Annotated in this window: 103 protein-coding genes (2 of these 103 only partly in view); 71 read left to right on the forward strand and 32 right to left on the reverse strand. The window is 73.4% G+C overall.

Annotation, left to right across the window (positions count from 1 at the left end):
* On the reverse strand, positions 1 to 160 hold the beginning of the coding sequence (locus ABZ810_RS23700; protein WP_358406473.1) for an NAD(P)-dependent oxidoreductase. 671 nt of this gene lie to the left of the window's left edge; 160 of the gene's 831 nt are visible here — the first part of the coding sequence; it begins with the start codon at positions 158 to 160; its stop codon lies beyond the left edge, outside the window.
* Positions 161 to 246: 86 nt separating this feature from the next.
* Here ABZ810_RS23700 and mftA point away from each other — a divergent pair, with 86 nt between their 5' ends.
* The 7 genes from mftA to mftF are packed head-to-tail and all read left to right on the forward strand — an operon-like array spanning position 247 to position 5,967.
* Entirely contained in the window at positions 247 to 369 is a 123-nt protein-coding gene (gene mftA / locus ABZ810_RS23705) for a mycofactocin precursor MftA (protein ID WP_358406475.1), read from the forward strand.
* 1 nt (position 370) lies between these two features.
* Positions 371 to 649 (forward strand): mycofactocin biosynthesis chaperone MftB, encoded by a 279-nt coding sequence (gene mftB / locus ABZ810_RS23710; RefSeq protein ID WP_358406476.1) that lies wholly within the window; start codon positions 371 to 373, stop codon positions 647 to 649.
* On the forward strand, positions 646 to 1,839 hold the full coding sequence (gene mftC / locus ABZ810_RS23715; RefSeq protein WP_358406478.1) for a mycofactocin radical SAM maturase: 1,194 nt from the start codon (positions 646 to 648) through the stop codon (positions 1,837 to 1,839). The genes mftB and mftC overlap by 4 nt, the downstream gene beginning before the upstream one ends.
* Positions 1,832 to 3,019, forward strand: a complete 1,188-nt coding sequence (gene mftD / locus ABZ810_RS23720; protein WP_358406479.1) for a pre-mycofactocin synthase MftD — start codon at positions 1,832 to 1,834, stop codon at positions 3,017 to 3,019. The genes mftC and mftD overlap by 8 nt, the downstream gene beginning before the upstream one ends.
* Before the next feature lie 8 nt (positions 3,020 to 3,027).
* A complete protein-coding gene (gene mftE, locus ABZ810_RS23725) occupies positions 3,028 to 3,726 on the forward strand; it encodes a mycofactocin biosynthesis peptidyl-dipeptidase MftE (RefSeq protein ID WP_358406482.1) in 699 nt (232 codons plus the stop codon).
* 16 nt (positions 3,727 to 3,742) lie between these two features.
* The gene (locus tag ABZ810_RS23730; RefSeq protein ID WP_358406485.1) at positions 3,743 to 4,522 is read left to right on the forward strand and encodes a mycofactocin-coupled SDR family oxidoreductase; all 780 of its coding nucleotides are present in this window, start codon (positions 3,743 to 3,745) and stop codon (positions 4,520 to 4,522) included.
* The gene (mftF, locus tag ABZ810_RS23735; RefSeq protein WP_358406487.1) at positions 4,519 to 5,967 is read left to right on the forward strand and encodes a mycofactocin biosynthesis glycosyltransferase MftF; all 1,449 of its coding nucleotides are present in this window, start codon (positions 4,519 to 4,521) and stop codon (positions 5,965 to 5,967) included. Before ABZ810_RS23730 ends, mftF begins: the two co-directional genes overlap by 4 nt.
* 41 nt (positions 5,968 to 6,008) lie before the next feature.
* On the opposite strand, the gene ABZ810_RS23740 is transcribed toward mftF, so the two are convergent.
* Genes ABZ810_RS23740 through ABZ810_RS23775 form a run of 8 tightly spaced genes read right to left on the reverse strand, consistent with a single transcriptional unit; the run spans position 6,009 to position 13,129 of the window.
* Complete coding sequence (locus ABZ810_RS23740; RefSeq protein ID WP_358406488.1) at positions 6,009 to 6,515, reverse strand: DoxX family protein; 507 nt, start codon at positions 6,513 to 6,515, stop codon at positions 6,009 to 6,011.
* Positions 6,515 to 7,405, reverse strand: a complete 891-nt coding sequence (locus ABZ810_RS23745; RefSeq protein WP_358406490.1) for an alpha/beta fold hydrolase — start codon at positions 7,403 to 7,405, stop codon at positions 6,515 to 6,517. The genes ABZ810_RS23740 and ABZ810_RS23745 overlap by 1 nt, the downstream gene beginning before the upstream one ends.
* Positions 7,402 to 9,072 carry an OB-fold domain-containing protein gene (locus tag ABZ810_RS23750; protein WP_358406492.1) on the reverse strand — a complete coding sequence of 557 codons (1,671 nt, stop codon included), beginning with the start codon at positions 9,070 to 9,072 and terminating at the stop codon, positions 7,402 to 7,404. The genes ABZ810_RS23745 and ABZ810_RS23750 overlap by 4 nt, the downstream gene beginning before the upstream one ends.
* Positions 9,072 to 10,439 (reverse strand): cytochrome P450, encoded by a 1,368-nt coding sequence (locus ABZ810_RS23755; RefSeq protein WP_358406494.1) that lies wholly within the window; start codon positions 10,437 to 10,439, stop codon positions 9,072 to 9,074. The genes ABZ810_RS23750 and ABZ810_RS23755 overlap by 1 nt, the downstream gene beginning before the upstream one ends.
* Positions 10,440 to 10,463: 24 nt before the next feature.
* A complete protein-coding gene (locus ABZ810_RS23760; RefSeq protein ID WP_358406495.1) occupies positions 10,464 to 10,718 on the reverse strand; it encodes a ferredoxin in 255 nt (84 codons plus the stop codon).
* Positions 10,697 to 11,557 carry a mycofactocin-coupled SDR family oxidoreductase gene (locus tag ABZ810_RS23765; protein ID WP_358406496.1) on the reverse strand — a complete coding sequence of 287 codons (861 nt, stop codon included), beginning with the start codon at positions 11,555 to 11,557 and terminating at the stop codon, positions 10,697 to 10,699. Before ABZ810_RS23765 ends, ABZ810_RS23760 begins: the two co-directional genes overlap by 22 nt.
* 28 nt (positions 11,558 to 11,585) lie before the next feature.
* A complete protein-coding gene (locus tag ABZ810_RS23770; RefSeq protein ID WP_358406497.1) occupies positions 11,586 to 12,428 on the reverse strand; it encodes an NAD(P)-binding domain-containing protein in 843 nt (280 codons plus the stop codon).
* The gene (locus ABZ810_RS23775; protein ID WP_358406499.1) at positions 12,425 to 13,129 is read right to left on the reverse strand and encodes an SDR family NAD(P)-dependent oxidoreductase; all 705 of its coding nucleotides are present in this window, start codon (positions 13,127 to 13,129) and stop codon (positions 12,425 to 12,427) included. The genes ABZ810_RS23770 and ABZ810_RS23775 overlap by 4 nt, the downstream gene beginning before the upstream one ends.
* Before the next feature lie 81 nt (positions 13,130 to 13,210).
* Between ABZ810_RS23775 and ABZ810_RS23780 the strand changes: the two genes are divergently transcribed.
* Positions 13,211 to 14,716, forward strand: coding sequence for an aldehyde dehydrogenase family protein (locus ABZ810_RS23780; protein WP_358406501.1), 1,506 nt, complete (start codon positions 13,211 to 13,213; stop codon positions 14,714 to 14,716).
* A complete protein-coding gene (locus tag ABZ810_RS23785; protein ID WP_358406503.1) occupies positions 14,713 to 15,921 on the forward strand; it encodes a CoA transferase in 1,209 nt (402 codons plus the stop codon). Before ABZ810_RS23780 ends, ABZ810_RS23785 begins: the two co-directional genes overlap by 4 nt.
* 55 nt (positions 15,922 to 15,976) lie before the next feature.
* Here the strand turns inward: ABZ810_RS23785 and ABZ810_RS23790 are convergent, their stop codons facing one another.
* Positions 15,977 to 16,702, reverse strand: coding sequence for an alpha/beta hydrolase fold domain-containing protein (locus ABZ810_RS23790; protein WP_358406505.1), 726 nt, complete (start codon positions 16,700 to 16,702; stop codon positions 15,977 to 15,979).
* On the reverse strand, positions 16,692 to 17,423 hold the full coding sequence (locus tag ABZ810_RS23795) for an enoyl-CoA hydratase/isomerase family protein (RefSeq protein ID WP_358406506.1): 732 nt from the start codon (positions 17,421 to 17,423) through the stop codon (positions 16,692 to 16,694). Before ABZ810_RS23795 ends, ABZ810_RS23790 begins: the two co-directional genes overlap by 11 nt.
* Before the next feature lie 142 nt (positions 17,424 to 17,565).
* Here ABZ810_RS23795 and ABZ810_RS23800 point away from each other — a divergent pair, with 142 nt between their 5' ends.
* From ABZ810_RS23800 to ABZ810_RS23830, 7 genes are read left to right on the forward strand one after another with little or no spacing between them, the layout of a single operon-like run.
* Positions 17,566 to 19,104, forward strand: coding sequence for an AMP-binding protein (locus ABZ810_RS23800; RefSeq protein WP_358406507.1), 1,539 nt, complete (start codon positions 17,566 to 17,568; stop codon positions 19,102 to 19,104).
* Positions 19,105 to 19,140: 36 nt separating this feature from the next.
* Positions 19,141 to 20,319 carry an amidohydrolase family protein gene (locus ABZ810_RS23805; RefSeq protein ID WP_358406509.1) on the forward strand — a complete coding sequence of 393 codons (1,179 nt, stop codon included), beginning with the start codon at positions 19,141 to 19,143 and terminating at the stop codon, positions 20,317 to 20,319.
* Positions 20,316 to 20,462 (forward strand): hypothetical protein, encoded by a 147-nt coding sequence (locus tag ABZ810_RS23810; protein WP_358406510.1) that lies wholly within the window; start codon positions 20,316 to 20,318, stop codon positions 20,460 to 20,462. The genes ABZ810_RS23805 and ABZ810_RS23810 overlap by 4 nt, the downstream gene beginning before the upstream one ends.
* Positions 20,459 to 22,066 (forward strand): methylmalonyl-CoA mutase family protein, encoded by a 1,608-nt coding sequence (locus ABZ810_RS23815; protein WP_358406512.1) that lies wholly within the window; start codon positions 20,459 to 20,461, stop codon positions 22,064 to 22,066. Before ABZ810_RS23810 ends, ABZ810_RS23815 begins: the two co-directional genes overlap by 4 nt.
* The gene (locus tag ABZ810_RS23820; protein WP_358406515.1) at positions 22,066 to 22,470 is read left to right on the forward strand and encodes a cobalamin-dependent protein; all 405 of its coding nucleotides are present in this window, start codon (positions 22,066 to 22,068) and stop codon (positions 22,468 to 22,470) included. The genes ABZ810_RS23815 and ABZ810_RS23820 overlap by 1 nt, the downstream gene beginning before the upstream one ends.
* Before the next feature lie 22 nt (positions 22,471 to 22,492).
* Positions 22,493 to 23,449: a TIGR03564 family F420-dependent LLM class oxidoreductase gene (locus ABZ810_RS23825; protein WP_358406516.1), complete on the forward strand. Its 957-nt coding sequence runs from the start codon at positions 22,493 to 22,495 to the stop codon at positions 23,447 to 23,449.
* Positions 23,446 to 24,534, forward strand: coding sequence for a CoA transferase (locus tag ABZ810_RS23830; RefSeq protein WP_358406519.1), 1,089 nt, complete (start codon positions 23,446 to 23,448; stop codon positions 24,532 to 24,534). The genes ABZ810_RS23825 and ABZ810_RS23830 overlap by 4 nt, the downstream gene beginning before the upstream one ends.
* Here ABZ810_RS23830 and ABZ810_RS23835 read toward each other — a convergent pair.
* Complete coding sequence (locus ABZ810_RS23835) at positions 24,525 to 25,541, reverse strand: ferredoxin--NADP reductase (protein ID WP_358406520.1); 1,017 nt, start codon at positions 25,539 to 25,541, stop codon at positions 24,525 to 24,527. The genes ABZ810_RS23830 and ABZ810_RS23835 overlap by 10 nt on opposite strands.
* Before the next feature lie 57 nt (positions 25,542 to 25,598).
* On the opposite strand from ABZ810_RS23835, the gene ABZ810_RS23840 reads away from it, so the two are divergent.
* The 4 genes from ABZ810_RS23840 to ABZ810_RS23855 are packed head-to-tail and all read left to right on the forward strand — an operon-like array spanning position 25,599 to position 29,741.
* On the forward strand, positions 25,599 to 27,005 hold the full coding sequence (locus ABZ810_RS23840) for an AMP-binding protein (protein ID WP_358406521.1): 1,407 nt from the start codon (positions 25,599 to 25,601) through the stop codon (positions 27,003 to 27,005).
* Complete coding sequence (locus ABZ810_RS23845) at positions 26,983 to 27,897, forward strand: acyl-CoA dehydrogenase family protein (protein ID WP_358406523.1); 915 nt, start codon at positions 26,983 to 26,985, stop codon at positions 27,895 to 27,897. The genes ABZ810_RS23840 and ABZ810_RS23845 overlap by 23 nt, the downstream gene beginning before the upstream one ends.
* The gene (locus ABZ810_RS23850) at positions 27,884 to 28,972 is read left to right on the forward strand and encodes an acyl-CoA dehydrogenase family protein (RefSeq protein ID WP_358406526.1); all 1,089 of its coding nucleotides are present in this window, start codon (positions 27,884 to 27,886) and stop codon (positions 28,970 to 28,972) included. Before ABZ810_RS23845 ends, ABZ810_RS23850 begins: the two co-directional genes overlap by 14 nt.
* Before the next feature lies 1 nt (position 28,973).
* Complete coding sequence (locus ABZ810_RS23855; protein WP_358406529.1) at positions 28,974 to 29,741, forward strand: enoyl-CoA hydratase/isomerase family protein; 768 nt, start codon at positions 28,974 to 28,976, stop codon at positions 29,739 to 29,741.
* 84 nt (positions 29,742 to 29,825) lie between these two features.
* Here the strand turns inward: ABZ810_RS23855 and ABZ810_RS23860 are convergent, their stop codons facing one another.
* Complete coding sequence (locus ABZ810_RS23860; protein WP_358406531.1) at positions 29,826 to 30,587, reverse strand: SDR family NAD(P)-dependent oxidoreductase; 762 nt, start codon at positions 30,585 to 30,587, stop codon at positions 29,826 to 29,828.
* 53 nt (positions 30,588 to 30,640) lie between these two features.
* On the opposite strand from ABZ810_RS23860, the gene ABZ810_RS23865 reads away from it, so the two are divergent.
* The 3 genes from ABZ810_RS23865 to meaB are packed head-to-tail and all read left to right on the forward strand — an operon-like array spanning position 30,641 to position 34,122.
* Entirely contained in the window at positions 30,641 to 32,086 is a 1,446-nt protein-coding gene (locus ABZ810_RS23865; RefSeq protein ID WP_358406534.1) for a fatty acid--CoA ligase family protein, read from the forward strand.
* Positions 32,079 to 33,221, forward strand: a complete 1,143-nt coding sequence (locus ABZ810_RS23870) for a thiolase family protein (protein ID WP_358406536.1) — start codon at positions 32,079 to 32,081, stop codon at positions 33,219 to 33,221. The genes ABZ810_RS23865 and ABZ810_RS23870 overlap by 8 nt, the downstream gene beginning before the upstream one ends.
* 10 nt (positions 33,222 to 33,231) lie before the next feature.
* On the forward strand, positions 33,232 to 34,122 hold the full coding sequence (gene meaB / locus ABZ810_RS23875) for a methylmalonyl Co-A mutase-associated GTPase MeaB (protein ID WP_358406539.1): 891 nt from the start codon (positions 33,232 to 33,234) through the stop codon (positions 34,120 to 34,122).
* Here the strand turns inward: meaB and ABZ810_RS23880 are convergent.
* Entirely contained in the window at positions 34,112 to 34,915 is an 804-nt protein-coding gene (locus tag ABZ810_RS23880; protein ID WP_358406540.1) for an acyl-CoA thioesterase domain-containing protein, read from the reverse strand. The two genes, meaB and ABZ810_RS23880, sit on opposite strands and share 11 nt — an antisense overlap.
* A 70-nt stretch (positions 34,916 to 34,985) precedes the next feature.
* Positions 34,986 to 35,663, reverse strand: a complete 678-nt coding sequence (locus ABZ810_RS23885) for a TetR/AcrR family transcriptional regulator (protein WP_358406541.1) — start codon at positions 35,661 to 35,663, stop codon at positions 34,986 to 34,988.
* A gap of 145 nt (positions 35,664 to 35,808) precedes the next feature.
* Here ABZ810_RS23885 and ABZ810_RS23890 point away from each other — a divergent pair, with 145 nt between their 5' ends.
* Genes ABZ810_RS23890 through ABZ810_RS23900 form a run of 3 tightly spaced genes read left to right on the forward strand, consistent with a single transcriptional unit; the run spans position 35,809 to position 38,761 of the window.
* Positions 35,809 to 36,807, forward strand: coding sequence for an acyl-CoA dehydrogenase family protein (locus tag ABZ810_RS23890; protein ID WP_358406543.1), 999 nt, complete (start codon positions 35,809 to 35,811; stop codon positions 36,805 to 36,807).
* The gene (locus ABZ810_RS23895) at positions 36,791 to 37,966 is read left to right on the forward strand and encodes an acyl-CoA dehydrogenase family protein (protein ID WP_358406545.1); all 1,176 of its coding nucleotides are present in this window, start codon (positions 36,791 to 36,793) and stop codon (positions 37,964 to 37,966) included. The genes ABZ810_RS23890 and ABZ810_RS23895 overlap by 17 nt, the downstream gene beginning before the upstream one ends.
* A gap of 12 nt (positions 37,967 to 37,978) precedes the next feature.
* On the forward strand, positions 37,979 to 38,761 hold the full coding sequence (locus ABZ810_RS23900; protein ID WP_358406547.1) for an enoyl-CoA hydratase: 783 nt from the start codon (positions 37,979 to 37,981) through the stop codon (positions 38,759 to 38,761).
* A 63-nt stretch (positions 38,762 to 38,824) separates the two neighbouring features.
* On the opposite strand, the gene ABZ810_RS23905 is transcribed toward ABZ810_RS23900, so the two are convergent.
* Positions 38,825 to 39,382 carry a carboxymuconolactone decarboxylase family protein gene (locus ABZ810_RS23905; protein WP_358406548.1) on the reverse strand — a complete coding sequence of 186 codons (558 nt, stop codon included), beginning with the start codon at positions 39,380 to 39,382 and terminating at the stop codon, positions 38,825 to 38,827.
* A gap of 113 nt (positions 39,383 to 39,495) precedes the next feature.
* Between ABZ810_RS23905 and ABZ810_RS23910 the strand changes: the two genes are divergently transcribed.
* From ABZ810_RS23910 to ABZ810_RS23950, 9 genes are read left to right on the forward strand one after another with little or no spacing between them, the layout of a single operon-like run.
* Positions 39,496 to 40,782, forward strand: coding sequence for an aromatic ring-hydroxylating dioxygenase subunit alpha (locus ABZ810_RS23910; protein WP_358406551.1), 1,287 nt, complete (start codon positions 39,496 to 39,498; stop codon positions 40,780 to 40,782).
* Positions 40,783 to 40,814: 32 nt separating this feature from the next.
* The gene (locus ABZ810_RS23915) at positions 40,815 to 41,141 is read left to right on the forward strand and encodes a hypothetical protein (RefSeq protein WP_358406554.1); all 327 of its coding nucleotides are present in this window, start codon (positions 40,815 to 40,817) and stop codon (positions 41,139 to 41,141) included.
* 29 nt (positions 41,142 to 41,170) lie between these two features.
* Positions 41,171 to 42,463 (forward strand): amidohydrolase family protein, encoded by a 1,293-nt coding sequence (locus ABZ810_RS23920; RefSeq protein ID WP_358406556.1) that lies wholly within the window; start codon positions 41,171 to 41,173, stop codon positions 42,461 to 42,463.
* Complete coding sequence (locus tag ABZ810_RS23925) at positions 42,460 to 43,833, forward strand: ABC transporter substrate-binding protein (RefSeq protein WP_358406559.1); 1,374 nt, start codon at positions 42,460 to 42,462, stop codon at positions 43,831 to 43,833. The genes ABZ810_RS23920 and ABZ810_RS23925 overlap by 4 nt, the downstream gene beginning before the upstream one ends.
* On the forward strand, positions 43,834 to 45,948 hold the full coding sequence (locus ABZ810_RS23930; protein ID WP_358406561.1) for an inner-membrane translocator: 2,115 nt from the start codon (positions 43,834 to 43,836) through the stop codon (positions 45,946 to 45,948).
* Positions 45,949 to 45,952: 4 nt separating this feature from the next.
* On the forward strand, positions 45,953 to 46,639 hold the full coding sequence (locus ABZ810_RS23935; protein ID WP_358406562.1) for an ABC transporter ATP-binding protein: 687 nt from the start codon (positions 45,953 to 45,955) through the stop codon (positions 46,637 to 46,639).
* Positions 46,636 to 47,346, forward strand: coding sequence for an ABC transporter ATP-binding protein (locus ABZ810_RS23940; RefSeq protein WP_358406564.1), 711 nt, complete (start codon positions 46,636 to 46,638; stop codon positions 47,344 to 47,346). The genes ABZ810_RS23935 and ABZ810_RS23940 overlap by 4 nt, the downstream gene beginning before the upstream one ends.
* On the forward strand, positions 47,343 to 47,750 hold the full coding sequence (locus ABZ810_RS23945; protein WP_358406566.1) for a hypothetical protein: 408 nt from the start codon (positions 47,343 to 47,345) through the stop codon (positions 47,748 to 47,750). Before ABZ810_RS23940 ends, ABZ810_RS23945 begins: the two co-directional genes overlap by 4 nt.
* Entirely contained in the window at positions 47,713 to 48,051 is a 339-nt protein-coding gene (locus tag ABZ810_RS23950) for a hypothetical protein (protein ID WP_358406568.1), read from the forward strand. The genes ABZ810_RS23945 and ABZ810_RS23950 overlap by 38 nt, the downstream gene beginning before the upstream one ends.
* Here ABZ810_RS23950 and ABZ810_RS23955 read toward each other — a convergent pair.
* Positions 48,017 to 48,994, reverse strand: coding sequence for an enoyl-CoA hydratase/isomerase family protein (locus ABZ810_RS23955; protein ID WP_358406569.1), 978 nt, complete (start codon positions 48,992 to 48,994; stop codon positions 48,017 to 48,019). The two genes, ABZ810_RS23950 and ABZ810_RS23955, sit on opposite strands and share 35 nt — an antisense overlap.
* Positions 48,995 to 49,046: 52 nt before the next feature.
* Between ABZ810_RS23955 and ABZ810_RS23960 the strand changes: the two genes are divergently transcribed.
* From ABZ810_RS23960 to ABZ810_RS23975, 4 genes are all read left to right on the forward strand, one after another.
* Positions 49,047 to 50,084 (forward strand): CoA transferase, encoded by a 1,038-nt coding sequence (locus ABZ810_RS23960; RefSeq protein WP_358406571.1) that lies wholly within the window; start codon positions 49,047 to 49,049, stop codon positions 50,082 to 50,084.
* Positions 50,078 to 51,394: an amidohydrolase family protein gene (locus tag ABZ810_RS23965; protein ID WP_358406573.1), complete on the forward strand. Its 1,317-nt coding sequence runs from the start codon at positions 50,078 to 50,080 to the stop codon at positions 51,392 to 51,394. The genes ABZ810_RS23960 and ABZ810_RS23965 overlap by 7 nt, the downstream gene beginning before the upstream one ends.
* Positions 51,395 to 51,456: 62 nt before the next feature.
* Positions 51,457 to 52,062, forward strand: coding sequence for a TetR family transcriptional regulator (locus tag ABZ810_RS23970; RefSeq protein WP_358406576.1), 606 nt, complete (start codon positions 51,457 to 51,459; stop codon positions 52,060 to 52,062).
* Between the two features lie 29 nt (positions 52,063 to 52,091).
* Positions 52,092 to 52,520 carry a hypothetical protein gene (locus ABZ810_RS23975; RefSeq protein ID WP_358406577.1) on the forward strand — a complete coding sequence of 143 codons (429 nt, stop codon included), beginning with the start codon at positions 52,092 to 52,094 and terminating at the stop codon, positions 52,518 to 52,520.
* A 19-nt stretch (positions 52,521 to 52,539) separates the two neighbouring features.
* Here the strand turns inward: ABZ810_RS23975 and ABZ810_RS23980 are convergent, their stop codons facing one another.
* The 3 genes from ABZ810_RS23980 to ABZ810_RS23990 form a co-directional block, all read right to left on the reverse strand.
* A complete protein-coding gene (locus tag ABZ810_RS23980) occupies positions 52,540 to 54,240 on the reverse strand; it encodes an AMP-binding protein (RefSeq protein ID WP_358406580.1) in 1,701 nt (566 codons plus the stop codon).
* 90 nt (positions 54,241 to 54,330) lie between these two features.
* A complete protein-coding gene (locus ABZ810_RS23985) occupies positions 54,331 to 55,527 on the reverse strand; it encodes a MaoC family dehydratase N-terminal domain-containing protein (protein ID WP_358406582.1) in 1,197 nt (398 codons plus the stop codon).
* A gap of 68 nt (positions 55,528 to 55,595) precedes the next feature.
* Positions 55,596 to 56,603 (reverse strand): MDR family oxidoreductase, encoded by a 1,008-nt coding sequence (locus tag ABZ810_RS23990; protein WP_358406584.1) that lies wholly within the window; start codon positions 56,601 to 56,603, stop codon positions 55,596 to 55,598.
* Positions 56,604 to 56,786: 183 nt separating this feature from the next.
* On the opposite strand from ABZ810_RS23990, the gene ABZ810_RS23995 reads away from it, so the two are divergent.
* The 7 genes from ABZ810_RS23995 to ABZ810_RS24025 are packed head-to-tail and all read left to right on the forward strand — an operon-like array spanning position 56,787 to position 66,590.
* On the forward strand, positions 56,787 to 58,394 hold the full coding sequence (locus ABZ810_RS23995) for an SMP-30/gluconolactonase/LRE family protein (RefSeq protein ID WP_358406586.1): 1,608 nt from the start codon (positions 56,787 to 56,789) through the stop codon (positions 58,392 to 58,394).
* Positions 58,391 to 59,248 carry an SDR family oxidoreductase gene (locus ABZ810_RS24000; RefSeq protein WP_358406587.1) on the forward strand — a complete coding sequence of 286 codons (858 nt, stop codon included), beginning with the start codon at positions 58,391 to 58,393 and terminating at the stop codon, positions 59,246 to 59,248. The genes ABZ810_RS23995 and ABZ810_RS24000 overlap by 4 nt, the downstream gene beginning before the upstream one ends.
* 10 nt (positions 59,249 to 59,258) lie before the next feature.
* A complete protein-coding gene (locus tag ABZ810_RS24005; protein ID WP_358406589.1) occupies positions 59,259 to 60,653 on the forward strand; it encodes an aromatic ring-hydroxylating dioxygenase subunit alpha in 1,395 nt (464 codons plus the stop codon).
* 14 nt (positions 60,654 to 60,667) lie between these two features.
* A complete protein-coding gene (locus tag ABZ810_RS24010; RefSeq protein ID WP_358406591.1) occupies positions 60,668 to 62,509 on the forward strand; it encodes an NAD(P)/FAD-dependent oxidoreductase in 1,842 nt (613 codons plus the stop codon).
* Positions 62,502 to 63,416, forward strand: a complete 915-nt coding sequence (locus tag ABZ810_RS24015) for an SDR family NAD(P)-dependent oxidoreductase (RefSeq protein ID WP_358406592.1) — start codon at positions 62,502 to 62,504, stop codon at positions 63,414 to 63,416. The genes ABZ810_RS24010 and ABZ810_RS24015 overlap by 8 nt, the downstream gene beginning before the upstream one ends.
* A 2-nt stretch (positions 63,417 to 63,418) precedes the next feature.
* Complete coding sequence (locus ABZ810_RS24020) at positions 63,419 to 65,125, forward strand: thiamine pyrophosphate-binding protein (RefSeq protein WP_358406594.1); 1,707 nt, start codon at positions 63,419 to 63,421, stop codon at positions 65,123 to 65,125.
* 22 nt (positions 65,126 to 65,147) lie between these two features.
* Positions 65,148 to 66,590, forward strand: coding sequence for an aldehyde dehydrogenase family protein (locus ABZ810_RS24025; RefSeq protein WP_358406596.1), 1,443 nt, complete (start codon positions 65,148 to 65,150; stop codon positions 66,588 to 66,590).
* Between the two features lie 161 nt (positions 66,591 to 66,751).
* Here ABZ810_RS24025 and ABZ810_RS24030 read toward each other — a convergent pair whose 3' ends face one another.
* The 4 genes from ABZ810_RS24030 to ABZ810_RS24045 all read right to left on the reverse strand — a co-directional run bounded on the left by ABZ810_RS24030 (position 66,752) and on the right by ABZ810_RS24045 (position 71,335).
* Positions 66,752 to 68,026: an acetyl-CoA hydrolase/transferase C-terminal domain-containing protein gene (locus ABZ810_RS24030; protein WP_358406598.1), complete on the reverse strand. Its 1,275-nt coding sequence runs from the start codon at positions 68,024 to 68,026 to the stop codon at positions 66,752 to 66,754.
* Positions 68,023 to 68,907 (reverse strand): CoA ester lyase, encoded by an 885-nt coding sequence (locus ABZ810_RS24035; RefSeq protein WP_358406601.1) that lies wholly within the window; start codon positions 68,905 to 68,907, stop codon positions 68,023 to 68,025. The genes ABZ810_RS24030 and ABZ810_RS24035 overlap by 4 nt, the downstream gene beginning before the upstream one ends.
* Before the next feature lie 61 nt (positions 68,908 to 68,968).
* Positions 68,969 to 70,135, reverse strand: a complete 1,167-nt coding sequence (locus tag ABZ810_RS24040; RefSeq protein WP_358406603.1) for an acyl-CoA dehydrogenase family protein — start codon at positions 70,133 to 70,135, stop codon at positions 68,969 to 68,971.
* Positions 70,136 to 70,186: 51 nt separating this feature from the next.
* Positions 70,187 to 71,335, reverse strand: a complete 1,149-nt coding sequence (locus ABZ810_RS24045) for a CoA transferase (protein WP_358406605.1) — start codon at positions 71,333 to 71,335, stop codon at positions 70,187 to 70,189.
* Between the two features lie 58 nt (positions 71,336 to 71,393).
* Between ABZ810_RS24045 and ABZ810_RS24050 the strand changes: the two genes are divergently transcribed.
* From ABZ810_RS24050 to ABZ810_RS24075, 6 genes are all read left to right on the forward strand, one after another.
* On the forward strand, positions 71,394 to 72,869 hold the full coding sequence (locus ABZ810_RS24050; RefSeq protein WP_358406607.1) for a class I adenylate-forming enzyme family protein: 1,476 nt from the start codon (positions 71,394 to 71,396) through the stop codon (positions 72,867 to 72,869).
* A 44-nt stretch (positions 72,870 to 72,913) separates the two neighbouring features.
* Entirely contained in the window at positions 72,914 to 73,717 is an 804-nt protein-coding gene (locus tag ABZ810_RS24055) for an FCD domain-containing protein (RefSeq protein ID WP_358406609.1), read from the forward strand.
* 145 nt (positions 73,718 to 73,862) lie between these two features.
* Entirely contained in the window at positions 73,863 to 75,011 is a 1,149-nt protein-coding gene (locus ABZ810_RS24060) for an acyl-CoA dehydrogenase family protein (RefSeq protein WP_358406611.1), read from the forward strand.
* Positions 75,008 to 75,973: an acyl-CoA dehydrogenase family protein gene (locus ABZ810_RS24065; protein WP_358406613.1), complete on the forward strand. Its 966-nt coding sequence runs from the start codon at positions 75,008 to 75,010 to the stop codon at positions 75,971 to 75,973. The genes ABZ810_RS24060 and ABZ810_RS24065 overlap by 4 nt, the downstream gene beginning before the upstream one ends.
* Positions 75,970 to 77,100 carry an acyl-CoA dehydrogenase family protein gene (locus ABZ810_RS24070; RefSeq protein ID WP_358406615.1) on the forward strand — a complete coding sequence of 377 codons (1,131 nt, stop codon included), beginning with the start codon at positions 75,970 to 75,972 and terminating at the stop codon, positions 77,098 to 77,100. Before ABZ810_RS24065 ends, ABZ810_RS24070 begins: the two co-directional genes overlap by 4 nt.
* Positions 77,097 to 78,164 carry an acyl-CoA dehydrogenase family protein gene (locus tag ABZ810_RS24075; RefSeq protein WP_358406617.1) on the forward strand — a complete coding sequence of 356 codons (1,068 nt, stop codon included), beginning with the start codon at positions 77,097 to 77,099 and terminating at the stop codon, positions 78,162 to 78,164. The genes ABZ810_RS24070 and ABZ810_RS24075 overlap by 4 nt, the downstream gene beginning before the upstream one ends.
* Positions 78,165 to 78,182: 18 nt before the next feature.
* Here ABZ810_RS24075 and ABZ810_RS24080 read toward each other — a convergent pair whose 3' ends face one another.
* Both ABZ810_RS24080 and ABZ810_RS24085 read right to left on the reverse strand, forming a co-directional pair.
* Positions 78,183 to 80,951, reverse strand: a complete 2,769-nt coding sequence (locus ABZ810_RS24080) for a tetratricopeptide repeat protein (protein ID WP_358406619.1) — start codon at positions 80,949 to 80,951, stop codon at positions 78,183 to 78,185.
* A 161-nt stretch (positions 80,952 to 81,112) separates the two neighbouring features.
* Positions 81,113 to 81,769: an MBL fold metallo-hydrolase gene (locus ABZ810_RS24085; protein ID WP_358406622.1), complete on the reverse strand. Its 657-nt coding sequence runs from the start codon at positions 81,767 to 81,769 to the stop codon at positions 81,113 to 81,115.
* A gap of 168 nt (positions 81,770 to 81,937) precedes the next feature.
* On the opposite strand from ABZ810_RS24085, the gene ABZ810_RS24090 reads away from it, so the two are divergent.
* The 3 genes from ABZ810_RS24090 to ABZ810_RS24100 all read left to right on the forward strand — a co-directional run bounded on the left by ABZ810_RS24090 (position 81,938) and on the right by ABZ810_RS24100 (position 87,057).
* Positions 81,938 to 82,432, forward strand: coding sequence for a hypothetical protein (locus ABZ810_RS24090; RefSeq protein WP_358406623.1), 495 nt, complete (start codon positions 81,938 to 81,940; stop codon positions 82,430 to 82,432).
* Entirely contained in the window at positions 82,429 to 86,247 is a 3,819-nt protein-coding gene (locus ABZ810_RS24095) for a tetratricopeptide repeat protein (RefSeq protein ID WP_358406624.1), read from the forward strand. Before ABZ810_RS24090 ends, ABZ810_RS24095 begins: the two co-directional genes overlap by 4 nt.
* 126 nt (positions 86,248 to 86,373) lie before the next feature.
* Positions 86,374 to 87,057, forward strand: a complete 684-nt coding sequence (locus tag ABZ810_RS24100; protein WP_358406626.1) for a Crp/Fnr family transcriptional regulator — start codon at positions 86,374 to 86,376, stop codon at positions 87,055 to 87,057.
* A 28-nt stretch (positions 87,058 to 87,085) separates the two neighbouring features.
* On the opposite strand, the gene ABZ810_RS24105 is transcribed toward ABZ810_RS24100, so the two are convergent.
* Entirely contained in the window at positions 87,086 to 87,835 is a 750-nt protein-coding gene (locus ABZ810_RS24105) for a maleylpyruvate isomerase family mycothiol-dependent enzyme (RefSeq protein ID WP_358406628.1), read from the reverse strand.
* A gap of 87 nt (positions 87,836 to 87,922) precedes the next feature.
* Between ABZ810_RS24105 and ABZ810_RS24110 the strand changes: the two genes are divergently transcribed.
* The 6 genes from ABZ810_RS24110 (at position 87,923) to ABZ810_RS24135 (ending at position 95,064) form a co-directional block, all read left to right on the forward strand.
* A complete protein-coding gene (locus tag ABZ810_RS24110) occupies positions 87,923 to 88,897 on the forward strand; it encodes a superoxide dismutase (protein WP_358406630.1) in 975 nt (324 codons plus the stop codon).
* Between the two features lie 195 nt (positions 88,898 to 89,092).
* Positions 89,093 to 91,930, forward strand: coding sequence for an excinuclease ABC subunit UvrA (gene uvrA, locus ABZ810_RS24115; protein WP_358406632.1), 2,838 nt, complete (start codon positions 89,093 to 89,095; stop codon positions 91,928 to 91,930).
* A gap of 158 nt (positions 91,931 to 92,088) precedes the next feature.
* Positions 92,089 to 92,622: a 2,4'-dihydroxyacetophenone dioxygenase family protein gene (locus ABZ810_RS24120; RefSeq protein ID WP_358406635.1), complete on the forward strand. Its 534-nt coding sequence runs from the start codon at positions 92,089 to 92,091 to the stop codon at positions 92,620 to 92,622.
* 61 nt (positions 92,623 to 92,683) lie between these two features.
* Complete coding sequence (locus ABZ810_RS24125; protein ID WP_358406637.1) at positions 92,684 to 93,616, forward strand: helix-turn-helix domain-containing protein; 933 nt, start codon at positions 92,684 to 92,686, stop codon at positions 93,614 to 93,616.
* A 91-nt stretch (positions 93,617 to 93,707) separates the two neighbouring features.
* Entirely contained in the window at positions 93,708 to 94,217 is a 510-nt protein-coding gene (locus tag ABZ810_RS24130; RefSeq protein ID WP_358406640.1) for a Rieske 2Fe-2S domain-containing protein, read from the forward strand.
* A 55-nt stretch (positions 94,218 to 94,272) separates the two neighbouring features.
* Positions 94,273 to 95,064, forward strand: coding sequence for a thioesterase family protein (locus tag ABZ810_RS24135; protein ID WP_358406643.1), 792 nt, complete (start codon positions 94,273 to 94,275; stop codon positions 95,062 to 95,064).
* On the opposite strand, the gene ABZ810_RS24140 is transcribed toward ABZ810_RS24135, so the two are convergent.
* Genes ABZ810_RS24140 through ABZ810_RS24160 form a run of 5 tightly spaced genes read right to left on the reverse strand, consistent with a single transcriptional unit; the run spans position 95,048 to position 99,786 of the window.
* Entirely contained in the window at positions 95,048 to 95,701 is a 654-nt protein-coding gene (locus ABZ810_RS24140) for a DUF1638 domain-containing protein (RefSeq protein WP_358406644.1), read from the reverse strand. The two genes, ABZ810_RS24135 and ABZ810_RS24140, sit on opposite strands and share 17 nt — an antisense overlap.
* Positions 95,637 to 97,436 carry an ASKHA domain-containing protein gene (locus ABZ810_RS24145; RefSeq protein WP_358406646.1) on the reverse strand — a complete coding sequence of 600 codons (1,800 nt, stop codon included), beginning with the start codon at positions 97,434 to 97,436 and terminating at the stop codon, positions 95,637 to 95,639. The genes ABZ810_RS24140 and ABZ810_RS24145 overlap by 65 nt, the downstream gene beginning before the upstream one ends.
* Entirely contained in the window at positions 97,433 to 98,302 is an 870-nt protein-coding gene (locus ABZ810_RS24150; protein ID WP_358406648.1) for a dihydropteroate synthase, read from the reverse strand. Before ABZ810_RS24150 ends, ABZ810_RS24145 begins: the two co-directional genes overlap by 4 nt.
* Positions 98,299 to 98,967 carry a corrinoid protein gene (locus ABZ810_RS24155; protein ID WP_358406649.1) on the reverse strand — a complete coding sequence of 223 codons (669 nt, stop codon included), beginning with the start codon at positions 98,965 to 98,967 and terminating at the stop codon, positions 98,299 to 98,301. The genes ABZ810_RS24150 and ABZ810_RS24155 overlap by 4 nt, the downstream gene beginning before the upstream one ends.
* Positions 98,968 to 99,006: 39 nt before the next feature.
* Positions 99,007 to 99,786: an IclR family transcriptional regulator gene (locus ABZ810_RS24160; protein WP_358406650.1), complete on the reverse strand. Its 780-nt coding sequence runs from the start codon at positions 99,784 to 99,786 to the stop codon at positions 99,007 to 99,009.
* 121 nt (positions 99,787 to 99,907) lie between these two features.
* Here ABZ810_RS24160 and ABZ810_RS24165 point away from each other — a divergent pair, with 121 nt between their 5' ends.
* The 10 genes from ABZ810_RS24165 to ABZ810_RS24210 form a co-directional block, all read left to right on the forward strand.
* On the forward strand, positions 99,908 to 101,347 hold the full coding sequence (locus ABZ810_RS24165) for a trimethylamine methyltransferase family protein (protein WP_358406651.1): 1,440 nt from the start codon (positions 99,908 to 99,910) through the stop codon (positions 101,345 to 101,347).
* 19 nt (positions 101,348 to 101,366) lie between these two features.
* The gene (gene betA / locus ABZ810_RS24170; protein WP_358406653.1) at positions 101,367 to 102,986 is read left to right on the forward strand and encodes a choline dehydrogenase; all 1,620 of its coding nucleotides are present in this window, start codon (positions 101,367 to 101,369) and stop codon (positions 102,984 to 102,986) included.
* 14 nt (positions 102,987 to 103,000) lie between these two features.
* Positions 103,001 to 103,780 (forward strand): IclR family transcriptional regulator, encoded by a 780-nt coding sequence (locus tag ABZ810_RS24175; RefSeq protein WP_358406655.1) that lies wholly within the window; start codon positions 103,001 to 103,003, stop codon positions 103,778 to 103,780.
* A 120-nt stretch (positions 103,781 to 103,900) separates the two neighbouring features.
* Positions 103,901 to 105,373 carry an aldehyde dehydrogenase family protein gene (locus ABZ810_RS24180; protein ID WP_358406658.1) on the forward strand — a complete coding sequence of 491 codons (1,473 nt, stop codon included), beginning with the start codon at positions 103,901 to 103,903 and terminating at the stop codon, positions 105,371 to 105,373.
* A 101-nt stretch (positions 105,374 to 105,474) separates the two neighbouring features.
* The gene (locus ABZ810_RS24185) at positions 105,475 to 106,524 is read left to right on the forward strand and encodes a glycine betaine/L-proline ABC transporter ATP-binding protein (RefSeq protein ID WP_358407058.1); all 1,050 of its coding nucleotides are present in this window, start codon (positions 105,475 to 105,477) and stop codon (positions 106,522 to 106,524) included.
* A complete protein-coding gene (locus tag ABZ810_RS24190; protein ID WP_358406660.1) occupies positions 106,521 to 108,470 on the forward strand; it encodes an ABC transporter permease subunit in 1,950 nt (649 codons plus the stop codon). The genes ABZ810_RS24185 and ABZ810_RS24190 overlap by 4 nt, the downstream gene beginning before the upstream one ends.
* A 16-nt stretch (positions 108,471 to 108,486) precedes the next feature.
* On the forward strand, positions 108,487 to 109,443 hold the full coding sequence (locus ABZ810_RS24195) for an ABC transporter substrate-binding protein (RefSeq protein ID WP_358406662.1): 957 nt from the start codon (positions 108,487 to 108,489) through the stop codon (positions 109,441 to 109,443).
* 10 nt (positions 109,444 to 109,453) lie between these two features.
* Positions 109,454 to 111,829 carry an FAD-dependent oxidoreductase gene (locus tag ABZ810_RS24200; RefSeq protein WP_358406665.1) on the forward strand — a complete coding sequence of 792 codons (2,376 nt, stop codon included), beginning with the start codon at positions 109,454 to 109,456 and terminating at the stop codon, positions 111,827 to 111,829.
* Complete coding sequence (locus tag ABZ810_RS24205; RefSeq protein WP_358406667.1) at positions 111,822 to 113,039, forward strand: sarcosine oxidase subunit beta family protein; 1,218 nt, start codon at positions 111,822 to 111,824, stop codon at positions 113,037 to 113,039. Before ABZ810_RS24200 ends, ABZ810_RS24205 begins: the two co-directional genes overlap by 8 nt.
* A 12-nt stretch (positions 113,040 to 113,051) precedes the next feature.
* Positions 113,052 to 113,159 carry the start of a sarcosine oxidase subunit delta gene (locus ABZ810_RS24210; protein ID WP_358406670.1) on the forward strand. 147 nt of this gene lie beyond the right edge of the window, so only the first 108 of its 255 coding nucleotides appear in the window; the start codon lies at positions 113,052 to 113,054; its stop codon lies beyond the right edge, outside the window.

The following is a 113,159-nucleotide window of genomic DNA, read 5'->3' on the forward strand; positions in this document are numbered from 1 at the left end:
TGGGCGCGGGCTTCGCGGGCGTGCCGGCGAAGGGTTCGAGGGAGGCGGGCCGGCGGGCCCAGAGGGTGGTGGGGAAGCCCGCGTCGACGATGCGGCGGGCCATGGGCGCGCCCTGGCTGCCCAGGCCGATGAAACCGACGCGCTCGGGCGTTCTGGTCATGTTGTCGCCTCCGCTCATTGCCTCGTACGATGTGGGAGAATAGCATTCTCATTTGAGGCAAGTAGAGCTTCCGAGAGGGGATTTCCATGGTCGCGACACCTGACGTGCCGGCCCCCGAACCCGACGAGCCGATCGTGGTGGAGGAGGCCGTCGACGCCGAACTGCTGGTCGAAGAGGTCTCGATCGACGGCATGTGCGGCGTCTACTGAGATGGCGTTCGACCTCGACGCGGCGTGGGGCCTGCACCCCCAGGTGGCCGTCCGGCCCGAACGGTTCGGGGCGCTGCTCTACCACTTCGGCACGCGGCGGCTGTCGTTCCTGAAGGACCGCACGCTGCTGGCCGTGGTGCGCGAGCTGGCGGAGCAGCCCAGCGCGCGGGCGGCGTGCCAGGTCGCCGGCGTCGAGGGCGCGGAGCTGGCGCGCTTCCGGGCCGCGCTCGCGGCGCTGGCGGCGTCCCGGATGATCATGCCGAGAACGGAGGCACCGTGAGCCGCCTGGTCGACGAGTTCGAGCTCGGGCTGGAGGCGCCGATCTGCCTCACCTGGGAGCTGACCTACGCCTGCAACCTGTCGTGCGTGCACTGCCTGTCGAGCTCGGGACGGCGCGACCCGCGCGAGCTGACGACCGCGGAGTGCAAGGCGCTCATCGACGAGTTCGAACGCATGCAGGTCTTCTACGTCAACATCGGCGGCGGGGAGCCGACGGTCCGCCCCGACTTCTGGGAGCTGGTGGACTACGCCACGGCGCACCGGGTGGGGGTGAAGTTCTCCACCAACGGCGTGAAGATCACGCCGGAGATCGCCGGGCGGCTGGCCGCGTCGGACTACGTGGACGTGCAGATCTCGCTCGACGGTGCGACCGCCGAGGTCAACGACGCCGTGCGCGGGGCGGGGTCGTACGACACCGCGATCCGGGCCATGGAACGCCTGGCGGAGGCCGGGTTCCGCGGCTTCAAGATCTCGGTGGTGATGACGCGGCACAACGTGCCGCAGCTGGACGCGTTCAAGGCGCTGGCCGACCGGTTCGGCGCGCAGCTGCGCCTGACGCGGCTCCGGCCGTCGGGACGCGGCGCCGACGTGTGGCACGAGCTGCACCCGACGGACGGGCAGCAGCGCGAGCTGTACGCGTGGCTGGTCGAGCGCGGTGAGGACGTCCTCACCGGCGACTCGTTCTTCCACCTGTCGGCGTACGGCGAGCCGCTGCCGGGGCTCAACCTGTGCGGAGCGGGCCGGGTGGTGTGCCTGGTCGACCCGGTCGGCGACGTGTACGCCTGCCCGTTCGCGATCCACGACTCGTTCCTGGCGGGGAACGTGCGCGACCGCGGCGGGTTCGCGGCCGTCTGGCGGGACTCCCCGATCTTCCTCGACCTCCGGCATCCGCAGAACGGCGGGGCCTGTACGCAGTGCTCGGCCTATGACGCCTGCCGGGGCGGCTGCATGGCCGCCAAGTTCTTCACCGGCCTTCCGCTGGACGGGCCGGACCCCGAATGCGTCAAGGGGCACGGTGCCCGGGCGTTGTCGTCGGTCGACCCGGCGTCGGCGCCGCGCCCCTCCGGCGACCACTCGCATCGCGGCGGACCGCGGCGGCCCGTCGCGCTCGGCATGCCGGCGATCCGCCCGGCACGCGCCTGTGACGAGAGCCCGCTGGCGGGATCGGTGAAGGAGACCTCGCATGTCTGACGCCTGGTTCGAGACGGTGGCCGAAGCCCAGCGGCGGGCGAAGAAGCGGCTGCCCAGGTCGGTCTACAGCGCTCTGCTCGCAGGCTCCGAGCAGGGGGTGTCGTACCGGGGCAACACCGAGGCGTTCGGCGAGCTGGGCTTCGCGCCGCACGTCGCCGGGGCCTCGGCCAAGCGCGAGCTGGACACGACGGTCATGGGGGAGCCGATCGCCCTTCCGGTGGTCATCTCCCCGACCGGTGTGCAGGCGGTGCACCCGGAGGGAGAGGTGGCGGTCGCGCGGGCGGCGGCGGCGCGCGGCACGGCGATCGGGCTCAGCTCCTTCGCGAGCAAGCCGATCGAGGAGGTCGTCGCGGCCAACCCGCGGACGTTCTTCCAGATGTACTGGATGGGCGACCGGGACTTCATGGTGCGGCAGATGGACCGGGCCCGCGCGGCCGGGGCCAGGGGGTTGATCGTCACCCTCGACTGGTCGTTCTCCCACAGCCGCGACCGGGGGAGCCCGTGGATCCCCGACCGGCTCGACCTCAAGGCCCTGGTCCGGCTCGCGCCGCAGGGCCTGGCCCGGCCGCGGTGGACGCTGGCCTGGGCGCGGACGCGGCGGCTGCCCGACCTGACGACGCCCAACCTGGCCGAGCCCGGCGGGGGAGACCCGCCCACCTTCTTCGGCGCGTACGGGCAGTGGATGCAGACTCCGCCGCCCTCGTGGGAGGACGTCGCCTGGATGCGCGAGCAGTGGGGCGGGCCGTTCCTGCTGAAGGGCGTCACCCGGGTCGACGACGCCAGGCGCGCGGTGGACGCGGGCGTGACCGCGATCTCGGTGTCCAACCACGGCGGCAACAACCTCGACGGCACGCCCGCGCCGATCCGCGCGCTCCCGGCCGTCGCCGGGGCCGTGGGCGACCAGGTCGAGGTGCTGCTCGACGGCGGGGTCCGGCGCGGCGGCGACGTGGTGAAGGCGCTCGCGCTGGGCGCGCGGGCGGTGCTGATCGGCCGTGCCTACCTGTGGGGCCTGGCGGCGAACGGGCAGGCCGGCGTGGAGAACGTGCTCGACGTCCTGCGCAACGGCATCGACTCGACGTTGCTGGCCCTGGCGCGTTCCTCGATCCACGAGCTGACCCCGGAGGACGTGCTGGTCCCGACCGGCTTCGCCCGGGACCTGGGGACCGGCGGCCGGGAGTGAGCGGGGCCGTGAGCGGGGCCGTGGCGCCCGACCTCGCCGCGCTCACCTGGCGCGACCTCGAGAACGGCGCGGACGGCGCGGACGCGCGGACGGTGCTCGTCGTGCCGCTCGGGGCGACCGAGCAGCACGGGCCGCACCTGCCGCTGTCGACCGACACCGACATCGCCGTGGCGCTGGCCGTGCGGCTGGCCGCCAGGGTGCGGTCGGCCGTGGTCGCGGCGCCGGTGGCGTTCGGGGCCAGCGGCGAGCACCAGGGATTCCCCGGAACGTTGTCGATCGGCCAGGAGGCGGTCCAGCTGCTGGTCATCGAGCTGGTCCGGTCGGCCGCGGCGACCTTCTCCCGGACGGTGCTGGTCTCGGCGCACGGCGGCAACGCCCGGCCGCTGGACCGGGCGGTCCGCCATCTGCGGGCCGAGAAGCACGACGTGCTGGCCTTCTCGCCGCGCTGGGACGGCGACGCGCACGCGGGCCGGACCGAGACCTCGCTGATGCTGGCGCTCGCGCCGGAGAAGGTGCGGCTGGACCGTGCCGAGGCCGGCGACACGAGCCCGATCGAGAGCCTGATGCCGCGGCTGCGCGCGGGCGGGCTCAGAGCGGTCACGGCCAACGGCGTTCTGGGTGATCCGGCCGGAGCGAGCGCCGAGGAGGGCGAGCGGCTCCTGAGCCGCGCTGTGGACGACCTCGTCTCGCTGGTGACGTCCCGGTGAGCCCGGTGGTGCCGCGATGAGCAGGGTGGCCCTGGTGACCGGAGCGGCCCGGGGCATCGGCGCGGCGACCGTGGCGGCGCTGGCCGAGCAGGGCTGGCGCGTGCTGGCCGTCGATCGTGCCGCCGACGACCCCGATCTGCCCTACCCGATGGGCAGCGAGGACGAGCTCGCGGCGGTGGCCGGCGCGTCCGACCGGATCAGGGCCCGCCACGCGGACGTGCGCGACCTGGACGCCCTGCGGAGCGCCGTCGCGGAGGCCGAGGAACGGTGGGGCGGTCTCGACGCGGCCATCGCCGCGGCCGGCGTCATCGCCGGTGGCGTCCCGCTGTGGGAGGTGCCGCCCGAGCAGGAGAAGGCGGTGCTCGATGTCGATCTCGGCGGCGTCATCAACCTCGCGCGGGCCGCGATCCCGGCGTTGCTGAGACGGCCCGAACCGCGGTCGGGCCGGTTCGTCGCGGTGGCCTCGGCGGCCGCCACCCGGGGGCTTCCGCAGCTCGCCGCCTACTGCGCGGCCAAGGCCGGGGTGACCGGTGCCATCCGCGCGCTCGGCGTCGAGCTGGGGGAGACCGGCGTGACGGCCAACGCGGTCAGCCCGGGATCGACCGACACCCCGATACTGGCGGAGAGCGCCCGCCTGTACGGCCTGCCGGCGGCCGGGGCGTTCGCCGCCCAGCAGCCGGTGCGGCGCCTCCTCGCCCCCGCCGAGGTCGCCGCCGTGGTGGCGTTCCTGGCGAGCCCGCGGAGCGGGGGGATGACCGGCGCCGTGGTGCCGGTGGACGGAGGCCTGGCGTTGTGACCGGCAAAGACACACCCCTGCCCGCCGGATTCGGGATCGAGGCCGACCGGGACACCGTGCGGCTGGACGAGGGGCTGCTCTTCGGCGGCTCACCCGCGCGGATCATGCGGCTGACGCCCGCGGGGCGCGAGGCCTGGGCGCGGCTGGCGGACGGTCCGGTCGACTCCCCGGTCACCGGGACACTGGCCCGGCGGCTGACCGACGCGGGCCTGGCGCACCCCGTGCCGCCCGAGACCGGAGCGCCGGAGCTCACCGTGATCATCCCGGTGCTGGACCGGCCGGTGCTGCTCGGCCGGTTGCTGGAAACGCTCGGCGACCGGCACCCGGTGCTGGTCGTCGACGACGGGTCGGCCGACGCGTCCGCCATCGCGGGCGTGGCCCGGCGGCACGGCGCGTCCCTCGTACGGCGCCCGGTGAACGGAGGTCCCGCGGCGGCGCGCAACACCGGGCTCGAGCACACCACCAGCGAGTTCGTGGCCTTCGTGGACAGCGACTGCCTGCCACCGCCGGGCTGGATCGAACGGCTCGCCCGGCATTTCGCCGACCCGCTGGTGGCGGCCGTGGCACCGCGCGTCACCGCGCTGGCGGGCGGTGGCTCCGCGGGACGGTACGCCGCGGCCAACGGCGGGCTCGACCTCGGCGACCGGCCGGCGCTGGTCGCCCCCGGGAGACGGGTGTCCTACGTCCCGACCGCCGCCCTGCTGGTGCGCCGCGCCGCGCTGAAGGAGGTGGCGCGGCAGGGTGCGGTGTTCGATCCGGAGATGCGGCTCGGTGAGGACGTCGACCTCATCTGGAGGCTGCACGAGGGCGGATGGCGCGTCCGCTACGACCCGGCGGTCAGGATCGGGCATCACGAGCCCGCGACCTGGCGGGGGTTGTTCGTGCGGCGGTTCCGCTACGGCAGTTCGGCGGCGGCGCTTTCGTTGCGGCATCCGGGGGCGGCGCAGCCCCTGGCCTTGCACCTGTGGCCCGCGCTGACCGTGGCGGGCCTGCTGGCCCGCCGCCCGGTGCCGGCCGCCGCCGCGTTCGGCGCGGGGAACCTGACGATGATCCGGTCGCTGCGCGGGCACCGGGTGCCGGCGCGCGGCGTGCCCCGGGCGATGGCGACCGCCGTCCACCAGACATGGCTGGGAACGGGCCGGTACGGCACGCAGTTCGCTGCGCCGGTGCTGCTCGCGCTGCTGGCGGTTCCGGGACGGCACGGGCGCGGGCTCGGGGGCAGGCTCGGGCGCCGCGTCGCGGTGGCGTCGCTGCTGCTCGGCCCACCGCTGACGGCCTGGGCGGCCCGGCGCCCGCCACTGGATCCCGTGCGGTTCACGCTCGGCGTCATCGCCGACGACATCGCCTACGGCGCCGGGGTCTGGTACGGCTGCGCCGCCGAGCGCACCACCCTCCCCGTCCGGCCGATGATCGCGTGGCCCGCCCTCAAGCCCGTCCAGACCTGACCCTGGCGAATCTGCCCCCGGCAGGGTCGCGGGGTACGGCCTCAGACTTTCGCCGGCTCCTTCTCGGGGCGCCAGAAGGCGGCGAGCAGGCCCGCCGTCGCGGCGACGGCCACGCCGAGCGCGATCGCGCCGCCCGCCCAGCCGGTCACCTCGATGCCCAGCGCCTCGTCGGCCGACCAGCGGCCGGGGCCCAGCACCGCCAGGGCCAGCGAGACGACGCCGAGGACTAGGACGTACTCGAAGCCGTCCTTGAACACGAAGAAGCCGTTCGGGCGGTGCGCGAGGACGCCCGCGACCAGCATCACCGAGATGACCGCCGCGCAGGCCAGCGGCGTGAGGAGGCCGATCACCAGCAGCGCGCCCGCGCCGACCTCGGTGACCACGCTCGCCCACGCCTGCAGCCTGCCGTGCCGCAGGCCGAGCCCGGTGAACCAGCCCGCGGTGCCCTCGATGCGGCCGCCGCCGAGCCAGTGGTTGAGCCCGTGCGCGACCATGGTGAGTCCCACGACCACCCGGACGAGCAGCAGTACGGCGACCTCGGCGTCCATCATCGGTTCCTTTCCAGCGCACATTCCTCGGCGAACGAGACGACCGTCAGATGGTAGGCCAGGGCGGACAGCCCGACGCTGAGGTTGTGCCCGGCGTCCGCCTGTTCGTGGACGCGGACCCGGGGCGAGGCCGTGAAGAGCGCGGCGACCTCGGCCAGCGCCGGCGGTCCCGCGTTCCAGCACCGTTCGTGGTCGCCGAGGCTGTAACGCACCGGGACGCGCACCCGGGCCGCGACGTCCGGGAGTTCGCGGCCCCAGCGGACGGACGACGCCTTCTCGTAGGAGGGGGCGGGGGAGGCCAGCAGGCCGGGGTCCAGGTCCGCCGGGTAGAGACGGGCAGGACGCCACAGGATGTCGCGCAGGCTGGGCCCGGCGGACAGGGCCGAGTCCCCGCCGTTGTGCCGCGACCCGATGATCTCGGCGGCTCGCGGCTGCATCTGCCGCCCGGTCCCGGCGATCTCGAGGCCGAGCAGCTCGCGGCCGCGTTCGGCGGCGGCCATGTGGACCGCGAGCGCGCACCCCATCGAGTGCCCGACCACGAACAGCCCGGCGCCCCGGGAACGGCCGTCGAGCAGGCGGTCCACCGCCGCGTACGCCAGCTCGACCCGCCGGGCGACGGGCGCCATCCCCGCCGCGTGCCCCGCCGACCGGCCGTACCCCGGCCGGTCGAGGGCGATGGCTGTGTAGCCGAGCGCGGCGGCGGTGCGCAGCAGCGACAGCCGCGGGTGGCCGGGGGCGTCGAAGTAGACGGGGGAGGCGGCGCCGCCGTGCAGCGCCACGATGACGCCCCGCGGGTCGTGCGCCTCCTGGAAGAGCGCCGACATCGGAATGCCGTCGACGTCGACCGCCCGGGACTCCACCGGCGCGACCGTCGCGGCGGCGGTCGTCACGTGTCCGTCCTGAGCAGGATCACACCGCTGGGGGTGAGCCCGCCGGAACTGACCACGGCGACGCGGGGATCGGCCACCTGCCGCGGTCCGCCCTCGCCGCGCAGCTGGACGACGGCCTCGTGCAGGAGCCCCATGCCGTGGGTCCGGCCGTGCGAGAGCTGGCCGCCATGGGTGTTGAGCGGCAGGAGCCCGTCACGCGCGATGTTCTTGCCGTGGTCGAGGAAGTCCTTGGCCTCGCCGATGCCGCAGAAGCCCAGCGCCTCGATCCACGACAGGCAGTTGATGGTGAACCCGTCGTAGAGCAGCGCCACGTCGACGTCGTCGGGCCGCAGCGACGTGCGCGTCCACAGGTGCGCGGCCTGGCCGAGGACCTGCGGCTCGTGCGTCAGGGTGCTCTGGTCCCAGTCGACGCGCTCGATGATCTGGGTGCCGACCGCCTCGACCAGGACGGGCCGCTGGGGCAGGTCCCGCGCGGCGTCCTTGGCCGACACGATCACCGCCACCGCCCCGTCGCAGGGCACGTCGCAGTCGTAGAGGCCGAGCGGCGTGGTGATCGTCCTGGCCTGGAGGTAGTCGTCCATCGTCATCGGGGAGCGGTAGACCGCCGCCGGGTTGAGCGCCGCGTTCGCCCGCTGGTTGAGCGCGATCCAGCCGAGCGTCTCGCGCGTCGTCCCGTACCGGTGGAAGTGCCGCTGCGCGACCTGCGCCAGCGTGTGCGCCGCCGACGTGGCCCCGAAGGGCGCCGTCCAGGCCGAGCTCCCGTCCACCCGGCGCGGCCCGGACCCCGCGATCGTGCCGCGGCGCATCAGCTCGTTGTGGGTGGCCTCCCAGAGGGTGCGGAAGCACAGCACGTGCCGGGCCAGGCCGCCCGCGACCGCCAGCATCGCCGCGATCAGCGAGCCGCCCGGGCCGAACGTCTCGGGGCCGCCGTTGTGCCAGGTCGGCCGGATGCCGAGGGCGGATTCGAGCGCGGTGACGCCTCCCTCGGCGAAGCCGCCGTACGACCCGCCGCCCGGGTAGGTCGCCAGCCCGTCGATGTCGTCGAGGGTGAGGCCCGCGTCGGCGACGGCCTCCTCGCACGCCTTCACGGTCAGCGCCAGCGGCGGGACCATCAGGCGGCGGCCGATCTCCGAGCTGCCGATGCCCGTGATCGCGACCTCGTCCTCGAACTTGCGCGGCGTCGGCATCGGGCGGACCATCCGCCCGATCCCGGCCGGCTCGATCTCGTCCCGGGGGAGGGGCGCGGGCCCGTCCCGCCCGGCCGCGGGACGGAAGAGCGGCAGCCAGACGTCCTCGACCTCCTCGAAGACGACCTCCATCCGCATGCCGAGCTCGAGCTCGGCGGGGTCGCAGCCGACGACGTTGGTGGTGAGCCGGACGCGCGGGTCCTCCTCGATCGCGACCTGGCCGACCACGTACGGCGGGTCGAGGCCGGGCACGGCGAACCGGTGGTTGACCGTGAACCCGGCCAGCGTCGCGAAGCCGGAGACGGCCCGCACGCCCATCGTCGTGCCGCGGCAGTGGCGGCACACGGGCTGGGGCGGATGGACGAGCGCGGAGCAGGAGCCGCACTCCTGCAACCGCAGCCGCCCGTCCGCCCCCGACGTCCAGAAGAACTCGTTCGTCCCCGTGAGCTGGGGCAGGGGCCGTCCGGAGGGTCCGGTCATCAGCCGTCGATCTCCGCCTTGGACTGGCGGACGGTCACCGGCTCGGCGAGCCGCTGCTCGTCGCAGACCTGCTGGAGGGTCTCCAGCGTCTCGTCCAGGCCGGGCCCGAGCCGGGGGCCGGGGGTGAAGGTCGCGGGGAGGTGCTTCATGCCGTTGATGACGCCGATGGTGTCGTAGGGCACCGCGCCCTCGGGGTCACAGTGGAAGTCGGGCATGCGGTCGAGCACCTGCGTCAGCATGCGCTTGAAGACCGTGCGGGCGACGTTGGACCCGATGCAGCGGTGGATGCCGAGACCGAAGCTCTGGTGCCGGTTGCCCTTGCGTTCCAGATCGACCTTGTTGGGGTCGGGGAACACCGACGGGTCCCGGTTGGCCATCGCCCACGACAACCACAACCGGTCGCCCTCCTTGAACCGCGTGCCGGCGATCTCGCAGTCGGCGGAGATCGTGCGGCCGTCGCCGGGGGCGGGGGTGTAGAAGCGCAGGAACTCCTCGGTCGCCGAGTCCAGCAGGGTGTCCCGCTCACGGCTGAGCCGGGCCCGCTCCTCCGGGTTCTCCGACAGCCACTCCAGCGCGTGCGCGGTCAGCGACGTCGTGGTGTCGAAGCCGCCGCCGATGAGCAGGGAGAGCACTCCGATCAGCTCGTCGTCGGGCGGGGTGGTGCCGTTGATGTCGGCCCGCACCAGCGCGTCCACCAGGCCCGGGCGGGGGTTGGCCCGGATCTCGGCGATCTGGGCGGCCAGGTCGCCCAGCATGTTCAGGTGCATCTCGATGACCCGCTGCATGTCCGGCGAGTCGTGCCGGGTGTAGACGCCGGCGTGCGCGGGCTCGTTGTAGATCGTCCAGTGCTTGAGCGGGATGCCCATCATCGCCAGCGTCATGACGGCGGGCACGACGTTGGCCAGGTCGTCCACGAAGTCGATCCGGCCCGACTCGATCTTCTCGTCGAGGCTGGCGCGCACCACCTCGTCGATGACCGGGACCCAGCGGGTGATGGCGGCGGGGGAGAGGTAGGGGTTGAGCGTCTGGCGGTAGTACCGCTGCTCGGGCGGGTCCATCTCCAGGAAGCCGCCCCGGCGGCCGCGCCCGCGCGCCGGCGAGGGGATGGTGATGCCCTTGTAGCCGCGCCGCTCGCCGTTCACGTCGTGGTCGTTGGAGAGGTACTCGGCGGACCTCGCCAGTTCGAACACCTCACGGTGGCCCGCCGCGACCCAGTGCCCCTCGTAGGTCTCCGACCACGCGATCGGGCACTTGGACTGCATCTCCTGCGTGATGTTCTCGAAGTTGAAGCGGTAGTCGGAGGTGTGCCGGTCGAAGTGATAGCGGTTCTTCTTGCGCTCTTCGTCGGTGAAGTCGTCCACGCTCATATGACGTCCTTGGAGAGTCGGTCCTCAGAAAGTGGTGATCGCTCGTTCGGGGCACGTGTGAGCGGCCTCGCTGACCTGCTCCTCCTGGTCGGCCGCGACCTCCTCGCTGACGGGCGAGGAATGGCCGTCGACGTCGTCGAGCTGGAACGCCTTCGGCGCGATCATGGCGCAGAGGGTGTGACCCTGGCAGCGTTCCGAATCGACCTGAACCTTCACGAGACTCCTCCTGTTCGAGTGGGCGGTTCGAGGGGGGCGGTTCAGCGCCGGAAGTCGTACCACTTGAGGTAGCCGCCGCCGTCGACGCGCATCTGCAGGCCCGTCACGTAGCGGGCCTCCTCGGAGGCGAGGTAGAGCACGGCGTTGCTGATGTCGACCGGCTCCACGTAGGGGATCGGCATCGCCTGCTGCACCACGAACGCGGGCTCGGCGTCCGCCCGGGTCGGGTGCTCCAGGTCGGGGCGGAACGAGCGGTACATCGGCTCGCTCTGCAGCATGTCGGTGTTGCAGTTCGTCGGGTGGACGACGTTCGCGCGGATGCCGCGCGGGGCGAGGTTGCGGGCGAGCTCGTGGACGTACTCCGACAGCGCGCGCTTGGCGAACGCGTATCCGGCCCCGCCCGGGTCGGCGCCCGGCGTCTGCACGATGCCGTGCGTCATGAGCGCCGCCGTCGAGCCGACGGCGATGATCGAGGCGCCCTCGGCGAGATGCGGCAGGGCCGCCTGGATGGCGTTGATGGTCCCGATGAGGTTGACGTTGATGACGTCGGTCCAGGCCTGGAGGGGCGGCTCTCCTTTGAGCGGCGCGATGCCCGCCTGCGCCACCACGACGTCGACCTTGCCCAGCTCGGCGATGCCCGTCTCCAGCGCGGCGGCCAGCTCGCCGGCCTCGCGCACGTCGGCCTGCACGGTCACGATCCGGCGGCCCAGCTCCTCGACCAGGCGCGCGGTCTCCTTCAGGTCGTCCGGCCTGGCCAGCGCGTAGCCGACCGTCTCGAAGTCGCGGCACAGATCGACCGCGATGATGTCGGCGCCCTCTTCGGCCAGGCGCACCGCGTGACTGCGGCCCTGCCCGCGCGCCGCGCCCGTGATGAACGCGACCTTGCCCTCTACTCGTCCCACCGCTGCCGTCCTTCCTGTGGTTGACCGTTCATCGGGTACATCGGGTCGTCACGGCGGCTGCCCCGGACAGGGAGCCGAACGCGGCGTCCAACGCGGCGAGGTCGCCGCCGAGCTCGGCGGCGAGCGTCCTGACGACCTCCACGTCCTTGCCGAGGAAGCCGCCGGTGGCCTGGGCGAACCGGGCGACCGAGCCGCGCGCCGCCACCCCGGACAGCGCGCGGCTCGCCGCGCTCCCGTGGGTGAGCGCCTCCATCAGCACCGCCTCGTCGAGGCCGAGCCGCGTCCCGAGGCGCGCCGCGTCGGACAGCAGCCCGATCTGCGCGGCGAACACCGCGTTGTTGACGAGCTTCACGCGCTGGCCGGAGCCCGCCGGGCCGACGTGCAGCACCGGGTCGGCGTAGGCGCGGAGCACCGGCCGGACGCGCGCCACGGCGTCGTCGGCGCCGCCGGCGAAGAGCGTCACCCGTCCGGCCTCGATGTCGTGCGGCCCGCCGCTGACGGGCGCGTCGACCACCTCGACGCCGCGCGGGGCGGCGCGGGCGGCGACGTCCTCGATCGTGCGCGGGCCGCAGGTCGTGTGGACGACCAGGACCGAACCCGGCGGCATGCGCTCGACCAGCTCGCCGCCCAGGCAGACCTCGCGGACCTGGTCGTCGCTGAAGACGCAGACCAGCACCGCGGCGGCCGCCGGCCCGGCCTCCCGCACGCCGTCGACGGGGTGCGCGCCCTCGCGGGCGAGGGCCTCGCGGGCCGCCGCCGAACGGGCGGCGACGCGCACCCGGTGGCCGGCGGCCAGCAGCCGGCGCACCATCGGGAGGCCCATCCGCCCGGCGCCGACGAAGCCGAGCCGCGTCTCCGCTCCGGCGTTCACGTGTTGCGCCCGCCGTTGACGCCGAGGATCTGGCCGGTGATGTACCCGGCCTCGTCGGAGACCAGGAACGCGCAGGCCGCCGCGATGTCCTCGGGACGCCCGACGCGGCGGACGGGCGTGCGCTCGATGTGGTCCTCGACCGTGCCGCCCAGCAGGCTGCGCGTCTCGGCGCGGCGCAACATCGGGGTGTCGATGAAGCCCGGCGGGACCGCGTTGACGGTGATGCCCGCCGGGCCGAGCTCCAGGGCCAGCGCCTTGGTCAGGCCGTTCACCGCCGACTTGGCCGCCACGTAGTGCGCCATGAACTGCTGGCCGGACTGCGCGCTGGAGGAGGAGATGTTGACGATCCGGCCCCAGCCCGCGTCGACCATGTCGGGGAGCACGGCCTGGACGCAGTGGAAGACGCCGTTGAGGTTGACGTCGATCACCCGCTGCCAGGTCTCGAACGTCAGGTCGGGGAACCGCTTGAACCCGTCGAGCCCGGCCGCGTTCACCAGGATCGTGACGGGGCCCAGCCGTTCCCTGACGGCGGCGAGCGCGGCGTCGACCGCGGCGCGGTCGGTCACGTCCGCCTCCTGGGCGAACGCCGTGCCGGCGGGGCTCAGGTCGAGCGTGGCGACGTGGTACCCGTCCGCGCTCAACCGCTCGGCGATGGCCAGGCCGATGCCCGAACCGCCCCCGGTGACGACGGCGTTCTTCATGTCAAGAATCTCCCTTCCGAATGTGAGAATGCTACTCTCATTTTTTGTGCGCAGGGAAGTCCCCATCGACGAGGAGGCGGGATGCGGGTCCAGGACGGCCGGGCGGTCGCGAGCGGCGGCGCCGGGCACTCGACCGGAGGGAGCGGCCTGACACGGCGGCTGCTCATCGACGGACGGCTCGTCGAGGCCGAGCGAACATTCGACACCCTCAACCCCGCGACCGGCGAGGTCCTCGGGCAGGCCCCGGACGCCACGGTCGCCGACGCCGAGGCCGCGGTCGCCGCCGCGCGGCGCGCGTTCGACACCACCGGCTGGGCGGCCGACGCCAAGGAGCGCGCGCGCTGCCTCGACCAGCTCCACCAGGCGCTGCTCGACCACAAGGAGGAGCTGCGCGAGCTGACGATCGCCGAGGTCGGCGCGACCCGGATGCTGACCCACGCCAACCAGCTCGAGGAGCCCATCAAGCTGGTGCCCTACTACGCCGGGCTGGCCCGCGAGCACCCGCTGACCGAGGAGCTGGGCGAGATCGAGATCCGCGGCCAGCGCCATCGCCGCTGGGTGGAGAAGGAGGCGGCGGGGGTCGTCGCCGCGATCCTGCCGTACAACTACCCGAACCAGCTCGCGCTCGCCAAGCTCGCCCCCGCGCTCGCCGCCGGGTGCACGATCGTGCTCAAGGGCGCCCCCGAGACCCCGCTCACCACCCTCGCCCTCGGCGAGCTGATCGCCTCGCACACCGACATCCCGCCCGGCGTGGTGAACGTGCTGACCTCGTCCGGCGTGGAGGTGGGCGAGGCGCTCACCACCCACCCCGACGTCGACCTGGTGACCTTCACCGGCTCCACCGCCACCGGCCGCCGCATCATGGCGGCGGCGAGCGGCACGGTGAAGCGCGTCTTCCTGGAGCTCGGCGGCAAGTCCGCGATGATCGTGCTCGACGACGCCGACTTCGGGCTCTCCTCGATGTTCGCGGCGTTCATGATCTGCTCGCACGCGGGCCAGGGCTGCGCGCTCACCTCGCGGCTGCTGGTGCCGCGCGAGCACCACGACACGATCGTCGAGCAGGTCGCCGCCGCGCTGGCCGGCGTGACCTACGGCGACCCGTCCGACCCCAAGACCTACATGGGGCCGCTGATCAGCGAGCGGCAGCGCGAGAAGGTGCACGGCATGGTCGAACGCGCCGTCGCCGCGGGCGCGACGCTGGTCACCGGCGGCGAGCGCGTCGACCCGGGCTTCTTCTACGCCCCGACGCTGCTGAGCGGCGTCGACCCCGACAGCGAGATCGCGCAGGAGGAGGTCTTCGGGCCGGTGCTCGCGGTCATCCCGCACGACGGCGACGACGACGCGGTGCGCATCGCCAACAACTCGATCTTCGGCCTCTCCGGCGCGGTGCACAGCGCCGACACCGACCGCGCGGTCGCGGTGGCGCGGCGGATCCGCAGCGGCACGTTCAGCATCAACGGCGGCAACTACTTCAGCGCCGACGCCCCGTTCGGCGGCTACAAGCAGTCGGGCATCGGCCGCGAGATGGGCGTCGCCGGCCTGGAGGAGTTCCAGGAGCGCAAGACCTTCGGCGCGGTGGTCTCGTGAGCGGGCCGCTCGACGGCGTCCGCGTGCTGGAGGTCGCGATGTACGGCTTCGTGCCCTCGGCGGGCGCGGTGCTCTCCGACTGGGGCGCCGACGTCGTCAAGGTGGAGCACGCCGTCACCGGCGACCCGCAGCGCGGGTTGCGGCAGACCGGCGCGATGCGCGTGGAGGGCGACCCCAACCCCAACATCGAGCACGCCAACCGCGGCAAGCGCAGCCTCGGGCTGGACATCTCGCGGCCGGAGGGCACCGAGGTCCTGCACGAGCTGATCCGCAGGTCGGACGTGTTCCTGACCAGCTTCCTGCCCCCGTCGCGGCAGCGTCTGGGCATCGACGTGGACGACGTCCGCGCGGTGAACCCGAAGATCGTGTACGCCCGGGGGAGCGCCCTCGGGCCGCGCGGGCGGGAGGCCGACAAGGGCGGCTACGACATGACGGCGTTCTGGGCGCGGGGCGCCACCGCCGCCAGCCTGACCCCGCCCGGCGTGGAGGGCATGGTCCCGCCGCCCGGCCCCGCCTACGGCGACACCATCTCCGGGACCAACCTCGCCGGCGGCATCGTGGCCGCGCTCTTCAAGCGCGAGCGCACCGGCGAGCCGTCGGTCGTGGACGTGTCGCTGCTCGGCAGCGGCCTGTGGGCGATGGGCCACGCGATCGCGGTCTCGCTGCACCTGGGCAAGCCGTTCGTGGCGAGCCCGCCCGGCGCGCACGGCTCGCCGTCCAATCCCCTCACCGGGCTCTACCGCACCGCCGACGACCGCTACCTGGCGTTCGTCATGCTGCAGCCCGGCAGGTTCTGGGCGGACGTGTGCCGGCACATCGACCGGCCGGAGCTGGCCGGTGACCCGCGCTTCGCCACCGCCGAGAAGCTCGCCGCCAACACCGCGGAGGCGGTGACGATCCTGCGGGAGGCGTTCGCCGCCCGCACCCTCGCGGACTGGACGGAACGGTTCGCGACGCTGGAGGGCCCGTGGGCGCCGGTGCAGGACTCCCTCCAGGTGGGCGACGACGCGCAGATCCGCGCGAACGAGTACCTCGTCCGGGCGGGTGAGCTCGAGCTGGTCGCCACCCCGGTGCAGTTCGACGTCACGGCCCCCGCCCTCGGCCCGGCGCCGGAGTTCGCGGCCCAGACCGAGGAGGTCCTGCTGGAGCTCGGGCTCGACTGGGAGCGCATCATCGCCCTCAAGGAGGCCGGCGCCATCACCTGACCCGCCGGGGGCGGGCCGCACCCGGCGGCCCGTCACCCGGGGGCGCACCCCGCTGTCACGCGGGGTGCACGGCCTTGCCCGCCGCGGGCGCCGCCCCGGCGAACGCCCGGACGAAGCCGGCGATGTCGGTGTCGGCCTCGGCGCGCAGGCTCGCGGCGTCGGGCCGTACCCGCAGGTCGACCGTGACCCCCGAGCGGGCGGCGCGGGCCGCGAAGGCCAGCGAGTCGTCCAGCAGCGGATCGGTGCCCGCGGCCAGCAGCCGGACGGGAGGAAGCCCGTGCAGGTTGGCGTAGAGCGGGCTCAGCAGCGGGTCGGTCAGCATCGCGTCCGCCGCGTACCGCGCGACCCGCCGCTGGAGCTCGGAGAGGTCGAAGGTGGGATCGGCGCTGGCGTTGAGCTGGAGGCTCGGCGCCCGCATGGTCAGGTCGAGCAGCGGCGAGACCAGCACCGCGCAGCCGGGCCGCACCGCCCCCGAGTCGCGCAGCGACACCAGCAGCGCGGCCGCGAGCCCGGCGCCCATCCTGTCGCCGACCACCGCGACCGGGCGGCCGGACGGCTCGCACTGCCGGTACGCGTCGAGGGCGTCGTCGAGCGCGGCGGGGAACTCGGGCCGGTAGCGGGCGCACACGACGATCGCGCCCGTACGTTCCGCGATGAGCCCCGCCAGGTCCAGCGGCGAGCCGCGGCCGTCGCTCAGATAGAGGACCGCCGCGCCGGCGGGGGCGGGGGGAAGGACGACGAGCCCGGCCGGGCTCGCCTGGACGCGGATGTCACCCTGCATGATTCGCCGCCTTGTTCAGCTGCCGGTCCGCCGCCGCCCAGTGCTCGTCGGCCACCCAGAGCCGGGCGAACGCCGTGACGGCCTCGTCCGCGGACACTCCGTCCGCCATCACTCGTTTGATCTCCCGCGCCGGGCGGGTGGCCAGCGACCGGGCGATCGACCGCCAGCCCTCCTCGAACGCCTCGCGGGGCAGCACCCGGTCGACCAGGCCGGCCCGTTCGGCCTCGGCCGCGCCGAGCACGGTGCCGGTGCCCGCCAGCAGCAGGGCCCGGCCCCGCCCGACCAGGGCGGCGAGCCGTTCGGCGCCGCCCCACGCCGGCATGATCGCCAGTTTGGCCTGGGTGAAGCCGATCCGGATGTCGTCGGCGGCGATCCGGATGTCGGCGGCGACCGCCACCTCCGCGCCGCCGCCGAGCGCGTGGCCGTTCAGCGCGGCGATCACCGGCCCGGGGAAGCCGGCGAGCCGGTCGCAGATCCGCCGCATGCGCCAGGCCATCGCCGCCGCCTCGTCCTCGGTGCGCAGCGCGGCGAGTTCCTTGAGGTCGCCGCCCGACACGAAGGCCCGGTCGCCCGCGCCCCGGATGACCAGGGCGGCGGCGCCCGCCGCCCGGTCGAGGGCGTCGTCGAGCAGTTCCATGGTGGCGGGCGCGATGGCGTTGCGCGCGTGCGGGCGGTCGATGGTGATGACCGCCAGGCCCTGGTCCAGTTCGAGATCTACCATGCACGCTTCTCCGCGCTCGGCCGTCCGGTGGACGGTTCACGGTGGGCCGAACGCGCCAGTCCGGACCACCGCGAACCCGTATGGAATCTACCTTCTCACTATGAGAGAGTGCAATTCTCGCTCCAGAGAAGGAGGTCCGGGCATGCGTACGATCCCCGCCGAACTCGGCGCTCGGTACGAGGCGGAGGGCTGGTGGACACGGGAGACGATGGGGGATCTGCTCGCGCGCGGGCTGGAGGCGGCTCCGGGGGCCGCGTTCCGCGTGCATTCGGACGTGCGGCCCTGGGCGGGGACGTTCCGCGACGTCGAGGAGACCGCGCGCAGGCTGGCCGGCGGGCTGCGGGAACGCGGCGTCGGCCCCGGCGACGTGGTCGCGTTCCAGCTGCCCAACTGGATGGAGGCCGCCGCGGTGTTCTGGGCGTCGGCGTTCCTCGGCGCGGTGGTGGTGCCGATCGTGCACTTCTACGGGCGCAAGGAGGTCGGCTACATCCTGGACGCGGTCAAGCCGCGGGTCTTCGTCACGGCCGAGCGGTTCGGGCGGATGGAGTACGACCCCGCCCTCAGCGCCGGGGTGCCCGTCGTCGGCGTGGTGGGGCGCGACTTCGACGCGCTCCTCGCCGCCGAGCCCATGGCCGGCGTGCTGGCGGCCGACCCGGCCGGGCCCGCCCTCATCGCGTTCACCTCGGGGACCACCCGTGACCCCAAGGGTGTGGTGCACAGCCACCAGACCCTCGGCTTCGAGACGCGGCAGCTCGCCGAGCTCTTCCCGCCCGACCGGGGCGAGCAGCTCACCGCGGCCCCGGTCGGCCACTTCATCGGCATGGTGAACGCCTTCCTCATCCCCGTGCTGGACGGCGCGCCGGTCAACCTCGCCGACGTCTGGGACCCCGCGCGCGTCCTGCGGCTGATGGCCGAGGAGGGACTCACCGTGGGCGGCGGGGCGACGTACTACATGACCAGCCTCATCGATCACCCCGACTTCGCGCCCGCCCACCTGCGGCACATGAAGTACGCGGGCCTCGGCGGATCGTCGGTGCCCGCGGCGGTCACCCGGCGGCTGGCCGGGCTCGGGATCACCGTGTTCCGCTCGTACGGCAGCACCGAGCATCCGTCGATCACCGGCTCGGGACACGCCGCGCCCGAGGACAAGCGGCTCTACACCGACGGCGCCGCCAGGGCCGGCGTGGAGATCAGGCTGGACGACGACGGCGAGATCCTCAGCCGAGGCCCGGACCTGTGCCTGGGCTACACCGACCCGGCCCTCACCGAGAGGGCCTTCGACGCCGACGGCTGGTACCGCACGGGCGACATCGGCGAGCTCGACGAGGACGGCTACCTGACGATCACCGACCGCAAGGCCGACATCATCATCCGCGGCGGCGAGAACATCAGCGCGCTGGAGGTCGAGGACGTCCTTCTGGGGATGCCCGGGGTCGCCGAGGTCGCGGTCGTGTCGGTCCCCGACGACCGGCTCGGCGAGCGTGCCGCGGCCGTCGTCCGGCCCAGGGCCGCCGGCCCGGAGCCGACCCTGGAGCGCATTCGCGCGCACCTGGAGGAGGTGGGCCTGGCCAGGCAGAAGTGGCCCGAGGAGCTGCACCTGCGCGACGACTTCCCGCGCACCGCGAGCGGCAAGGTCCAGAAGTTCCTGCTGCGGCGGGACATTGCGGTTCACAGTGAATGAGAATAAGATTCTCGCAATCTGCAAAGGAGGATCTCAATGCCGTCGCGCACGTTGCCCTTCCCGCTGTTCGACGCGGACAACCACCTCTACGAGACCGAAGAGGCGCTGACCAAGTTCCTGCCCAAGGAGTACGACGGCGCGATCCAGTACGTGCAGGTGCGCGGCCGCAAGAAGATCGCCATCCGCGGGCAGATCAGCGAGTACATCCCTAACCCGACCTTCGACGTGGTCGCCAGGCCCGGGGCGATGGAGGAGTTCTTCCGGGTGGGCAACCCGGAGGGCAAGAGCCGCCGGGAGATCTTCGGTGACCCGATGGACGCGATCCCCGCGTTCCGCGAGCCGGCGCCGCGCCTGGAGCTGATGGACGAGCTGGGCATCCAGCAGACCCTGATGTTCCCCACCCTCGCCAGCCTCGTCGAGGAGCGCATGCGCGACGACCCGGAGCTCATCCACGTCGTCGCGCACTCCCTCAACCAGTGGCTGCACGAGACCTGGTCGTTCGACTACAAGGGCCGCATCTACACCACCCCGGTCATCAGCCTCCCCATCGTGGAGAAGGCGATCGCCGAGCTGGACTGGTGCGTCGAGCGCGGCGCGCGGGCGATCCTGGTGCGGCCCGCGCCGGTCCCCGGCTTCGGCGGCTCGCGGTCCTTCGCCCTGCCGGAGTTCGACCCGTTCTGGAAGCGCGTCGTGGAGACCGGCGTGCTGGTGGGGATGCACTCCTCCGACAGCGGCTACGCGCGCTACGCCAACGACTGGGAGGGCGGCAACCGCGAGTTCCTGCCGTTCAAGCCGAACGCCTTCCGGGCGATGTCGGAGTGGCGGCCCGTCGAGGACGCGGTCGCGTCGCTGGTCTGCCACGGCGCGCTCGACCGGTTCCCCGACCTGAAGATCGCGGTCATCGAGAACGGCTCCTCCTGGGTCGAGCCGCTGCTGTCCAAGCTGGCCGACGTCTACAAGAAGATGCCGAACGAGTTCGGCGAGAACCCGGTCGAGCTGGTCAAGCGCCAGATTCACGTCAGCCCGTTCTGGGAGGAGGACATGGCCGAGCTGACCGGCCTCATCGGCGTCGAGCGCGTGCTCTTCGGCTCCGACTACCCGCACCCCGAGGGCCTGGCCGACCCGGTCACCTACGTCGACGCGCTCGGCAAGCTGGGCGAGGCCGACCAGGCCAAGATCATGGGCGGCAACCTGGCGCGCCTGATCTCGCGATGACCACCGGCTCCCCGACCACCTGGGAGACCACCCCGGAGCTGGTGCTCGGCGCCGCCGACCGTTTCGGCGACGCCGAGGCCCTGGTCGACCCGCCGCTCCGGCTGAACGCCACCGGCAAGGTGATGAAGGATCGGCTGAGGTGACCGACGACGACGCCGTCCGGACCTCGTCCGGCATCCCGCTCCGGCCGTTCTACGGCCCCGCCGAAGCAGGGCCCGCCGACGCCGGGACCACTGGCGCGACGCCGCCCGACCCCGGCGTCTACCCGTTCACCCGGGGCAACTTCCCCACCGGCCACCGGGGACGGCTCTGGACGTTCCGGCAGTACTCCGGGTTCGGCACCGCCGAGGAGTCCAACCGCCGCTACCGCTACCTGCTCGACCAGGGCGGCACCGGCCTGTCGGTGGCGCTCGACCTGCCCACCCAGTGCGGCTACGACTCCGACGACCCCGAGGTGGTGGACGAGGTCGGCCGGGTCGGGGTCGCCCTCGACACGCTCGCCGACGCCGAGGTGCTCTTCGACGGCATCCCGCTCGACCGGATCAGCACCAGCTTCACCATCAACGGCACCGCCGCGATCCTGCTGGCGTTCTACGTGGCGGCGGCCGAACGCCGCGGCGTGCCGCGCGCCAAGCTCACCGGCACGATCCAGAACGACATCCTCAAGGAGTACGCCTCGCGCGGCACCTGGATCTGGCCGCCCGAGCCGTCGCTGCGGCTCATCGCCGACACCATCGAGTTCTGCGCGGCCGAGGTGCCCAGGTTCAACGCGATCTCGGTCGCCGGGGCGCACTTCCGCGACGCCGGCGCCACCGCGGTGCAGGAGATGGCGTTCACGCTCGCCGACGGGGTCACCTACTGCGACACCGTGGTCGAGCGCGGCCGGATGACCATCGACCAGTTCGCGCCGCAGGTCTCGTTCTTCTTCTACACGCACGGCGACTTCTTCGAGGAGGTCGCCAAGTACCGGGCGGGGCGGCGGCGCTGGGCGACGATCGTCCGCGAACGGTACGGCGCGACGACCGACCGGGCCTCGATGTTCCGCTTCGGCTGCGTGGCGGGCGGCGCCTCGCTCTACGCGCCGCAGGCGCACAACAACGTCGTCCGCGTCGCGTACGAGGCGATGGCGTCGGTGCTCGGCGGCGTGCAGTCGATGTTCACCGCCGCGTGGGACGAGCCGTTCGCCCTGCCCAGCGAGGAGTCAACGACGCTCGCGCTGCGCACCCAGCAGATCCTGGCGCACGAGACCGGCGTCGCCCGGGTGGCCGACCCGCTGGGCGGCTCGTACTTCGTCGAGGCGCTCACCGACGCCACCGAGGAGCGCATCATCGAGATCATGGACGACCTGGACCGGCACGGCGGCATGGTCCGCGTCATCGAGGACGGCTACCTGCAGGGCCTCATCGCCGACGAGGCGTACCGGCTCCAGCGCGAGATCGAGGACGGCGGCCGGCCCGTCGTCGGGGTCAACCGGTTCACCTCCGACGAGCCGCCGCCCCCGATCACCACCTACGAGCTCGACACCGAGGGACGCGACGGCCAGCTGGAACGGCTCGCCAAGGTGAAGGCCGAACGTGACCCCGCGGCCGTCCGCGACCGGCTGGCCGCCCTGGCGCGCGAGGCCGAGGGCACCGGCAACCTCATGCACCCGCTGATCGACTGCGCCGCCGCGTACTGCACGCTCGGCGAGATGGTCGGCGCCCTGACCGGGGTCTGGGGCGAGTTCCAGCAGCCGGTGGTGTTCTGATGCCGCCGGTCAGGGTCCTCGTCGCCAAGCCGGGCCTGGACGGGCACGACCGCGGCGCCAAGATCGTCGCCCGGACGCTCCGCGACGCGGGCTTCGAGGTCGTCTACACCGGCATCCGCCAGCGCGTGGAGGACATCGTGGCGATCGCGCTCCAGGAGGACGTCGCCGTCGTCGGCCTCAGCATCCTGTCCGGCGCCCACCTGGCGCACACCGCACGCGTCGTCGGCGCCCTGCGCGCCGCCGACGCGGCCGACATCGCCGTGGTCGTCGGCGGCACGATCCCGCCGCAGGACGTCCCCCGGCTGCGGGACGCGGGTGCCGCCGCGGTCTTCCCGACCGGCACCCCGCTCGACGACCTCGTGACGGAGGTCCGCGCGCTGACCGCGGCCTCCGCCGCCCCCTGATGCCGCGAAACCTGGAGGAGACGTGCGGGTCGGTGTGATGATCGGGCCGGAACGCGGGGACGCCGCGCGCAAGGTCACCCGGATGATCGAGGACGTGCGCTGGGCGGAGGAGGCCGGGCTCGACACCGCCTGGATCCCCCAGATCCCGACGGACTTCGACGCGCTCGTCGCGGTCGCGCTCATGGGCGCGGCCACGACGCGGATCGAGCTCGGCACCGCCGTCGTGCCGTTGCAGGCCCAGCACCCGGTCGCGCTCGCGCGCCAGGCGCTGTCGGCCCAGGCCGCCACCGGCGGGCGGCTGACGCTGGGCGTCGGGCCCTCGCACCACTGGATCGTGCGGGACATGCTCGGCCTGCCGTACGAGCGGCCGGCCGCCTTCACCCGCGACTACCTCGACGTCCTGGACGCCGCGCTGAACGGCCCCGGCCCGGTCGACGTCGAGAACGCCACGTTCACCGTGCACAACCCCCTCGGGCTCGGCCCGGTGGCGCGGCTGCCGGTCATGGTCGCCGCGCTCGGCCCGGTCATGCTCGCCCTCGCCGGTGAGCGCGCCGACGGGACCGTGCTCTGGATGGCCGACGAACGCGCGGTCGCCGACCACGTCGTGCCGCGCATCACCAAGGCCGCCGAGAACGCCGGGCGCCCCGCCCCGCGCGTCGTCGCGGGCATCCCGGTCTGCCTGTGCCGGCCGTCGGAGGCCGGCGCGGCCCGGGAGCGCGCCAACCGGATCCTCGGGGAGGCCGAGGTGTCGCCCAACTACCAGCGGCTCCTGGACCACGGCGACGCCAAGGACGTCGGCGACCTGTGCGCGGCGGGCGACGAGGCGGCGATCGCGGCGCGGTTCCGGCGGTTCGCCGACGCCGGGGTGACCGACCTCTCGGTGCGGCTGCTGCCCATCGGCGAGGGCCGGGACGAGCTGGTCGCCTCCAAGCTCCGCACCCGGGAGATGCTCGCCGGGCTGGCGGCGGACCTGCGATGAGCGGCGGACCCGCGATGGGCGCCGGACCTGCGATGGGCGACGGGCCGCTCGCGGGAATCCGCGTCCTGGAGGCCGGCCACATCCTCTCCGGCCCGTACGCCACCATGTTGCTCGCCGACCTCGGTGCCGAGGTGACCAAGATCGAGCCGCCGGGCGGCGACCTGTCGCGCCAGGTGAGCGACGCCTACTTCGCCAGCCTCAACCGGGGCAAGCGCAGCGTCCGCCTGGACCTCACCTCGGCCGCGGGCCAGGCCCGCCTCGGCGAGCTCGCCGCCGGGTCGCACGCGCTGCTGGTCAACATGAAGCCCTCGGCGATCCGCCGGCTCGGGCTGACCTACGACGCGCTACGGCGGTGGAACGAGCGGCTCGTCTGCGTCGCGATGACGGGCTTCGGCCTGGACGCCGGCGACGAGCCGGCGTTCGACTACGTGATCCAGGCCGCGACCGGGGTGGCCGCGCTCACCGGCGAGCCCGGCGGCCCGCCGGTCCTGCCCGGCTACTCCTCGGCCGACAACTCCGCCGGGATCGCCGCCGCCCTCGGCCTGCTCGCGCAGATCATCTCGGGGCGCGGCGGGCAGGTGGAGGTCTCGCTGCGCGACGTCATGCTCTCCCAGCTCAACTACCGGGCGTCGGCCTACCTCAACGAGGGGACCGAGCCGCGGCGGCTGCCGTCCGGCGCGCACTCCTACTACGTTCCGGCGCAGCTCTTCCCGACGGGCGACGGCCACCTGGCGCTGTTCATCACCCACGACCGCTTCTGGAAGGCGTTCACGGCGGAGGCGGGCATCGAGGGCTACCCGGCGATGGCCGAGCGCGCGGCGCACCGCGAGGAGGTCGTGGCGCTGGTGACCGCGGCGCTCGCGGCCGACACGGCCTGGTCGTGGGAACGGCGGCTGCGCCCGCTGGGCGTGCCGGCCGCGGCGGTCAGGACGTTGCCGGAGGCGCTCGCGGCCACCCCGGAGATGATCGTGTCGGCGGGCGGGTACCGGCTGGTCGGCACGCCCGTCCGCGTCGCCGGGCACGTCCCCCGGTACGGGCCGCCGCCCCGCCTCGGCGAGCACGGCGGCCTGGCGGATCACTCGTAGACGACCGTCACCGCGCCGGGGCCGGGCACGCCCTGGCAGGTGAGGACGTAGCCCTCGGCGACCTCGTCGTCGGTCAGCGCGTCGTTGACCCGCATGGTCGCGGTGCCCTCGGTCAGCTTGGCCATGCAGGTGGCGCAGTTGCCCGCCTCGCAGGAGAACGGCGGCGCGAGGCCCGCCCGCCGGGCGCTCTCCAGCAACGTCTCGTTCGGGCGCCGCGGCACCCTCACGCGCTTCCTGCCGAGCTCGATCGTCAACGTGTCGGCGGCCGGGGCGGGCTCGGGCGGCGCGGCGGCCGGCCCGGGCGCGGGCGGGGGAGCGGGGGGACCGCCGAAACGTTCGCTGAACGTCCGGCCCGGACCCGGCAGCGCGGCGGCGACCAGATCCATGAACGGCTCGGGCCCGCACACGTAGGAGTCGGCGGCGCCGTCCGCGCCGACGAACGCCCGCACCGCGTCCGCGTCCAGCAGCCCGCGTTCGTCGTCGAAGTGGCGGACCACGCTGAGCCGCCCGGGATGGAGGCCGGCCAGATCGGTGAGCGCGCCGGCGAAGATCGCTGCGTCGCGGTCGCGGTCGGCGCACAGCAGCCGCACCGGGCGGGCGGTCGTCGCGAGCGTGCTCTTGACCAGCGACAGGATCGGCGTGATCCCGCTGCCGCCGCAGAACCCGAGCAGCGGCCCCTCGGCCGGGCGCAGGCAGAAGACGCCCATCGGCCGCGTCACCTCGACCTCGTCGCCCTCGGCGACGTTGTCGTGCAGCCAGTTGGAGACCTGGCCGCCCGGCACCCGCTTGACCGTGGTCATCAGCTCGTCGTCGGTCTCCGGGGCGCTCGACATCGAGTACGAGCGCAGCAGGTCCCTGCCGCCGACGCGCACCCGGAAGGTGCAGAACTGCCCGGCCTTGTAGGAGAACGGCCCCTCGTGCGGAGCGAGCACGTACGTCCTGGTGTCCGCCGTCTCGCGGACGACCCGGGTGACGGTCGCCCGCTGGAACAGAGGAGGTCTCGGCATGGTCGGGCTCCCTGTGGTATGAAGGTTCTACGGATACGAGAATACTATTCTCATCTCTTGGATGGGAGCTTGCCGGTGCTCGTCTACGAAGAGCGGGAGTACAGTGCGGCGCGCCTGGACGCACTGGCCGGCGGGCTGGCCGCGACGCTCGCGGACCGGGGCGCGGGCCCGGGGGACCGGGTCGCGCTGATGTCGTCCAACCGGCCCGAGTTCGTGGTGGCGGTGCGGGCGATCTGGCGCCTCGGCGCCGCCGTCGTCCTGTTCAGCCCCGCGTGGAGGCGCGGCGAGCTCGGCCACGCGCTGGCGATCACCAAGCCCGCGTTCGCGGTGGGCGACCATCCGCTGCTGGCCGAGGCCATGCCGATGGTGCACCTCGACGAGCCGATCGTGCCCGCGGACGCCCCGGCCGCCGCGAACGATCCGGCCGCCGACGCCGTGCTGGTGTTCAGCTCCGGCACGACCGGGCTGCCGAAGGCCGTCCGGCACACCCACGCGTCCCTCGGCGCGGCGGTGGAGCACTGGCGGGTCGCGCTCGGCCTCACCGACCGCGACCGGCTCCAGATCACCACGCCGCCCTCGCACATCCTGGGGCTGCTCAACATCGTCACGGCGCTGGAGGCCGGAGCCTGGCTGCGCCTGCACCGCCGGTTCGACCTCGACCTGATGCTGCACCACATCCAGGCCGACCGCATCACCGTCGAGATGGCCGTCGCGCCGATCGCGCTGGCGATCGCCTCCCACCCCGCGCTGGAGTCCTACGACCTCTCCTCGCTGCGCTACATCATGTGGGGCGCGACCCCGGTGACGCCCAGCGTCGCCGAGGCCGTCACCCGGCGCACCGGGGTCGGCTGGGTGCCCGCGTACGGGGCCAGCGAGCTGCCCGTCATCGCGTGCAGCCCGACCGGCGGCGCCCGGCTCGACGCGGTCGGCGCCCCGGTGCCCGGCGTCGAGCTGCGCGTCGTCTCGCTGGAGACCGGGAAGCCGCTCGGGCCGGGAGAGACCGGCGAGATCCAGGTGCGGGCGGCCTCGCTGATGGCCGGCTACCTCCCGGCGGAGTCGACCGCCGAGGCGTTCGACGGCGGCTGGTACCGCACCGGCGACGTGGGCCACCTCGGCGAGGACGGCCTGCTCAGGATCACCGACCGCTCGAAGGAAATGATCAAAGTGCGCGGCTTCCAGGTCGCGCCCGCCGAGATCGAGGCCGTCCTGCACGGGCACCCGGGCGTCGCGGACTGCGCGGTGTACGGCGTGCCCGACGCCGCCGACGGCGAGGCGGTCATGGCCGCCGTCGTGCCGCACGGCGAGGTCGACCCCGTCGTGCTCACCGCGCTCGTCGGCGAGCGGCTGGCCTCCTACAAACGGCCGCGCCGCGTGGAGCTGGTGGCCGAGATCCCGCGCCTGCCGTCCGGCAAGGTGCTGCGCCGAGTGCTCAAGGAACGCCATGGACGCACGTCTGACCAGTGAGCAGAGGGAGCTGCGCGACTCGGCCGCGCGCCTGGCCGGTGACCTGGGCCCCGGCTCGGTCCACGACCTCGACGACGCCGACCGCGTCGTGCGCCTGGAGAAGGCGGTCGCCGCCTCCGGCTGGCGGTCGCTGCGCGCCGACGGCGCGTCCGGCGTCGAGGTCGCCCTCGTCGCCGAGGAGTTCGGGCGGCGCCTGGTCGACGTGCCGTTCCTCGGGCCCGTGCTGGCCGCGGACCTGCGCGGCGACAGCGCCGACGACACCTTCGACGACCCGCCCTGGACGGTGGGGGTGGACGCCGAGGCGGTGGACGCGCGGGGCATCGCCCGCGTGGTGCTGCTCAGCGGCCGCCGGCTGCTGGCGGGCTGGACCGGCGTGGTCCTCCCGGGGCCCGACCTCACCAGGCGGAACACCGAGATCCGGGGGCCGCTCGAACCGGTCGGCGAGCTGTCGGCCGACCTGGCCGGCCGCTGGCGGGTGCTGGCCCTGGTCGCCTCCTGCGCCGACCTGGTGGGCGCCGCCCGGGGAGCGCACGCGCTCGCGTGCGACTACGCCAAGGTGCGCGAGCAGTACGGCCACGCGATCGGCACCTACCAGGCGGTCGCCCACCTGCTGGCCGAGGGGCTGGCACTGATCGAGGGCTCGGTGAGCGTGCTGCGGTACGCGGCCTGGGCCGTCGACGAGCTGCCGCCGGACGAGGGCCTGCGCGCGGCGCGGATCGCGAAGTTGTACTGCGCGCGGGCGGCCCGGACCATCTGCGAGACGACGGTGCAGGTGCACGGCGGGATCGGCAACACCTGGGACTGCCTGGCCCACGTGTACCTGCGCCGGGTGCTGGCCTCCACCGATCTGTTCCCCGTGAGCCTGGAGGAGATCGACCTTGGACTTTCGTGACTCGCCCGAGGAGGCCGCGTTCCGCCGCCGGCTGCGCATCTGGCTGGCCGACCGCGCCGGCGCCTTCCCCACCTCCGGGGACGACTACTGGACCCGCCAGGGCGAATGGCACCAGGCGCTCTACGCGGGCGGGTTCTTCGGGCTCTCCTGGCCGCGCGAGTACGGCGGGCGGGCGCTGCCGCCCGTCTACGACGTCATCCTGGACGAGGAGCTGGCCATCGCGGGCGCGCCTCCCCGTCCCAGCCTCGGCTACCTCGTCCAGGGGCTCGGCAGGCACGGCGGCCCGGAGCTGCGCCGCCGCTTCCTGCCGGGGATGATCGCGGGCACCGAACGCTGGTGCCAGGGCTTCAGCGAACCCGGCGCGGGCTCGGACCTCGCCTCCCTCACGACCGCCGCCGTCCGCGACGGCGACGAGTACGTGCTGGACGGCCACAAGGTCTGGACGAGCTACTCCGACGTCGCCGACTGGTGCCTGCTGCTGGCCAGGACCGACCCGGACGCGCCCCGCCACAAGGGCCTGTCGGCGTTCGTCGTCCCGATGGACCAGCCGGGCATCGAGCAGCGCCCGCTGCGCATGATGAACGGCGTCACCAACGAGTTCGGCCAGGTGCTCTTCGACGGGGCCCGCGTGCCCGCGTCCCACATGGTCGGCGTGCCGGGCGAGGGCTGGGCGCTGGCGATGACGGTCGTCGGGCACGAGCGCGAACCCGCCGAGCTGGGCTACTCGGCCCGCTACGGCAAGCTCGTCCGCGACCTCGCGGCCCGGACCCGCGGCACCCCGCCCGCCGAGCTGGCCTGGGCGGCCGTGGAGACCGAGATGTTGCGGCTGCACGTCCGCCGCCGCCTGTCCGAACGGCTCGACGGCGTCGAGCACGGCCCCCAGGGATCGCTGGACAAGCTGCTGATGACCTGGACCGAGCAGACGGTCGGGCACGCCGCGCTGGCGATGGGCGCGACCCACGACGCCGAACTGCTCGGCGCCTATCTCTACAGCCGGGCCCAGGGCGTGATGGGCGGGACCTCGCAGATCCAGAAGAACATCATCGCCGCACGGATTCTCGGATTGGGAGCGTGACGTGTACGACCTGCCGCCGGAGATCGACGTCCAGGAGGACGGCCCGCTGAGGATCATCACCCTCAACCGCCCGGACGCGCTCAACGCCATGAACGACACCCTCCACACGGCGCTCGCTCAGCTATGGCCCAGGCTGAGCGAGGACGAGGAGGCCCGCGCCGCCGTCCTGACGGGACGCGGCCGGGCCTTCTCCGCCGGCGGCGACCTCGGCTACCTCAAGCAGCTCGGCCGGGATCCCGGCCTGCGGGCCCGTACCATCGCGCACGGCCGGGACCTGGTCCTCGGCATGGCGCGCTGCCGCGTCCCGGTCGTCGCCGCGGTCAACGGCCCCGCGGTCGGCCTCGGGTGCAGCCTGGTGGCGCTCAGCGACATCGTCTACATGGCCGAGACTGCCTACCTCTCCGACCCGCACGTCCAGGTCGGCCTCGTCGCCGCCGACGGCGGCCCGCTCACCTGGCCGCTGCACACCAGCCTGCACGTCGCCAAGGAGTACGCCCTCACCGGCAACCGGATCAGCGCCGAGCGCGCGGTCCGGTTCGGGCTGGCCAACCACGTGGTGGCCGATCCGCTGGCCGAGGCGCTGGCCTGTGCCAAGCGCATCGCCGGGCTGCCGCGGAAGGCCGCCGAGAGCACCAAGCGGCTCCTCAACCTGCATCTCGAACGCGCCGTGCTCGCCACCCTCGACTTCGCCACCACGGCCGAGGAGCTCACCTTCCAGACCGAGGACTTCCAGACCACCATCGCCCGCCTCACCGAGGGCAAGGACTGAGCCCTGGCCGCCGCGCCCGCCGCGGCCCACGACCGAGGCCCCCGGCCGATCCGCGATCGGCCGGGGGCCTCGGCCCGGAGGAGCTCACTTCGGCGGGAACCGCACCGCGCCGTCGAGGCGGATCACCTCGCCGTTGAGGTAGTCGTTCGCGCAGACGTGCTCGACGAGGGAGGCGTACTCGGCGGGGGCGCCCATCCGCTTGGGGTGCGGGATGCGCGGCCCCCAGTACTCCTCGAGCTGGTCGGCGGCCTTGCCGTAGGCCGGGGTCAGGAAGGTGCCGGGTGCGATGGTGACGACGCGGATGCCGAGCGGGGAAAGGTCGCGGGCCGCGACGAGGGTCATGCCGACGACGCCGCCCTTGGCCGCGGCGTAGGGGAGCTGGCCGACCTGCCCCTCGTAGGCGGCGATCGAGGCGGTGTTGACGATGACGCCCCGGTCGCCGTCGACCGGGTCCTGGCGGCCGATGGCCGCGGCGGCGAGGCGCATCACGTTGAAGACGCCGGTCAGGTAGATCTCGATGGTCCGCCGGAAGCCGTCCAGGTCCAGCGGCGAGCCGTCCCGGCCGACGAGCCGCCCGCCGCTGGCCGGGCCGCCGTGCGCGTCGACCGAGATCCGCAGCGGGCCCGCGGCCTCCGCCTCGGCCAGTGCCGCCCGCACCGAGTCCTCGTCGGTGGCGTCGGTCCGGACGTAGCGGACGCCCAGCTCCTTCTCGAGGGCCGTGCCCTTGTCGTCGGCGAGGTCGGCGACCACGACGTTCGCCCCGGCCGCGTGCAGGCGCCGGACGGTGGCCTCGCCCAGGCCGCCGGCACCGCCGACGACGACCGCTGAGCTCCCACGGATCTGCATCAGCGTTTCCCTCCCTTGAAATCGGCACTCTTGATTGTGAGAATAGCATTCTCATGAACATCTCCATGATCCTCGAGATGGCGGCCTCGGCCGGCGGCCGCACCGCGGTGACGGGCGGCGGCCGGTCGCTGACCGCCGCCGACGTGCTGCGCCTGGCCCGCGCTGCGGCCACCCGTTTCCGGCGGCACCAGGCCGTTCTCTACGTGGGCGCCAACCACCTCGCCTACCCCGTGGCGCTCTTCGGCGCGGCCCTGGCGGGCGTGCCCTTCGTGCCCCTCAACTACCGCCTGGGCGAGCAGCAGCTCGACGGCCTGCTCGCCCGGCACCCCGGGGCGCTCGTGCTCCGCCCGGACGACTTCGACGACCTCCTCGACACCACCACCGACAGCGACAGCGACACCGACGCCGCCGAGGACGCGGCGGCCCCCTCCGACCCGGACGGCGTCGCCGCGCTGCTGTACACCAGCGGCACGACGTCCGAGCCCAAGGCGGCGGTGCTCCGGCACCGGCATCTGCTGGCCTACATCCTGAACACGCTGGAGTTCGCGTCCGCGGCGGAGGGCGACGCGGCGCTGGTCGCGGTGCCGCCCTACCACGTCGCGGGCCTGGCCAACGTGCTGACGAACCTCTACACCGGGCGCCGGGTGGTCTACATGGCCGCCTTCGACCCGGGGGAGTGGCTGGCGACCGTACGGCGGGAAGGCATCACGCACGCGCTGGTGGTGCCGACGATGCTCGCGCGGATCGTCGACACCGCGGGCGACGACGCCGGGGTTCCGACGCTGCGCACGATCGCGTACGGCGGGGCGCGCGCGCCGCGGCCCGTGGTGGAACGGGCCCTGCGCGCCTTCCCGGAGACGGGCTTCGTGAACGCCTACGGGCTCACCGAGACGGCGTCCTCCATCGCGGTGCTGGGGCCGGACGACCACCGCACGGCGCTCGCGTCCGGCGATCCGGCCGTCGCGGACCGGCTGAACTCGGTCGGCCGGGCGCTGCCCGGGGTCGAGTTCCAGATCCGCCGCGACGAGGGCGGACCGGCCGGGCCCGGCGAGACGGGGCTGGTGTTCGTCCGGGGGGAGCAGATCTCCGGCGAGTACGGCGGGCGGAGCGTGCTGGACCCCGACGGCTGGTTCGCCACCCGAGACCGCGGCCGGCTCGACGCCGACGGCTACCTGTTCATCGAGGGCCGCGCCGACGACACCATCATCCGGGGCGGCGAGAACATCGCCCCGGCCGAGATCGAGGACGTCCTGCTCGGCCATCCCGGCGTCACCGAGGCCGTGGTGCTCGGCGTGCCCGACCCCGAGTGGGGGCAGCGCGTCGTCGCCGTCGTCGTCGGCGCGGGCGACCCGGCCGAGGTCCGCCGGTGGGTCAAGGACCGGCTGCGCTCCTCCAAGACCCCCGACACCGTCGTCTTCCGCGACGAGCTGCCCAAGACCGAGACCGGCAAGACGCTGCGCCGCGTCCTGCTGGCAGAGCTGGAGTCCACCCATGCCTGAGGCCGTCATCGTCTCCGCCCAGCGCACCCCCATCGGCACCGCCATGAAGGGGACCCTGCGCGACACGACCGCGTACGACCTGGCCCACCACATCGTCACCGCCGCGTCCGAGGGGCTCGACCCCGCCCAGGTCGACGACGTCGTCCTCGGCGAGGGCCTGTACGGCGGCGGCGTCATCGCCCGGCACGCCGCCCTCACCGCCGGGCTGCCGTCGGTGGCCGGGCTCGCGCAGAACCGGCACTGCGCCGCGGGCCTGTCCGCCGTCCAGACCGCGGCGGCGAGCGTGCGCGCCGGGATGGACGAGCTGGTCATCGCCGGCGGCGTCAACTCCGCGTCCACGTCGCCGCGGTCCCGCTTCCGGGTGGACGGCGAGTGGGCCGACCCGTGGAGCCCGCCCACGCATCCCGACCGGCCGGACGCGCCCAACCTCGACATGTCGATCACGGTCGGCTGGAACGCGGCGGTCCGGGCGGGCGTGTCCCGCGAGGAGATGGACGCGTGGGCGCTGCGGTCGCACCGCAACGCGGTGCGGGCCATCGACGAGGGGCGGTTCGAAGCCGAGGTCGTCCCAATCGGGACGCCGCACGGGCTGTTCGCCGTGGACGAGCACCCGCGCCGCGGCACCAGCCTGGAGAAGCTCGCCTCGCTCAAGCCGCTGCACCCCGAGATCGAGGGCTTCAGCATCACTGCGGGCAACGCGGCCGGCGCCAACGACGGGGCCGCCGCGCTGGTGGTCGCCAGCGACCGGCTGGGCCTGCCCGCGCTGGCGACCGTCCGGTCGTGGGCGTCGGTCGGCGTCGACCCCGCCGAGACCGGGCTGGCGCCGGTGAAGGCCATCCCCAAGGCGCTCTCCCGCGCGGGGCTGGCCGTCCACGACGTCGACCTGTACGAGATCAACGAGGCGTTCGCGTCGATGTGCGTGGCCACGGTCGGACGCCTCGGCCTGGACCCCGACCGGGTGAACGTGAACGGCAGCGGCTGCTCGCTCGGCCACCCGGTCGCGGCGACCGGCGCGCGGATGCTGGTGACGCTCGTGCACGAGCTGCGCCGGCGCGGCGGCGGCCTCGGCGTCGCCGCGATGTGCGCGGGAGGCGGGATGGGGTCGGCCACGGTCATCGAGGTGCCGGCGCCGTGACACCGCCGCGATGAACGTCCCCGAGCTGGTCGCCGCGGCCCGCGCGGGCTCGGTCCGCGCGGCCGGGCGGCTGCTGACCCTGGTCGAGGGCGAGCGCCGCGCCGAGGTGCTCGAGGAGCTGGCCGCGCTCGCGCCGGCGGACGCCCGCGTCGTCGGCGTGACCGGTCCGCCCGGCGCGGGCAAGTCGACGACCGTGGCGGCGCTCGTCGGCGCGTACCGGGGGCGCGGGACGCGCGTCGCGGTGCTCGCCGTCGACCCGTCCTCCCCCTACAGCGGCGGCGCCCTGCTCGGCGACCGGATCCGGATGGCGGCGCACGCGGGCGACCCCGGCGTGCTGATCCGTTCGGTGGCGGCGCGCGGGCATCTGGGCGGGCTCGCCGCCGCGGTTCCGGCGGCGCTGCGCGTGCTGGCCGCGCTCTCCTTCGACGTGGTGCTCCTGGAGACGGTGGGCGTGGGGCAGTCGGAGATCGAGGTGGCCGCCGTCGCCGACCCGGCCGTCGTGGTCCTCACTCCCGGGGCGGGCGACGCCGTCCAGGCGGCGAAGGCCGGCCTGTTGGAGGTCGCCGACCTGGTCGTGGTCAACAAGGCCGACCGCGACGGCGCCGACCGGACCGTTCGCGACCTGCGGGGCGAGACCGGCGTGCCGATCCTGACGCTGGTCGCCACCAAGGGTGAGGGACTGGAAGGCCTGGTCGAGGCGATCGACGCGCACCATCGTGCGGACACCCCCGAACGGCGGGCGGCGCGGGCCCACGCGCAGCTGCTCTCGCTCGCCCAGGCGAGGCTGCGCTCCCATCCCGCGCTGGCCCGCCTGGCGGCCGAGGTCGCCGACGGCCGCCGCGATCCCTACGCGGCCGCCGACCTCCTCGTCCGCGGCGTCCTCGACCGCGTCATCGACTGACGCGCAGCAGCGCCTCCTGGGCGTAGGAGGCGACGAGCGAGCCGTCCCCGGTGAGGACGTCGCCGCGCCCGAAGCACCGGCCGTGCGCCAGCAGCGGGCTGTGCTGGCGGAGCAGCAGCCAGCCGTCGGTGCGGAACGGGCGGTGGAACCAGAGGGTGTGCGAGGTGACGGCGGAGGTGAACGCCGTGCCCGCGTCCCGCTGCCCGACGCCGTCGAGGGGGCGCAGCGCGGTGCCGATGAGCGTCAGGTCGGTCGCGTACGCGGTGAGGGCGGGGGCCAGCGCGGGGTCGGCCTCGGGGGTGCGCATCCAGAGCTCGGCCTCGGGCGGGCCGGGCTTGGGGGAGTCGAGGTCCGCGGTCGTCCGGGTGTCCCAGGGCAGCAGGTCGAGGGCCACCCGGTGCTCGGCCCCGATCACGGCGGGGACGTCGGCGACGGCCTGGTGGTCGGCGCCGTCCTCGCGGGCGTGCATCGACACCGACGCGGTGGCGACGACGCCGCGCTCCTGCCGGGCCACGACGCTCAGCGTCGCGAACGTGGAGCCCTCGTGCGAGCGCTGGACCTCGTAGGCGACGGGCTCGCCGGTGCTCCCGGGACGCGGGAACAGCACGTGCAGGGACTTGAGCGCCTTGTCCGGGCAGGACAGCTCGGCGGCCCTGGCGAACTGCGCCAGGAACTGCCCGCCGAAGACGCGGTGGTAGCTCAGCCGCTGGTTGCGCCCCTCGAACCGCCCCTCGTCGAGGGGCGTGAGGTCGAGGCAGCCGAGAAGGTCGCTCCAAAGATCATGCTCGGGCATGCCCCGAGTGTAAGCCACGCTCTAGTGAAATGAGAATGACATTCTCGTGGCGGTCGCCCGAGCGGGCCGTTCAGGCGCCGGCGAACCCCTTGGAGCAGAAGTCCCAGACCTCGTCGCTCGTGATCGGGTGCGCGGTCTCGTGGTCCTCGGCGCCGCTGGACTGGGCGATGAACATGATCGACGACATGGTCAGGGCGGCGGCCCGGCGCGGGCTCATGCCCTCGCGCAGGCGTCCCGCCTCGCCCGCCTGCTCCATCAGCTCGGTGAACAGGGCCAGAAGCGGCCGGTGCGCGATCTTGACCTCGGTCGGGTGGCTCATCAGCAGCTGGGGGGCGAACTCGGTGAACAGCGGGCGCTGCGCGGCCGGGTCGGGACGGCAGAGCTCGAACAGCAGCTGGACGGCGACCCTGAGCCGCTCCAGCGGGTCGTCCTGGCCGTCGGCCGCGGCGCGGATCTGGTCCGCGCTGCGCCGCATGGCGTCCTCGAAGAGTGCGAGGAGGAGCTCGTGCTTGCCGTCGAAGTGCTGGTAGAAGCTGCGCAGCGACTGGCGCGAGCGGTCGACGACCTCCTGCACGGTGAAGTCGGTGTTGCCCTTCTCGGTGATGATCGCCTGCGCCGCGTCCAGGAACCGCTCGACGCGCTGTTCGGCCCTGAGCTTGGCCGCCTTGGTGGAGCGCTCCACCGCCCGCTGTTTCCAGGCCGGCTGTTCGTCGGGGGTGCTCGTCGACGGATCCGCTTTCTGCGACATAGGTAGAACCTTACTGCACCTTTTCGGTAGGTCACTTGCGATCGGCTCGCGTGTCACGCAACGGAAGCGAGACTCTTACTTTCACTCTACGAGAATGTTATTCTCACTGCTGCGTGCATCACACTCGCGAGGAGGGCCGTTCGGGATGCTCTTTGAGTTCGACGCCGACCAGCGCCTGTGGCAGGAGACCGTCCGCGAGGTCGTCGCCAAGGAATGCCCGCCCGCGCTGGTCCGCGGGATCGCCGACGCCGGGGCGGACCCCGAGCCGCTCTGGAAGGTCTACACGGGCCTCGGCTGGACCGAGCTGACCGACCCCGCCGAGACCGTGGAGCTGGCGATCGTCCTGGAGGAGCTCGGCCGGGCCACCGACCCGACGCCCTACCTGGCCACGATGACGCAGTTCGCCCCGCTCGCGCCGGGAGACCTCCAGCCGGGCCGGCGGGGGGCGGCCGTGACCGGCGGCGTCACCGCCCGGCCCGACGGCGGCGGCTGGATCCTGGACGGCACGGCGCGCCACGTCCTCGACGGCGACCGCGCCGACCGGCTGGCCGTGGTCACCGAGGCGGGCGTGTTCGCCGTCGGCGCCGCCGAGGCCGCCGCCGAGCGCGTCCCGGTCTTCGACCCGGTGCTGCACGTCGCCGACGTCACGTTCACCGGAGTGCGCGTGACCGAGGACGACCGCGCCGGCGGGGACCCCGCGCGGGCCCGCGAGCTGAGCCTCGCCGGGATGTCCCTGACCATGGTCGGCGCGTGCCGCCGCATCCTGGAGATGGCGCTGGAGCACGTGCGCGAGCGGCACCAGTTCGGCGCGCCGGTCGGCTCCTTCCAGGCCGTCCAGCACAAGGCCGCCGACATGCACGTCGCGATCGAGCGCGCCCGCGCGCTCGCCTACTTCGCGGCGCTCACCATCGCCGAGGACGACCCGCGCCGCGGCAACGCGGCCGCGATGGCCAAGGCCGCCGCGGGGGAGTGCCAGGCCCTGGTGTTCCGCAACGGCTTCCAGCTCTTCGGCGCCATGGGCTTCACCTGGGAGAACGACCTTCAGTTCGCGCTCAAGCGGGCCAAGGCCGGCGAGCTGATGCTCGGCGGCGCGGCGGCCCACCGGGCGCTGATCGCCGAGGAGTACCGTGCGGCTCACCTTTGACGCCGGCGTCGAGAACTTCCGCGCCGAATTCGTCGCGTTCCTCGACGCGCACCTGCCCGGCGAGGCCGAGGCCGGCGAACGGCCCCGCTCCAGCGCGCACGTCCCCGGATGGGCGCGCCGCTGGCAGCGGCTGCAGTTCGACGAGGGCTGGCTGCTGCCCGGCAACCCGCCGGAGTACGGCGGGCGCGACGCCGACCTGATCCAGCAGTACGTGCACCGCGAGGAGCTGTCGCGGCGGCGGATCTACCACAGCTTCAACCCGCAGGGCGTCGGCATCGTCGCGGCCTCGCTGCTGACGTTCGGCACCGAGGAGCAGAAGCGCCGCTGGGCCCGGTCCATCCTGCGCGCCGACATCACCGCGGCGCTGGGCATGAGCGAGCCGGGCGCCGGATCGGACCTGGCCTCGCTGCGCACCCGGGCCGTCCTGGACGGCGATTACTTCGTGGTGAACGGGCAGAAGGTCTGGACGTCGGGCGCGCACGACGCCGACGTGCTGCTGACGTTCGTGCGGACCGACCCGGACGCGCCCAAGCACAAGGGCATCAGCGTGCTCCTGATCCCGACCGACACCCCGGGCGTGACACGGCGGCCGTTCGGCTCGCTGATCGCGGCCGACGACCTGGACTTCAACGAGGTGTTCTTCGAGGACGCCCGGGTGCCCGCCGCCAACCTCGTCGGCCCGCTCAACGAGGGCTGGCGCGTGGCCACCGGATCGCTCGGCCACGAGCGCACCATGATGTGGCTCAACTTCGCCGAGCAGGCGGAGTGGATCCTGCGCGACTTCCGCCCGGAGACCCCGCTCGACCGCGACTGGTACGCCACGCTCGTCATGGACGTCCAGGCGCTGCGGCTGCTCGGCTCGGAGGCGCTGGCCCGCGCGGCCCGCGGCGAGCAGGACGTCGCCGCCCTGTCGGTGCTGAAGCTGCTCGGCTCGGAGGCGGTGCAGCGGGCCGGCGAGCGCGCCCTGGAGTCGGCCGGGCCCGGCGCCCTCGGGCACCCCGGCCGTACCGCGCCCTTCGAGCACATGGCTCTGGAGGACCTGTCGTCCGGCTGGTTCGAGCGCTACGCGCGCAGCTTCGGCGGGACCATCGCCGGCGGCACCTCCGAGATCCAGCGCACGATCATCGCCGGGCGGGTGCTCGGCCTGCCCCGAAGCTGAGGAGCCCCCCTCGTGAACGTCCGCTACGAGGTCGCCGACAAGATCGCGACCATCTCCCTCAACCGGCCCGAGGTCGCCAACGCCCAGAACGCGGCGCTGCTCGACGAGCTGGACGCCGCCTGGACCCGGGCCGCCGACGACCCCGAGGTGGTCGTGATCGTCCTGCGCGGCGAGGGCAGGCACTTCTCCTCGGGGCACGACCTCAAGGGCGACCGGCCCGTCCCCGACAAGATCACGCTGGAGTCGATCTACGAGGCGGAGAGCCGCCGCTATCTGGAGTACACGCTCCGGTGGCGCAACGTGCCCAAGCCGTCGATCGCGGCCGTCCAGGGCCGCTGCATCGCGGGCGGGCTGATGCTCTGCTGGCCCTGCGACCTCATCGTCGCCGCCGAGGACGCGCTGTTCTCCGACCCGGTCGTCACCATGGGCATCGGCGGCGTGGAGTACCACGGCCACACCTGGGAGCTCGGGGCGCGCAAGGCCAAGGAGATCCTGTTCACCGGCCGCCCGCTGACCGCGGAGGAGGCCGAGAAGGTCGGCATGGTCAACAAGGTGGTGCCCCGCGCCGACCTGGACGCTGAGGCGCGCGCGCTCGCCGAGCGCATCGCCGCCATGCACCCGTTCGCGCTCCGGCAGGCCAAGCGGGCCGTCAACCAGACCCTGGACGTGCAGGGCTTCCACGCCGCGATCCAGTCGGTCTTCGACGTCCACCAGACCGGGCACGGCAACGCGCTGAGCGTCGGCGGCTACCCCGTCCTGGTCGACCTCGCGCAGATGAAGGCCAAGCTCCAGTAGCTCACAGCCGGACGAGGCGCGGGGCCGGGCGCTCTGAGAACAGGAGCGCACCGGCCCCGCGCGTCAGTTTCCGGGCGCTGCTCCGTGCTCGGGCTGGACGCCGAAGGTGTTGAACGCCATCGCCATCAGCGTGTAGCCGCCGACGGTGAAGACCAGGTCCATGCGCTGGCGGTCGTCCAGGTGCGCGCCGAGCTCCGCCCAGGTCGCGTCGGAGACGGTCGAGGCCTCGTCGAGCTCGTCCACCGCGCGGAGCACCGCCGCGTCCAGCCCGCCCGCGGCCTCGCCGCGCCCGGCCGCCTCGATCTCGGCCTCGGTCAGGCCCGCCTTCGCGGCCATCATCACGTGGTGCGACCACTCGTACTCGCACTCGCGGCGGCGCGCCACGCGCAGGATCGCCAGCTCGCGCAGCCGCGGCGGCAGCGTCGACCGCACCAGCAGGTGCGCGCTGAAGGTGAGGAAGGCCTCGGCCAGGTCGGGATGCCGGACCAGCGTGGCGAGCGCGTTGCCGGCGCCCTCGGGGTCGCGTCGGCGCGCGGGCAGCAGTACGGCGAGCGCCGCACGTTCGCGCTCGTCCCACTCGTCGCCCGGGAGGGGTGGCAGGCGCAGGGCCGCGGTCGGCATGGGCGGTCTCCTTCCGTCAAGGTTGACGCTTATTCGATTATGAGAATAGCATTCTCCTATTCCGAGATCGATGCTACCGTCTCGTCGCAGAGCAGACCGGAGGACCAGAGCGCATGGCACACTTCCCGAAGCCCGCCGAGGGTTCCTGGACGGAGCACTTCAAGCTCGGTACGGAACCGATCTCCTACGCGGACTCGATCTCGCCGGAGCACTACGAGCTCGAACGCGACGCGATCTTCCGCCGTACCTGGCTCAACGTCGGCCGGGTGGAGCAGCTGCCCAAGATCGGCAGCTACTTCACCAAGGAGCTGGACGCCGCCCGCACGTCGGTCGTCGTCGTGCGCGACAAGGAGGGCGCGGTCCGCGCCTTCCACAACATCTGCCGGCACCGCGGCAACAAGCTGGTGTGGAACGACTACCCCGGCGAGGAGACCAGCGGCGTCTGCCGCCAGTTCACCTGCAAGTACCACGGCTGGCGGTACGGCCTGGACGGCGGCCTGACCTTCGTCCAGCAGGAGTCGGAGTTCTTCGACCTCGACAAGGCCGACTACGGGCTCGCGGCCGTGCGGGCCGAGGTGTGGGAGGGGTTCATCTTCGTCAACCTCGACCCGGGGGACACCACGCCGCTGGAGGAGTACATGGGGGGCCTCGGCGCCGGGCTGGCGGGTTACCCCTTCGAGAAGATGACCCAGGTCTTCAAGTACCGGGCCGACGTCGGCAGCAACTGGAAGTTGTTCATCGACGCGTTCACCGAGTTCTACCACGCGCCCGTCCTGCACCAGAAGCAGGCGGTGTCGGAGGAGTCCCGCAAGCTCGCCAAGGTCGGCTTCGAGGCGCTGGCCTACGACATCGAGGGCCCGCACGGCATGGTGTCGTCGTGGGGCGGGATGGCGCCGCCCAAGGACCCGAGCATGGTCAAGCCCATCGAGCGGGCCCTGCGCAGCGGGCTCTTCGGCCCGTGGGACCGGCCCGTCGACGTCGACCTGCCGGCCGGCCTCAACCCCGCGCGGCACCCGGCCTGGGGCGTCGACTCGTTCCTGTTCTTCCCCAACTTCATGCTGCTGGTCTGGGCGCCGAACTGGTACCTGACCTACCACTACTGGCCGACGTCCTACAACACGCACATCTTCGAGTGCGGCCTGTACTTCGTCCCGCCCAAGAACGCGCGCGAACGGCTGGCGCAGGAGCTCGCCGCCGTCACCTTCAAGGAGTACGCCCTCCAGGATGGCAACACCCTGGAGGCGACCCAGACCATGCTCGAGGCGGGCGCGGTCAAGGAGTTCCCGCTCTGCGACCAGGAGATCCTGCTCCGCCACCTGCACAAGGTCTGCAAGGACTATCTCGACGACCACGCCGGGCGCACGCCCGGCACGCCCTTGCGGGCCACGGCCGTGTCGTGACGCGGGACACGGACTCACCGAGGAGACTGACCATGCCCATCCTGCCCGCCGCGTTCGCCGACCTCGAGCCGTACGGCGAATGGTCGCTGCGGACCGAGCGCGAACGGTACGCCAAGCGCCTTTCGAGCTCGATGGAGGAGCTCCAGGCGTTCTACGACGCGACGTTCCCCCGGCTGGAAGACGCGCTCGCCCATCTCGACGGCCTCGACTTCGAGGAACTGCCCGAGGACGCCGAACGGCTGCTGTGGCTCTACTACTCGGTGGTGAACGCCTCCTTCCCCGTCGAGGTCTGGCGTCAGGCGCGGGTTCCCGACAGCGGTGCGGCCAGCATCGACTGCGTCGTCGAGCCCGCCGTCTGACGCGGGCGACCGGCGAGAGGAGCGCCCCGGTGGCCGCCAGACGCACGCCGCGACCGCCCGTCCACCTGCGTGCCGCGCGCATGCTCGACGTGGACAAGGGCGAGCTGATCGAACCCGGTGACCTGCTGGTCGAGGACGGGCGCATCACCGCCGTCGCGCCGGCCTCGGTCCCCGCGGACGCCGAGGTCCACGACCTCGGCGACGTGACCCTGCTTCCGGGGCTGATGGACATGGAGGTCAACCTGCTGCTCGGCGGCCCCGACCACCGCAGCCCCCTCAACCCGGTGCAGGACGACCCGGCCGTGCGCACCCTGCGCGCCGTCGCCAACGCGCGGCGGACGCTGCGGGCCGGGTTCACCACGGTGCGCAACCTCGGGCTGTTCGTGCAGACGGGCGGGCTGCTGCTGGACGTGGCGCTGAAGAAGGCCATCGACCACGGCTGGATCGAGGGGCCGCGCGTCGTGCCCGCCGGGCACGCCATCACCCCGACCGGCGGGCACCTGGACCCCACGATGTTCCAGGCGTTCGCGCCGCACGTCATGCCGCTCACCGTCGAGGAGGGAATCGCCAACGGGGTCAGCGAGGTCCGCAAGGCCGTCCGCTACCAGATCAAGCACGGCGCCCGGCTCATCAAGGTCTGCGCGTCCAACGGCGTCATGTCGCACACCGGGCCCGCCGGGGCCCAGCAGTACTCCGACGAGGAGCTCGCCGCCATCGCGGACGAGGCGCACCGCGCCGGTCTCAAGGTCGCCGCCCACTGCATGGGCGACACCGCGATCCGGGCCGCGGTCGCCGCCGGCATCGACTGCGTCGAGCACGGCTTCCTCGCCAGTGACGACACCCTCCGCCTGATGATCGAGCACGGGACGTTCCTGGTGGCGACCAGCTACCTCGCCGACGGCATGGACGTCTCGCGGGCGGCCCCCGAGTTGCAGGCCAAGGCCGCCGAGGTCTTCCCGCGCTCCCGGGCCACGATCAGCCGGGCGATCGAGCTCGGCGTCCGCGTCGCCTGCGGCACCGACGCGCCCGCCATCCCGCACGGCCGCAACGCCAAGGAGCTGCTCGCGCTCGTCGACCGCGGCATGACGCCGCTGGCCGCCCTCCGGGCGGCGACGACCGTCGCCGCCGACCTCATCGACGCCGACGACCGGGGACGCCTGGAACCCGGGCTGCTGGCCGACGTGATCGCCGTGCCCGGCGATCCGCTGGCCGACATCACGGTGACCGAGGACGTGCGCTTCGTGATGAAGGACGGCCTCGTGCACCGCGACGACACCCACCCCCAGCCCATCGGGGACAGGACCGAGGAGGAATCCCCGTGAAAACGCAGAGAACCATCGCCGCGCTGGCGGCGGTCGCGCTGTTCGCCGCCGGGTGCGGCGGGCGGAGCGGCACCAGTGGCGAAGAGACGCCGGCCGGAGCCGCACAGCCCGTGTCGGGCGACTTCGGCGACCTGAAGAACGTGTGCGGCAAGGGGAGCGCGTCGAGCGCCCCCGCCCAGGGCGTCACGGCCAAGGAGATCAAGGTCGGGGTGTTCTCCGACGTGGGCTTCACCAAGAAGCCCGAGTTCGGGGACGCCGCGAAGGTGTTCACCTCGTGGTGCAACGACGCGGGCGGGATCAACGGGCGCAAGCTCGTGCCCGTCACCCGCGACACCAAGCTCCAGGAGGTCCGCCAGCGCATGCTCGAGTCGTGCCGCGAGGACTTCGCCGCCGTCGGCGGCGGCGCGGCATTGGACGCACTGGGCGTCAAGGAACGGCTGACGTGCCTGATGCCCGACTTCCCGGCGCAGACCAGCATGATCCAGAACATCGGCTCCGATCTCCAGATCAACCAGGTCGCCGCCGGAGCCTCCTACAACCGTTACGCCGGCTACTACACCTGGCTGCTCAAGGAGGCCTACCCGTCCTCCGCGAGCGCCGTCGGCATGATCTCCGGCGACTCCCCGGTCACCAAGGGCCTGCGCGGCCAGGTCAACGAGGGGTTGAAGGCGGCCGGCGCCTCGTTCGCCTACGACGACCTCTACCCGGCGGCGGGCGTCTCCGACTGGACGCCGTACGCCCAGGCCATCAAGAGCAAGAAGGTCAAGGGCCTGGTCTTCTACGGCGACTTCCTGAGCCTGGCCAAGCTCGAGCAGATCCTCACGGGCATGAACTACAAGCTCGACTGGATCGACGCCAACAGCAACGCCTACGGCTCCACGTTCATCAAGCTCGCGGGCAGGTCGCTCGCCTTCCAGAACAACCTCGCCGACCTCAGCGGCGTCCATCCCCTGGAGGCGGCGGCCGCCAACCCGGCCACCAAGCAGGTCATGGACCTGTACGCCAGGTACGCGCCGAAGTCCGAGGTGACCTTCCCCGCCGTCCGGGCGTTCTCGGCCTGGCTGGCCTTCGCCAAGTCGGCCGCGAGCTGCGGTGACGCCCTGACCCGCAAGTGCGTCTACGAGGCGGCGCGCAAGGAGACCGCCTGGACCGGCGGGGGACTTCAGGCCACGGTCGACCTCTCCAAGTCCGACGCCCCGCTCCAGTGCTTCAACGTGGAGAAGGCCACGCCCGAAGGCTGGAAGGCCGCCGACTTCAAGCCCGACAAGGGCGCCTACCGCTGCGACGCCCCCGCGCAGAAGCTCACCGGGAACTATGGCAAACCCCTCACGCTCGCCGACGTCGGCAAGAGCATGAGCGACTTCAAGTAGATGGAGCAGTTCCTCACCTTCGGGATCGTGGGGCTGAGCACCGCGGCCGTGTACGCCATCATCGGCAGCGGCCTGGTGCTCACCTACACGACCACCGGCGTGTTCAACTTCGCCCACGGGGCGGCGGGCATGCTGGCGGCGTTCTCCTACTGGCAGCTCACCGTCGGCTGGGGCTGGCCGGTCGTGCCGGCCCTGGCCGTGGTGCTGCTCGTGCTCGCCCCGGGGTTCGGCCTCCTCATCGAACGGGTGCTGATACGGCCCGTCCAGGCGCTCGGGGAGGCCGAGAAGCTGGTGATGACGGTGGCGCTGCTGAGCGGCGGCATCGCGTTCGCCCGCTGGGTGTGGGACCCCAACGCGCCCCGGCCGCTCCAGCCGTTCTTCGCCGACCGCGCGCCCTTCCACGTCGGCCCGGCCACCATCACCTGGCACCAGGCGCTCACCATGGTCGTCGCGGTGGCGGTGGCCGCGGGCCTGTGGGCGCTGCTCAACCGGACGCGCACCGGCACCGAGATGCGGGCGACCGTCGACGACCGGGCGCTGGCCAAGCTGACCGGGGCCGACCCGGTGCGCGCCAGCAGGGTCGCCTGGATCCTGGGCACCCAGCTCGCCGCGGTCGGCGGCATCCTCATCGCGCCCGCGGTCGCGCTGGACGCCGGGCAGCTGTCACTGCTGATCGTCAGTGCCTACACCGCCGCCGTGTTCGGCCGGCTGCGGAGCCTGCCGCTGACGTTCGCCGGCGCGGTGGTGGTCGGCTGCCTGGAGAGTTTCCTGACCGGCTACCTGCCGCAGAACCCGTACCTGCCGGGGCTGCGGCTGGCGGCGCCCGCGCTGCTGCTGTTCCTGGCGCTGCTGCTGTTCCCGCACCGGCGGCTGCGCGGAAGGGAACGGCGGCTGGCGCGCGTGCCGGTGCCCACGATGCGCGGGACGGCCGTCCTCGCGGCGGCGATCGTCATGGCCGGGGTCGTGCTGGCGACCGTGCTGGGCGAGGCCGACCTGGTCACCTACGGGCCGCTCTTCTCGCTCGGGGTGGTGGCGCTGTCGTTCGTCCCGCTGACCGGGTACGCGGGGCAGATCTCGCTGTGCCAGCTCAGCATGGCGGGCATCGGCGCCGTCGCGTGGGCGCACCTCGGCGCCCATGGCGAGGTGTGGGCGCTCGGCGCCGCGGTGGCGATCGCCGCGCTGGCGGGCGCGCTCATCGCGCTTCCGGCGTTGCGGCTGTCGGGGGTCTACCTGGCGCTCGGCACGGCGGCGTTCGCGGTCGTGCTGGACCGGTGGATCTTCACGTTGCCCTCGTTCGACCTGCTCGGGATGCGGATCGCGCTGTTCGAGCAGGGGTCGGTCGAGGTCGCCGGGCCGAGCCTGTTCGGATGGCGGCTGGACGGCGGGGCCGAGCTGATGGTGTTCGCCGCGATCTGCCTCGCCCTCGCCTCGCTCGGGGTGGCGGCGCTGCGGCGCGGCAGGTTCGGGCGGCGGCTGATCGCGCTGCGCGACAGCGAGGCCGCGTACGCCACGCTCGGCGGCCGCCCGCTGGTGGCCAAGGTGCTGGCGTTCGCGCTGGCGGCCGGGATCGCCGGGCTCGGCGGTGCGCTCTACGGAATGCAGCACCGGTCGATCACGGCCGAGCAGTTCAACCTGGTCGCCGGTCTGCCGATCTTCCTGGTCGCGGTGATCGGCGGGCTCGGCTCGGTCGGCAACGGCCTGTTCTCCGGCGCCGCATTCGCCGGGCCGAGCGTGCTGGTCGGCCTCTGGCCCGGGACGCGCGACCTCGCCGCCGCGGCCCCCGCGCTGGCAGGGATGGGGCTGGGCCACAGTCCCGACGGCCTGGTGTCGCGGTTCCGGCGGCAGTGGGATCCGGTCGGGCGCGACCGCCTCGTCCTGGCGGCGCTGCTCGCCGGCCTCGCGGTCGCGTGGGCGCTGCGGCTCGGCGACGTGATCGAGGGGTGGGTGTTCTTCTGCGGCTCGCTGGCCGTGGCGCTGCTGGCGCGGGTCTGGGCCGCGGCCCGGTGGCGCGCCGGGATCGCCGCGCCGGACGTTCCGGTCGAGTGGTGGGGCGTGCGGCGGGACTGGCGCCGGGGCGACGAGGAGGTGCTCGCGCGTGGCGTGGCTGGAGGTTAGCGGGGTGACCGTCGCCTTCGGCGGCAACCGGGCGCTGGACGGCGTCGGCATGTCGGCCGAACGGGGCCGGGTCTCCGGGCTCATCGGGCCCAACGGAGCGGGCAAGAGCACGCTCTTCGACGTCGTGTCCGGGCTGCGCCGCCCGTCGGCGGGGCGCGTGGTGCTCGGCGGCCGGGACGTCACCCGGATGGGCCCCGCCCGCCGCGCCGGCCGGGGCCTCGCCCGGACGTTCCAGCGGCTGGAGCTCTTCGGCCGGCTGACCGTCCGCGACAACCTGCTCGTCGCCGCCGAACTGGGGCCGGAACGGCGCCGGGCGGCGTCCGCGGTCACCGCCATCCTCGAACGGCTCGGCCTGACGGAGGTGGCGGGCATGACCGCGGACGCGCTGCCCACCGGCGTCGCCCGCCTGGTCGAGGTCGGCCGGGCCCTGGCGGTGCGGCCGTCGCTGCTGCTCCTCGACGAGCCCGCGGCGGGCCAGGACGACGCCGAGACCGAACGGTTCGCGGCGCTGCTGCGGTCGCTGGCGGGCGACGGCACCGCGGTCGTCCTCGTCGAGCACGACATGGGCCTGGTCATGAGCGTGTGCGACGAGGTCACCGTGCTCGACCTCGGGAAGGTGATCGCGGTCGGGCCGCCCGAGGTGATCCGCGCCGACGAGACCGTCCTGGCGGCCTACCTGGGGGACGCGTGAACGGGCCTCTTCTCGAACTGTGCGACGTGCGCGCCGCGCACGAGGGCATCACCGTGCTGCACGGCGTCGACCTGAGCGTGCGCGCCGGGCAGGTGGTGGCGCTGCTCGGGCCGAACGGCGCGGGCAAGACCACCACGCTGCGCGTCGCGGCCGGCGCCCACCCGGCCGCCTCCGGGCGGCTGCTGCTGGGCGGGCGCGACGTCACCGGAGCCGACCCGCGCGACCTCGCCCGCGCCGGGGTCTGCCTGATCCCCGAGGGGCGCGGCGTCTTCCCGAACCTGTCGGTCCGCGACAACCTCCTGATGATGACCTTCACCGGCCGCTCGCGCGCCGAGGTCGAGGAGATCGCGTTCGCGCGGTTCCCCGCCCTGGCCCGCCGCGCCGGCCAGGCGGCCGGGACCCTGTCGGGCGGCGAGCAGCAGATGCTCGCCCTCGCCCGCGGGCTCGCCACCGACCCCGCCGTGCTGCTGGTGGACGAGCTGTCCATGGGGCTCGCCCCGCTGGTCGTCGGCCGGCTGTACGAGCAGGTCGCCGAGATCGCCCGGCAGGGCGTCGCCGTCCTGGTCGTCGAGCAGCTCGCGGCGGCCGTCCTCGGCATCGCCGACCACGCCGCCGTGCTCGTGCGCGGCCGGATCGAACGGCGGGGCCGCCCCGACGACGGGCTGCGCGCCGAACTGTCCGCCCTCTACCTGGGGAGTTCCCTATGACGTCCATCGAGCCGCGCGCGGACCGGTTCGTCCGCGAGCTGGCGGAGCTGAAGATCCCCGACCCGGCCGCCGCCCGGTCCGCCCTGTGGTTGCGGATCGGGGTCGCCCTGATGGCCCTCGGGCTGGTGGCCGCGGGGTCGGCCTACTTCCTCGCGCACGGCACCCGCGATCCGCTGGTCCAGCGCGACGCGCTCGCGATCGGCCTCGGCGGGGTCGCCGCGTGCGTCGTGGGCTCCGCCCTTTTCCTGCGATTCTCGCTGACGGGTTTCCTGCGCTTCTGGATGGCCCGCCAGTCCTACGACCTGAACCTGCTCGCCGACCGACTGACCGAACCCGCTCACCTCCTCACAGAAGGGGACACCGGCCATGGCCGCACCGGCACCGACCCAGCTGCGTCCCGGTGACCAGCTCGCCAGCACCGTCTGCACGACCCGCGTGGTCGTCGTCCGCGCACCCGCCGGCTCCGGCGCGGTGCTCACCTGCGGGGAGGCCCCGATGGTCCCCGCGTCCACCGTCCCGGCGGCCAAGCCCGGGGGCGGGGGCCAGGGAGGCGACGACGGCACGGGCACGCTCATCGGCAAGCGCTACACCGACGCCGGCGGGACGATCGAACTCCTCTGCACGATGTCGGGCGCGGGCGAGCTGCGCTGCGACGACGCCCCGATGACGCTCAAGTCGGCCAAGCCCCTGCCCGCGTCCGACTGACCGCCGCGGCCGGGGCGGTGACCTCGTCGACGAGGCCCCACGCGAGGGCCTCGGCGGCGGTCAGCGCGACACCCGACAGCGCGAGGTAGGCGGTGCGCTCCCGGCCGATGCGGACGGGCAGGCTCGCGGTGCCGCCCGCGCCGGGGATCAGGCCCATGCCCACCTCGGGCAGGCGGATCTCCGTGTCCGGCGCGGCGGCGACCCGGCCCGCGAACGCCGGAAGCTCGATCCCGGCGCCGACGCAGGCGCCGTGCAGGTGTGCGGTGACGCGCGGTCCGCACCGCTGGAGCAGCGCGGCCGGGCTGCGGTGCAGCCGGACGAGGTGGGTGCCGGCGGGGTCGTGCGAGGTGCCGAACTCGCTGAGGTCGCCGCCCGCGCAGAACGAGGGGCCCTCGCCGCGCAGGTCGATCGCGCCGATGGACGGGTCGGCGACGGCGACGTGCAGCGCCTCGCACAGCGCGTCGCGCGTTCCGGCGTCCATCGCGTTGCGCGCCCCCGGCCGGTCGAGCGTGATGGCCAGCCGGTCGCCGTCCCTCGCGATCCGTACCGGCGCGGCGGCCGGACGCGGCGTGCGGACCGGCGCCGCCGCGAGCCACGCACGGAAGTCGTCGCCCGCCTGGAGAGCGGAGTAGGCCAGCGACTCCGCCACGAGCCGTTCGGGGGGAGCGAGCCGTACGCCCATCCGCAGCACCTGCGCCAGCACGATCGAGGCGGCCGGGTGGGCGGTCACGGCCTCGGCCAGCCGGGCGGCCGTGGCGTGGGGGTCGGGGCACGCCACCCACGGCCTGGGCGGGCCGGGGCGGGCGGTGAGCAGCACGTCGCAGGACTCGCCCGGCTCGGGGAGGTCGGCCGAGACGCCGACGACGACCCGCTCCGGCGGCCCGGCCGGAACGGGCGGCGCGGCTTCGCGGTCCAGGTCGACCAGCAGGATCGGCGGGTCCATGACCTGAGAAGTGTAAATGGCGTTTCCGATGATTGAGAAGCATGATTGTCGGGTGGAGAAGGTGGATCTCGCATCCTGGGCGGAGCCGGTCGAGTCGTTCCTGACGCCGCTCACCGCGGTCGCCGGCTCGTTCACCGCGCTCACGGGCGTGGTGGTGGACGCGCGCACGGTGTTGTTCCTGCGCGCGGAGCTCGCAGGTCTCCGGCGGCCCGGCAGGACGTCCGCGAACGGCACCTGCCATCTCCTGCGCGCCGCCGACGGCTGGACGGCGGTCAACCTGGCCCGTCCCGACGACCTCGCCGCTCTCCCCGCCCTGCTCGGCTCCCTCGGCGCGACCGGACCGGCCTCGCTGGACGGGCTGCGCGCGGCGGCCCGCCGCGTCCCGGCCGCCGATGTGGCCGCCGCCGCGCAGCTGCTGCACATACCCGCCGCCGCGCACGGCTCCGCGCGGGGGAGCGGCCCTCCGGCGACGGCGGAACGCCACGGGACCCCGAGCGTGCGCCCGCCGGCGGAGCCGCGCGTCGTCGACTTCTCGGCGATGTGGGCGGGCCCCCTGTGCGCGCGGCTGCTCGGGCTCGCGGGCGCCCGCGTGACGAAGGTGGAGAGCACGGCCAGGCCCGACGGCGCCCGCTCCGGCTCGCCCGCGTTCTATCGCTGGCTGCACGACGGCCACGAGAGCCGCGTCGTGGACTTCTCCTCGCCGGGCGCGCTGGCCGGCCTCGTCGAGCAGGCCGACGTCGTCATCGAGGCGTCGCGGCCCAGGGCGCTGCGGCGGCTCGGCCTGCACGCCGAACGGTTCCTCGCCGAACGCCCTGGCCGGGTCTGGGTGAGCATCACCGGCTACGGGCGCGACGACGACCGGGTCGCCTTCGGCGACGACGCGGCGGTCGCGGGCGGGCTCACCGGGCGCGCCCCGGACGGTTCTCCGGTGTTCCTCGGCGACGCGATCGCCGACCCGGTCACGGGCGTGTTCGCCGCCGAGGCCGCCGCCCGGTCCCTCGCCGGGGGCGGCGGCGAGCTGGTGCCGGTCTCGATGTCCGCCTGCGCCGCCACCCTCGCCGCCTCCGCAGCGCCGGCGGCGCCGTGCTGACCCGGGGCGCGCCGAGCCGGGACGTGCTGCTCGGAGACGTGCTGATCAGAGACGTGGAGGTCGAGGGCGCCGGCCGGGTGGACGTGCGGATCGCGGCCGGGCGGGTCGCCGAGATCGGCCGCCGCCTGGCAGGGCCGTGCGACCTCGACCTCGACGTCGACCTCGACGTCGACGGCCGGGGCGGCGCCCTGCTGCCCGGGCTCCACGACCACCACGTCCACCTGCTCGCGACCGCGGCGCAGGCCGCCTCGGTACGGGTGGGCCCGGCGGACGTGCACGACCGGGACGGCTTCGTCGAGGCGCTGCGCGCTGGGCCGCCGGGGGAGTGGGTGCGCGCCGTCGGATATCACCAGAACGTCGCGGGTGACCTCGACCGCTGGGCCCTCGACGCGTACGCGCCCGACCGGCCGGTGCGCGTGCAGCACCGCAGCGGCGAGCTGTGGGTCTGGAACAGCGCCGCCCTGCGCGCGGCCGGGCTGGAGGGCGACGGGCGGTTCTGGCGTGAGGACGAGCGGCTGCGCGGATTCACGCCGCCCGTGCGGCTGGACCTGGAGGGCGTGGGCCGCCGCGCCGCGGCCCTGGGCGTCACCGGGTTCACCAACGCCGACCCGCACCCGGCGGACGGCCTGGCCGCCACGCTGGCGGCGCTGCCGCAGCGGGTCCAGATCATGGGGATCGACGCGCCGCTGAAGATCCTGCTGGACGACACGACGCTGCCGACCCCGGACGAGCTCGCCGCCCGCCTCACCGCGGCCCGGCCGGGCCCGGTCGCCGTGCACTGCGTGACCCGCGTCCAGCTGCTGGTGACGCTGCTCGCCCTCGACGCCGCCGGGCCGGCCACGGGCGACCGGATCGAGCACGGGTCGGTGATCCCCGCCGAGACGATCCCCTGGCTGCGGCGGCTGGGCGTGACGGTGGTGACGCAGCCGCACTTCCCCGCCGAACGCGGCCGGGAGTACGCGGCGGACGTGGACGCCGGCGACAGGGACCACCTCTACCGGTGCCGCTCCCTCGCCGAGGCGGGCGTGCCGGTCGCCGCCGGGACGGACGCCCCGTTCGGCACCCACGACCCCTGGGCGGTCATGCGCGCGGCGGCCGGACGGGCGGACGGCGAGGCGCTCGGCCGGAGGCGGGCGCTCGATCTCTTCACCGGCGAGCCCGGCCGCCCCGGACGCCCCCGGACGGTGCGCGCGGGCGTGCGCGCCGACCTCTGCCTGCTTCACGTCCCGCTGCGCGAGGCGCTCGGCGAGCTGTCCGGGGAGACCGTCCGGGCGGCTTTCGCCGGCGGCGTTCCGATCACCTCGGCGTGACCCTTGTCACACAGTCGAAACCAACCTAATGTGCATTCAGTAGGTTGGTTGAAGGGAGTCCGGTGACCGACCAGCGCCCGTACGCTGCCCTCCTCGCCAAGGGCGAGGACCGCAGGCAGCGCATCATCGCCGTCGCACGGCGCCTGCTGACGCGGAACGGATCGCGCGGCACCACGCTCGGGGAGATCGCCCGCGAGGCGGGCGTCACCCCGGCGGGTCTGCTGCACCATTTCGCGTCGAAGGAACAGCTCGTCCACGCCGTGCTGGACGCCCGCGACGACTATGACGACGCGCACGCCGACCGGACGGGCGACATCCTCGAACAGCTCGCGGCGATCCCTGCGAGGTTCCGGGAGAGCCCCGATCTGATCGGCATGTTCACCGTGCTCCTGGCGGAGAACCTCGCCCCGGAGGCTCCGCTGCACGAACGATTCCTCCACCGGCACCGGGCCGCGGTCGACACGATCGCCGCGGGCCTCCGGCGGGGGCAGAGCGAGGGCAGGTACCGCGCCGACCTGGATCCGGCCGTCAAGGCAGTGGAGATCGTCGCCTTTCTCAACGGGATAGAGACATCATGGCTGCTCGACCCTTCGATACCGCTGGCGGAGGTGTTCAGGGAGTACACCGGGTCGCTCTTCCGGTCGCTCGTCCTGGACGGCGCCAGCTGAGACACCAGCTCGTGGTGGTGACACCACGGATGACCGAGGCGGTGCGCTTCGCCGGCGGCTGGGCCTTCGACCTGGCCATGGCGGGCTGGGGCGTCACGGTCCTCACCGCCGAGCGCGCCGACGCCCGCCCGCTGCGCATCCTCGGCGCGGGCGTGCTCGAACTGGACCCGGTGCTGGCCGCGCCGTCCCGCCGCACCTGCCCGCAGGCGCTCGCCGTCTGCGGTGACCTCTACGGCTCCGACCCGCGCGTCCGGCGGATGGTCCGCAAGGCGGCGGGCGAGGGCGGGGCCGACGTCCGCCTGTGGGCCTCGGACGTCGGCGCCGGAGTCGTGCGGCACCGGCTGAGCGTCGCCGCGCGGGCGTTCAAGGCCCAGGCGCTGGCGGCGGCGGCCGTGCCGGAGCCTCCGGCCGACAACACCGAGATGTTCTGGAGGGGCGACCTGCTCGGGGTGTCCTGACGTAGGCCGCGGGCGGGCCCTACTCGTGCGGCAGATCCTTCAGGCGCTCGGCGGCCAGGTCGCGCACCTCGCTGGACTTGATCTTCGAGCTGCCGGTGAGGGTGATCTCGTCCGCCCGGAAGAACAGCACGTGCCGGGGCACCTTGTAGGCGGCCAGCCGCTCGCGGAGGAACCCGCGCAGTCCGCCGGCGTCCAGGGCCGCGCCGTCGTGCGGCACGACGCAGGAGACGACCACCTCGCCGAGGGTGTCGTGCGGCACCCCGACGGTGTGCGCCACCCGGACGCCCGCGTGGGCGGCGAGGGCGGCGTCGACCTCGCGCGGCGAGACGTTGGCGCCGCCGGTCTTGATGATGTCGGTGAGCCGGCCCTTCCAGTAGAGGCGGCCCTCGCCGTCCAGGTGGCCGCCGTCGCCGGTGTGGAAGAACCCCTCGGCGTCGAGGGTCTCGTCGAGCGGGACGCCGAGATATCCGAGCATGAGCGTCGGGCCCTTCACGCAGATCTCGCCGCGCTCGCCGCGCGGCACGACGGCGCCGGTGAGCGGGTCGACGACCTTCACCGTGACGCCCGGCAGCGGCTCGCCGCTGGAGCCCGCGATGATCTCGGGCGGGGTGTCGGCGGGAAAGCAGGTGGTGATCGTGAACGTCTCGGTGGTGCCGTACGCGTGGCCGGGCTCGGACCACGTGGCCGACACGGTCGGGTGGCGCGCGATCGGGGTGCCGGAGTCCACGAAGCGCATCGCGCTCAGGTCGGTGCCGTCCCACGTCGGCGCGGCCTCGAGCTGGGCCCACTGGTGCGGCCAGGCGATCGGCAGGTTCACCCGCTCGGCCTGCATGAGCGCCAGCGCCTCGACGGGATCGAAGGTCGACTGCAGGACGAGCGAACCGCCGCTCGCCAGCGTCGTGCCGATCGCCATGCCGAAGTTGCCCGACCAGAAGAATCCGTTGGCCGTCCAGCATCGCACGTGGTCGTCGGGCCCCACCTGGTACATGCGCGCGAAACGCCACAGCTGGATGCCGACGCCGCGGTGCGCGCTGAGGATGCCCTTGGGGAGGCTCGTGGAGCCCGAGGAGAAGAAGAGCACGGCGGTGTCGCTCGGACGGGTGGTGGCCGCCGTCGCCTCGACGAGCTCGCGCGGCTCGCTCCGGCCGCGTGCCAGGAACTCGTCCCAGGTGTCGATCGCGCGCTCGCCGTCGCCCGAGCCCGCGTCCGCGTCCGCGTCCGCGCCGACCATCGCCAGGTGGCGCAGGAACGGGAAGCGCGCCGGCCGTCCCGCGCCCAGCCCGGTCAGGACGGCGGCGAAGTCCTTGCCCGCGACGGTGCGTTCGAACAGCAGGACGGAGACGCCCGACACCTGGAGCAGGTGGTCGAGCTCGGGGCCGGTCGAGAACGTGCTGAGCGTGACGGCGACACCGCCCGCGAGGGACGTGCCGAAGACCGCCGCGAGCCACTCGGCGCGGTTGGTCATCAGGACGCCGACCCGGCCGTCCCGGCCCAGGCCGAGGGCGCGCAGCGCGCGTGCCACCTCGACGGCGCGTTCCCACAGGTCGGCGTAGCTCCACCGGACGGCCTCGCCGCCGGGACCGCGCTGCACGAGCGCCTCGCGCGCGGCGTAGCGGGCCGTCACCTCGCGCAGGAAGCCGGGCAGCGTGAGCGGGCCCAGCCCGGGCTCCTCGCTCAGCGGCACGCCGGACACGATCGAAGGAAGTACGGAGCCCGTCATGGTGGCCTCCTCGTGGTCAGGGCGGACGCTGTGAGAACGGACGCTGCGAGAACGGACGCTGTGGGAACGGACGCTGTCAGAGCGGACACGTCAGAGCGGAAGCTCGATCTCCGCCGTGCAGGAGACCAGCACGCCGCCGTCCTGGTCGGTGAGGCGCAGCTTGACCTGGACGAGCGGCACACCCCAGGTCGTCTCGGTCTCCTTGCCGACGACCTCGGCGTCGAAATAGGTCACGTCGCCCTCGAACGCGGGTGCGCGGAAGTCGGCCTTGGAGTGGCGGACCATGCCGTCGTGCCCGGCCCAGTAGGAGAGGTAGTCGGTGCACCAGGCGCCCATCGTCGCGCCGTAGCCGTAGGCGCGCGCCATGCCGACCTCGCCCGCCCGGTCGGCGTCGATGTGGCCGCGCGACGGCCCGAGGTAGAGGCCGTCGCGCTTGCGCGGATCGATCACCGCGCCCTCCTCGTCGAACGCGAAGTCCGCGCCCCAGCCGGGGTCCTGGTTGATCCAGGGGTCCTCGACGCCGGGCGGCGCCACCCAGTGGAACGTCCCCCAGATGTTGAAGAGGAAGGCCCGGTACTCGGTGGTGAAGGTGGCGATGCTGTGCGGGCCGATCACCCGCCGGGGCAGCGTGTCGCCGGCCTTGACCTCGCCGAAGCGCGGCGAGACGCCCTCACGGTTCGACAGGATCCAGTCGTGCCGGACCCCGGCGATCTCTTCGAGCTCGGCCTCGGACCAGGTGCGCACGGCGCCCAGCCGGGCCTCGTACATGCCGCGCCTCCTGGCCTCCGCGGACAGGTACCGGATCGCGGTCGAACGTTCGCGCGCCACCGGCGCGCCGTGCTGGTTGGTGTGGACGGTGTCCCCGCGCGAGAACACGGTCGGGCCCGCGAACGAGGTCTCCGCCACCTTGTAGTCGTGGAACCGCCGCTCCTGGAAGAGCGTGTCGCCCGGCCGGACGGGGGAGCCGTAGTACCACCACTCCTCGCCGCCGAAGATCAGGTGGCTGCCGGGGATGTGGCCCACGCACGCGGGCTGCGCGCCGTGGCCGTAGTCGAGCGCGATCGCCATCGACTGCGGCGCGACGATGCCGCCGTACGCGGAGTCGCGGGCGAAACTCTCGTTCCAGTGCACCGGGTTGGGATAGTCCATCGCCATCACCCAGCGGCGGACGTCGGAGGCGGTGCACGGCTCCCACAGCTGCGCGCCCCCGACGGGCTTCCCGACGCGGTGCTCCACGTCGGACAGGTCGAGCTCGGTCACCTCGGGTCCGTCGGACGTCTCGCTCACTCCGTGCTCCCGGTTGCTTCAGGTACTGGCGGTGCTGTCAGGTGCTCCGGCGCTCGCGGATGCTCGGGTCATCGGGTGACGTCCACGACGACGCGGCCGCGCACCGCGCCGTCCAGGAGCTCGCGCGCGGCGGCCGGCACGCCGGCGAGCCCGATCTCCCGGGCGATCTCGTCGAGCGTGCCCGGATCGAGGTCGCGGGCCAGGCGGTCCCAGGCCGCGGTACGGCGTTCGGCGGGCGCCATCACGCTGTCGACGCCGAGCAGGGACACCCCGCGCAGGATGAACGGCGCGACGGTCGCGGGCAGGTCCATGCCCTGGGCCAGGCCGCAGGCGGCGACCGCGCCGCCGTAGCGCGTCTGCGCGCAGGCGTTGGCCAGGGTGCCGCTGCCGGCGGTGTCGACGACGCCGGCCCAGCGCTCCTTCTGCAGGGGCTTGCCGGCCTCGGCGAACTCGGCGCGGTCCAGGACGGTGGCGGCGCCGAGCTTCTGGAGGTAGGGGGCCTCGGCGGCCTTGCCGGTGGCGGCGGCCACCGTGAAGCCCGCCTCGGCGAGGAGCGCGATCGCGACGCTGCCGACCCCGCCGGTCGCGCCGGTCACGAGGACCTCGCCCTGGTCCGGGCGCACGCCGTGGCGCAGCAGCGCCTCCACGCACAGGCTCGCGGTGTAGCCGGCCGTGCCGATCGCCATCGCCTGCCGGGTGCTGAACGCGGCCGGCAGCGGCACGAGCCAGTCGCCGTCGAGGCGCGCCCGGCCGGCGAGGCCGCCCCAGTGCCGTTCGCCCACGCCCCAGCCGTTGAGGACGACGCGGTCGCCGGCGTTCCACGCGGGGTGCGCGCTCTCGGTGACGACGCCGGCGAGGTCGATGCCGGGGACCATCGGGAACGTGCGCACGACGGGCGAGACGCCGGTGACGGCGAGGGCGTCCTTGTAGTTGAGCGTCGAGTACTCCACGTCGACGGTGACGTCGCCGTCGGGCAGCCGCGCCTCGTCCAGGCGGGTCACCGTGACCGTCTGGCCGGCCGTCTGACCGGCCTTCTGGCCCGCCTCGCCCCGCTCGATGAGGATCGCCGGAAACATCTGGAAATTATCCTTCCGCCAGCAGAGAATCGAATTCTCAACAGTGAGTTGGAGGTTGCCATGGGCGGTCTCCACCGTCAACCCCGAAGCGGAGGCCCACATGTTCATAGGATGTAATCCTTACAAGGATTGTGATATCAAAGGGGCGTCAGCGACGACGACGATCGCCGGGAGTGCGTGATCATGTTGTTGCAAGGGACGCGCTACACCGGCGCGGCATCGACCGACCTGGCCGCGGGCTGGAGCCTGGAGCGGCTCATCCCGCCGAGCCGCCTCTTCGGCGCCAACGGCCTGCGCACCGGCCCCGACGGCCGCGTCTACGTGGCGCAGGTGGCCGGCAGCCAGATCAGCGCGCTCGACGTCGACACCGGCGAGCTGGAGACCGTCAGCGCGCAGGGCTCCGACATCGTCGCGCCCGACGACGTGGCCTTCGACGAGCGGGGCGACCTCTACGCCACCGAGTACTACGACGGGCGCGTGAGCGTGCGCGGCCGCGACGGCCGCACCCGGGTGCTGCGCGACGACCTGCCGGGCGCCAACGGCATCACCTTCCACCGGGGCCGGCTGTTCGTCGACGAGTGCAGGATCGGCGGCCGCCTGCTGGAGCTCGACCCGGCCGGCGGCGCGCCCCGGGTGATCCTGGACGGCCTGCCGCTGCCCAACGCCATGGAGTTCGGGCCCGACGGCAAGCTCTACTACCCGATGCTCGGCAGCAACGACATCTGGCGCGTCGACCCGGACGGCGGCGAGCCGGAGCGGGTCGCGGGCGACCTCGGCGTCCCCGACGCCGTCAAGTTCGACTCCGCCGGCCGCATCGTCTCGACCCAGGCCGCCAGCGGCGAGGTGCTGCGCATCGACCCCCGCAGCGGCGAGCGCACCGTCCTCGCCGCCATCGGCCCCGGCCTGGACAACCTGACCTTCGCGGGCGACCGCCTGTTCGTGTCGTCCTTCACCGGCCGGATCACCGAGATCCTCGGCGAGGGGAAGACCAGGGACGTGCTGCCGGGCGGCCTGACCTGGCCGCTGGACCTCACCGTCGGCGGTGACGGCACCGTCTACGTCGCCGACGGCACCTACTTCTACGCCGTCCCTCCCGGCGGCGGCCCGCGGATGCTGGGCATGCTCTTCAGCCCCGGCTGGCCGGGCTACGTCCGGGGCGTGACCTCCTCGGGCGAGGGCGAGTTCATCGTCACCACCTCGCTCGGCCAGGTCACCCGGTGGCGGCCCGAGAGCGGCGAGGCCGACGTGCTGGCCGGCGAGGCCGAGCCGTTCGACCAGCTCTACGGCCTCGCGACGGCGCCCGACGGCGCCGTGGTGGCCGCCGAGCTCGGCGCCGGGCGCGTGGTGTCGGTGCGCGGCGGCGAGGTGGCGACCCTGGCCTCCGGGCTCGACCGGCCGATGGGCGTGGCGTTCGGCGCGGACGGCGCCCTGCTGGTGTCGGAGTCCGGCGCCGGGCGCGTCGTCTCGATCACCGGCTCGGGCGTCGACACCGTGGTGGACGGCCTGGAGACGCCGCAGGGCATCGCCGTCCGCGGCGGCGCGCTCGTGATCGTCGACGCCGGCGCCAAGACCCTGATCGAGGTCGACCTCGACAGCAAGGCGCGGACCACGATCGCCCGCGACCTGCCGGTCGGCGCCCCGCTCGGGGCCCCGCCCAAACCACTCAGAGGGCTGATGCCCTTCACCGGGCCGCAGGGCCTGTACGCGGGCATCGCCGTCGGCCCCGACGGCACCCTCTACGTGTCCGCCGACGCCGAGGGCGGCGTCCTGGCGTTCCGGAAGGCGGGATGAGCGGCATGCTGGACTCCGACCTCCTCGGGCTGGCCGGGCGCGTCGTCATCGTGGCGGGCGCGGGCGGCGGCGGCATCGGCACGGCCGTGACGGCCCTGGCCGCGCGCGCCGGCGCGACCGTGATCGCGGTGAGCCGCTCGCAGGACAACCTCGACGAGCACGTCGGGCCGCTCGCGGCCGAGGGCCTGTCCGTCGTGTCCGTCGCCGCCGACGTCTCCACCGACGACGGCATCGCGGCGGCGATGGAGGCCGCCGCGCGGGCCGACGGCGACCTGCACGGGCTCGTCAACGTCGCCGGCGGTGCCGCCCCGGCGACGTGGATGCCCGCGACCCGGGTCACCCGCGAGGACTGGCGCGCCCTGTTCGCGCAGAACCTGGAGACGATGTTCTTCATGAGCCAGGCCGTCGCCGCCGAGCTGCGGTGGCGGGGCCTGCCGGGATCGATCGTCTCGATCTCCTCGATCAGCGGCATGAACACCGCGCCGCTGCACATCGGCTACGGCACCGCCAAGGCGGCGCTGGTCGCCGCGACCCGCACCCTGGCCGTCGAGCTCGCGCCCGACGGCGTCCGGGTCAACGCGGTCGCCCCCGGCGTCACCCAGACCCCGGCGTCGGGCACCTACGTCGACGAGGACCCCGAACGCGACGGCCGCGCCATCGCCATGGGCCGCCGCGGGCGCCCGGAGGAGCAGGCCGGTGCGGTCGCCTTCCTGCTGTCGGACCTGTCGAGCTACATCACCGGCCAGACGATCTTGGTGGACGGCGGCCTCAACCTCAAATGGACCCATCTGGCCGCCGACAACACCTCCCTCTTCCTCAAGGACGAGTCGTTCCGCGCCGCCATCACGCGCTGAGGAGAAAGCCATGAGCGAAACCGTCGAGACGTCCCAGCGAACGGCCCCGGAGACGGCGGAGCCGCCAGCGGAGCCGCTGTCGGAGCCGATGACGATCGGCGTGGAGGCCTACCTGTCCGAGGAGTACGCCCGCGCCGAGGGCGACCGGCTCTGGGCCAAGGTGTGGCAGCAGGCCGCCCGGGTCGAGGAGCTTCCCGAGGTCGGCGACTGGCTCACCTACGACATCGCCGACGACTCGATCATCGTCGTGCGCACGGCGAAGGACAGGTTCCGCGCCTACCACAACGTCTGCTCCCACCGTGGCCGCCGCCTCGTCGACCCCCCGCCCGGCGCGCACGACGCCCGCGGCCACGGCCGCCGGTTCGTCTGCGGCTTCCACGGCTGGCAGTACAACATCGACGGCGACTGCACCCACGTCCCCGAACGTGAGGACTGGCCGTGCGGGCTGACCGACGAGCGGGCCGGGCTCAAGCCGGTCGGCGTCGACACCTGGGGCGGCTGGATCTGGGTCAACATGGACCCCGACCGCGAGCCGCTGCGCGACTACCTCGAGCCGGCCGCCTCGCTGCTCGACCCCTTCCAGCTGGAGAACATGCGCTACCGGTGGCGGCGCTGGCTGGTCTTCGACTGCAACTGGAAGGTCGCCTTCGAGGCGTTCATGGAGACCTACCACGTTCCCTACACCCATCCGGAGTTCATGAAGTTCGGCGGGTTCCTCGGCTGGGCCAGGTCGCAGGGCAAGCACAGCAACATCGGCTACGACGCGCCCAAGAACATGGACGAGAACCAGGCCAAGCTGCGGCTGGGCACCGGCGACGACCCGCGCGTGTCGACGGCCGAGCTGCAGACGTTCACCTGGGAGAACGCCAACACCAACACCACCTGGACGCTGGTCGAGGTGGCGCAGGAGCTGGTGAAGGACCTGCCGGAGGGCACCCCCGCCCACGAGGTGCTCGGGCACTGGCTCTCCACCGCCCGCAAGAAGGACGCCGAGCGCGGCGTGATCTGGCCGGTCGTCCCGCCCGAGATCACCGCCAGGGCGGGCACCGCCTGGCAGATCTTCCCCAACTTCCAGATCGGGCACGCGCCCAACAACATGCTCTGCTACCGGTTCCGGCCCTACGGGCACGACCCGGACAAGTGCGTGTTCGAGGCCGCCGTCTACGAGCTGTTCCCGCCCGGCGAGGAGCCGGAGACCGAGTGGGTCCTCACGCCGCAGGACGACCCGGGGTGGCGGACCGTCCTGCCGCAGGACTTCTCCAACATGGCGGCCGTCCAGCAGGGCATGAAGTCGCGCGGCTTCACCGGCCCCAAGCCCAACCCGTACCGCGAGCGCAGCGTCGTCAACCTGCACCACAACCTGGCCCGCTACATGGGGACCGGCGCCCCACGTGACCTCACCTGACCCGGGAGCCGACGATGCGGGAATGCACGCCGACCGACACGCCGGAGATCGACCACGCCGCGCTCCGGGCGCGCTACCTGGCCGAACGTGACAAGCGCCTGCGCCCCGAAGGGCAGAAGCAGTACGTGGAGGCCGAGGGCGAGTTCGGGGACTACTACGAGTCCGACCCGTACACGCGGGTCACGCCCCGGGAGCCGATCTCCGAGGACATCGACGTGGCGGTGCTCGGCGGCGGGTTCGCCGGGCTGATCGCCGCCACCCGGGTCAAGCAGGCCGGCGTCGCCAGCGTGCGGATCATCGAGCTCGGCGGCGACTTCGGCGGCGCCTGGTACTGGAACCGGTACCCCGGCATCCAGTGCGACACCGACAGCTACTGCTACCTGCCGCTGCTGGAGGAGACCGGCTACATGCCGACGCAGAAGTACGCGTTCGGCGACGAGGTCTTCGAGCACTGCCAGCGGATCGGCAAACACTTCGGCCTCTACGACCACGCGGTCTTCAGCACGCTGGTGCGCTCGCTGACCTGGGACGAGGAGATCAGGCGCTGGCGCGTCGGCACCAACCGGGGCGACGACATCCGGGCCCGCTTCGTGGTCATGTGCCAGGGGCCGTTCAACCGGCCCAAGCTGCCGGGGATCCCCGGCATCACCGAGTTCGAGGGCCACACGTTCCACACCGCGCGCTGGGACTACGACTACACCGGCGGCGACATGAGCGGCGGGCTGCACAAGCTCGCCGGCAAGCGGGTCGCCGTGATCGGCACGGGCGCGAGCGGCATCCAGGTCGTCCCGCACCTCGCCCGTTCCGCCGAGCACCTGTACGTGTTCCAGCGCACGCCGTCCTACATCGACGAACGCGGCGACGTCCCCACCGACCCCGAATGGGCCGGCTCGCTGACGCCCGGCTGGCAGCAGGAACGGCGGCGCAACTTCCACACCGCCGCGTTCGAGGCGTTCGCCCCGGGCCAGCCGGACCTGGTCTGCGACGGCTGGACCGAGGTCAGCCGCAACCTGGCCGCGCATTTGACCGCCACCGACGGCTGGGCCGCCCTCGCCGACCCGGCGACGTTCGTGGAGCTCCGGGAGATCCAGGACTACCAGGCCATGCAGCGGCTGCGCGACCGGGTCGACGACCTCGTCGAGGACCCGGCGACGGCCGAGGCGCTCAAGCCCTACTACCGCTTCCTGTGCAAGCGGCCCTGCTTCAACGACCAGTACCTGCCGACGTTCAACCGGTCGAACGTCACCCTCGTGGACGTGTCGAGCACCAAGGGCGTCGAGCGCGTCACCGCGAAGGGCATCGTCGCCGGCGGCACCGAGCACGAGGTCGACTGCATCATCTTCGCCAGCGGCTTCGAGATCACCACCGACCTCGACCGGCGCCTGGGCATCCAGCCGTTCGCCGGCCGCGACGGCCTCTCGCTCTACGACCACTGGGCCGGCGGCTACCGCACCCTCCACGGCATCACCAGCCACGGCTTCCCCAACCTGCTGTTCACGGGGTTCGTCCAGGGCGGCGTGACCGCGAGCACGACGGCGATGTTCGAGCAGCAGTCCGACCACATCGCCTACATCATCAAGGAGGCGCTGGCGCGCGGCGCGCTGAGCGTCGAGCCCACCCCCGAGGCGCAGCAGGCCTGGTGCGACACGATCAAGGAGAGCGCGGTCGACAACACCGCGTTCCAGCGCGAGTGCACGCCCGGCTACTACAACAACGAGGGCGAGCAGAACATCCGCTCGCACCTGGGTGAGCCGTACTGGCCCGGCTTCTACGCCATGGAGGACGTGCTCCAGGCCTGGCGCGACACGGGCCGGCTGGAGGGCCTGGTGCTGGACGGGGCGGCCGGCCATGACTGAGCTGAGGTTCGACGGCCGCGTCGCCGTGATCACCGGTGCCGGGCGGGGACTCGGCCGCGCCTACGCCCTCCTGCTCGCCGCCCGGGGCGCCCGGGTCGTCGTCAACGACTCCGGCGGCACCCTGGCGGGGGAGGGCACGGACGGCGGGCCCGCCGACGAGGCCGTCCGCGAGATCAAGGCCGCGGGCGGCGAGGCCGTCGCCTGCACCGAGTCGGTGGCGACCGCCGAGGGGGGCCGGGCGGTCGTCGACGCGGCGCTCGACCACTTCGGCCGGATCGACGTGCTCGTGCACAACGCGGGGATCGTCCGTTCGGCGCCGCTGACCGAGATGACCTACGACGACTTCGACGCCGTTCTCGACGTCCACCTGCGCGGCGCCTTCCACGTGGTGCGGCCCGCGTTCCCGCTGATGCGCGAGGCGGGCTACGGCCGCGTCGTGCTGACCTCATCGATCGGCGGCCTGTACGGCAACCACGGGGTCGCCAACTACGGCGTGGCCAAGGCGGGCGTGATCGGGCTGTCCAACGTGGTCGCGCTCGAAGGCGCCGCGCACGGCGTCAAATCCAACGTCATCGTCCCCGCCGCGGTGACGCGGATGGCCGAGGGCATCGACACCTCCGCCTACCCGCCGATGGGTGCCGACCTGGTCGCCCCGGTGGTGGGCTGGCTGGCGCACGAGACCTGCTCGATCACGGGCGAGATGCTGGTGTCGATCGCCGGCCGGGTGGCGCGGGCGTTCGTCGCCGAGACGCCGGGCGTCTACCGGCCGTCCTGGACGATCGAGCAGGTCGGCGAGCACCTGGCCGCCGTGCGCGACACCGGCGACCCCTGGTTGTTGCCGATCGTCCCCTCGGCCCACGTCGACCACATCCGCAACAGCTTCGCGATGGCCACCGGAGGGCAGTGAGCGTGCCGGTCAAAGTCTACGAACGCCTCCTCGACCTCTTCGAGGCCGAGGGCATCACCACGATCTTCGGCATCCCCGATCCGAACTTCGTGCACCTGTTCCACCTCGCCGACGAACGCGGCTGGACCGTGGTCGCCCCCCACCACGAGGAGTCGGCCGGCTTCATGGCCGAGGCCGTGTCACGGATGACCGGCAGGCCGGCGCTCTGCATCGGCACGCTCGGGCCCGGCGTGGCCAACCTGGCCGGCGCGATGATGTGCGCCAAGGTGGAGAACTCCCCGGTCATCTTCCTGGGCGGGCAGCGCGCCCGCGTCACCGAGCAGCGCGTGCGCCGCGGCCGCATCCAGTTCGTCAAGCAGTCCGGCCTGTTCGAGCCGTCGGTCAAGTACGCCGCCAGCATCGAGTACGCCGACCAGACCGACGAGATCATCCGGGAGGGCCTGCGCCGGGCGCTGACCGGCACACCGGGCCCGGTCTACATCGAATACCCCTCCCACGTGATCCAGGAGGAGCTCGACGTCCCGCCGGCGCTGCCGCCGGAGGCCTACCGCCTGGTCGGCCAGACCGCCGGGCCGGACCGCGTCGCCCAGGCCGCCGAGGCGATCAGGGCGGCCGAGGAGCCGGTCCTGCTCGTCGGGCACGGCGTGCACACCGCGCGCGCGGGCGCGCAGGTCAAGGCGCTCGCCGACCTGATGGCCTGCCCGGTCATCCAGACGTCCGGCGGCACCTCCTACATCAAGGGGCTCGAAGACCGCACGTTCCCCTACGGCTTCTCGCCGTCGGCGATCGACGCGGTGGTGCGCTCGGACCTGTGCCTGGCCCTCGGCACCGAGCTCGGCGAGCCGGTGCACTACGGGCGCGGGCGCCACTGGGCGGACAACGAGGCCGACCGCACCTGGATCCTCGTCGAGCAGGACCCGGCCGCCATCGGCGTCAACCGCCCGATCGACGTCCCGCTGGTCGGCGACCTGCGGGCCGTCGTCCCCCAGCTCACCGAGGCGCTGAAGGACTCGCCGCGCGACCCGTCGCCGCGGCTGGACGAGTGGATCAAGCAGGACGCGGCCCGGCTCGCCGAGCTCGCCGGCACCGCGCCGTCCGGCATGTCGCCGGTGCACCCGGCACGGCTGATCGTCGAGGCGACCAGGGCGTTCCCGGCCGACGGGATCATGGTGCGGGACGGTGGCGCCACGACCATCTTCGGCTGGACGTACTCGCAGGCCAAGCCGCACGACGTGATGTGGAACCAGAACTTCGGGCACCTCGGCACCGGGCTCCCGTACGCCATCGGCGCCTCGGTCGCGGAGGGGCGCACCCGGCCCCTGATGCTCATCACCGGCGACTCCTCCTTCCAGTTCCAGATCGCGGAGCTGGAGACGGCGGCGCGCCTGGGGCTCCCGCTCGTCTGCGTCGTCGCCGTCGACTACGCCTGGGGTCTGGAGGTCGGCGTCTACAAGCGGACCTTCGGCCAGGGGTCGCGGGAGACCGCCGTGCACTGGAGCACCGACACGCGCCTGGACAAGGTCGCCGAGGGCTTCGGCTGCCACGGCGAGTACGTCGAGCGCGACGAGGACATCGCCCCCGCGATCAAACGTGCCTACTCCAGCGGCAGGCCCGGCGTCGTCCACGTGGCGGTCGACCCCAAGGCCAACTCCGAGGAGATGCCGAGCTACGCCGAGTTCCGGACGTGGTATGCCGAGGGAATGCAGTGACGACGATGAGGACGGGCAGGTCATGCGCGAGTACGTGAAGTTCTACATCGGCGGCCGGTGGACCGACCCGGCGGAGCCGCGGGCACTGGAGATCGTCAACCCCGCGACCGAGGAGGTCTGCGGCACCGTCGCGCTCGGCTCGGCCGCCGACGTGGACCGCGCGGTCACGGCGGCGCGCGCGGCCTTCCCCGGATGGTCGTCCACCAGCGTCCAGACGCGCGTCGAGCTCCTGGAGAGCATCGCGGAGGTCTACCAGAAGCGGTCGGCCGACCTGGCCGCCGCGCTGACCGAGGAGATGGGCGCCCCGGCCGCGCTGGCCGGCGGTTTCCAGGTGGGCCTGGGCGCCGGGCATCTCGCCAAGGCCGTCGAGGTGCTGAAGAACCTCGCCTTCGAGGAGCAGCGCGGCGAGACCCTCGTGGTCCGGGAGCCGATCGGCGTCTGCGGCCTGATCACCCCGTGGAACTGGCCGATGAACCAGATCGCGGTGAAGGTCTTCCCGGCCCTGGCGACCGGCTGCACCATGATCCTCAAGCCCTCGGAGCGCTCGCCGTTCACCGGGCAGATCTTCGCCGAGATCCTCGATGCCGCGGGCGTGCCCGCCGGGGTGTTCAACCTCGTCCAGGGCGACGGCCCCGGCGTCGGCGCGCCGCTGGCCGCCCACCCCGGCATCGACATGATCTCCTTCACCGGCTCGACCCGCGCGGGAGTGGAGATCGCCAGGAACGCCGCTCCCACGGTCAAGCGGGTGACGCAGGAGCTCGGCGGCAAGAGCCCCAACATCATCCTGGACGACGAGGCCTTCGCCGCCAACGTCGCCCAGGGCGTCGGCAGCATGATGGGCAACTCGGGGCAGACGTGCAGCGCGCCGTCCCGGATGCTGGTGCCGCGGGCCCGCATGGACGAGGCCGCGGGCATCGCCCGGCAGGCCGCCGCCGAGGTCGTCGTCGGCGATCCGGGCGGCGACGTCGTGATGGGCCCGGTGGTCGCCGGCGACCAGTTCGACAAGATCCAGAAGCTGATCCAGCAGGGCATCGATGAGGGCGCCACGCTGGTGGCGGGCGGCACCGGGCGCCCCGACGGCCTCGACCGCGGCTACTACGTCAGGCCGACCGTCTTCGCCGACGTCACCAACGACATGACCATCGCCCGCGAGGAGATCTTCGGGCCGGTGCTCACCATCCTCGGCTACGACGACCTCGACCACGCGATCGAGATCGCCAACGACACCGTCTACGGCCTGGCCGGCTACGTGGCGGGCGCCGACCTCGACCAGGCCCGCGCCGTGGCCCGGCGGATCCGCGCGGGCTGGGTCGCCGTCAACGAGGCGTTCGACTTCGGCTGCCCGTTCGGCGGCTACAAGCAGAGCGGCAACGGGCGCGAGTGGGGCGAGTTCGGCTTCCACGACTACCTGGAGACCAAGGGCATCCTCGGCTACGCCCCCGCCGACTCGGGGGGCCAGGGCTAGGGCGTGCCTCGAAGTCGGCTGCCCTGCTCCGCGACGCCCAGGCACGCACCTCGCGGAGTTGTCGCCGGTCACCGGCCGACACCGGGCTGCCTCCCTCCTCCGCCCCCGCGAGGCACGCACCCGGACGCCGCTCGCCACGGACGCCGACCTCGAGACACGCCCTAGAAGCCGCGGGTCTGGATGACGCGGGCCTGCCGCTCCAGCGCCTCCCGGAAGTCCGGGTGGGCGACGGCGATCAGGCGGCGGGCCCGTTCGGCCAGCGTGCGGCCCTTCAGTTCGGCCGCGCCGAACTCGGTGACGATCACGTCCACCTCGCTGCGCGCGGTGGTGACCGGGCCCGACAGCGCGGGGGTGATCCGGCTGATCGTCCCGCCCTTGGCGGTCGCGGGCAGCGCGATGAGGGCGCGGCCGCCGGGCGAGCGCGCCCCCGCGCGGACGAAGTCGACCTGGCCGCCGGTGCCGCCGAGGTAGGCCGGGCCGCTCTGCTCGGCGTTCACCTGCCCGGTGAGATCGACCTCCACCGCGGAGTTGATCGTCACCAGCCGGTCCAGCCGCGCCAGCACGGCCGCGTCGTGGGTGTAGGACGTGGCGCACAGGCGGATCGCGGGGTCGCGGTCGCAGGCGTCGTACAGGCTCCTGGTGCCGATCAGGGCGCCGGTGATCGAGACGCCGCGGTCGATGGGCTTGCGCGCGTTGGTGACGACGCCCGCCCGGACCAGCTCGACCAGGCCGTCGCCGATCATGCCCGAGTGCACGCCGAGGTCCCTGCGGTCGTGCAGCAGCCGCAGGACGGCGTCCGGGACGGCGCCGACGCCGGTCTGGATCACCGCGCCGTCCTCGATGTAGGCGGACGCGTGCCGCGCGATGGCCTCGTCGACCGGGCCGATCGCCGCCGGAGGCACCTCGACGGGCGGGCGCGACACGTGCACCGCGTGGTCGATCTCGCCGGGGTCCAGCAGCTCGCCGTGGACGAACGGCACCTGGTCGTTGACCTCGGCCACGACGACCCGCGCCGCGGTCACGGCGGCCCGCACATGGTCGCCGATCAGCCCGAAGCTGTGCCGGCCCTCAGCATCGGTCGCGGCGCTGACCTGGACGAACGCGATGTCGCACCCGAGGGTCCCGGCCTCGATCATCGGGCCGACCTGGCTGACGTGGCACGGGATCACCTGGAGCCGGTGCTCCTTGGCCAGCGCCCGCAGCGTGCCGATCGCGCCCATGCTGGCGACCCGGATCCGCGCCGTGGACGCCGGGGTGAACAGGCCGGAGAAGCTCGTCGCGATGAACGCCGACAACCCGCCGATGCCGCCGCCCTGCTCGATCAGGGCCTCGACCAGGGTGGTCGGCTCGCCGCACGCCTGGCCGATCACGATGCGGTCGCCGGGGCGCAGCAGCCGTGCCAGGTCCAGCCCGGTGGCCTCGTGCACGGCGGTCATGGCGTGCGGCCCGCCGCCGCCAGCAACGCCCGCGCGCGGGCCAGGTGGGGGCGGTCGAGCATCGCGCCGTTGTGCCCGACGGTCCCGGCGCCGGGATGGGCCGCGAACAGGTCGACGATCTCCTGCGCGGCGGCCAGTTCCTCCGCCGACGGCGTGAACGCCTCGTTGATGACGTCGACCTGGGCGGGGTGGATGGCCAGCATGCCGCGGTAACCGTCCCGCCGTACCCCCTCGGCGCGGGCGCGCAGCCCCTCCAGGTCGCGGTAGTCGCCGTGGATGGTCTCGACGGGCGTCACCCCGGCCGCGGCGGCGCCGAGCAGGCACAGGCTGCGGGCCAGCTCGTAGGTGAAGCCGTAACCGCCGCCGGGGGAGCGGTTGTCGCTCGCGCCGACCGCGTCGGCGAGGTCCTCCGCGCCCCAGGTCATGGCGGCCAGCCGCGGCGCGCCCCGGTAACCGCCGGTGGTGAACATGGCCTCGGCGGTCTCGGTCACCAGGGCGATGACCCTGGTCGCGCCGCGTTCGGAGCCCGCGGCCACCTCCAGCGCCGACAGGTAGTGGTCGAGGACCTCCACGTCCGCTCGGCCGCGCGCCTTCGGCAGCATGATCCCGCCGGGGCGCGCGGGGACCACCGCGGCCAGGTCGGCGAGCGCGTGCGGGCCGTCCAGCGGGTTGACGCGCACCCACAGCCGGTGCCGGTCGCGCGCGGGCCGGCCGTCGAGGAACGCGGCGACCGCGGCGCGCGCGCCGGGCTTGCCCGCCTCGGCGACCGCGTCCTCCAGATCGAGGACGACGACGTCGGCCGGGCCGGCCGCGGCCTTCTCCATCTTGCGCTCCGCGTCGCCCGGCGCGAACAGCCAGGAACGTGCGGCGAAAAGGTCCATCGCTGGTGTGTGCTCCCTGGGCTCGGGGACTGGGGCGGATCCGGGCGGACGCGGGCCGGGCTCAGTAGGACCTGGGCAGGTCGAGCACCCTCTCGGCCAGGTAGTTGAGGATCATGTGCGGGCTCACCGGCGCGGTGCGCGGGATGAGGATCTCCCGGAGGTACCGCTCGACGTGGTACTCCCGCGCGTAGCCCATGCCGCCCAGCGTCAGCATCGCGGTGTGGCAGGCCTCGAACCCGGCCTCGGCGGCCAGGTACTTCCCGGCGTTGGCCTCGACGCCGCACTCCGCGCCCTGGTCGAACAACGTCGCGGCCTTCATCACCATCAGGCCCGCGGCCTCCAGTTGCGCCCAGCACTTGGCGAGCGGGTGCTGGACGCCCTGGTTCATGCCGATGGGCCGGTCGAAGACGATCCGTTCCCTGGCGTAGCGGGCGGCGCGCTGGATCGCCGCCCGCCCGAGGCCGATCGCCTCGGCGCCGAGCAGGATGCGCTCGGGGTTCAGGCCATGCAGGATGATCTTGAAGCCGTCGCCCTCGGCCCCGATCCGGTCCTCGTCGGGGATCCACAGGTCGGAGATGAACAGCAGGTTGGAGTCGACCGCGTGGCGGCCCATCTTGCGGATCCCGCGCACCTCGATCTTCGACCGGTCGAGGTCGGTGAAGAACAACGACAGGCCCTCGGTCTTGCGCTTCACCTCGTCCAGGGGAGTGGTGCGGGCCAGCAGCATCATCTTGTCGGCGACCTGCGCGACCGAGATCCAGATCTTCTCCCCGTTGACCAGGTAGCCGCCGTCGCGCCGCTCCGCCCGGGTGCGCAGCCGGGTGGTGTCGAGGCCGGCGTCGGGCTCGGTCACCGCGAAGCACATGCGCTGCGCGCCGCTCAGGATCGGCGGGACCATGCGCGCCTGCTGCTCCTCGGTGCCGAACAGCGCCACCGGCTGCATGCTGAAGACCGGCCCGTGGATGCTGGACGCCGCCGCCATGCCGCCGCCCGCCTCGGCGACGGCCTGCATCATGATGGCCGCCTCGGTGATGCCCAGGCCCGCGCCGCCGACCGACTCGGGCATGGCGACGCCGAGCCAGCCCGCCTCGGCCATCGCCTTGTGGAAGTCGTGCGGGAAGACGCCGTCGTCGTCGCGTTCGAGCCAGTAGTCGTCGGAGAACCGGGAGCAGTGCTCGACGACGGAGTCCCGGATGAGCCGCTGGTCGTCGGTGAGGGAGAAGTCCACGATCTCGCTCCTGGTGTCGGTTGCCGGAGGCGTCCCTGGCGGAGGCGAACCTCAGCGGAGGCGGTCACCGATCTCGTCCATGACCTCCCGGGTGTGCGCGCCGAGCCGCGGGGCGGGCCCGGCGACGTGCCCCGGGGTGCGGGAGAACCAGGTCGGCGGCCCGGGAAACCGCACCGGGCCGTTGGGGGAGTCGACCGTCTCGAAGAAGCCCGCCGCGTTGAGGTGCGGGTCGTCGAACAGGTCGTCCAGGGTGCGGACGGGGGCGGCGGGGATGTCGAGCGAGCGCAGCAGCGACAGCCAGTCGCCGGTGGTGCGCTCGAGGAAGGTCTCGGCCAGCAGGCCGTAGACGGCGTCGATCCGGCGCGCGCGCTGCTGGACCGTGGCGAGGTGGTCCCCCGCCCACGGCGGGCGCACCGCGCCGACGAACGCGTTCCACTGCTTGTCGTTGTAGACCAGCGCGGAGATGTGGCCGTCCTTGGTGCGGTAGGGCCTGCGGTTGGGCGCCACCGCGCGGGGGTAGGCCGCCGGGCCCAGGGGAGGGCTGAACAGCGCGCCGTTGGCGTGCTCGACCAGCATGAACGAGGCCATGGTCTCGAACATGCCGACCTCGACCTCCTGCCCCTCGCCGGTGCGTTCGCGGTGGAAGAGAGCCATCATCGTCGCGTAGACGGCGGTCAGCCCGGCGACCTTGTCGGCCAGGATGGTGGCGACGTAGCCCGCCTCGCCCGTCAGCCGCTCCTGCACCGACGGCAGCCCGCACGCGGCCTGGATGGTGTCGTCGTAGGCGGTGAGGTCGGCGTCCGGCCCGCGACGGCCGTAGCCGTAGCAGTTGGTGTAGACGATCGACGGGGTGACGGCGGCCACGTCGTCGTAGGCGAACCCGAGCCTGGCGATCGCCTTGGCGCGCATCGAGTGCACGAACACGTCGGCGTCGGCGACGAGACCGCGCAGCGCGTCCGCGCCCTCGGCGGTGCGCAGGTCGAGGACCACGCTGCGCTTGCCGCGGTTGACGTTGGCGAACACTCCCGCCATGCCCGGCTCCGGCCCGGTGGAGACGTAGCGGGTGGTGTCGCCCGCGGGCGGCTCGACCTTGATCACGTCCGCGCCCATGTCGGCCATGATCTGCGTGGCGTAGGGACCCATCACCATCGCGGTGAGGTCGACCACGCGCACTCCGGACAGCGGACCTGTGTGCTTCATACGGCGCCCATCGAGCCCATCGGTAGAATCTTTGTAAGGATAGTGTTATCAAGATTTCGTGAGCAGCACCATCGCAGGAGTACTCGACGCCCCGCTGTCCTCACGTCCGCGCGCCACCGCGGTCGAGGCGGCCTCCGGATCGTGGACGTACGCCGAGCTCGACGACCGGGCGCGGCGCGCGGCCGGTGCGCTCTGGTCGCTCGGCGTCCGTCCCGGCGACCGTGTCGCGGCCTGCCTGCCCAACGACCTCGCCATCGTCGCCGCCTTCCACGGGGCGCAGCGCATCGGCGCCGTCTGGGCGGGCATCGGCGAGGCGCTCGCCGAGCCCGAGCAGCGCGACCTGTACGACATCTGCGCGCCGGCCGTCGTCCTGGCCGGGGAACGCTGCCTGCTGGAGGTGCCGGGCCGCGTCGGCTCCGGCCGGTGGGAGGAGCTCCTCGCGCGCGGCGAGCCGTTCCCGGCGATCGAGACCGCCGCGGACGCGCCCGCCGGGATCGCGTTCACCAGCGGGACGTCGGGCCGTCCCAAGGCGATCGTGCACAGCCAGCGCAACCTGCTGCTGCCCGGCGCCGTCCTCACCGCCACCCGGGGCTGGGGGCCCGGCCTGCGCAAGGGCGACAGCTTCCCGCTCACGATCCTCAACCTCATGGTCCTGTCCACCCTGCTCACCGCGCAGGCCGGCGGCTGCGCGGTCGTCATGGACCGGCGCGACGCCGGGGGCGTCGCGGAGTGGATCTCCGAGCGGCGCGTCACCGTGTGGAACGGCGCGCCCGCGCAGCTCTACGACCTCGCGCGGCGGCCGGGCCTGGATCTCGGCTCCCTCCGCGAGGTGTGGAGCGGCGGCGGCGACACCCCGGACACGGTGCGGCACGCGTTCGCCGAGGCGTACGGCCTGACGCCCCACGCCACCTACGGGCTGACCGAGGCGCCGACCGTCGTGTCGATCGACCCGCCCGGGGACGAGTGGCGCCCCGGTACGAGCGGGCGGGTCCTGCCGCACTACGACGTGGCGGCCTACGACGACGAGGGGCGCCGGCTCCCGCCCGGCGAGCTCGGCGAGCTCCGCCTGGGCGGTGCCGCGGACGGGCCGTGGGCGGGCAGGTGGACGCCGATGCTCGGCCACTGGGAGGACGGGCGCGTCCGCCCGCCGGAGCCGGGCCCGACCCCCACCGGCGACGTCGGGACCGTCGACGGCGACCGATGGCTGACCGTGCTCGACCGCAAGAAGCTCGTCATCATCCGCGGCGGGGCGAACGTCTACCCGCTCGAGGTGGAACGGATCATCGCGGCGCACCCCGACGTCGCCAGGGTCGCCGTGTGCGGCGTGCCCGACGACCGGCTCGGGCAGCGGGTGGCCGCGCTGGTCGAGAGCGCCGGGCCGCCCCTGGACTTCGGGGCGCTGGCCGAGCTGTGCCGGGGCGCGCTCTCCCCGTACAAGGTCCCGGAGATCTGGACCCGGGTCGACGCCCTGCCGCTGAACGCCATGGGCAAGGTACGGCGCGCGGACCTCGCCGGTCTCGTCGGACCTCGCTGATCTCGTCGGAGGACGTCCATGCCATCACTGCTAACCTTGTAATCGTGGAACGTGCAGGAGCTCAGCACGCCAAGATCTCCCAGATGCGCATGGCGGAACTGGTCGCCTCCGCGCTCCGCGACCGCATCCTCGACGGCGGCATCGTGGACGGCTCGTCGCTCCCCAAGCAGGACGAGCTGGTCGAGGAGTTCGGCGTCAGCTACCCGTCGGTGCGCGAGGCGCTGCGGATCCTGGAGACCGAGGGGTTCATCACCGTCCGGCGCGGCAACCGCGGCGGTGCGATCGTGCACGCCCCCGACATCGGGACCGCCGGCTACGCCCTCGGCCTGACGCTCCAGGCGATGCAGGTCAAGGTCCCCGACCTCGGCGCCGCCCTCGCCACGCTCGAGCCGCAGTCCGCGGCGCGCTGCGCGGAGCGGACCGACCGCGAGAAGGCCGTGGTGCCGCGCCTGGAGGAGCTGCTCGCCGAGTGCGACGACCGCATCGGCGACGGTGCCGCGTTCACCCGGGCCTCGCGGGAGTTCCACGACGTCCTCGTGGGCTTCGACCCCAACGCGACGCTGCGCGTGGTGGTGGAGAGCCTGACCTCGCTGTGGTCGGTCCAGGAGGAGGCCTGGGCGGACGCGCAGATGTCGCGGGGCGCCTACCCCTCGCCCGAGGACCGCGAGATCGCCCAGCGGGCCCACCGGCAGCTGGTGCGGAGCATCGCCAAGGGCGACGCCCGCAAGGTCGAACGGGTCGCGCGCGAGCACCTCACCGCGACCCAGCACTGGGTGTGCCGCACGTTCGAGGACAGGGTGATCGACGCCGCGTCCAGCCGGAGCCGCCTGCGTTTCCGCCGCGGCTGACCCCGGCCCTCGCGCCGCCGTCACCGGGCGTGGCCTCCCGGCCGTGAACCCTCCACCCTTGCCAGGACGGACGGCTCTCGTGGCGCGGCCGCGCGGAGTCGTGCAAGCATTGCAAATATTATAAGGATTGCCTACCGTCGTCCCCATGGACTTCACGATGGGTCCGGCCGCCACGGAGCTCCGCGGCGAGTTGCGCAGGCTGGTGTCCGAGCACGTCCCGCGCGGCTACCTCGGGGCGTTCACCGACGACCCGGCGGACCTGGAGACCGCGCAGAAGTTCAGCCGGCTGCTGGCCGAGCGCGGGCTTCTGTGCCCGGCCTGGCCGCGGGAGTACGGCGGCTGGGGCGCCTCGCCCTGGGAGCAGACCGTCGTCCGCGAGGAGATGTGGGCGCACCACGAGCCGCGCGGCGCGCAGTACATGGGCGTCAACTGGGTCGGCCCGACGATCATGCGGCACGGCACGCCCGGCCAGTGCCGCCGCCACCTGCCGCCCATCGCGCGCGGCGAGGTGATCTGGTGTCAGGGCTTCAGCGAGCCCGACGCCGGCTCGGACCTGGCGGCGCTGCGCACCACGGCCCGGCGGGACGGCGACGGCTGGCTGATCTCGGGACAGAAGGTCTGGACGTCCTACGCCACCATGGCCCAGTGGTGCTTCCTGCTCGTCCGCACCGCCCGCCGCGAGCGCCGCCAGCAGGGCCTGACGATCTTCCTGGTGCCGATGGACGCCGAGGGCATCGAGGTGCGCCCGATCGGATCGCTCATGGGGCCGCACCACCTCAACGAGGTGTTCTTCGACGATGTGCGGGTCACCGAGGCCGACGTGCTCGGCACCCTCGACGAGGGCTGGAAGGTCGTCCAGGAGGTCCTGTCGTTCGAGCGGGTCGGCATCGCCCGCTACGCGCGCTGCGAGCGGCTGCTGCAGGCCGCGCCGCGGGTGCTGGGCGACGCCTGGGACGGGCTGCCCCCCGAGCTGCGGGTGCGCTGGGCGCGGATGCTGACGCACTGCCGCCGTGCCCGCCTGCTCGCCTACCGCGTGATCGCGATGCAGAGCGAGGGACGGGTGCGGCCCAACGACGCGGCGGCCTACCGGATCGCGGTGACCCGGCTCGACCAGGAGAGCGCCGACGTGCTGGTGGAGATCGCCGCGGCGGCGCCCGGGGAGGGCGAGGAGGCCTGGCTCTTCCGCCGCGAGGTCGACGACCACTGGCGCTACTCGCACGCCTCGACCGTCGCGTCGGGGAGCATCGACGTCCAGCGCATCCTGCTGGCCCGCGCGCTGCTGGCGGACGCGTGAACCTCGAGCCGAGCGAGGCCGCCGCCGAGTACGGCCGCCAGGCGCTCCGGGCGTTCGAGGCGGCCGGCGGCGACCGGCTCGTCCAGGACGCGGAGCGCGAGCCCGCCCGCCGGCACGACCTGGTCGCGCCCGTCCTGGAGGAGCTCGGCGCGTGGGACCTCGACCCCCGCGGCGACGCCGACGACCTGGAGGCCGCGGCGGCCCTGTGCCGCAGCGCCGGCCACTGGGCGCTCGCCTACCCGCTGGCCGAACGCCTCGCCCGCCCCGCCGGCCCGGGCACCGACGGACTGCTGGTCGTCGACGGCCCAGCCCCGCAGGCACCGGTCGCCGGCCTCGGCCTGCGCTGGACCGCGGTGACGCTCGACGGCCGGCGCGGCGCCGCGGTCGCCGCGCCCCCACCCGGCCCGCCGCGCACCACCGCGTTCGTCACCGCGCTCGACGTCGGGCCGCTCGACCGGGACGGAGGGGGAGACGGCGGGGGAGACGGCGGGGGAGACGCCGCGCTGGGCCTGGTCCTGCCGTGCTGGACGTTGCTCGGGATGCTCGACCGCGCGATGGAGCTGACCCGGTCGCACGTGCTCGTCCGGCACCAGTTCGGCCGCCCGCTGGCCGAGCAGCAGGGTGTGCAGTTCCAGCTCACCGACGCCGAGGTGGAGCGCAGCGGCGTCGAGGCCCTCGCCGCCTACGCCCTGTGGAGCGTCCAGGCCGGCCTGCCGGAGGCGCTCGACGACGCGCTCGCGCTCCGCCTCGCCGCGCTGGAGGCGGCCGACACGGTCTTCCGCACCGCGCACCTGCTGCACGGCGCCATCGGCTTCTGTGACGAGTCGCCGCTGTCGTGGTTGTCGCGCTACAGCCAGCCCCTGCGGCGGCTGCCGCTCGGCCTGTCGGCGACGCGCGACCGGCTCACCCGCCAGATCGGACGGCGCGGCCTGACCGGCCTCTTCCCCGGAGCGACCGCGTGACCTCCGACTTCCGCGCGCACGTGCGCGACTGGTGCCGCGCGCACGTTCCAGGCGACTGGCGGCGCGCGCAGACCGGCGCCTCCGACGAGGAGTTCGTCCGTTTCCAGAAGGAGTGGTTCCAGGAGCTGCGCGAGGCGGGGTTCGCCGTCCCGCACTGGCCCTCCGCGTGGGGCGGCGGGATGCCGGTCGCCGACCAGGCCGTGCTCTACCAGGAGTTCGCCGCCCATGACGCCCCGCGGCTGGTGCTGGCCTTCGTCGGCATCCACCACGCGGCGTCCACGCTGCTGGCGGCGGGCACCGACGCGCAGCGGCACCGGCACCTGCCGGCCATCCTCGACGGAGAGATCTGGGCGCAGGGCTTCTCCGAGCCCGGCGCCGGGTCCGACCTGGCGGCCCTCACCACGTCCGCGCGCCGGAAGGGCGACGCCTACGTGGTCAACGGCCAGAAGTGCTGGGCGAGCGGCGCCGCCCACGCCGACTGGTGCCTCCTCCTCGCCCGCACCGGCGCGCCCAAACGCCAGGGCATCTCCTACTTCCTGATGGACATGCGGACGCCGGGCATCGACGTCCGCCCCACCCGGCAGGCGACGGGCGAGTCCCACTTCTGCGAGATCTTCCTGGACGACGTCGTCATCCCCGCCGCCAACCTCGTCGGGCCTGAGAACGGCGGCTGGCGGGTCGCCCAGTCGACCCTGGGCGCCGAACGCGGCATGACCATGCTCGAACTGGCCGAACGGCTCGGCACCGGCGGCTTCCGGCGCCTCCTCGACCTGTGCGCGCCCCTCGCCGACCCGCTCGCCCAGGACCGGCTCGCCGCCCTGGAGATCGAGATCACCGGCCTGCGCGCCCTCTGCGCCGACCTCGTCGCCGCCGACGACCCGGGCCCGGCCGACGCCTCCATCGTCAAGCTCCTCTACAGCGAGCTGCTGCAGCGCATGACCGACTTCGGCGCCGAGATCGCGGGCCTGGCCGCCCACGCCGAGCTGGCCAAACCCCTGTCGGGCGGCTGGGAGTCGGGAGCCTGGGTGCTGGACTTCATCGGCTCCTGGGAGTGGACGATCCCGGGCGGCACCAGTGAGATCCAGCGCACCATCATCGGCGAGCGCGGACTGGGGCTGCCCCGATGACCGCCGACCTCTCCGAACTCCACGACGACCTGCGGGCGGTCGCGGCCGGCCTGCTCGCCGGTTCGCCGGGGTGGCGCCAGATCGCCGACGCGGGCTGGCTGGGCCTGGAGGCGCCCGCCGGCCTCGGCGGCGCGGGCGCGGGCTTCGCCGAGGTCGCCGTCGTCCTGCGCGAGATGGGCCGCGCCGCCGCCCCCGGGCCCTACCTGTCGGTCGCCGTCCTCGCGGCCGGTGCCCTGGGCCTCGCCGCACCCGCCCCGCACCGCGACGACCTCCTCCGGGCCACGGTCTCGGGTGAGGCCGTCCCCGTCCTCGCGCTCCCCGCGGAGACGCCCGGCATCCCGTTCCGCATCGACGGCACGCGCCTCTCGGGCACCGCCGCGTTCGTCCCGGACGCCCCGGTCGCCGACCACCTCCTCGTCCCCGCCCTCGACCCGGGAGGCGTCCCGCGCGTCGTCGTGCTCGACCCGCGTACCCCCGGCCTCACCATCACCGAGCAGCCCGTCGTCGACGCCACCCGCACGTTCGGACAGATCGTCGCGGACGACGTCCGGCCCGGCCCGGAGCTGCGCCTCGGCGGCGGCGCCCTCCAGCGCCTGCACGACCGCGCCGCCGTCGCGATCGCGTGCGACAGCCTCGGCCTCAGCGAGGCCATGCTGGACGCCACCGTCGCCTACGCGGGCATCCGCGAGCAGTTCGGCCGCAAGATCGGCTCCTTCCAGGCGGTGAAGCACGCCTGCGCCGACATGCTCGTGCGGATCAGCGTGGCCCGGAAGCTGGTCGACGTCGCCGTCCGCGCCCAGGCCCACGACGAGGCGGACGGGCCCGCGACCGCGTCTGTGACGGCCCCCGTGACGGCCTCGGTGGCCGCGTCGATGGCCAAGTCCTACGCGTGCGCCGCCGCCGTCGAGATCGCGGGCAAGGCGATGCAGCTCCACGGGGGCCTGGGCTACACGTGGGAGAGCGGTGTCCACGTCCACCTCAAGCGCGCCGCCCTCAACCGCGCCCTCTACGGCACGCCCGCCCACCACCGGCGCCGGCTCTCCGCCCGCTACCGCCGAGAGTGAGGACGCGCCGCCGGGCGCTCAGTGCGCGAGGTCGGTGCCGTCGGAGCGCGGCGGCCCGTCCTCCAGCTGTTCGAGGGCCTCCCTGGTGCGCCGGGTGTGCGGATGATCCACGCCGAGCACCTTCCTCCTCGCCTCCAGCACGGTCCGCAGCGCGGCCGCGGCCTCGCGCCGGCGCCCCTGGGCCGCCGCCACCCGCGCGATCCAGTGCCGGGTCGTGAGCGTGCTGGGGTGATCGCGTCCCAGCACCCGTTCCCGTCCCGCCAGCACCTCCTGGAAGCCCGCCTCGGCCTCGCGATGGCGGCCCCGCGCCGCGGCCATCCGCGCGATCCAGTGGCGGGTCGTCAGGGTGTCGGGATGGTCTGGGCCGAGCGTCCGCGCCTCCACGGCATGGACCTCCCGGTAGGCGGAGCCGGCCTCGTCGTACCTCTGCTGGGCGGCGGCCATCCTGGCGATCGCGTAGAGGATGGTCAGCGCGTCGGGACGGTCGGGGCCGACGACACGTTCCTCGACGGCGAGCACCTCCCGGTAGATGGTCCTGGCCTCGCCGAGCTCGAACGGCGGCTCGCCGCCGCGGCCCGGAGCCCCGGGCCGTTCGAACGGGAACGAGGCGGCGAGCAGCTCCCGGTAGACGCCCTCGGCCTCGTCATAGCGCCCCTGCTCGCCCAGCATCCGGGCGATCCCGTAGCGGCTGCGCAGCGTGTCGGGATGACCGGCGCCCAGGACGCGCTCCTCGACGGCGAGCACCTCGCGATAGACGGCCTCGGCCTCGCCGTACCGGCCCTGGGCGGCCGCCACCCGGGCCAGGCCGTAGCGGGCGTTCAGCGTGTCGGGATGGTCGTTGCCCAGCACCCGCATCCGGGCCACCAGTACCGCCAGGTAGGCGCCTTGGGCCTCGTCGTTTCTGCCCTGCGCCGCGGCCATCCGGGCCAGGCCGTAGCGGGCGTTGAGGGTCTCGGCGTGGTCGCCGCCGAGCACCCGCGTCCGGGCCATCAGCACCGCGCGGTAGGCCGCCTCGGCTCGCCGGTAGGCGCCGGTGGCCGCGAGGTGGCGGGCGCTCATGTAGGTGGCGAACGCCGCGTTCCGCCAGGCGCGCCGCCCGGCGTGCGGAGCGTCGCGCCGCAGCGCCGCGAGGACCTCGGTGGCGTGCGGCACCAGCGCCGACCAGTTCGGCCAGGCGCCGGGACGCTCCGGCGGGCCGCTCTCCATGCCCCGCGCGGCCCGCGCGAGCAGCGACGCGGCGGCGGCGAGGTACCGCCCCTTCTCGTCGTGGGGCCGGCCGGCGTCCCGTACGAGAGGGTGCAGCCGGAGCACGGCCGTGCGCCCCGAGGTCGCGGTGGTCGTGGGCAGGTCGAGCAGGCCGGTGCCGGCGAGGGCCTGCAACGCCGTCCACAACCGGCGTCCGCTGACCGCGCGCGGCAGGATCCTCGCCTCCTCCAGCATCGCCGGCCGCAGCAGCAGCTCGTAGGGGATCGCCGCGTCGGCCATGCAGGCCAGCAGGCGGAGCAGCGGCCGCGACTCGGCGATCCCGCGGCGTTCCAGCAGTTCGAGCGACAACTCCCAGGTCCGCCCGACCATCTGGCGCGCCTGGCCGTCGGACAGGTGGACGTCGTGCTGGGCCGGGAAGAGCGTGTCGAACTGGTCCCGGTCGAGGGCGGCCCGGTACTGCGCGAAGGTCCGGGGGCACCCGGACTCGGCGAACACGGCCGGGGTCCGGTGCGCCTGCCCGAGGAACGAGGCGGCGAGCCGCAACGCCAGCGGCAGGCCGCCCAGCCGCTCGGAGAGCGACCCGGCGTCCTCCCGGCCGCCGGTCTCGTCACCGGTGTGGTCGAGGAGCAGGTCCGCGCCCTTGGACGGCGGCAACATCCCCACGGGATGCAGGCGGCACCAGGCGCCCCAGTCCGAGGCATGGCCGTGCCTGGTGGTCACCATCACCAGGCCTACCGGGGACCGCGGCGGGCGCAGCCACCCCGTCCCGTCGCGCAGCGGCGCGCCGTCCAGAGCCAGGACGCTCAGGTCGTCGGCGTTGTCGAAGACCAGCGCCCACGGCTCGTCGCGTTCCTCCAGCCTCTGCCACACCAGGTCCGCGATGCCCCGGTGGACGATCTGGGACTCGTCGAGCCCGAGGCGGCGGGCGAGCGCGAGCATTCCCATCGTGACCCGGTCGACGTCGGTCGCCGCGACCCACCACACCTCGGTCCCCACCGCCTGGAGGCGGACGGCCGCCTCCAGCGCGACGCTCGACTTGCCTCCGCCGCCGAGTCCGTGCAGCACATGGGTGCGCGTCCCCGGACCGGACCGCGCCGCCACCAGCTCGTCGATCAGGTCGTCCCGCCCGTGCAGCCGGCCGTGCTCGTAGCGGCGCCCCGCGGGCACCGCGATCGTTCCGGCGATCTCCGGGGACGCCCCGGCCGGCGGGTGGCCGATCCGCGTGCCGGGTCCCACCACCGTCTGCTGCTGGGCCGGGGCGTACACCACCTGGACGAAGGGGCCCCGGTCGGCCTGGAACCGGTCGACCCAGCCGTGCAGGTCGGCCTCGATCTCGGGCCGCTTCTCCAGAAGGTCGCCCAGCAGGCCCCGCCACACCGCCTCCTGGAGGCGGCGGGCCTGCTCCCGCTCGTGCTCGGGCGCGGCGGCCAGCTCGGCGCGCGACCATTCCAGGCGTTCCTCGGCGGCCGCGGCGCCGCCGGGCTCCCCGCGCCCGAGCAGCCGCGCCAGCCGCGTCTTGGCCACTTCCCAGCCGTCGGAGGCCATCGCCTGCACCACCGTGGTGCTTCCCGCTCCAGCCAACGCCGCAAGCGTCTCCGACAACACCGGCTCTCACCCCGCCAAGAGGTCCGTCCTCCACATGTACCCGGTATCGGCCGCCGCCGCTGCGTCATCGACCACAGACGCCGGAGCGGATGCCTGATAGGGGAGAGGTGAACGAACGCCCGGCGGGGCCCCGAGGATCACCAGCCGCGTTCGTGCCATTCGGGAAGGGAGGAACGTTCGCGGGACAGGGTGCTGTCCTTGCCGTGGCCGGGATAGAACCAGGTGGTGTCGGGAAGGCGGTCGAAGACACGTTCCTCGACGTCGGTGATGAGCTGCTTGAAGCGGGTGGGGTCGCCCCAGGTGTTGCCGACCCCGCCCGGGAAGAGGCTGTCTCCGGTGAAGAGGTGGGGGCGGTCGCCCTCGGGCGCGTAGAGGAGGGCGATCGAGCCGGGGGTGTGCCCGCGCAGGTGGATCACTTCGAGGGCGACCTGGCCCACGCGGACGGTGTCGCCGTTCTCGACGGGCTCGGTGACCGGCTCGGGCAGGGGCTCGGCGTCGAAGGGATGGGCGACGACCGGGGCTCCGGTGGCCTGGACGATGTCGCTCAGCGCCATCCAGTGGTCCTGGTGGCGGTGGGTGGTGACGACGCGGCTGAGCGGGCCGTCGCCGATGAGCTCGAGGAGGCGCGCCGGCTCGTTGGCGGCGTCGATGAGCAGCTGGTCGCCGGTCGCCGTGCAGCGGAGCAGGTACGCGTTGTTGTCGTACGGACCTACGGCGATCTTGGTGATGGTGAGACCGGGCAGCTCCCGGACGTCGGGCCTTCCGCCGACCTCGACGTAACCGGTGTAGCTCATTGTTTCCTCCTTGATGGGCTCCCGCCCATCCTCCCCCATCGCTGCCCCGGAGCAAGAATGAGTCACCAGACTCAACGCAGGCGTGCCGTACCGGATGGTTCCCCGCGCGGACTTGACGGACGATTCGACGTGGAAGGTCAGGTGCGATCCGGTGAGGACGGTGACGCGGTGGTGACGAGGACTTTCCAGGCGGGCCCTCCACGCGGGGACGACGCCCCGGACGAGCTGCTGAAGCAGGCGTGCTCGCTGGTGCGGCTGTGCGGGCAGGACGCGCTGGTGGCGGCGGTGGTCCTGGCCATGGTCCTGGTCGGCGTGGTCGCGCAGCTCGCGGCGCAGCGGCCGGGCGTGGTCGCGGTGGGGCTGCTCGCGGTGCTGACGGCGGCGTTCGTCACGTCGGCGGGGTTCGTGGCGCGGTCGCGGATGACGCTGGTGGCGGCACTGAGCACGGCCAGGGGCAACACGGGGGCGCCGCTGGACCCGGGCGTGCCGTGGCGGCCCTTCGCGCTGGACTCGGTGCTGGACTCGCGGGTGCGGGACGGCGAGCTGCGACGGCTCGTGGCGGCGGCGCACCGCTGCTCGGAGTTGTCGTGGCGGGCCGTGGTGTGGGGGGTGGTGACGGCGGTGACGTTCATCTTCTGGACGATGGCGATGGTGGCCCTGTGATCGGCGACGACGTGCGGACGGGCAGCTTCTGGGACCGGCTGTCGGCGACCGACCGGCAGGCGCTGCGCGCGATGGGGCGGCGTTCGGAGATCCCCAAGGGCGGCATGATCTGCTACCAGGGAGTGGTCGCGCCGGGCGTGTTCGTGGTGTTCAAGGCGACCGCGCGGACGGTGTCCAACGCGGTCGCCAAGGAGTTCGTCGACTCCAGCGAGGGCGACGAGTCGATCATCGATCTGTTCGGGCCGGGGGACCTGGTGGGCGCGCTGGCGCCGTGGGGGCACGCGCAGCGCGGCACCGTCGCCGCGCTGGACCAGGTCGCGGTGCTGCGCATCGACCGGCGCCAGTTCGCCAGCCTGCTGGCGGCCAACCCGCAGGTGGCCGAGGCGATGATGCACACCATCGCGGAGAGCGACACCTTCGGCGGGCGGCGGCACGCGGTCCGGGCCGCCGAGCATCCGCAGCGGCTGGCCTACCACCTGCTGGAGCTGGCGCACCGGTTCGGCGACCACACCTCGCAGGGGGTGCGGATCCCGCTGCGGCTCAGCCAGGCCGACCTGGCCAACTGGGCGGGCATCTCGCGGGAGACGCTGGTCCGCTGGTTCCGGGTGTGGCGGTCGAAGGGGATCCTGGACGCCAGGAGCCGCCCCCTGACGGTGTTGTCGCCGGAGGCGCTGCGGCGGGCGGCGAGCCCGTGGGGCGACGAATGGCCCGCCGGCCCGGTGCCCGCGCCGGGCGCGGCGGACCCGGCCGGCGCCCCGGCGGCCGAGGAGGCGCTGAACGTCCGGATCGCGACCAGGTCCCCGGTCCGGCTGCAGCCGGAGGGGGAGCGGCAGGTGCCGCGGCTGCCGCCGGACAACCCCTCGTTCACCGGCCGCGAGGTCGGCCTGGGCAAGCTCGACATGCTGGTGTCGCAGACCGACATGCCGCGCGCCGTGGTCGTGCAGGGCATGGCCGGGGTCGGCAAGACGACGCTGGCGCTGCACTGGGCGCACCGGGTGGCCGCGCGGTTCCCGGACGGGGTGATCTTCGTCGACCTGCGCGGCACCGCCCGCGCGCCGGTGACCGCGGCCGAGGCGATGGGACAGGTCCTGCGGGGCATGGGCGTGCCGGGCGACCAGCTGCCGCGGACCGAGGGCGAGCTGGTCGCGCAGTGCCGGTCGCTGCTGGCCGACCGGCGCGTCCTGCTGGTGCTGGACGACGCGGCGGGGGCCGGGCAGGTCCGGCCGCTGCTGAGCGCCATGGGCCCCGGGCTGGCCATGGTGACCAGCAGGCGGCAGCTTCCGGACCTGCTCGACGGCGCGGACGTCCGCACGCTGGAGCTGCGCGAGATGGTGGAACGTGAGGCGCTCGACCTCATGGCCGCCGTCCTGGGGCCGGGTGACCGGCGGGTCCGCGACGAGCAGAAGGCGGCGCTGCGGCTGGCGCGCGAGTGCGGGTTCCTCCCGCTCGCGCTGGGGATCATGGCGGCGCGGCTGGCCGACAACCGGGAGGAGTCGATCGCCGACGCCGTCCGCGAGCTGACCGACCACGACGGGCCCGCGCCGTTCGGGGCGGGCCTCACGGCCGGGGCGCTGCCCGCGGCCGCGGGCCTGCACGGCGTGCTGAGCCCGACGTTCGACGTGGCCTACCGCGGCCTGCGCCGTGACCAGCGGGCCGCGTTCCGGCGGCTCGGGCTCGTGCCCGGTCCCGACTTCACCGCGTCCGCGCTGGCGATGCTGCTCGACCAGCCGGTGGCCGAGGCGGCCGACCTGCTGGACGGGCTGCGGCAGGCCTACCTGGTGCACGACGTGGCGCCCGGCCGGTTCCGCATGCACGACCTGCTGCGCGACTACTCCCGCGACCGCGGTCTCAGCGAGGACGCCGACAACCAGCGGCTCGCGGCGCAGCGGCGCCTGCTCGCCGGCTACCTCGCCGAGGCGCGCGAGGCGGGGGAGGCGCTGGGACGCGGGCGGCGTCCCATGCTCGAGGCCGCGGACACCCGGAGCGCGGCACGGCCGGACGCCGTCGCCCGGGTGCACGGCCTGGCCTGGTTCGAGGCCGAGCGCCGCAACCTGGTGGCGGCGGTCGACCTGGCGGCGCGGCTCGGCCTGCACCGCACCTGCTGGGAGCTGGCCGACGCGCTGTTCGACTTCCAGGAGTTCCGGCGCTACAGCGAGGACAACATCACCGTCCACCTCGCCGGGCTGCGCGCCGCCCGCACCGAGGAGGACTGGCCCGCGGCGGCGGTCATGCTGCACAACCTCGCGGTCGCGCACTTCGACCTCGGCGGCTCGGTGCAGGCGATCGGCTACGGGGAGGACGCCCGCCGCGGGTTCCGGTCCGCGGACCCGCCGGACCTGCTCGGGGAGGCGCTGACGCTGGCGACCCTGGCCGACGTGCACTGCGCGCTCGGCCGCTACATGACCGCGATCGAACGGGCGCGGCAGTCCCTGGCGATCCACGAGTCGCTGGGCGACAGCCACGGCGTGGCGCGCGGCCACGACACGCTCGCCCGCGGCTTCGTGGGCCTGGCCGACTACGAGGCGGCCCTGGAGCACGCGAGCCGGGCGCTGGAGATCCGCCGCGGGATCGGCGACCTGACCGGCGTCGCCGGGACGCTCCTGACGGTCGCCCAGGTGCACCGGCGGCGCGGCGCGATCCACGAGGCGGTCTCGCACGCGCTGGAGGCGCTGTTCATCCGGCAGGAGCTGGCCGACAGCCACGGCGAGGCGCAGGCGCTGACCGAGCTGGCACGGGTGTACGCGTCGCTGGGCCTGCGCGACCTGGCGTTGCAGGACGCCGAGAAGGCGCTGGAGACCTACCGCGCCCTCGGCGCCCGGCACGGCGAGGCGCGCGCGCTGACCACGCTGGCCCGCCTGATGTGCGACGCCGCGCGGTTCGCCGAGGCGTTCACCTACTGCGGCCAGGCGCTGCGGCTGCACCGCGAGATCGGCGACCGGCACGGCGAGTCCGAGGCGCTCGCGCAGATCGGCATCGTGCACTGGCGGCTGGGCCGCTACCGGGAGGCGCGCGAGCAGCTCGTCCGCGCCCTGGAGATCCGCCGCGAGATCGGCGACCTGCACGGCGAGGCGCACGACCTCGAACACCTGTCGATGGTGATGCGGCGGCTCTACCGCGACCAGGAGGCGTTCGTCCTCGGCCTGGAGGCCCTCGACCTGTGGCACCGGCTCGGCGCGCAGGGCGGCCTGGCCACGACCCTCGGCAGCATCGCCCGCACCTACCTGCGGCTGGGCCTGCACGACGAGGCCGAACGCGCCGCCGAGCAGGCGCTGACGATCCGCCGCGACATCGGCGACCGCTACGGGCTCGGCACCGGACTGGACACCTACGCCCTGGTGCTGCGGCGCAGCGGGCGCCTGGAGGAGGCGCTCCAGACCGAGCTGGAGGCGCTGCGCGTGCTCGGCGAGGTCGGCGACCGGCACAGCGAGGGCACCGCGCTGGTGCACCTGGCGGCGATCTACCTCGACCTCGGCAAGACCGACGCGGCGCTGAGCACCGGCAAGCAGGCGCTCGACCTGGCGACCCGGCTCGGCGACACCCGCGAGCAGGCGTACTCGATGCACACCATGGGCCGCGCCTGCCAGCGGCAGGGCGGTCACCCCGAGGCGGTCGGGCACTTCGCCGCGGAGATCATCATCCGCCGCGAGGTGGGCGACCACTGGGGCCAGCGGCTGGCGCTGGAACGGCAGCGCGAGTCGCATCTGGCCCTCGGCGACGAGGCGGCCGCGGCCGACTGCGCGCGCCGGATGCGCGCGCTGGACATGTGGCTGGAGTCGGAGGGGGCGGACACGGAGGAGGGCCCGGCGACAGAATGATCTTCAATAGTCTTGAATGATCTTCGTGGTTCCGCCCGAGGACGCGCGGAACCGCCGTTCACGTCTGTGCAGTCCTACGCAGTCCATCGTCGCACTGCCGCGTTCACTTGAATCGGGAGGGCCTCGATGGACATCGGCACGTTCTGGGCCGCGCTGCCCGGCCCGGGGCGCAAGGCGCTCGAGGACGCGGGCACGTCGGTCCTGATCAAGCAGGGCGCGTTCCTGATGCGCGAGCACAACCGCTCGCCCCAGGTGTACGTGCTGCGCTCGGGCGCCGTGGAGGTCTGGGTCGACCACGCCGGCGAGCGGGTGATCCTCGACGTGCTCGGCCCGGGGGACCTGGTCGGCGAGATCGAGGCCGTCGACGGCGGCACCCGGGAGGCCAGCGTGGAGGCGCTGACGCCGGTCCAGGCCCTCGTCCTGCCCGCCGACCGGTTTCGCACGGTCCTGAACGGCGACCCCGACTGGGTGTGGGCGGTGGCCGGGGTGCTCGCCGAGCGGCTGCGGGACGCCAACACGCTGCGGGTCGCGCACTTCCCCGACGACGCCGCGCGGCGGCTCGGCACCCGGCTGCTGCGGCTCGCGGCGCGGTTCGGCGAGCCGGCCGGCGACGGGCTGGCCGTCCGGGTGCCGGTCTCCCAGCAGGATCTGGGCCGCTGGGCCGGCATGGGCCGCCGCAAGGTCGCGCAGATCCTGGCCGGCGAGCGGGTCAGGGACCGGGTCGTCGTCGCCCGCAACATGATCACCGTCCGGTCGGTGGACGCGCTCCACCGGCTCGCCGGCACCGAGCCCGACGACCCGGACCGGTGACCTGGCCGCCGATCCGGCCGGCGGCCGGTCAGAAACGCTGCGGATCGTGCGGCCACGGCGGCGGCACCGGCAGGACGCCGTCCGGCCGCATCGCCAGCCCGGAGCCGTCCGACCGGCCGCTCAGCCAGGCCAGCAGCGCCCGGCCCGACCCGGACACCTCGGGCCCGCCGGCCGTGCCGCGCAGGTCGGCCGCGTCGCCGGTGTCGGTGGCGACCAGCCGGAACCCGGCGACCCCGCCCCGCCGCTCCGCCGGCAGCCCGGCCAGGCCGGACAACGTCGCGGGCAGGGACCACCGCAGGTAGGCCTCCGGCCAGTCAGCCGGGCCGTAGCCGGCGGCGAGATCGACGTGGTGCGCCTCGACCTCGTTCCACCTGCGGAAGACGGTGTACCAGGCGGGCTGCGCGAAGCCCGACATCGCCCGCACCTCGGCGTCCCACGCCTGGGCCGGCAACGTCCTCGCCTGCTCGGCGAACCGCGCCGCCGTGCCCCGCACGTCGGCGACCAGCGCCGACCGGCAGCGGCCCGCGCCCGCCTCGATGTCGGCCTCGCGGGCCTCGAAGCTCGGGTACTGCGGGATCTCCTTGCCGGTGCGCGCCCACTCCAGCAGGTTCCAGAGGGAGTCGGCGTTGCGCGCGAGGTGCGCGGCCACGTGGCCGCGCGTCCAGCCGGGCAGGCCGGACGGCGCGGTGATCTCCTCGTCGGTCAGCCCGGACAGCGTGGTCACCACCCGTTCCGTCGCCGTGTGGATCTCCTCGAGGGCCCTCCGCCAGTCGTCCATCGCCCGCGCCTCCTCTTCCCGCCCCTATCTTCCACCCGCGGTGGCGCGGTTCGGCCAGGAGGAAGGGGTTCATTCGCGGGAGGGACGATGCGAGACTTGATCTTCCGAGAGGGAGTGATCGCCATGATGCGCCGTACCGGGGCCGTCGTCGTTGCCGGAATGCTCGTGCTCGTCACCGCTCCGGCGGCCGGGGCGGAGCACCGCGGATTCCCGACCGAGATCCAGCTGCCCGACGGGTGGCGGCCGGAGGGGATCGCGACCGGGTCCGGGCCGTACGCCTACGTCGGGTCGCTGGCCGACGGCGACATCTGGCGGGCCGACCTGCGCACCGGCAAGGGCTCTGTGATCAGCCAGGGGCCGGGCACCCCCACCGTGGGCATCAAGGTCGACCGCAGGGGACGGATCTTCGCCGCCGGCGGGCCCGCCGGCACGGCGCGCGTGGTCGACCCGCGCACCGGGGCGATCATCTCGAACACCCGGCTCTCCACCGGGACGCCCACGTTCATCAACGACGTCATCGTGACGAAGAACACGGCCTGGTTCACCGACTCGGCGACGCCCGAGCCGGCCCTCTACAAGGTGGGCCTGGGCCGGGACGGCCTGCCCAGGAGCGTCACGCGGCTCCCGCTGACGGGCGACCTGGTGTTCAACCCGACCGGCGCCAACGCCAACGGCATCGCCACCACGCCCGACGGCAGGGCGCTGCTGGTGGTGCAGAGCAACGCCGGCAAGCTCTTCCGCGTCGACCCCGGGACGGGCGTGACCACGACCGTCGACATCGGCGGCGAGTCCTTGGTCAACGGCGATGGAATGTTGCGGCAGGGCCGGACGCTGTACGTGGTGCAGAACCGTCTCAACGTCATCGCCGTGCTGAAGCTGAGCCGGGACGGGACGTCCGCGCGGGTGGTCGGCCGGATCACCGATCCGAGGTTCGACGTGCCGACCACGGTCGCCCCGTTCGGCGGCCGTCTCTACCTGCCCAACGCCAGGTTCACCACCACGCCCACGCCCACGACCTCGTACAACGTGATCGGGGTCAAGGCGCGGGGCGACCTCGGCTGAGGCGCGGGGGCCGCCCGGCGCGTTCCGGTGGCGAGAGATCTTCGAACACGTGTACGGTTCAAATGCGGTGACGCGCGCCGCCGTCTGACGGAGGCCGGGGGATTCTGTCGTACCCCCTGGCTAGCCTGAGACGGGACCGTTTCTCTTCGCTGTCTTTATTCGCCGCGCCCCAGAACAGGAACCGGGAAGAACGCTGTGCATGACCGACTCATCGTGCGTGGAGCACGCGAGCACAACCTGAAGGACGTCTCGCTCGACCTGCCGCGGGACTCCATGATCGTGTTCACCGGGCTGTCCGGGTCCGGCAAGTCGAGTCTGGCGTTCGACACGATCTTCGCCGAGGGCCAGCGCCGTTACGTGGAGTCGCTGTCGGCCTACGCCCGGCAGTTCCTCGGGCAGATGGACAAGCCCGACGTCGACTTCATCGAGGGCCTGTCCCCTGCGGTGTCCATCGACCAGAAGTCCACCAGCAAGAACCCGCGCTCGACGGTCGGCACGATCACCGAGGTCTACGACTACCTGCGGCTGCTCTACGCCCGCATCGGGCATCCGCACTGTCCCGAGTGCGGCCGGCCGATCACGCGGCAGGCGCCGCAGCAGATCGTCGACCGGGTGCTGGAGCTGGAGGAGGGCACCCGCTTCCAGGTGCTCGCGCCGGTGATCCGCGGCCGCAAGGGCGAATACCTGGAGCTGTTCCGCGAGCTGCAGTCCAAGGGCTACTCGCGGGCGCTCGTCGACGGCGCGATGATCCGCCTGGACGAGCCGCCCAAGCTCAAGAAGCAGGAGAAGCACGACGTCTCCGTGGTCGTCGACCGGCTCGCCGTCAAGCACTCGGCGCGCCAGCGCCTGGCCGACTCGGTGGAGACCGCGCTCGGCCTGGCCGGCGGCACGATCGTGCTCGACTTCGTCGACCTGCCCGAGGACGACGAGCACCGCACCCGGATGTACTCCGAGCACCTCTACTGCCCCTACGACGACCTGTCGTTCGACGAGCTCGAGCCGCGCTCGTTCTCGTTCAACTCGCCCTACGGCGCCTGCCCCGACTGCACCGGCCTGGGCACCCGCATGGAGGTCGACCCCGAGCTGGTCGTGCCGGACGTGGAGAAGACCCTGGGCGAGGGCGCCATCCAGCCCTGGTCCAACGGGCACGTCAGCGACTACTTCCTGCGGTTGTTGTCGGCCCTGGGCGACGCGATGGGCTTCGACCTCAACACCCCGTGGGAAAAGCTGCCCGCCAAGGCGCGCAAGGCCGTCCTCAACGGGCACGAGACCCAGGTCCACGTCCGCTACAAGAACCGCTACGGCCGCACGCGCTCGTACTACACCGCCTACGAGGGCGCGATCCCCTACATCCAGCGGCGGCACTCCGAGTCCGAGAGCGACGCGACCCGCGAGCGCTTCGAGGGCTACATGCGGGAGATCCCGTGCCCGACCTGCCACGGGGCCCGGCTCAAGCCGATCATCCTCGCGGTCACCATGGGCGGGAGGTCGATCGCCGAGGTCGCGGCGATGCCGATCGGCGAGTGCGCCAAGTTCCTGCTGACCATGGAGCTCGACGACCGCGAGAAGCACATCGCCGAGCGCGTCCTCAAGGAGGTCAACGCGCGGCTGGGCTTCCTGCTCGACGTCGGCCTCGACTACCTGACGCTCGACCGCGCCTCGGCCACCCTCGCCGGCGGCGAGGCGCAGCGCATCCGGCTGGCCACCCAGATCGGCTCCGGCCTGGTCGGCGTGCTGTACGTGCTGGACGAGCCGTCGATCGGCCTGCACCAGCGCGACAACCACCGGCTGCTGGAGACCCTCATCCGGCTCCGTGACATGGGCAACACGCTCATCGTGGTCGAGCACGACGAGGACACCATCCAGGCCGCCGACTGGATCGTCGACATCGGCCCCCGCGCGGGCGAGCACGGCGGCCAGATCGTGGTCTCCGGCACGCTCGACGAGATGCTCACGTCCAAGGAGTCGCTGACCGGCGCCTACCTCTCGGGCCGCCGCAAGATCGAGATCCCGGAGATCCGCCGCCCGCGCGCCAGGAGCCGGGAGGTCACGGTCAAGGGCGCCGCGCAGAACAACCTCAAGAACGTCGACGTGGCGTTCCCGCTGGGCGTCTTCACCGCCGTCACGGGCGTGTCGGGCTCGGGCAAGTCGACCCTGGTCAACGACATCCTCTACAACTCGCTGGCCAAGCAGCTCAACGGCGCCCGGGCGGTGCCGGGCAAGCACAAGCGGGTCAACGGCATCGACCAGCTCGACAAGGTCGTGCACGTCGACCAGTCGCCGATCGGCCGCACCCCGCGGTCCAACCCGGCGACCTACACCGGCGTGTTCGACCACATCCGCAAGCTGTTCGCGCAGACCACCGAGGCCAAGGTGCGCGGCTACCAGCCGGGCCGCTTCTCGTTCAACGTCAAGGGCGGCCGCTGCGAGAACTGCTCGGGCGACGGCACGATCAAGATCGAGATGAACTTCCTGCCGGACGTCTACGTGCCCTGCGAGGTCTGCCACGGCGCCCGCTACAACCGGGAGACGCTGGAGGTCCACTACAAGGGCAAGACGATCTCCGAGGTCCTGGACATGCCGATCGAGGAGGCCACGGTCTTCTTCGAGCCGATCACCGCGATCCACCGGCACCTCAAGACCCTCAACGACGTCGGCCTGGGCTACGTGCGCCTCGGCCAGCCCGCGCCGACCCTGTCCGGCGGCGAGGCGCAGCGTGTCAAGCTGGCCGCCGAGCTGCAGAAGCGCTCCACCGGCCGCACGATCTACGTGCTGGACGAGCCGACCACCGGCCTGCACTTCGAGGACATCCGCAAGCTCCTCGGCGTGCTCAACGGCCTGGTCGACAAGGGCAACACGGTGATCGTCATCGAGCACAACCTGGACGTGATCAAGACGGCCGACTGGATCATCGACATGGGCCCCGAGGGCGGCTCCCGGGGCGGCACCGTCGTCGCCACCGGCACCCCCGAGGACGTCGCCAAGGTCGAGGCCAGCCACACCGGCACCTTCCTCGCCAAGCTGCTCGACTAGCCCGATCGGGAGGGGGACGGTCCGCGAAAGCACGGGCCGTCCCCCTTCCGCATGTCCGGGATGTGCAAAGAGGGCGTCCGCCAGAGGAAAGACGGGACGCCCGGGGACGGGGTTCACTCGCGGCAAGTGACTCGTGGCGAGTGAGAGGAGCCGTTCGCATGCCCGAAGCCCCTGGTGCGGAGTTCTGGAAGAACCTCAAGCCGCTGGACAACTCCCAGAAGCCCGACGCGCTGCCGGAGGTGTACCTGTCCAAGGTCGCCACCGACGATGACCGCTACTACGTGCCGTTCACCGAGACGGTCGGGTCCCGGCCGCTCTGGATCAACGTCAAGGACAACACCTGGTCCGACATCCTGCGGGCCAAGGAGGCCGGGCTCGTCAACCGGCACTACCACCCCCACGAGGTGTTCGCCTACACCATCTCCGGCAAGTGGGGGTATCTGGAACGCGACTGGACGGCCACCGCCGGCGACTTCGTCTACGAGGCGCCCGGCGAGGGCCACACGCTCGTCGCCTACGAGCACGAGGAGCCGATGAAGACCTTGTTCATCGTCAAGGGCCCGCTGGTCTGGCTGGACGAGAACGGCGAACCCGACGGGATCTTCGACGTCCACGACTACATCGACATGTGCCGCCGGCACTACGACGAGGTCGGCCTCGGCGCCGACCGCGTCAACGCGCTCTTCCGCTGACGGGGAGGCCACGGCATAGGCTCGGGCGGCACACCACCCGAGCCCGGGGGAGGAGCACCCCATGCCGGCACCCGCGTTCATGATCAGCCAGGCGAGCACCGAGACCGTCGACCCGCGCGACCGCCTTGAGTACTGGGAGGACTACAACCGCCGGGCGCTGGTCGGGCTGTCCTGCACCTCCTACTCCGAACGGGGGCTGCTGGCGCGGCAGGCCAACTACCGGCTCGGCGGCCTCGGGCTGGCCGAGATCAGCGGCAACGCGCACGCCATCGAACGCACCCCGGAGATCGCCAGATCGGCGCCCAAGGACTCGGTGTTCGTGTCGCTGCTGGTCGAGGGGGAGGCCGTCTTCCTGCACGAGAACGGCTGTCTCGCCGCCACCGCCGGTGACCTCGTCGTGTACGACACGCGCCTGCCCTACCTGTTCGGGTTCTCCTCGGCCATGCGCAAGTTCCTGGTCGACATCCCCCGAGGCGTCTTCGCCGATGAGTGCACGGCGGGAGACGTCCCCGCGCCGTTGCTCTTCGGCCGTACGAGTGCCCGCGAGGGCGCGCTGGTCGTGGCGCTCCGCGCCGTCCTGGAGAACCCCGGCGAGGACGCCCGCGGCACGGTCCTCGACCTCGTCCGGCTGCTGGCGGCCGGCCGGACCGGCGAACGCACGGCGCCGGCCGCCTACCGGACCCAGCTGATCATCGCCCAGGACCACATCGAGCGGCACCTCCACGACGCCCGCCTCACCCCGGGCCGGGTCGCGGACGCCATGGGGATGTCCGCCCGGCACCTCGGACGGATCTTCGAGGCCGCGGGCACCACCCCGGCCCGGCACATCCTGGAGCGCCGCCTCCAGCGCGCCCACGCCGACCTGGCCGGTTCCGGCACCACGATCGCCGACATCGCCCACCGGTGGGGCTTCTCCAGCCAGGCCCATTTCACCCGGCGTTTCCGTGCCCGCTTCGGCCGTACTCCCACCGAGGCCCGTCACTCACCGAGATAGGCGGGATCGGGCTGAACCGGCCCGGCGATCCATCCGTGTCAGTAGTACGGCGGGGTTCCGCCGTGACACATGGCCCAGGGGAGGTCGTCCGATGCGTCAGCCATTCCGGGGGACGAAGGCGGACCGGGGCGGCCGGCGCGACCTCCTCGCGGGGGCGGGGCTCGTAGGACTGGCCGGGATGGTGCCGGCGTGCGGTGGCTCGGACAAGAGCGGTGCGACCTCCGCGAGCCCGGCCCCGACCGGCCAGTCCTCCGCGCCCTCCGCCCCGGCGCCGTCCACGACGGCGCCGCCCCCGAAGACGGCCGAGCCCGCGGGCAAGGAGGTCGCCAAGACCGCCGACGTCCGGGTCGGCGGCGGGACGTTCGTCGAGGGCGGCCGGGTCGTGGTGACGCAGCCCGAGCGGGGCGAGTTCCGCGCCTTCAGCGCGGTGTGCACGCATCGCGGCTGCCTGGTCAAGACGATCTCCGGTGGCACGATCAACTGCCCGTGCCACGGCAGCGAATACTCGGTCGAGGACGCCTCGGTGGTCTCCGGACCGGCGACCCGCCCACTGGCCCGGCGGAGGATCACCGTCGAGGGCGGCGGGATCTACCTGGCCTGACGCTTTACGCCCGGCGTAATTGCCGCCGGCCGGGCGGGTCGCCGAGCCTGGCCGCATGGCATACCACTTCGACTGCGACACCGAGGCCGTTCCGCGCGCCGCCGGCGTGCACGACGTCCAGATCACCGGCCGCTGGCAGGCCCTGCACGGGGCGCCGCTCGGCAGTTACGCGCTGGCCGCCGGGGTGCGGGCGCTCGGCCGCCAGATGGTTCATCCCGAGCCGCTGGCGGTCTCGGCCCACTTCCTGCGTCCGGTCGAGGTCGGCCCGGCGGAGGTCCGGACGGAGATCGTCCGGACGGGCCGTCGCATGGCGACGGGCGAGGCGCACGTCTGGCAGGGCGGCAAGGAACGGTTGCGGGCGGTCGCGACGTTCACCGACTTCGCGGAGATGAACGGGCGGACGGCCACGTTCGAGGATCCGCCCCGGCTCCCGCCCCCCGGCGAGTGCGTCGACCCGCTGGCCGGTGTCACCATGCCCGGCGGCATGACCCTGCTGGACCGGGTCGAGTTCCGTATGGCGGGACGACCCGGCTGGCTCGGCGGCGCGCCGGGCGGTACGCCCTCCTGCGATTTCTGGATGCGCTTCCGGGACGGGCGGGAGCCCGACGCGCTGGCGCTGGTCTTCCTCTGGGACGTGATGGCGCCGATGGTCCTGGAGATCGGCGAGGCGCCGTCCACCACGCTGGAGGCGACCGTCCACATCCGCGGGGTCCCCGCCCCGGGGTGGCTGGCGTGCCGCGTCGCCACGAGCCATGTCACCGGCGGCCTCTGCGAGGAGGACATGGACATCTGGGACTCGCGCGGCCGTCTCGTGGCCCAGTCGCGCCAGCTCACCCTGCTGCGGTGACGAGGGCCGCGAGTCCGGCTTCGAGGCCGGACGGCCCGGTCGGCACGACGGTCAGGGGCAGCCGGAGGAACGCGGCGGCCTCCTGCGCGGCGGCGCGCAGTTCCGGTGTGGGCGACTGGGCCAGCCAGACCGCCCGCGTGTAGTGCCGGAAATAGTCGGCGAGCAGGACGGGGCGGCGGTCGAGCCCGAGCTGCGCGATCACGGTCTGCCCGAACGAGCGCACGAGGAAGTCGGTCAGGACGTACGTCCCCGGCTCGTCGTCCATGAGCGCCCGGTAACGGTCCGGTCCGGCGAAGACCTCGTAGCAGTGGGCGCCGCGCAGCCGCCCGACGCCGAGCCGTTCGCACACCTGGTCGAGGGCCCCGTACGTGCCGCAGTCGGCGTAGGCGACGGCGACCCGGGCGTAGGAGCCGCGCAGGGCCGTCACCCGTTCCCCGACGGCGGCGGCGATCCGATCCGGGCGATTGTGCAGGAGCGGGGCGAGGGCGTGCACGTCCACCGGCCAGGCCTGGCGGGCGGCGATGGCGGTGACGTGCGGGGCGAGGGCGCCGCAGGCGACGACCGCGACCCGGTCAGGGGAACGCGAGGTTGGCGATGAAGCGGTCGTTGAAGTCGGCACGGTCGGAGAGCTCGACATATCTCACCTCCTCGAGCAGGGCGTCGGCACCGGCCCGTTCGCGGCGGCTGAGAAGGGCCAGCTTGGCGCCCTCACCGGCGACGTTGCCCGCGCTGACCACGCGGGGCACCGGCAGGGCGGGCACCAGGCCGATGCGGATGGCGTTGGCGGGGGAGAGGTAGGAGCCGAACGACCCGGCCAGCAGCACCTGGGCGAGGTCGCCGGCGCCGATGCCGGCCTCCTCCAGCAGCAGGCTCCAGCCGGTGGCGATCGCGGCCTTGGCGAACTGCAGCTCGCGGATGTCGCGCTGGAAGAGACGGATGCCGCCGTGCAGGATGAACGCCCGCTCGCCGTTGACCTGGGTCAGGCGGCCGGCCAGCATCGGCGCGTCGGCGGCGGTCGTCAGCCGGCCGGAGGCGTCCACCAGGCCCGTGCGGACGAGCTCGGCGACGGCGTCGACGAGGCCGGAGCCGCAGAGCCCGGTGGGCGCGACGTCGCCGATGACGCCCAGCTCGACGCCGTCCGGGGCCAGCCGGACGGTCTCGATCGCGCCGGCGGCGGCGCGCATGCCGCAGCGGACGGCGGCGCCCTCGAACGCGGGCCCGGCGGGCGCGGCGGTGGCGACCAGCCCCGCGACCGAGCCGAGCACGATCTCGCAGTTGGTGCCGACGTCGATGAACAACCGCAGCCGCCGGTCGCGGTCCATGCCCGAGGCGAGCAGCCCGGCCACGATGTCGCCCCCCACGTACGCGCCGAGCGCGGGGAACACCGTCGCCCGCGCGGCCGGATGGACCGCGACGCCGAAGTCCGCGGCCCGGGACTCGGGCATGGTCCGGGCGGCGGGGATGAACGGGGCGACGCCGAGCGGCTCGGGGTCCAGGCCCAGGGCCAGGTGGATCATGGTCGCGTTCCCGGCCACCGCGATCTCGTACACCTCGCCGGGCTCGGCCTCCGCCTCCTTGCACACCTCCTGGGCCAGCTCGTCCAGCGTCGCGTGCGCGAGGTCGCGCAGCCGGGGGAGCGCCCCGGCGTCCATCATCGTCGCGCTGATCCGGGTGATCACGTCGGCGCCGAACGGCTGCTGCGCGTTGAGCCGCGACGCGGCCGCCAGCGGCGCCCCGGTGGCCAGGTCGAGCAGCGTGGCCACCACCGTCGTCGTACCGAGGTCGAACGCGATCCCGAACCGCCGGGCCGTCGTGTCGCCCGGCTCGACGTCGATCAGCACGTCGTCGGCCACCACCGCGGTGACCTTCCAGCCGGCCGCGCGCAGCACCGGGCCGAGCCGCCGCAGCACGTCGAGGTCGGCGCGCGGCTCCAGGTCGTCGAGTGCGGCCTGGAGCCGTTCGAGGTCGGAGCGCTGGTCGGCGAGGCAGGGCTCCGCCAGTTCGAGGTAGCGCTTCTGGACCGCGGGCCGCAGGATCACCTGGCGGCCCACGCCGACCGTGGCGGCCTTCGGGCGGGTCCCCAGCGGCGGCACCTCGATCGTCAGATCCTCCCCGGCGACGGCCCGGCAGGCCAGCCGCCAGCCGTCGCGCAGCCGGTCGGCCTCGTACGCCCGCCCGTCCAGCGGTGTCGGCGGCACCGACCCGCCGGTGATCCGCACGCCGCACTTGCGGCAGGTGCCGTGGCCGCCGCAGGTGGAGTCGATGGCGATGCCGTTCCAGCTCGCCGCGTCGAACGCGGTGACGCCCGGCGGCACGCTGATCTCCCGTTCCCGCCCGTCGTCGAGCCGGTAGACGAGCCGGACCCGGCTCATGGCGTCCGGCTCCGGCTCCGGTAGGCGGAGATCCAGGCGCCGCCCCACGGGTCGTTGCCCAGCAGCAGGTCGCCCGCCCGCACGGCCTGGACGACCTGCGGCGCGCGGGCGTCCATGATGGCGCTGGTGAGCCCGTACGCCATCGCCATCGGCAGGAACGCCGAGCCGATCGTGTGCCGGTCCGGCATGCCGAACGAGACGTTGGACGCGCCGAGCGTCATGTTGACCCCGAGCTCCTCCCTGATCAGCGCGATCGTCTCGAGCGTCCTGCCGGTCAGCGAGGTGTCCGCGCCGACCGGCATCGCGAGCGGGTCGATGACGACGTCCTCCACCGGGATCCCGTACGTTCCGGCGGCCACGTCCACGATCTTGCGGGCGAGCTCCAGCCGGCGCCGCGGGTCCTCGGGGATCTCGTCCTCGTCGTTCGGCAGCCCGACGACCGCGGCGCCGTGCCGTTTGACCAGCGGCAGGATCTGGTGCAGCCGCTCGTCCTCGGCGGTCACCGAGTTGACCAGCGCCTTGCCCTCGTAGACGGCGAGCGCCGCCTCCAGCGCCTCGACCACCGACGAGTCGACGCAGAGCGGCAGGGTGGTGAGGCCCTGGATCATCTGGACGGCCCTGGTCAGCAGCTCGGCCTCGTCGGCGAGGGGGACGCCCATGTTGACGTCCAGCATCGTGGCGCCGCCGGCGACCTGCTCGGCCACGTCCCGCTCGATCCGTGACAGGTCGCCCGCCCGCAACATCTCGGCGAACCGTTTGCGGCCGGTCGGGTTGAGGCGTTCGCCGATCACGCAGAACGGCCGGTCGGGGCCGATGACGACCTCGGTGCCGCGCGATCGCAGGGTCGTGTGCACGGCGCGCGTCACGGCGCGGCCGCCACGGCGCGGCGCCGCTCGATGAGCTCCCTGGCGCGCTTGACCGCGGCCGAGGCGTCCGCGGCGTACCCGTCGGCGCCCACCGCGTCGGCGTACTCCTGGGTGACGGGCGCGCCGCCGACCATGACGATCACCTCGTCGCGCAGCCCCGCCTTGGTGAGCGCGTTGATGTTGGCCTTGAACATCGGCATCGTCGTGGTGAGGAACGCCGAGAAGCCGACCACGTCCGGCCGGTGCTCCCGGATCGCCTCCACGAACCTGTCCGGGGAGACCTGCACGCCCAGGTCGATCACCAGGAACCCGGCGCCCTCCAGCATGATGTTCACCAGGTTCTTGCCGATGTCGTGCACGTCGCCCTTGACCGTGCCCATGACGAACGTGCCGATCGAGGCGGCGCCGGTCTCGGCCAGCAGCGGGCGCAGGATCTCCAGCGCGCCCGCCATCGCCTTGCCCGCGATGAGCATCTCGGGCACGAAGAAGTCGCCCCGCTCGAAGCGCGCGCCGACCTCCTCCAGCGACGGGATGAGGGCCTCGTAGAGCATGCGCTCGGGGGACAGCCCGGTCTCCAGGCCCGTGTGGGTGAGCTCGAGCACGCGCGGGCCGTTGCCGACGAGCGTCTCGTCGTAGAGGCCGGTGAGGATCTCGTCTGGGGTCATGCCACGCCTTCTTCCGCAGGGCGGGACTGCTCGGGTCCGTCAGGGCGGCGGCCGGTGGCCGAGGAGCGCGGACAACGTCCCGGTCTCCTCCACCAGGAGCGCGCCGGCCTCGCCGGTGCGGCGCCGGTCGAGCCGCGCGGTCGGGCCGGTCACCGCGATCGTGGCGATGACCGCCGCGTCGGAGGCGAAGACCGGGGCGCCGATGGCGACGAGCCCGATCTCCAGTTCGTCGCGTGCCACCGCGTAGCCGCGGCGGTGGATCTCGGGGAACTCTCGGGCGAGGACGTCCGGGCTGGTGATGGAGCGCTCGGTCCGGGCCGGCAGGTCGCCGTCCACCGGGAGCGGCAGCCGCCCGTGGGCGTAGAAGACCTTGCCGGACGCGGTGCAGTGGGTCGGCAGGTCGAGGCCGATCCAGCTGGTCGCGCTGAGCAGGTAGCTGCTGTCGACCTGCGCGACCGTGATGACCTCGCCGAAGCGGGGCACGGCCAGGGTGACGGTCTCGCCGGTGCGCTCGCCCAGCCGTTCCAGCGTGGGCCCGGCCAGGTCGACGAGGGTGTCGGTGATGTCGCCGCGCAGCGCGTACCGGGTGAAGACCGGCCCGGCGCGGAACGCGCCCTCCTGGTCGCGGCGCAGCAGATGGTGGCGTTCGAGGGCCTGGAGGAGCCGGGACACGGTCGACTTGGCCAGGCCGGTCTCGGCCATCAGCGAGGTGAACGTGCGGGGCCGCTCCGACTCGACGACGAGCCGCAGCAGCTCCGCCGCCCGGTCGATGGCCTGGGTGCCGGTCGGCGCCGGAGCGGGGCCGGAGGTGCGATCCATGAGTTCCATCATATGGAACCTTGGTCCCATAGCTTGAGCGTAGAATTCGCCGCGGAACGCCGTCAAGGGGTGCGGATCACTCCCACAGCGCACCCTCAGCCCCACCGCGAGGGGAGCCGGGATGTTCGTCAACCGGATGCCGCGCTACGAGATCCTCTCGCCGGACGCGATGGCCGTCCTCGACTCCGGCTGGCGCCGCCTGATGACCGAGGTCGGGGTGGAGTTCGCCTCCCCCCGGGCCCTCGCGCTCTTCAAGCGGGCGGGTCAGCCGGTCGAGGGCGAGGTCGTCCGGCCCGACCCCGACTTCGTCCTCGAACAGGTGGCCAAGGCGCCGCGCGAGTTCGACGTCCGGGCCCGCAACCCGGCCCGGTCGCTGCACATCGGCGGCGACCACATGGCGTTCGGCGCCGTCTACGGCCCGCCGTTCATCCGCGAGGGCGAGGTGCGGCGCGACGCGACGATGGACGACTTCCGGCGGCTGGCGATGCTGACCCAGACCGCGCCGTCGCTCGACTCGGCCGGGGGAGTGATCTGCGAGCCGAACGACGCGCCGCTGGACTCGCGGCATCTGGACATGGTCCACGCGCTGCAGACCCTCACCGACCGCGTCTACATGGGCAACGTGGTGTCGGGCGAGAACGCCCGCGACACCCTGGAGATGTCGGCGATCCTCTTCGGCGGCCGCGCGGCCATCGAGGAGACGCCGGTCACGATCTCGCTCGTCAACTGCAACTCGCCGCTGCGCTGGGACGAGCGCATGCTGGACGCGCAGTTCGAGTACAGCGCCGCGGGCCAGCCGGTCGTGCTCACCCCGTTCCTGCTCATGGGGGCGATGTCGCCGGTGACCGTGCCGTCGGCGCTGGTTCAGCAGATCACCGAGGCGCTCGCGGGCATCGCGCTGTCGCAGCTCATCCGGCCCGGCACCCCGGTGATCTTCGGCTCGTTCCTGTCCAACATCGACATGCAGTCGGGCTCGCCGTGCTTCGGCACGCCCGAGTCGGCGACCGGGCTGCTGTGCACCGGGCAGATCGCGCGGCACTTCGGGCTGCCGTTCCGCTCCGGCGGATCGCTCACGTCCTCCCAGACGCCGGACGCGCAGGCCGCCTACGAGGGGCTGATGACGATGCTCCCGACCTTCCTGGCCGGCGCCAACTGGGTGATGCACGCCGCCGGGTGGCTGGAGGGCGGTCTCGTCGCCTCGTACGAGAAGTTCGTCATCGACCTGCAGCTCCTCGACATGCTCCAGCAGGAGTTCACGCCGCTGGAGATCGACGAGGCGTCGCTGGCGTTCGGCGCGCACGAGGAGGTCGGCCACGGCGGGCACTTCCTCGGCGCCGCCCACACGATGGAACGGTTCCGGACCTGCTTCTACCGCCCGTTCCTGTCGTCCTCGCAGAACTACGAGCGCTGGACGAAGAACGGCGCCCACGACGCGGCCGCACGTGCCGCCGTGATCGCGCGGACCCGCATCGAGGAGTACGAGCCGCCGCCGCTGGACGACGCGGTAGGCGCCGAGCTCGCCGCCTACGTGGCCCGCCGCCGCACCGAGCTGGGCGACTAGGCCGGGGCTGGAGGACGGCATGTACGACTTCGTCATCGTCGGCGGCGGCTCGGCGGGCTGCGCGCTGGCCAACCGGCTCAGCGCCGACCCGGGCAACCGCGTGCTGGTGCTGGAGGCGGGGCGGCCCGACCACCCGTGGGACGTGTTCATCCACATGCCCGCCGCGCTGACGTTCCCGATCGGCAGCCGCTTCTACGACTGGCGGTACGAGTCGGAGCCCGAGCCGCACATGAACGGCCGCCGGATCTACCACGCGCGCGGCAAGGTGCTCGGCGGCTCCAGCAGCATCAACGGGATGATCTTCCAGCGCGGCAACCCGCTCGACTACGCCCGCTGGGCCGCCGGCCCCGGCATGCAGACCTGGGACTACGCCCACTGCCTGCCCTACTTCCAGAAGATGGAGCACCGCCTGGAGGGCGGCGAGCTGCGCGGCGGCTCCGGCCCGATCGTCCTGGAGACCGGGCCCGCCGACAACCCGCTCTTCGGGGCGTTCTTCGAGGCGGCCCGGCAGGCGGGACATCCGCGTACCGACGACGTCAACGGCCGCAGCCAGGAGGGTTTCGGCCCGTTCGACCGCACCATCCGCCGGGGCCGCCGCCTCAGCGCGGCCGGCGCCTACCTGCACCCGGTCAGGGACCGGCCGAACCTGACGGTCGCGACCGGCGCGTTCGTGCACCGCGTGCTCTTCGAGGGCAGGCGGGCCGTCGGCGTGGAGTTCACCCGGGGGCGCGGCCGGGCACCGCTGCGCGTACGGGCCGGGGAGGTGATCCTGTGCGGCGGTGCGATCAACACCCCGCAGCTGCTCCAGCTCTCCGGCGTCGGTGACGCGGCGGAGCTGCGCGCGCTCGGCATCCGGCCCGTCAGCGACCTTCCGGGGGTCGGCGAGAACCTCCAGGACCATCTCGAGGTGTACGTCCAGTACGCCTGCAAGGAGCCGGTCTCGATGGCCCCGGCCCTCAAGATGTGGCGGCGGCCGTTCATCGGCGCGCGATGGCTCTTCCTGCGGTCCGGGCCGGGCGCCTCCAACCACTTCGAGGGCGGCGGCTTCGTGCGGAGCAACGACGACGTCGCCTACCCCAACCTGATGTTCCACTTCCTGCCGATCGCCATCCGCTACGACGGCACGGCGCCGGCGGGCGGGCACGGCTACCAGGTGCACGTCGGCCCGATGTACTCCGACGCGCGCGGCACCGTGAAGATCCGTTCGAACGATCCGCGCGAGCACCCGGCGCTGCGCTTCAACTACCTGTCGACCGAGAGGGACCGGCGCGAGTGGGTCGAGGCGATCGGCGCCGCCCGGCACATCCTGAGCCGGCCCGCGCTCGCGCCCTACAACGGAGGCGAGCTGTCGCCGGGCCCGGAGGTGGAGACGGATGAGCAGATCCTCGACTGGGTGGCGCGCGACGGTGAGACCGCCCTGCACCCGTCGTGCACCGCGCGCATGGGCACCGACGCGATGGCGGTCGTCGACCCGCTCACCATGCGCGTGCACGGGCTGGACGGGCTGCGCGCCGTCGACGCCTCGGTCATGCCCTCCATCACCAACGGCAACATCTACGCCCCCGTCATGATGGTCGCGGAGAAGTCCGCCGACCTGATCCTGGGCGACACGCCGCTGCCGCCGCTCGATCACCCCTGAGGTACCGTTCCCCCATGGGCAACAGTCCCGCCCGCGAGGGGCCGGTGACCGTGCAGTCGGTGGACCGGGCCGTCACCGTCCTGGAGATCCTCGCGCGGGACGGCGAGGCGGGCGTCACCCAGATCGCCGCCGAGCTCGGCGTGCACAAGTCCACCGCGTTCCGGCTGGTCTCGGCGCTGGAGCACCGCGACCTGGTGACGCAGGACGGCGAACGCGGCAAGTACCGGCTCGGCCTCGGCATCGTGCGGCTGGCGGGCGCGACCACGGCGCGCATGGACGTCGTGCAGATCGGGCGCCCGGTGTGCCGTGAGCTGGCCGCGCAGATCGGCGAGACCGTCAACCTCACGCTGCTGTCGGGGCACGAGGTGCTGTACGTCGACCAGGTCGCCGGGCCGTCGACGCTCCAGCCCAAGAACTGGGTGGGCAGGCGCCTGCCGACGCACGCCACCTCCAACGGCAAGGTCCTGCTGGCGCACCTGCCGCCCGACCGGCTGGCCGACCACCTCGCGTGCCCGCTGGAACGCCTCACCGAACGCACCGTCACCGACCGCGGCGCGCTCGAGGACGAGCTGGCCGCCGTCCGCGACCGCGGTTACGCCACCGCGGTGGACGAGCTGGAGTTCGGGCTGACCGCCATCGCCGCGCCGGTGCGCGACGCGCGGGGGGAGGTCACGGCCACCGTGAGCGGGTCGGGGCCGAGCTTCCGGCTGCCCGCGGACCGTATCCCCGCGGTGGCGTCGGCGGTGTGCCGGGCGGCGGACGAGATCTCGCGCCGGCTGGGCTGGACGCCGTGACGCGGCCGCCGACCCCTTGACGTAACCGCTGCCCGGGGCTTTCATTCTTGCCCATAGCGAGACTTGTTGCGAAATAGGCAACTTGCCTCGCGCACTGGGCGACGGGCGGCGAGGGACGACGTGCCGGATCTCCACATCGGCGGGCGCTGGGTCGGCTCCGACAAGGGGGACCGGCGCGAGATCGTCTGTCCCGCCGACGGCACGGCCGTGGCCACCGTGGACGAGGCCGGTCCCGCCGAGGCCGCGGCCGCCGTGCTCGCCGCCCGCCGGGCGTTCGACGACGGGCCCTGGCCGCGCACCCCGGCGACCGAGCGCGGCGTGCTGCTGCTGCGGGTCGCGGAGATCCTGGAACGCGACAGGTTCGAGATCGCCCGCGCCGAGTCGCTGGACACCGGCAAGCGCGCCGTGGAGAGCGAAGCCGACGTCGCGGACGTGATCGCCGTCTTCCGGTACTACGCCGGGATCTGCGTGTCCGGTGACGACGGCCGCGTCGCAGACACCGGCCGCGACGACGTCTTCAGCCACGTGGTGCGCGAGCCGGCCGGCGTCTGCGCCCTGATCACGCCGTGGAACTACCCCCTGCTGCAGGCCGCCTGGAAGGTCGCGCCGGCGCTGGCCGCGGGCAACACGTTCGTGCTCAAGCCGAGCGAGCTGACGCCCTCGACCGCGATCCTGCTCATGCGGACGCTCATCGAGGCCGGCCTGCCCGAGGGCGCCGCCAACCTGGTCCTCGGCGCCGGGCCGGACGCGGGCGCCCCGCTGGTCGGGCACCCCGGGGTCGACCTCGTCTCGTTCACCGGCGGGCTGGTCACCGGCCGCGCGGTGATGGCGTCGGCCGCGGGCACCGTCAAGAAGGTCGCGCTCGAGCTCGGGGGCAAGAACCCCAACATCGTCTTCCCCGACGCCGACCTCGCCGCGGCGCTCGACCTGGCGCTCACCGCGGTCTTCCTGCACTCGGGCCAGGTCTGCTCGGCCGGTGCCCGGCTGCTGGTCCACCGCGACCTGCACGACGAGTTCGTCGGCGAGCTGGTCGCGCGCGCGGACCGCATCCGGCTCGGCGGGCCGTTCGACCCGGAGGCCGAGGCGGGCCCGCTCATCTCGGCGCGCCACCTGGCCAAGGTGGAGGCGTACGTCGCGGCCGGGCTGGCCGAGGGCGCCACGCTGCGCTGCGGCGGCGGGCGGCCCGGCGACCCCGGGCTGCGCGACGGCCACTTCTACCGGCCGACCATCCTCGACGACTGCATGAGCGGCATGCGCGTGGTCCAGGAGGAGTCGTTCGGCCCGGTGCTCACCGTCGAGATCTTCGTGACCGAGGACGAGGCGGTCCGGCTCGCCAACGACTCGATCTACGGGCTGGCGGGCGCGGTGTGGACGCGCGACACCGACCTGGCCCGGCGGGTCGCGGCCCGCCTGAGGCTCGGCACGGTCTGGATCAACGACTACCACCCCTACGTCCCGCAGGCCGAGTGGGGCGGCTTCAAGCAGTCCGGCGTCGGCCGCGAGCTGGGCCCCTCGGGGCTGGCCGAGTACCAGGAGACCAAGCACATCTGGCACAACACCCGCCCGCGCCCCCAGCGCTGGTTCGGAGGCTGACCGCGACCGGACCTCGACCACGATGGAGTGACATGACAGCTCGCAGCCCGGGCACCGCCGACACCGGGACTCCGGCCGCGACCACGCCATCGGACGAGGCGATGATCTCCGTGCGCGGGCTCTGGAAGATCTTCGGCCCGAACGCCGGCAAGCTCCTCGGCACTCCCGACGCCGACCTGCCGCGGGCCGAGCTGCGGGAGCGGACCGGCTGCACGGCGGCGGTGCGCGACGTCGGCTTCGACGTGGCGCCGGGCGAGGTGTTCGTCGTGATGGGCCTGTCGGGCAGCGGCAAGTCCACGCTGGTGCGGTGCCTGGCCCGGCTGGTCGAGCCGACCGCGGGCGAGGTGGTCATCGGCGGCGACGACATGTCGCGCGCCTCGCCGCGCGAGCTCCGCGAGATCCGGCGGCACCGGATCGCGATGGTGTTCCAGCACTTCGGGTTGCTGCCGCACCGCCGGGTCATCGACAACGTCGCCTACGGGCTGGAGATCCAGGGCATCGGCAGGGAACGGCGGCACGCGCGGGCCAGGGAGATCATCGGCCTGGTCGGGCTGGACGGCTACGACGGCGCGTACCCCGAGCAGCTGTCGGGCGGCATGCAGCAGCGGGTCGGGCTGGCGCGGGCGCTGGCGGTGGACCCCGACGTGCTGCTGTTCGACGAGCCGTTCAGCGCGCTCGACCCGCTCATCAGGCGCGACATGCAGAACGAAGTGATCCGCCTGCACCGGGAGGTCGGCAAGACCCTGGTGTTCATCACCCACGACCTGGCGGAGGCGCTCAAGCTCGGCGACCGCATCGCCATCATGCGCGACGGTGCGATCGTGCAGACGGGCACCCCCGAGCAGCTCGTCGGCGCGCCCGCGGACGGCTACGTCGCCGACTTCACCCGCGACATCGCCAAGGCCAACGTCCTGACGTTGCGCTGGCTGGCGCGCCCCGCCGGTCCGGGGGAGGGCGCCGGCGGGCCCGATCTGCCGGGATCGACGCTGGTCCGCGACGCCGTCCGGGCGGTGATGGAGGCGGACGGCCCGGTGCGGGTCGTCACCGGCGGCGAGATGGACGGCGTCGTCGACCGGGACGCGGTCCTGGCGGTCGTGGCCGAGACGGGCGAGGCCGGACGGCCGGCGGACGCCGGGGAGGTGGCCGGGTGACGGGCGTCCAGCTGGCGCGCCGGACGGCGGTCCGCGTCCCGCGCGGCGCCGCCGAGGTGACGGCGGTGGTCCTGCTCGCCGTCGCCTACCTGGCGTTCCGCGGCCAGTGGGTGCTGGCGCACGACGAGGAGCACCGCACGTTCCGGTTCCTGACCGACGTGCGCGAATGGGTGGACGACAACCGCAACTCCAGCCCGCTCTTCCTCTACGTGGTCAACTACGTCCGGCTCTTCATCGGGAACCTGTTCGAGGCCCTGCGCTCGCTGCTGGTCTTCACCGGCTGGCCCGGCCTCACCGCGATCGCCGGGGCGCTCGGCCTGGTGTTCGCCGGCCGGCGGGCGGCGCTCCTCGCGGTCGCGGGCGTGCTGAGCTTCGGCGTGCTCGGGTTGTGGGACGAGAGCGTCGACACCCTCGCGCTCACCGTCACCGCGGTGCTGCTCTCGCTGGCCGCCGGCGTCCCGCTGGGCGTGCTGGCGGGCCGCTCCGACCGGGTGCGCCACGCCTTCGACCCGGTGCTGGACGTCATGCAGATCATGCCGGCGTTCGCCTACCTGGCGCCGCTCACGCTCTTCTTCCTCATCGGCCCGGCGGCGGCCACCGTGGTGACGATGATCTACGCCGTCCCGGCGACCATCCGGATCACCGCCCTGGCCATCAGGAACGTTCCCGCCGAGACGGTCGAGGCGTCGGTGGCCCTCGGCTCCACCCGCTGGCAGACGTTGCGCAAAGTGCAGCTGCCGATGGCCCGGCCGACGCTCGCGCTCGCCGTCAACCAGACCATCATGCTGGCGTTGTCGATGGTGGTCATCACCGCGCTGATCGACGGCCCCGGGCTCGGCGAGACCATCGTTCAGGGGCTGGAGCGCATCAACGTCGGCATGGCCTTCGACGCCGGGCTCGCGGTGGTGGTCCTGGCGATCGTGCTCGACCGGCTCACCATGGGCGCGAGCCGCCGCGCCGAGGCGGCCCAGCACGCCGGGACCGGCCGCGCGCCCGATCCCCGCCGCCGGCGGCTGGTGCTCGCGGCGGGCGGCGCGGTCGCCGTCGCCGGCGTGGTCCTCGCCCGGATCCTGCCCGCCGAATTCCCGGAAGGGCTGGAGTTCCGCTTCGCGCCGTACGCCAACGACGTGGTCCAGTGGCTGGAGACGAACCTCTACGCGGTGACCGACGCCGTCAAGAACGCCGCCACCGAGCTCCTCCTCAACCCGCTGCAGGACCTGCTGACCTCCAGCCCGTGGTGGCTGATGGTGGTGGCGGTCGTGCTGCTCGCCCACCGCGTCAGCGGACCCCTCCCGGCGCTCGTCGCCGGTGCCGGCCTGCTGGCCATCGCGGGCCTGGGCCAGTGGGAGCACAGCATGCAGACGCTGGCGGCGGTGCTCGTCGCGGTCGTCCTCACGCTGCTGATCGGCGTGGCGCTGGGCGTGGCGGCGGCGCGGTCGCGGCCGTACGCGGCGCTCCAGCGCCCGGTGCTGGACGCCGCCCAGACGATGCCGTCGTTCGTCTACCTGCTGCCCGCGCTGGCGCTGTTCGGCGCGGGCCGGTTCACCGCGATCGTCGCCGCGGTGATCTACGCCGTGCCACCGGTGATCAGGCTGGTCGAGGACGGCGTCCGCAACGTCTCGCCGACCGTGGTCGAGGCGGCGACGGCGGCCGGGTCCACGCCCCGCCAGCTGCTGTGGAAGGTGCAGCTGCCGATGGCCCGGCGGGCCCTGCTGCTGGCGGCCAACCAGGGCATCGTCATGGTCCTGGCGATGGTGGTGGTCGGCGGCCTGGTCGGGGCCGGGGCGCTCGGCTACGACGTGGTGTCCGGATTCTCCCAGCTCGAGGACTTCGGCATGGGGCTGGCGGCGGGGCTCGCGACCGTGCTGCTCGGGATCATGCTCGACCGCATCACCCAGGGCGCGGGCGCCCGTTCCGACGAGTTCCGAGCCGCGCGCAAGGCCTGACGAGAGGAGTCGCAGAATGAAGCTGACCAGGGTCGGCCCGGTCATCGCCGCGGGCGCCGCGCTCTGCCTGGCGCTGGCGGGGTGCGGCGGGGCCACGGTGGACGACGAGGGCGGCGGCGAGAAGGGCGGCGGGTTCGTCAACATCGCCATCAACCCGTGGGTCGGGTACGAGGCGTCCGCGGCCGTCGTCGCCCACCTGCTGGACAAGGAACTCGGCTACAAGGTCCAGAAGAAGACCCTCAAGGAGGAGGTCGCCTGGCAGGGCTTCGAGTCCGGCGAGGTCGACGTCATCATCGAGAACTGGGGCCACCCGGACCTCAAGAAGAAGTACATCGACGAGAAGAAGGTCGCCACCGTCGCCGGCTCCACCGGCAACAAGGGCGTCATCGGGTGGTACGTGCCGTCCTGGATGGAGACCAGATACCCGGGCATCACCGACTGGAAGAACCTCAACAAGTACGCCGGCGTGTTCCGGACCTCCGAGTCGGGCGACAAGGGCCAGCTGCTCTTCGGCGACCCCTCGTACGTGAGCAACGAGAAGGCGCTCATCACCAACCTCAAGCTCGACTACAAGGTCGTCGTCGGCGGCAGCGAGGCGACGCTCATCAAGTCGGCGCAGCAGTCGGAGGCGCAGCAGAAGCCGCTGCTCTTCTACTTCTGGGACCCGCACTGGCTGTTCTCGAAGATCAAGCTCTCGCGGGTCAAGCTGCCCCCGTACAAGGAGGGCTGCGACGCCGACCCCAAGAAGGTGGCCTGCGACTACCCCGAGATGGACCTCGACAAGATCGTCAGCACGAAGTTCAGGGACTCGGGCGGCAAGGCCTACCAGCTGGTCAAGAACTTCAGCTGGACCAACGAGGACCAGAACGGCGTCGCCAACGACATGACCAACAACTCCATGACCGCCGAGCAGGCGGCCGAGAAGTGGGTCAACGCCAACAAGGCCAGGTGGCAGGCCTGGATCCCGAAGTGAGGGACGTCCCGTGACCCCTCGCGTCGTCATCGTCGGAGCCGGGATCGTCGGCTGCGCCACCGCCGACGAGCTGACCCGGCGCGGCTGGAGCGACGTCACCGTCCTGGACCAGGGGCCGCTGTTCGCGACCGGCGGCTCCACCTCGCACGCCCCCGGCCTGGTCTTCCAGACCAACCCGGTCAAGGCGATGGCCGAGTTCGCCGCGTACACCGTCGAGAAGTACTCCGCGCTCGGCGCGTTCGACCGCGTCGGCGGGCTGGAGCTGGCCTGTACCCCGGACCGGCTCGCCGAGCTGTACCGGCGGCAGGGCTGGGCGACGTCGTGGGGGATCGGCGCGCGGGTCGTCGGCCCGGACGAGTGCGCCCGCCTGCATCCGCTGGTCGACCGGGACCGGGTGCTGGGCGGGCTGCACCTTCCCGCCGACGGGGTGGCGCGAGCGGTCGACGCCGCCGCGCTCCAGGCCGCGGCGTCCCGCGAGCGCGGCGCGGTGTTCAAGGGCGGGCACGAGGTCCTCGACCTGGTGGTGCGGGGCGGCCGCGTCACGGGCGTGGTCACCTCCGAGGGGGAGATCGCGGCCGATCTCGTGGTGTGCTGCGCCGGGATCTGGGGGCCGAAGATCATGCGGATGGCGGGCCTGACGCTGCCGCTGACGCCGCTCGCCCACCAGCTCGCGTTCACCGGCCCGCTGGCGCCGCTGGCCGGCGCCGGAAGCGAGGTGCGGCACCCGATCCTGCGGCACCAGGACGCCGGCCTCTACTTCCGCGAACGGTTCGACCGGCTCGCCATCGGCAACTACCGGCACCGGCCGCTCCCGGTGCCGGCCGGCAAGCTGGGCGCCGACGCGCTCGCCCCCTTCACCGAGGACGACTTCGCCGGGGCGTGGCACGAGACCCGGCGGATCTTCCCCGCGGTGCGCGAGGCGGAGATCGAGGACGGCTTCAACGGGCTGTTCTCGTTCACGCCCGACAACCTGCCGCTCCTGGGGCCCTCGCGCGACGTGGACGGGCTCTGGGTCGCCGAGGCCGTCTGGATCACGCACTCGGCGGGGGTCGCGCGGGCCGTCGCGGAGTGGATGACCGGCGAACGGCCCGTCACGCCGCCGCGCGAGTGCGACATCGGGCGCTTCGAGGAACACCAGACCGGCCCCGCGTACGTGCTCGCCCGCGGCTGCCGGAACTACACCGAGGTCTACGACATCATCCATCCGCTGCAGCCCATGGAGGCTCCGCGGCCGCTGCGCACCAGCCCGTTCCACCCGCGGCAGCGCGAGCTCGGCGCGGTCTTCCTGGAGGCGATGGGCTGGGAACGGCCGCAGTGGTACGCGGCCAACGCGCCGCTCCTGGCCGAAGAGGGCCGCGACGTTCCCGAGCCGGGCGACTGGGCGGCGCGCCACTGGTCGCCGATCGCCGGCGCCGAGGCCCAGGTGACGCGCGAGCGGGTCGCGCTGTACGACATGACGGCGCTCAAGCGGATCGAGGTGAGCGGCCCCGGCGCGGCCGCCTTCCTCCGGCGCGTGACGACCGGGCGGGTGGGACGGCCCGCCGGCGCCGTCACGTACTGCCTGATGCTCGACGAGCACGGCGGCGTCCTGAGCGACGTCACGGTCGCGCGGCTGGGCGGGACCGAGTTCGTGGTCGGCGCCAACTCCGTGCTCGACGCCGACCTGCTGACCCGGCTCGCGCCCGGCGACGTCGTGGTCCGCGACGTGACGGCGGGGACGTGCTGCGTCGGCGTGTGGGGGCCGCGGGCGCGCGACGTCGTCCAGCCGCTGACCGAGGACGACCTCTCCGACGAGGCGTTCCGCTACTTCCGGTGCCGCCGGACGTTCGTCGGCACGGTGCCGGTGACCGCGCTGCGCGTGTCGTACGTGGGCGAGCTGGGCTGGGAGCTGTCGTGCCCGGCCGACATGGGGCTCAAGCTCTGGGACACGCTGTGGGACGCGGGGCGCGAACACGGGATCATCGCCGCCGGGCGCGCCGCGTTCAACAGCCTGCGGCTGGAGAAGGGCTACCGCTCCTACGGCGTCGACATGACCAGCGAGCACGACCCGTACGAGGCCGGGCTCGGCTTCGCCGTCCGCGGCGGCGCCGGCGAGCCCGCCGCGACCGGCGCCGCGCCGGAGCCGTCGCGGCGGCTCACCTGCCTCACCCTCGACGAGACGGTGATGGGCAAGGAACCGGTGTACGCCGCCGGCGCGCCCGTCGGCTACGTCACCAGCGCGGCCTGGGGCCACACCGTCGGGCACGGCATCGCCTACGCCTGGCTGCCCGGCGCGCTGGCCGAGCCCGGCACCACCGTCGAGATCGGCTACTTCGACCGGCGGATCCCCGCCGTGGTGGCGGCCGAGCCGCTGTTCGACCCCGGAATGGAGCGCCTGCGTGGATAGACCGTTCGAGCACCCCGGCTTCCTGTGGGAGGACCGCTCCCCGGACGGCTCGTACGACGTGGTGATCGTGGGCGCGGGCGGGCACGGCCTCGCCACCGCCTACTACCTGGCCGCGCTGCACGGCGTCACCAGCGTGGCGGTGCTGGAGCGCGGCTGGCTGGCCGGCGGCAACATGGCCCGCAACACCACGATCATCCGGTCCAACTACCTGTGGGACGAGAGCGCCGCGATCTACGAGCACTCGCTGAAGTTGTGGGAGGGCTTGGAGGAGGAGCTCGGCTACGACGTCCTGTTCAGCCGGCGGGGCGTGCTCAACCTGGCGCACAGCCTGCCGGACGTGCGCGAGGGCGTGCGGCGCGTCAACGCCAACCGGCTCAACGGGGTGGACGCCGAATGGCTGACCCCGGACGAGATCAGGAAGCTGGTGCCGATCCTGGACACCAGCGACGCGCCCCGTTTCCCGGTCCTGGGCGGCACGTTCCAGCCCCGCGGCGGCATCGCCAAGCACGACCACGTCGCCTGGGCCTTCGCCCGCGGCGCCCACGCGCGCGGCGTGCACCTCATCCAGAACTGCGAGGTCACCGGCTTCCGGCGGGCACCGGACGGCTCCGTGACCGGGGTCGAGACGTCGCGGGGCACGATCGGCGCGGGACGCGTCGCGCTGTGCGCCGCCGGGCACACCTCGGTGCTGGCGGCCAAGCTCGGCATCCCCCTGCCGCTGCAGAGCCACCCGCTGCAGGCGCTGGTGTCCGAGCTCCTGGAGCCCGTGCTCGACACGGTCGTCATGTCGAACGCGGTGCACGTGTACGTGAGCCAGGCGCACAAGGGCGAGCTGGTCATGGGCGCGGGCATCGACGCGTTCAACGGCTACGGCCAGCGCGGCTCGTTCCACGTCATCGAGCACCAGATCGCGGCGGCGGTCGAGCTCTTCCCGATCTTCGCGCGCGCCCACGTGCTGCGGACGTGGGGCGGCATCGTGGACGTCTCCCCGGACGCCTCGCCGATCCTCGGGCTCACGCCGGTCGGCAACGTCCTCATCAACTGCGGGTGGGGGACCGGCGGGTTCAAGGCCACGCCGGGGGCCGGCCACGTCTACGCCGACACGATCGCCCACGGCCGCCCGCATCCGCTGGCCGAGCCGTTCGCGCTGGAACGGTTCACGACCGGCGCGCTCATCGACGAACACGGCGCCGCCGCCGTGGCGCACTGAAGGGGCCCGCCGATGTTGCTGATTCCGTGCCCGTGGTGCGGCGACCGGCCCGAGACCGAGTTCCGGTACGGGGGACAGGCGGGCATCACCTTCCCGGCCGAGCCCGAGTCGCTGGACGAC

The organism is Spirillospora sp. NPDC047279, assembly GCF_040643285.1.
GTDB lineage: Bacteria > Actinomycetota > Actinomycetes > Streptosporangiales > Streptosporangiaceae > Spirillospora.

Excerpts from the sequence above, each read along its gene's own strand:
- mftA (WP_358406475.1), top strand. The coding sequence starts at position 247 with ATGGTCGCGACACCTGACGTGCCGGCCCCCGAACCCGACGAGCCGATC.
- mftB (WP_358406476.1), top strand. The coding sequence starts at position 371 with ATGGCGTTCGACCTCGACGCGGCGTGGGGCCTGCACCCCCAGGTGGCC.
- mftD (WP_358406479.1), top strand. The coding sequence starts at position 1,832 with ATGTCTGACGCCTGGTTCGAGACGGTGGCCGAAGCCCAGCGGCGGGCG.
- ABZ810_RS23730 (WP_358406485.1), top strand. The coding sequence starts at position 3,743 with ATGAGCAGGGTGGCCCTGGTGACCGGAGCGGCCCGGGGCATCGGCGCG.
- ABZ810_RS23740 (WP_358406488.1), bottom strand. The coding sequence starts at position 6,515 with ATGGACGCCGAGGTCGCCGTACTGCTGCTCGTCCGGGTGGTCGTGGGA.
- ABZ810_RS23750 (WP_358406492.1), bottom strand. The coding sequence starts at position 9,072 with ATGACCGGACCCTCCGGACGGCCCCTGCCCCAGCTCACGGGGACGAAC.
- ABZ810_RS23755 (WP_358406494.1), bottom strand. The coding sequence starts at position 10,439 with ATGAGCGTGGACGACTTCACCGACGAAGAGCGCAAGAAGAACCGCTAT.
- ABZ810_RS23775 (WP_358406499.1), bottom strand. The coding sequence starts at position 13,129 with ATGAAGAACGCCGTCGTCACCGGGGGCGGTTCGGGCATCGGCCTGGCC.
- ABZ810_RS23780 (WP_358406501.1), top strand. The coding sequence starts at position 13,211 with ATGCGGGTCCAGGACGGCCGGGCGGTCGCGAGCGGCGGCGCCGGGCAC.
- ABZ810_RS23790 (WP_358406505.1), bottom strand. The coding sequence starts at position 16,702 with ATGCAGGGTGACATCCGCGTCCAGGCGAGCCCGGCCGGGCTCGTCGTC.
- ABZ810_RS23795 (WP_358406506.1), bottom strand. The coding sequence starts at position 17,423 with ATGGTAGATCTCGAACTGGACCAGGGCCTGGCGGTCATCACCATCGAC.
- ABZ810_RS23800 (WP_358406507.1), top strand. The coding sequence starts at position 17,566 with ATGCGTACGATCCCCGCCGAACTCGGCGCTCGGTACGAGGCGGAGGGC.
- ABZ810_RS23805 (WP_358406509.1), top strand. The coding sequence starts at position 19,141 with ATGCCGTCGCGCACGTTGCCCTTCCCGCTGTTCGACGCGGACAACCAC.
- ABZ810_RS23810 (WP_358406510.1), top strand. The coding sequence starts at position 20,316 with ATGACCACCGGCTCCCCGACCACCTGGGAGACCACCCCGGAGCTGGTG.
- ABZ810_RS23820 (WP_358406515.1), top strand. The coding sequence starts at position 22,066 with ATGCCGCCGGTCAGGGTCCTCGTCGCCAAGCCGGGCCTGGACGGGCAC.
- ABZ810_RS23830 (WP_358406519.1), top strand. The coding sequence starts at position 23,446 with ATGAGCGGCGGACCCGCGATGGGCGCCGGACCTGCGATGGGCGACGGG.
- ABZ810_RS23835 (WP_358406520.1), bottom strand. The coding sequence starts at position 25,541 with ATGCCGAGACCTCCTCTGTTCCAGCGGGCGACCGTCACCCGGGTCGTC.
- ABZ810_RS23845 (WP_358406523.1), top strand. The coding sequence starts at position 26,983 with ATGGACGCACGTCTGACCAGTGAGCAGAGGGAGCTGCGCGACTCGGCC.
- ABZ810_RS23860 (WP_358406531.1), bottom strand. The coding sequence starts at position 30,587 with ATGCAGATCCGTGGGAGCTCAGCGGTCGTCGTCGGCGGTGCCGGCGGC.
- ABZ810_RS23865 (WP_358406534.1), top strand. The coding sequence starts at position 30,641 with ATGAACATCTCCATGATCCTCGAGATGGCGGCCTCGGCCGGCGGCCGC.
- ABZ810_RS23870 (WP_358406536.1), top strand. The coding sequence starts at position 32,079 with ATGCCTGAGGCCGTCATCGTCTCCGCCCAGCGCACCCCCATCGGCACC.
- meaB (WP_358406539.1), top strand. The coding sequence starts at position 33,232 with ATGAACGTCCCCGAGCTGGTCGCCGCGGCCCGCGCGGGCTCGGTCCGC.
- ABZ810_RS23880 (WP_358406540.1), bottom strand. The coding sequence starts at position 34,915 with ATGCCCGAGCATGATCTTTGGAGCGACCTTCTCGGCTGCCTCGACCTC.
- ABZ810_RS23885 (WP_358406541.1), bottom strand. The coding sequence starts at position 35,663 with ATGTCGCAGAAAGCGGATCCGTCGACGAGCACCCCCGACGAACAGCCG.
- ABZ810_RS23890 (WP_358406543.1), top strand. The coding sequence starts at position 35,809 with ATGCTCTTTGAGTTCGACGCCGACCAGCGCCTGTGGCAGGAGACCGTC.
- ABZ810_RS23905 (WP_358406548.1), bottom strand. The coding sequence starts at position 39,382 with ATGCCGACCGCGGCCCTGCGCCTGCCACCCCTCCCGGGCGACGAGTGG.
- ABZ810_RS23910 (WP_358406551.1), top strand. The coding sequence starts at position 39,496 with ATGGCACACTTCCCGAAGCCCGCCGAGGGTTCCTGGACGGAGCACTTC.
- ABZ810_RS23915 (WP_358406554.1), top strand. The coding sequence starts at position 40,815 with ATGCCCATCCTGCCCGCCGCGTTCGCCGACCTCGAGCCGTACGGCGAA.
- ABZ810_RS23930 (WP_358406561.1), top strand. The coding sequence starts at position 43,834 with ATGGAGCAGTTCCTCACCTTCGGGATCGTGGGGCTGAGCACCGCGGCC.
- ABZ810_RS23945 (WP_358406566.1), top strand. The coding sequence starts at position 47,343 with ATGACGTCCATCGAGCCGCGCGCGGACCGGTTCGTCCGCGAGCTGGCG.
- ABZ810_RS23950 (WP_358406568.1), top strand. The coding sequence starts at position 47,713 with ATGGCCGCACCGGCACCGACCCAGCTGCGTCCCGGTGACCAGCTCGCC.
- ABZ810_RS23955 (WP_358406569.1), bottom strand. The coding sequence starts at position 48,994 with ATGGACCCGCCGATCCTGCTGGTCGACCTGGACCGCGAAGCCGCGCCG.
- ABZ810_RS23975 (WP_358406577.1), top strand. The coding sequence starts at position 52,092 with ATGACCGAGGCGGTGCGCTTCGCCGGCGGCTGGGCCTTCGACCTGGCC.
- ABZ810_RS23980 (WP_358406580.1), bottom strand. The coding sequence starts at position 54,240 with ATGACGGGCTCCGTACTTCCTTCGATCGTGTCCGGCGTGCCGCTGAGC.
- ABZ810_RS23990 (WP_358406584.1), bottom strand. The coding sequence starts at position 56,603 with ATGTTTCCGGCGATCCTCATCGAGCGGGGCGAGGCGGGCCAGAAGGCC.
- ABZ810_RS23995 (WP_358406586.1), top strand. The coding sequence starts at position 56,787 with ATGTTGTTGCAAGGGACGCGCTACACCGGCGCGGCATCGACCGACCTG.
- ABZ810_RS24000 (WP_358406587.1), top strand. The coding sequence starts at position 58,391 with ATGAGCGGCATGCTGGACTCCGACCTCCTCGGGCTGGCCGGGCGCGTC.
- ABZ810_RS24005 (WP_358406589.1), top strand. The coding sequence starts at position 59,259 with ATGAGCGAAACCGTCGAGACGTCCCAGCGAACGGCCCCGGAGACGGCG.
- ABZ810_RS24010 (WP_358406591.1), top strand. The coding sequence starts at position 60,668 with ATGCGGGAATGCACGCCGACCGACACGCCGGAGATCGACCACGCCGCG.
- ABZ810_RS24015 (WP_358406592.1), top strand. The coding sequence starts at position 62,502 with ATGACTGAGCTGAGGTTCGACGGCCGCGTCGCCGTGATCACCGGTGCC.
- ABZ810_RS24025 (WP_358406596.1), top strand. The coding sequence starts at position 65,148 with ATGCGCGAGTACGTGAAGTTCTACATCGGCGGCCGGTGGACCGACCCG.
- ABZ810_RS24030 (WP_358406598.1), bottom strand. The coding sequence starts at position 68,026 with ATGACCGCCGTGCACGAGGCCACCGGGCTGGACCTGGCACGGCTGCTG.
- ABZ810_RS24035 (WP_358406601.1), bottom strand. The coding sequence starts at position 68,907 with ATGGACCTTTTCGCCGCACGTTCCTGGCTGTTCGCGCCGGGCGACGCG.
- ABZ810_RS24045 (WP_358406605.1), bottom strand. The coding sequence starts at position 71,335 with ATGAAGCACACAGGTCCGCTGTCCGGAGTGCGCGTGGTCGACCTCACC.
- ABZ810_RS24060 (WP_358406611.1), top strand. The coding sequence starts at position 73,863 with ATGGACTTCACGATGGGTCCGGCCGCCACGGAGCTCCGCGGCGAGTTG.
- ABZ810_RS24075 (WP_358406617.1), top strand. The coding sequence starts at position 77,097 with ATGACCGCCGACCTCTCCGAACTCCACGACGACCTGCGGGCGGTCGCG.
- ABZ810_RS24085 (WP_358406622.1), bottom strand. The coding sequence starts at position 81,769 with ATGAGCTACACCGGTTACGTCGAGGTCGGCGGAAGGCCCGACGTCCGG.
- ABZ810_RS24100 (WP_358406626.1), top strand. The coding sequence starts at position 86,374 with ATGGACATCGGCACGTTCTGGGCCGCGCTGCCCGGCCCGGGGCGCAAG.
- ABZ810_RS24105 (WP_358406628.1), bottom strand. The coding sequence starts at position 87,835 with ATGGACGACTGGCGGAGGGCCCTCGAGGAGATCCACACGGCGACGGAA.
- ABZ810_RS24110 (WP_358406630.1), top strand. The coding sequence starts at position 87,923 with ATGCGAGACTTGATCTTCCGAGAGGGAGTGATCGCCATGATGCGCCGT.
- ABZ810_RS24120 (WP_358406635.1), top strand. The coding sequence starts at position 92,089 with ATGCCCGAAGCCCCTGGTGCGGAGTTCTGGAAGAACCTCAAGCCGCTG.
- ABZ810_RS24125 (WP_358406637.1), top strand. The coding sequence starts at position 92,684 with ATGCCGGCACCCGCGTTCATGATCAGCCAGGCGAGCACCGAGACCGTC.
- ABZ810_RS24130 (WP_358406640.1), top strand. The coding sequence starts at position 93,708 with ATGCGTCAGCCATTCCGGGGGACGAAGGCGGACCGGGGCGGCCGGCGC.
- ABZ810_RS24135 (WP_358406643.1), top strand. The coding sequence starts at position 94,273 with ATGGCATACCACTTCGACTGCGACACCGAGGCCGTTCCGCGCGCCGCC.
- ABZ810_RS24140 (WP_358406644.1), bottom strand. The coding sequence starts at position 95,701 with ATGTCGAGCTCTCCGACCGTGCCGACTTCAACGACCGCTTCATCGCCA.
- ABZ810_RS24145 (WP_358406646.1), bottom strand. The coding sequence starts at position 97,436 with ATGAGCCGGGTCCGGCTCGTCTACCGGCTCGACGACGGGCGGGAACGG.
- ABZ810_RS24155 (WP_358406649.1), bottom strand. The coding sequence starts at position 98,967 with ATGACCCCAGACGAGATCCTCACCGGCCTCTACGACGAGACGCTCGTC.
- ABZ810_RS24160 (WP_358406650.1), bottom strand. The coding sequence starts at position 99,786 with ATGGATCGCACCTCCGGCCCCGCTCCGGCGCCGACCGGCACCCAGGCC.
- ABZ810_RS24165 (WP_358406651.1), top strand. The coding sequence starts at position 99,908 with ATGTTCGTCAACCGGATGCCGCGCTACGAGATCCTCTCGCCGGACGCG.
- betA (WP_358406653.1), top strand. The coding sequence starts at position 101,367 with ATGTACGACTTCGTCATCGTCGGCGGCGGCTCGGCGGGCTGCGCGCTG.
- ABZ810_RS24175 (WP_358406655.1), top strand. The coding sequence starts at position 103,001 with ATGGGCAACAGTCCCGCCCGCGAGGGGCCGGTGACCGTGCAGTCGGTG.
- ABZ810_RS24185 (WP_358407058.1), top strand. The coding sequence starts at position 105,475 with ATGATCTCCGTGCGCGGGCTCTGGAAGATCTTCGGCCCGAACGCCGGC.
- ABZ810_RS24195 (WP_358406662.1), top strand. The coding sequence starts at position 108,487 with ATGAAGCTGACCAGGGTCGGCCCGGTCATCGCCGCGGGCGCCGCGCTC.